Here is a 115,343-nt window from a genome sequence, read left to right as displayed (position 1 = left end):
CTTTCTTTTGGCTTCTATATATTTTTTTTCTTCTTTGTAACTATTCTCCATGATGGTTTTTTTCTAAAAATTCTTTAATCTTACGTTTTTCCCAGTCTTTTCCTAAACCTATTTTTTCTATTCCGTAAACTCCAAACCAGTGAAAAAATAATCCTAACAACATTCCAATAGCTGGATAATAAAACCAATGGTAATCAGGAACGAACTTTAAATTAATAACGACCAAAACAGGTATTATTAAAATGGTGACTAATAAATGAGCGTATAACCCTTTTATTTTTTCTACCTTCTTTTTTGCTAGTAGGTATTTTTGTTCTTGTAAATAATGATCTTTCATACTACTTATATTTTTCTTCTTCTTTCATTAACTCTTTTATCTTACGTTCTTCCCAGTTTTTACCTAAAAATAAGTTATAATTATGTACTTCTAAGTAATGAAATATCAATCCGATTCCCCAACCTATCATTGGAAACCAAAACCATTGGAATCTTGCATAGGTTTTTAAATTGATAAAAATTAAGAAGGGAATGACTAAACAGTACGAGATTAAGTTTTGGTAAAACTCTTTTAACTTCTCTACTCTTTCGACAGCCTTTACATACTTGCTGTTTTCTAGGTTTTGTGTGTTCATAATCCTATTTTTTACATGTGTTAATAAAGGTAAACGCACTGTAAATGTTCTATTATTATTTATAATTTCTATGTTTCTATCGGTAATTAAACCATAGCGATCTGCTATATTTCTTAATCCTACTTTGGTACCTTTCCCAATAGCTTCTTTCGGGTTCACATTATTTTGAATTTGCAAAAAACCATCTGCTTCAAAAATTGTAATCTCTAGAGGTTTCATTGATGAAACTACATTGTGTTTTACTGCATTTTCTAGTAATAATTGAAGTGATAACGGAACTATTTTTAACTCTGCATTGCTCACCTCGTCGGGAATGGTAAATCGTATGGCTTCTTCAAAACGCATTTGTAATAATTCCATGTACGTTTTTGCAAATTGCAACTCTTCTTGAATAGGTACTAACTCTTTATTTCGTTGCTCTAAAACATAACGATATACTTTTGAAAGCTTAGTGGTAAATTTTTCTGCTTGCTTCGGGTTCTCGCTAATTAAAGAGGTTAATACATTTAAACTGTTAAATAAAAAGTGAGGGTCTATTTGACTTTTTAACGTTTCAAACTTTGCGGTTTCAGTTTTCGCTACAATCTCATGTTGTGTGGTTTCTTGTTTTACAGAGGCTTTCCAGTTTACCATAAAACCACGAGCATGAAAAAATACAGCAACTCCTAAAGAAAAAATAATGGCAAATAAATGTATCCATAAAAAATGTCCTTTAAAAAAATTGGCTGGGTTGTTATTATAAATAACAATATATTGTACATAATGAATCAATAATACAGCTACTACTGTATAACTTATGGTGGCTATGATACCTGCCCAAACTCGCTGATTGGTTTGCGAAACCCAATCCCACTTCTCACTTAAATAGTCGTTAATAATTCCATTGCCAAGACCTAAAACAAAAGAGTACATCGCAGAAAATAAAAACACCAAACTAGCCTTTTTTATAGTAAATGCTTGATTAAACAAAATAAAAACGATACCGAATATAATGGTTAGCTTTGTACAAATCCAAATATCTTTTTTTAAGTTTTCAACTATTTTCTTTGATGATGTTTTCATGTATTTCTCTCTGTCAATCGTTACTAAATACTCAATTCTAGTAGCCTAAAATTTAATATCGAAAGATACATCTTTATCTCCAACTACAAATTTTGCATCCTCATATTGTGGAGGTCCGAAAGGAGATAATTGATTATTTGATGCCCCATAATCTTCTAACGGTATTCCATTAGGTTCAAAATCCATTTTATTATTATTGTTTGCATCATGAAAGCAAATAATGGCATACTCTCCCTCAGCTACATTTTCAAAAGCTACGGTACTTCTTCCTTTTTCTATCGTCGCTTGCTTAGCTTGTAATGGTTCTTTTCTAAAGTTTTCTTTTGAGTATAAAGCATACATTACTTTTCCTTGGTCTGAAGTAACATTCACAACAGTTACTGTTATAGTTCTGTTTTGTGCTGATACTGTTTTAACAGCGAATAAAATTGCCAGAACAAAAATGTGCATTAAAAATTTCATTGTATTTATTTTATAGTTAATTATGACACAAATATTCATCTCAAATACGATTTACAAAATAAAAAGAAACCGAACTGTATTATTTTTAAGATGAATTGTAACAATTTGTATTTTTGGACTACTTATAACGTATCAACTTTATTAAACTTAGTGGAAAAAGAATTAGAAAATAAATTTTTAACTGATTTCGAAGCCAATCAAAACATTGTGCACAAGGTATGTAGAATTTATACTACAAATCGAGATGCCCACAATGATTTATTTCAAGAAATCACCATTCAACTATGGAAAAACTATGGTAAGTTTAGAGGAGAAGCAAAGTTTAGTACTTGGATGTATCGAGTAGCATTGAATACGGCTATTTCTTTATATAGAAAATCTACCAGAAGTATTCAAACACAAGATTTTTCAGAGTACTCTTTTAAAATTAAAGCTGAAGAATATGACGACACAGAAGAATTGCAGTTAAAGGCTTTGTATAGTGCTATTCGCAAGTTAAATGATATTGATAAGGCACTGATTTTTTTATACCTAGAAGATAAACCTTATAAAGAAATTTCTGAAACACTAGGTATAAGTTCGGTAAATGCTCGTGTAAAAATGAACAGAGCGAAAGATAAATTGAAAAAAATATTAAACCCATAATTGTAAATGGATTTAGATAAATATAAAAAAGCATGGGAGAATCAACCTGAAGAAACCAATAAAGTTTCTCAAGTTGATATTTATAAAATGGCTCATTCCAAATCATCATCAATAGTTAAATGGATTTTTATTATTGGTCTTTTAGAGTTTGTTCTTTTGAATTCTCTTTATTTTCTTTTTGATATGGAAAAAGCATATAAAGAATATGAAAAACTTGGATTATACGATTTTATGATTTACTCACAATTTATTGTTTATCCTATATTATTTTATTTCTTACTTAAATTTTACCTGAATTATAAGAGTATATCTGTAATAGACTCAACAAAAGTCTTAATGGATAAGATTATCAAAACACGAAAAACTGTTAGATATTATGTACTGTTTAACTTGTTGTATGTATTTGTTTTTGGGGTAATTGTAACTGTTGCTACTTTGAGAACTCATCCTGAATTTAATTCTCAACAAGTTTTTGTGTCGATAATTGCTACTGTAATTACGTTATTAATTGTACTTGTAGTTTTATGGCTTTTTTACCAGCTATTGTATGGTATTTTACTTAGTAAACTAAATCAAAACTATAAAGAATTAGCCAAACTCGAACAGTTAAACTAATAAAAATCTGATTCCTTTTTTACAAGTAATTCTAATGTTTTGTAATAACGATTTAGTATATTAGCTAAACAAACTGTTTATAATGAGAAGATTATTATTCTTTGTTTTTTTTCTATGTGCCACAATCACTTTCTCACAGGAAGAGAATTTTTGGAGCAATGTTCGCTTTGGAGGTGGATTGGGGTTAAGTTTTGGAAACACCACTACTATTTCAATTTCTCCTATGGCAGTGTATGATTTTAATGAAGGTTTCTCGCTAGGTGCTGGTATAAATTACACCTACACAGATAATGATTTTGGTTCTGCCAATATTTATGGTGGTAACCTTTTATCTATGTACAATGCACCTTTTATAAATCTTCAATTTTCTGGAGAATACGAACATCTTTTTGTAAATCAATCAACAGGAGATTTTAACAGAAACTGGGATGTACCTGCCCTGTATTTTGGGGTCGCTTACAGAACAGGTTTTGCCTCTATTGGGGTTCGTTATGATGTTTTACACAGCAATACTAAAAGTGTATACGCATCGCCAATATCACCAATTATACGAGTTTTCTTTTAAGCGAAATGCTGCAACTCTTCTACTAACTTTTCGTGCATTTCACTGGTATAATCTAAATGTGTAACAATACGTATTTTTCCTTCTCCCATAGAGATTAACAACACTCCTTTATCTGCCATTTTTTTCATAAAATCATCTGGGTTTATGGAGTCATCTACATAAAAAATAACAATATTCGTTTCAATAGGCTCTACTTTTTTCACATAAGAGCAACTTTCTAACACCATACCTATTTCTTTTGCCTTTAGATGGTCTTCAGCCAAACGCGCTACTTGATTGTCTAGCGCATAAATTCCTGCCGCAGCTAGAAAACCAGCTTGTCGCATCCCGCCACCAAACAATTTACGTACGCGCAAGGCTTTTTCAATATGCGCTTTACTTCCTACTAATACTGAACCTACTGGAGCCCCTAATCCTTTTGATAAACAAATTGAAATGGTATCAAACAATGCTCCGTATTGTTTCGGAGTTTCGTTTTTGGCAACCAAAGCATTGAACAAACGTGCTCCATCTAAATGATATGCCAAATTAGTTGCTTTGGCTACTTTTTGAATTTTTTGTAATTCTTCAAAATCCCAACAAGCTCCTCCCCCTTTATTAGTGGTGTTTTCAACACAAACCAGTCTGCTATATGGGGTATGAATATCGTTTCTTCCGCTTACCAAACTCTCTAATTGGTCGGCAGTAAACATACCTTTATCACCATCAATCAAGCAAGAAGTTACCCCTGCATTAAAAGCAGCCCCACCACCTTCATAATTATAAACATGTGCCCATTTGTCGCAAAACATTCTATCTCCGGGTTGCGTATGAACTTTTATCGCAGTTTGATTCGCCATCGTTCCCGAAGGAAAAAAGAGTGCATCTTCCATTCCAAACATATCTGCTACTTTCTCTTGTAACAAATTTACCGTTGGGTCGGCTTTAAAAACATCATCTCCTACCTTAGCATTCATCATTGCTTCCAACATTTCTTTAGTTGGTTTGGTTACTGTATCGCTTATTAAGTTTATTTCCATTTCTAACTACGATTTATAAAATGTATTTTTGCATTTATGATTACACACGAACAGCTTAAAAACATCGCTGAACGAATTGGCAAGTTAAAAGGATATTTAGAAATTGACAAGAAGTTAATTGAAATTTCAAATGAAGAAGAAAAAACAGCAAATCCTGATTTTTGGAACGATCCAAAAGAAGCAGAAGCTGTAATGAAATCACTACGATTTAAGAAAAAATGGGTAGACGATTACAATACTGTGGTTGCCATGAATGATGACCTAACGGTACTGTACGATTTTTATAAAGAAGGAGATGTTGATGAGCAGGAAATTTCAGCACAGTATGAAAAAACCGCTACTTTTTTAGAAGATATTGAGTTTAAAAACATGCTTTCTGAAGAAGGAGATAGTTTGAGTGCTACCATACAAATTACGGCAGGTGCTGGCGGAACAGAAAGTTGTGATTGGACAGAAATGCTTACCCGTATGTATACGATGTGGGCTGAAAAACAAGGGTATAAAATAAAAACCTTAAACTACCAAGAAGGTGATGTTGCTGGTATTAAGACGGTTACTTTAGAGTTTGAAGGAGATTATGCTTTTGGATGGTTAAAAGGTGAAAATGGAGTACATCGATTGGTACGTATTTCTCCTTTTGATAGTAATGCGAAACGTCATACTTCGTTTGCTTCGGTATATGTGTATCCTGTTGCTGATGATTCTATCGAAATTGAAGTGAATCCTGCTGATATTGAAATCACCACAGCACGTTCTAGTGGTGCTGGCGGACAAAATGTAAATAAGGTTGAAACAAAAGTCCAGCTTTTACACAAACCAACAGGGATTCAAATTCAATGTTCTAACTCACGTTCACAACATGACAACAGAGCTACCGCAATGCAAATGTTAAAGTCGCAATTATATGAAATTGAATTGCAGAAACGACTCGCTGCCCGAGATGAAATTGAGGCCAATAAGATGAAAAACGAATGGGGAAGTCAAATCCGTAATTACGTAATGCACCCGTATAAGTTGGTAAAAGACGTTCGTACTGCGCATGAAACAGGAAACGTAGATGCAGTTATGGACGGTAATATCAATCCGTTTTTAAAAGCTTATTTAATGATGATGGGACAGAAAGAGAATTAGTTGTTGGCTGTTGGCTGTTGGCTGTTGGCTGTTGGCTGTTGGCTGTTGGCTGTTGCAAAAATAAAAACTTTCCAACTTTTTAACTTATAACAAAATGATAAAAATATACCACAATCCACGTTGTTCTAAATCACGTCAAGGTTTAGAAATTATAGAGAACGCTGGAAAAGAATTCGAAGTCGTAAAATATTTAGAAACCATTCCTTCTAAAGAAGAGCTGAACGAAATTATTAGTTTATTAAAGATTTCTCCTATCGATTTGGTTCGTAAAAATGAAAAAATCTGGAAAGAGCAGTATAAAGGAAAAGAACTATCGGATGCTGAAATTGTAAAAGCCATGGTTGAGAATCCGAAATTAATAGAACGCCCTATTGTTATTAATGGTAACAAAGCAGTGATTGGTCGTCCACCAGAAAGCATACAAGAAATTATATAAATGTTAGCTCTCAAGAAATTGGGAGCTTTTATTTTAACATAATTTAAGCAACTAATTTTTTAGCTTGTTAATAATTCAATGTACCTTGCAAAAAATTAAATTTCATATACTATGAGAAAAATACTAATAGGGCTGTCCTTAGCTCTTTTTATAGCTACAGGGCATAGTCAAGTTTTAAAAGAAACACCTCAAAAGCTTTCTAAAAAAGAAAAAGTAAGCGCTATGAAAATCCCAACCGATCCTTCGGTTAAGATAGGAAAACTATCTAACGGGATGACCTACTACATTAAGCAAAATCCAAAACCTGCTAATAAAGTAGAATTACGTTTGGTTGTAAATGCAGGTTCTATTTTAGAAGACGACGACCAACTAGGGTTAGCGCACTTCATGGAGCATATGAATTTTAATGGTACCAAAAACTTTAAAAAGAACGAACTGGTAGATTACCTACAATCTATCGGCGTAAAATTTGGTGCGCATTTAAACGCATATACAGGTTTTGACGAAACCGTTTACATCTTGCCTATTCCGAGTGATGATAAAGAAAAACTTGAAAAAGGTTTTCAGATTTTAGAAGATTGGGCACACGGTGCACTTTTAGAAGGAAAAGACATTGATGAAGAGCGTGGTGTTGTTTTAGAAGAGTACCGCTCTCGTAGAGGAGCCGATAGCCGCATGTTAGAAAATTACTTACCAAAAGTAATGCACGGATCTAAATATGCAGAAAGGCTACCTATCGGTACCAAAGAAAATCTAGAAAACTTTAAACACGAAAGTATTCGTCGTTTTCATAAAGATTGGTATCGCCCAGATTTAATGGCAGTAGTGGCTGTAGGTGATGTTAGTGTTGATGTATTAGAAGAAAAAATCAAATCACACTTTAATAACATACCTGCAACTAAAAATCCTCGTAAGAGAGAAGTTGCTCCTTTACAAAACCACAAAGAAACGTTTATCGCTATTGAGGCAGATAAAGAAGCTGCTTTTTCTAGTGTACAAGTAATGTACAAAGATTATGGCGAAGCTACACCTGATGTTACCATTTCTGATTATAGAAACTCGATTATTCAATCGTTATTTGCTCAAATGATTAACAATCGTTTAGATGAATTGCGAAACAGCGAAAATCCTCCTTTTGCCTACGGATTTAGCTACCACGGCGGTACTTGGGCTCGTGGTAAAGAAGCTTATCAATCGAGAGCAAGTGTAAGTGCCGATGGACAATTAAAAGGATTGCAAGCTTTATTAGACGAAAGCGAACGTGTAAAAAGATACGGTTTCCAACAAGGTGAGTTAGACCGAGCCAAAATGAACGTGTCTGCTCGTATCGAAAAAGCGTTTAAAGATAGAGACAAAAGAGAGTCTAGAAGAATTGTTGGTGAATATGTGAACAACTTCTTAGAGCAAGAACCTATTCCTGGTATTGAATGGGAATACAAAGCACATCAAATGCTATTACCTTCTGTTAAACTAGAAGAGATAAATAAGCTTATTGATAATTATCTACACGACGATAACCGTGTTGTGGTGATTACAGGACCCAAAAAAGTGGTTACCGAGCAGCAAGTTATGGATGCTTTAAACGATGTTAAAACAAAAGAATTAAAGCCTTACGAAGATAAAGCTGTAGCCGCCTCGATGATGACCACAGAACCAACACCCGGTTCTATAGTAAACATTACCGAAAATAAAGATTTAGGCACAAAAACCATGACCCTAAGTAACGGAGCAAAAGTCACCTATAAGAAAACAGATTTTAAAAATGATGAAATATTGTTTGAAGCGTTTAGCTTTGGAGGAACTTCTTTATATTCAGATGAAGAATTAAAAGCTACTTCTTTTGCCAATGGTGGACTTTCAGAAGCAGGAGTTAACGGATTTTCAAAAACAGACATGTCTAAAATGATGTCGGGTAAAATTGTTCGTGTTTCTCCTTATATTTCTGGATTAAGCGAAGGTTTTAGAGGTTCTGCAACTCCTAAAAACTTCGAAGAGTTATTTCAAATGGTACATTTATACTTTACTTCTTTAAACAAAGATGAAAAAGCATTTAACTCTTATGTAAACAAGCAAAAAAGCTTTTTAGGAAATTTAATGGCGAATCCTAATATATTCTTTCAAAAGGAAATGAGTGAGTTTGTTTATGGTAAAGACCCTCGCTATACTGGTTTTCCTTCTCCTGAAAAATATGAGAATGCTGATTACAACTTAGCGTATGAAAAATATCAAGAGCGTTTTGCCGATGCTGGTGACTTCAATTTTTACTTTGTCGGTAATGTTGATGAAAAGAAACTGGCGGAGTACGCTACTAAATATATTGCAGGACTGCCAGGGAAAAATTCTAACGAAACATACAAAGTGTCAGATTTTAGACCATTGTCTGGTTCTCATTCCAAAACAGTTACCAAAGGTAAAGACCCTAAAAGTAATGTTCGTATTACCTATCAAGGAAAAGCTGACTACAATAAAAAAGATGCTTTAGCTTTTTCAATTTTAGGTGAAGTTGTAGGAATTAAATTAACAGAAAAATTGCGTGAACAGGAAGGTGGCGTATATTCTTCAAGAACTCGCGGTAGTATTTCGAAAATGCCTTACGGATGGTACAACTTTACCATTTCATACCCTTGTGCTCCTGAAAATGTTGAAAAACTAACAAATATTTCTGTTGCTGAAGTCGCTTCTGTTGTTAAAAACGGACCTACTGAAGAAGATTTAATGAAAGCTCAAAAAGGAATGATTGCTGATTATAAGGATGACCTTAAGAAAAATCGTTTTTGGCTAAGTACTATTAAAAATATAGACTATCAAAGCAATGATGTTTCAGACGTAGCTTCTTTTGAAGATCGCGTAAATTCTTTAACCACAAAAGATATTCAAAAAGTAGCTGAAAAATATTTAACTAACGGATACATCTTAGGAGTTTTAAACCCTGAGAAATAAGACTACATTAATTATCATAATAAGAGCTCTCAAGAAATTGGGAGCTTTTATTTTTTTAGAAATTTAGATTCTAAAAAACCTAGCCCGTACCCATAAAATTGAGTAACGGTTGTTACCACGCTCAACAGAGCTACTTGTAAGTTTTTGTTTTGAAGTAGCGCATCTACAAAAATAAAGGTAAAGTAAACTCCGTAAAAAGCCAATAGCTGCCAGTAACCAAAAAGCGCTGCTATTAGGGCAATATCAATTCCAATAATAAATACGCTCGGAAACCAATAGGTAACTTTTGCAGTTTTAGGATATTTTTTATTCAACAGAGGTCTTGCGGTACCAAAAGCAAAAGTCTGCTTGAAAAACTGTGGTATCGTACTTCTACGCTTATGATATACAAAAGCTTTGTCTATCAATTGTGTTTCAAAACCGTTTTCCCACAAGCGAAACGTTAAATCGATGTCTTCTCCTGCTTTCATTTTTGAAAAACCGTTGGTTTTCTCAAAAGCTACTTTTGACAACCCCAAATTAAAACTTCTAGGTTGAAACTTGCCCACCGACTTTTTCTTTCCTCTAATACCCCCAGTGGTTAATACCGAAGTCATAGAGTAATTGATGGCTTTTTGTAAGGCTGTAAAATTAGGGTGCGCAGCATCGGGTCCTCCAAAAGCATCCGTATATTTCTCTTCTAATGCTTTGTTTACTTCAGAAAGATATTGAGGAGGAACAATCACATCAGAATCTAAAATGATAAAATAGTTCCCCGAAGCTCTTTCCATACCGTAGTTTCGACTTGCCCCTGCTCCGCTATTCTCTTTATAGAAATAAGTTAAATTAAGCTGTAAAGTATATGCATTTATTATTTCTTCAGATGAGTTTTCTGAACCGTCTTCGACAATAACTACCTCAAAATCGTCTTGAAAATCTTGTTTTGTTAAGCTTTCCAACAGCTCCTCAATTTCTTGCGGTCGATTGTAAACAGGTATTATGATTGAAAATTGCCTATTCAAGATATAGGGTATTTGTGTTCAAACAAAAATAAAAAAAGTTGAAAATTATAAAATCAATAACTTCCAACTTCTTTTACTATTTTTTTTCTACTAAAATTTACTCTTCAGTAAACCTTTCCATTACTGCATCACTCACTCCCATGTTAGAGAAACCTCCGTCGTGAAATAAGTTTTGCAAGGTTACTTTTTTGGTTAAATCTGAGAATAATGAAATGGTATAATCGGCACATTCTAATGCAGTAGCATTTCCTAATGGAGACATTTTTTCAGCATAAGCTAAAAACCCGTCAAAACCTTTAACACCACTACCCGCAGTAGTTACCGTAGGTGATTGCGAAACCGTATTTACACGTACTTTGTGGTCTCTTCCGAAGAAATATCCAAAACTACGGGCAATGCTTTCTAAATATGCTTTGTTATCTGCCATATCGTTGTAATCTGGGAATACACGTTGTGCTGCCATATAGGTTAATGCAACGATACTACCCCACTCATTCATGGCTTTTTTGTTGTATAAAACGTTCATTACCTTGTGAAAAGATACTGCTGAAACGTCCCATCCTTTGGTTGTAAAATCGTATTTAGAATCTGTATAATGACGCCCTTTACGCACGTTCACAGACATACCAATTGAGTGCAACACAAAATCGATTTTACCTCCTAAGATTTCCATAGATTTTTCAACTAAATTGTTCAAATCGTCCATAGAAGTCGCATCGGCTGGAATAATTTCTGCGCCGGTTTTTGCTGCTAAATCTTTAATACCTCCCATACGCATTGCTATCGGTGCGTTGGTTAATACAAACTCTGCACCTTCTTCGTGAGCACGTTCAGCAACTTTCCAAGCTATAGAATTTTCATCTAGTGCTCCAAAAATAATTCCTTTTTTTCCTTTTAATAAATTATACATGGTTAAAATATTTTAGTCTATCGTTGTTTGTTTAGAGAGCAAATATACTCTTAATTTAATAATTCTTTTGCATGTGTTAACGCACTTTCAGAAACGTCTTTTCCACTTAACATTTCTGCTATTTCTCGAATTCGTTCGTTTTCTGACAATAATTTTAAATTAGAGCTTGTTACTCCTGCTTCGTCTTCTTTAAACACTTTGTAATGCTGTACTCCTTTAGAAGCTATTTGAGGTAAATGCGTGATAGTTATTACCTGCATGTGAGCACTCATATCTTGCATTATTTTTGCGATTTTGTTAGACACTTCTCCAGAAACTCCTGTATCTATTTCATCAAAAATAATGGTGGGTAGTTGTATGTTTTCTGATAGTATTTTTTTGATAGATAGCATTATTCGAGATAATTCTCCTCCTGATGCTACCTTTTTCAATTCTCCAAAATTTCCTCCTTTGTTTGCCGAAAATAAAAATTGTAGGTTGTCTTTTCCGTTCAATAAGTAGGCATCAGAGGGTAGTAATTCAATGGCAAATCGAGCATTGGGCATTCCTAATTCTGAAAGTAAATATTCTAATTCTTTTTTCAACTTCGGAATTACTTTATTTCTAGATGTCGTAATCATATTCGCTACGTCATCTAACTTTTGAGCTACCTCTTTAATTTCTGCTTCTTTTTTCGCTACCACATCCCCTGCATCTTCTACCTGAGCTACTTTTTCGGCTAATACTCTATGAATTTCTTGCAGTTCTGCTATGGTGGTTACTGCATGCTTTTTTTGAAGGTTGTAAATAAGTTGTAGTCGGTCGTTCAATGCTTCTATTTCATTCGGATTGAATTCTACAGTATCATTTTCATTTTCTAATTCAGCAACAATATCGTCTAACTCTATTTTTATACTAGTTACACGGCTAGCCAATTCTTCGTAGTTTTTTGAATACGAACTTATTTTTTGCAATTTACTTTCTAAAGAATATAACAACGTTTGAAGCCCTATTTCTTCATTGATAGCAATTCCTAAAGCTTCCGATAAATTCAACTTTATTTCTTCAATATTGTTTAATTTCTCTAATTTTTCTTCTAAATCTTCTTGCTCTCCTTCTTGTAAATTAGCCTCTTCAAACTCATTAAATAAATGCAAATTGTACTCGTACTGCTCTTTAGATTTCTCCGTTTCTTCTTGAAGAGTTTTCAGTTCTTTTCGCAATGTATTGTACGTACGTAAACCTCTTTGGTAGGAGGCTATTTTGGCTTGATTTTTTGCCAAGGCATCAATCACAGAAAATTGAAAAGACACATCTGATAATTGCAAAGTTTGATGCTGTGAATGGATATCAATTAGCTTTGTTTTTAAAGCGTTTAATACCGATAACGTGACTGGTGTATCGTTCACAAAAGCACGTGACTTTCCTGAAGGTAAAATTTCTCTTCGGATAATGGTTTCTTGTTCGTAATCTACATCTAATTCTTCAAACAACGCTTGCAGATTGTATCCTTGTACCGAAAATTGTGCTTCAATCACACATTTTTTTTCAGTGTCTTTTAAGGATGATAAATCGGCACGATTTCCCATCACAAGCCCTAACGCTCCTAATAAAATGGATTTTCCTGCTCCAGTTTCTCCTGTAATTATAGATAAACCGTTGGTAAAATCAATCGTTAACTGATTGATTAATGCATAATTATGTATAGATAAGTGTGTAAGCAAATTCTATTCTTTTGTAAAGATTAAAAGTACGGATTTTTGATTGAAATACACCAAGCTAAAACACCAGAAGTCTATCGATTTTTTAACAGTTTATAAACGTTAAGTTTGAGCCTACTAACCAATCTAATTTCACTAAAGGTTTTTCCACTTGTCTTTATAGGTAGGAGCAATTTTATTTAAAATGGTTACCATTTGCGATTGATTTCTTGTGGGAATTCCGTCAGAAAAAACACTCACAATTTCGTCACTTTTGGCATCTAAGAAAATACGAATCATGTAGTTACCAATCGTAATATTATGTAATTTATCTAAATCTAAAACACTTTTTTCAATGTTTGCTTTGGCTGAATTTTTATCTTCCGAAAAATTATCAAATCCATTGCGATGATAATTGTAATAAATACTGCGTAACGCACCAAACTTAGAAGATAACAAGTTATCTATCAAAGCAAAACGATTCTGTTTACCTACTTCATTTTGCCAACCTGATTCTCCGTTAAATTGTGCCAACAACATAATATTTTCTGCTTGTTTCAAATAGTTTTCGCCTCCTTTTAAAGCAAAAGTGTCTGCATCTACTCCCAATATGGTGTACACATAAAAAGCAATTATTGAAATTAAGTTAGATTCGTAAATAGTTGGATTGTAAATTAACGGATCGAATTCATTGTAACGAAAGTTAAAATTGATATCGTTAATATTTAGTACAGGCGTTGCGTATGTTGAATTGTATACAGGTCTTGTTGACTGCACTTGCAAAGAGCCTGAAAAATTATTTCCATTTTGTTCGTTAATAATAATGTTAAACGCACAATTAATTCGCTCTTGCTGTTTAAAATTCCTGTTCGTCCATTGTTTATCGTTAATAAACTCAGTTAAAGCTTTTTCTAAGGTTTGATATACTTGCTTATTACTACTTTGTATTTTGTCTGAATTAATGATAACTACAGCATTCAACTCTTGAGAATAACCAGAAAAAGTTACTAAAAAAAGAAAAACTATGAAGAAAAACTTACGCATTTAATTTTTGTATTATTTCGTTAACGATGTCTTTTGATACTGCTTTTTTCGATTTTAATTCGAATGACTTCTCGTTAAAATCGGCATCAATAATTGTAATTTTATTGGTGTCGGTGGCAAAACCTGCACCTTTATCACGTAACGAATTTAATACAATAAAATCTAAATTTTTGCGTGTAAGCTTACTTTTTGCGTTTTGTACCTCATCGTTCGTTTCTAAGGCAAAACCAACTAACAACTGCTGTTTCTTTATTTCTCCAAGAGATTTTAAGATGTCTTTAGTAGGCTCTAACTCTATACGTAACGCTGCTGCTGTCTTTTTTATTTTTTGCGTGGCTACATTTTTTGGTCGATAGTCTGAAACTGCTGCCGATAATACAGCAATATCAACCTCAGCAAAATATTGGTGACATGCTTCATACATATCTTGAGCCGACCTCACATCGATTCTATGAATAAATGAATGGTTTACTTGTTGATGAGAAGGTCCTGAAACTAAAAACACTTCTGCCCCTAGGTTCGCCGCTGTTTTGGCGATTTCAAACCCCATTTTACCTGAAGAATGATTTCCTATAAAACGAACAGGGTCTATTGCCTCGTAAGTTGGGCCCGCAGTAATTAACATCTTTTTCCCATGAAGTGGTAGTTTAGATGTAATGTCTTTTTCTATAAAACGAACAATATCTTCTGGTTCTGCCATACGACCTTCACCTATCAATCCACTTGCTAATTCACCTGAAGTAGCTGGTATTAAGATATTTCCAAAACGCTGTAAGCTTTCTAAACTGGTTTTTGTTGATGGATGTTGATACATATCTAAATCCATCGCAGGTGCAAAATATACTGGACATTTCGCTGACAAATAGGTTGCCAACAATAAGTTATCGCAAGTACCATGCGTCATTTTAGACAATGTATTTGCTGTGGCTGGGGCAATTAGCATTACGTCTGCCCACAAACCTAAATCTACATGATTGTTCCACAATTCATTTTCATCTTCTTTATCATAAAAAGTGGAATGAACTGGGTTTTTTGATAAGGTAGAAAGTGTAAGAGGTGTTATAAAATCTTTAGACGCAGGAGTCATAATTACTTTGACTTCTGCGCCCGATTTTATAAATAAACGAACTAAGTTCGCTGTTTTATATGCCGCTATACCGGCGGTAACACCAAGTAAAACTTTTTTACCGCTTAGTACAGACATACTATTTTGTCTCTGGAGTTCTGTAATATACCTTGCCGTTTAACCACTCTTCTACTGCAATGGCATGTGGTTTAGGTAAACGCTCGTAAAATTTAGAAACCTCGATTTGCTCTTTGTTTTCAAAAACTTCTTCTAGACTATCGTTATAGGTAGCAAACTCATCTAACTTATCTACTAACTCCTTTTTTAAATCAGAATTAATTTGTGTAGCTCTCGTTGCTATGATAGAAATAGCTTCATAAATATTATTTGTTGGAGCTTCAATAGCTTCTCTGTTATAAGTTACGGTACTTAACGGCGCTTTCGTTTCTTTATAATCCATTTTTTAACTTTTAGCTAATTGTTCTTGTTCTTTGTTTAATGTTGCTAACATTTCGTTTGATTCTTCCATGAATTTTGATTCTGGAAAATTTCTTTTCAGCTTTTCATAGGCTTTTAAGGCTGCTTCAATTCTTTCTCCTTTTTTTCTTAGCTTGCTTTTTACGGCTAAATCATGTGCCGCTTTTAAGCGATAGTACAATGCTTCTTCTTTATACTTCGTTCCTAAATAATCTTCTAACAAATTATCAAAAGCAACAATGGCTGCTTTGTAATTTCTAGAATCGTATTCCGCTGTTCTATAATATGTTTTCGCTATTTCAAAAGCTTTTCTTTCTAATTTTGCTCTTAACTCTGCGTGATACTTATTTGCCTCTTCTAATTTATCTGAATCTGGATAGGTATCAATAAATTTCTGAAAAGACTCTAATGCTTTGTTAGTATCTGTAGGATCTAAACTAAAAACTGGTGCTGCTTTGTAATAACTTAATGCGGATAAAAAAGCCGCTTCTTCTTTCTTAGAGCTTTTAGGAAAAGAATTTACAAAACTATCAAAATAATATCCAGCTAAACTATAGCTTTTTTCATTAAAACTACATTGCGCCACCATAAACTTTATCCGCTCCATTTGAGGTTTCCCTCTGTATGAAGAAACTATTTTCTCCAATAAACGTAAAGCCTTACTGTACTTTTGAGCTTCGTACATTTTTGTAGCCATTTTATATTGCTCTTCAACTGTTCCTTTATTCAATACCTTTTGGTATTCTCCGCAAGAAGAAAGCACAAAAAGCATGACAACAATATACGCTAGATTTTTCATTTTTTGCATTTGGCAAAATTAGTGATTAATTATGGATTATTAAAACGATTTTTTACCTCATAAATGAGGCTTACAGTAAACAAAAAAAAGGGTTATCATTTTTCCAAAGAGCTCCTAAATGTTTGCTAATATTATTAATGAATTACACCTCAAAATAACTCAAACTAAATTATACATTTATTGTATAACTTATTAAAAATTTACAATTCTAATTTACATTACCTATAAAAGCAATAATCTTAAGCTTTCTTTATTAATTCAAACTACATTCATTTTAAGAAATTACTCCACAAATATTCGTTTGCAAAATAGTTGTTATAAATAATTCATTTAAAAAACTTTTACAGATACAAATAAAAAAAGTTACTTTAATTTTAAACTAAAGCAACTTTTCTGTAAGAATTTTTCTAGCCTTTAACAAGTAACATTGTGCTCCCATTCAGACCATGAGCCAAATCCAATTCCTAAAAAAGATGGTCTACATCTTCTCATACACAACAATTGACCAGACTCCTGTTCAAAAACACTCATTGGTTCATAACGTGTTTCACATTTTTCTCCTCCGCTTAAAGATTTCTGTTGTTTCTTAGTGAGTTCTTCTACTCCTTCCAATTTTAAAATTTCTTTTAACATTATAAAAATTTTTATTAAATTAAGATGCTAACTTAATGCTTTTTCTTTTACCCTACAACTTTTTTTCTTGCGCTACTATTTGCTTAACATCGTTATCAAAAAGGTACAATCCTCCTTTATCGTCTCCAATTAGGTTGATTTTATCTAAGATATTACGTGCCAATGCTTCTTCTTCTATTTGTTCTGACACGTACCATTGCAAAAAGTTGTGTGTTGCATAGTCTTGTTCTTGCAGTGTGATGTGTACTAAATCGTTGATTGATTTAGACACCATTACTTCATGATCGAACAATGTTTGAAACATATCTTTAAACGAGCCAAATTTTGCTGGTGGTTCTTTTAAATCAGTTATACGTGCGTGTCCGCCACGTTCGTTTACAAACTTTACTAATTTTAACATGTGCATACGTTCTTCATCTGAATGTGCATACATGAATTGTGATACTCCTTCAAAACCTTGAACTTCTGCCCAACATGCCATGGCTAAATATATTTGCGAAGACTCTGCTTCTACTCTTATCTGATCGTTTAATGCTTGCTCTATTATTTTTGATAACATACGTTCTCGTTTTTAAAATTACTTTTTTACAAAGATGCTAAAAAAAGACTACAATAGCGAAATTGTAGCCTTTTGAAATCTTCATTTTAGCTCAATTATAAGGTGTCTATACAATCTGATATTTTTGTTTGTAGCTCTTCTGATGCTTTTACCAATGGCAAACGAACTTCATCTAAACAAATTCCTAATTTTTGTAGCACCGCTTTAATTCCTGCTGGATTGTTTTCTTCAAAAATAAGGCTTACGATATCCATGAGTTTATAATGGAGTTCATACGCTTCATTTGCTTTTCCTTGTAATCCTAATTGAATCATTTTTGCAAAGTCTTTTGGTAGTGCTTGTCCAATTACTGAAATAACGCCTGCTCCTCCTGCTAGAGTAACTCCCAAAGCTAAATCATCATCGCCAGAAATTACTAAGAAATCTTCGGGTTTGTTTTTTAACAATTCATAATATTGTTGTTGATTGTTTCCTGCTTCTTTTACTGCCACAATATTTTCAAAATCTCGTGCCAATCGTAAGGTTGTTGCTGGCTCCATATTTTTTGCTGTTCTACCAGGAACATTGTACATAATAATAGGCTTAGGGCTTGCTAAAGCTATTGCTTTGTAATGTTGGTAAAATCCTTCTTGCGTAGGTTTGCTATAGTAGGGAGCTACTGATAAAACACCATCTATGTTCGATAAGTCTAAAGATTGTAATTCTTCAATAACTGTTTGTGTGTTGTTGCCACCAACGCCTAAAACGAGTGGTAAACGCCCATTGTTTTCTTGAACAATTACGTTTATTATTTCGATTTTTTCTTCTTTAGTAATAGTAGCACTTTCTCCGGTAGTTCCGTTAATTACTAAATAGTTTGTACCGTTTTCAATATTGTAATTTACTAACTTTTTAAGTGCTTCGAAATCTACACTTAAGTCTTCATTGAAAGGGGTTACTAAAGCTACCCCAGTTCCTACAAACTTTTGCATTATATTTTATTTAAAATCGTTAGGTATTTTTTTAATTCTTGATTTAAAACGGCTTCGTTAAAACTAGCATCAGCAACTACTATATCGTACAACCTGTCGTCAATTTCGGCAAAACCAGCTTTAAAATCTGCTTGCGACAGCAAAGTTACCATATTCGTTATTAAGTTTGATGTTTTTGTATAGTTTATAAGCAAGTCATAGTTGTTTTTAACAAAATCTTTTAAATTGTCGGATTTTAAACTTGCTTTAAAGCCTATATCTTTTTCAGTAAAAAACTCTGGAGAAGGTTCTTCTTTTTTTGAGTATTCTTTGTAAACTAACACCCTTATGTCTGTTTTTTGAAAAGGAAAAATGTTTGTTAAGTTCGCTATTACTACATTTACTAAAGCTTCATTATCTAGTAGTATTGCTACGCTTTTAACTTTCGTTTCTTTATGTTGGGTATTTTCTTCTTTTACAACTAATTTGTCGTATACTTTCTGAATAGATTTCTTTCTTAGGGTACTTATCATCTGTAAAATTGCAAATGGCTAATTTATGTTATTTCTCCTGAATTTCTATTAATAAAAACTGATTTAACTGCTTTCCATACAACTGAAAGTTATCATCGGCAGCTAAGATTAGTGATTGATTTCCATTGGCTAATGTGGGTCCAAAAGTAATTGCTTCGATATTGTCTATAATTCCTGCTGTTAATTGATTTTGAACCGTACTAAAATCTAGCAATAGTTCTTTTTTTAAGGGGGTATATTTTTTGTGTTTTAACGATGGAATTTCTAGTGTATTCGTTGCGTTTTTATCGATAGCTGTTGTAAAGATTCTAACGACATTTCCATGGCTTCCGTAACCGCTTTGATAAGCTCTTTCGATAATAAAAAAGTGATTTTTTTTATATTCTAAAATTGCCGTTACTCCATTCATGTTAATGGTTCCCTTCGATGGCTTATCTATTTTTTCTAACTGATATGCAAATTGCTTGGTTGCTTTTTTTGACGTATGGTCGTAATATGTTATCCTAACAGGAGATTGTGTTTCATGAAATGTTGGCTCTTCTCCGTCTGCTTCTAAAGGGGCTTCCATCGCTACCCAAAAACCTTTTCCATCAACACTTTTTGAAGAACTTTCAAAAACACCGTTATGCTTTGGTTTAGCTTCGGATGTTGCTTTGAAATAGTTGGGTATTTCTATCTCTTGTTTAAAATTTCCTCTTGTATCTATTTCGAATATACTTGGGTCTTTTTTATATCGAATAGAGCCTTCACTTACCAAGTTCATAATTCCGTTATGTACGAAAATAGATTCTAAATCTAACACATGATTTTTAGTAAACTGGCTTGCGGTATCGACAACAATCACTTTTTCAAAGTTTACCGATTGTATTGAGTCGTTGTTGATTGTGATATCTCCTACTAAAATCCTTGGATTCGCTGCATCGTCAACTACCATATAGTATTTATCGTTGTAAAAATCAATTCCAGAGATTCCTCCAATTACGGTATGCTGTATAGTTAGAGCGTCTTTTACCACATGTTCGTCTAAAAACTTAAGTGCTATTTGTTGTTGTTTACAGGCAAACAAACTAAAAACGGATAACGTAAGTACTATTTTTTTCATAGCTACAAAAGTATTCTTTTTAGTTGAGTTCGTTATAATTTTAAGTGACTAAAGATACCGTTTCTTTAATCTGGAATGGGTTACAAACTAAACAAATACCTATCTATACTTTGCTAAATATTACAAGCTTTGTTTAAGCAAAGTTTTAACAATGAAAGCAGTACTCTTTTAGCTAAATATAAGCTAGCCTTTTAAAATAATAAGCTTCCAACTTCAATATAGTCTTCTTCTCAAAAAAAAAACAAGTAATGAGTGTAACCTTATTTTTAATGAGTAAAAGCCTCTAATGAAAGAGAATCTTTTTATAGTAACATTAGTCAAACGTGTCATCTATCGTCCTAAGGCTTGATTTAATTTACCCTTTGAGCGAATAAACTGAATTGTATAACTCTATACCATAAATATAGAAGTAGGAACTCAAAAACTAACAACAATCCCAATAAAAGTAAGCTTTAGAAAAGTCTTTTAATCGTAAGCTTTCTCTGCTTATAAAAATATGTCCAAGTCCACTATCTCCAAACATAATATGTTCATCAGTGTCAATTTGTAATAGTTGTATGTCTTCTTTGTTTTCAGAAGTATAGTCTCTTGGATCTGCTTGTGTAAACTCTGCATAACCGCCTATTTTATGTCCACTAGCATCAAAATATTCATGGAATTGAGTCTCTTGAGTTTCATTCAAATTTTCAGTAAAACTCCAATAACTCTCACCATTAAAAAGAAAATCAAATTGGGAATCTTCAGAGCCTCCTTTGTCTATGTCTTTTTCAAAAAAAAGTTGATGTAATTTATAGATTGGCATTTCTTCATAATCTTCAATTGCTATGAAAGAGAAATCTTCTAGTAATTCTTGGTTTAATTCTTCTTTAGAATGGTATATAATTGTTGCATCTTCATCATACCAATCGGTTGGCGATAAAAAAAGTTGAAGAATGCCTTCCTTTGGAAAGTATTCTAATGCAGGAATTTGTTCAAAATTTAATTGAGCAACCATTATCATTGGTTTTTCCTTCTTATCTCTTGGGTACTTCTTATTTTTTGGATAAAAAGGAATTCCTAAAAATTTACTATCCTTTAAATTCAATTTATCTTCTAAAATCGCTTCTTTTCTTGGTTCAGCTTTTATTCGAATAACTTCTCGTTCATGCTTTTTTAAATCTTCTTCAAATTCTTTTAAAAATTCTGGTATCATTTAACTATTACATTTGATTCTACAATTAAGGACGCTTTAAACTCTAACACCATTTTTTTTGATAAGAAATAACCTTTAGATACTAAATATTCATATTGATCCAATGAAGTAAAAAGCAGTTTTAAATTCTCTTCAGAATAATTTTCTTTCCCAAAATATTCCCATTTTCTTGATATATAGAGTTCTAAATTATCTTTTATTTCTTTTGTAAGAATTTCTGAATACATAGGCGCTTCTAAAATTCTTCTAATTTCTTTTTTAAAAGAATTCTCTATTGGTTCAATACTTAAAAAATTAGATTTAATTTTATCAAAAGGAGTTACCTCGTTTATAAAATAAAGGTTTTCTAATAGCTCGGTATAAATTTTCATCCTTCTGTCATAACTATCTTCATAAGCAAAAAACTTTTTGTATAAATCAATTAATTCTAACTCTTTATCTTGTTTTTTCGCTTCTTTCAGGAAAAACTGATAGATGATGAAGTCATTGTTTTTCTCTAGTTCTTCTAATCTAGCTAACTCTATTTTCAATTCTTTTAATAAACTAGATGCATTCTTTGCGGTATATTTTTTCCCGTCATAATCAAATGTTTTTATTTTGATTACTCCTGAAATGATATGTGTTATGGTATTTATATCATCTCTTAGATACGACAATTCGTATGTTTTATTCACGTTTTTTGAAGAAAACAGCTCTTTAAAAGAAACCAAATTCTCATAATCAAACTCCTTTTCCAAATCGAAAGGAACTGGATTTTTTACATCATAAAATCCATTAAATATTTCAGGAAATGTATTGTTAATAAACTCTTTTTTAATTTCTTCAGAGAATTTTTCAATGGAGTTAAATTCAGGGGTTTTCTCGTATACTATTTCTGAAAATATTTTACTTGTTAATTGTTCTTGTAATTCAATCTTATTTTCAAATAAGCTCCAAGAAAGGCTATTATTACTTTGTGTAGAAACTAAGTTAGTTTTCTCTAACCTGTCTATTCTTTGCTCTACACTCGGATGTGATGCCCACTGATCTTCAATATTTAGTTTCGATTTATTATATTTTGTTAAATCTTCAAGTGTAACATTTGGTAATTTGTTAATTATGGATGTTTCATTCTTTGTTGCTAAAAACTTCATTACATAAGAATGTTCGTCATAAATGTTTCTGCTTTTTAGATTTTCATTTATTTTATTTTCATAGAAAGATAGAACGGTGTTAAAAGCCGTTTCACACAAATCCATTCTAAGTAATGATGTCTTTAATGGCTCATAACCTGTGATATGAGCTGCGATTTCATCAGCATGAAACTCCATTTCCCTAGATAAACCAAGATAATTTTTATTCACAAAAGTATAAAGGTTTTGTAGTACCCATTGAATACTTTTTACTATTTCAAGAGCTATTAAAACAAAAAAAGCAAAGTAACCACTAAGGTCTCCCCATTCTCGAACAGCTTTATCATAAGCGTCATTATCGTAAAGCATATCAAAAATAATATGATTTAAGTTGTACACATAACTTCCTACTTTCATACTCTTTTGACTAAAATGTCCAAATTCATGAGCTAAAATGGCCTTTAGTTCACTTTCTGTAGTACTATTAACTAAACCCAGCCCTATTTGAAGGTTTTTTCTAGTAGGAAAAAACATACTCCAAAAACTAGAGTTATAAAAAACGGAGGCATTAACATCGAATGATAGATACACTTTTTGGGGAAAAGATGTTCCTATTTCGTTAACCAATTCATCTAGTAGTTCAAATAATTTAGGATGGTCTGTTCTTTTAATCCTTGTAAGGTGTGAATAATCTACTTTTTTAGATTTAAAAATAAATTTTATGAGAAATATTACGATTAAAATACCAAAACTTACAAGCCCAATTCCTAATCCTATAGTAATTATATTCGCTTTAGCTGATGCAAGTAATATCGCTGCATAAATACATAAAATAGTTAAACCAATAGCGAATAGTACTAATAAAAAATAAACGCTAAGGAATACTAAAATGGATGATACTGCCTTTGTAGTTTGAGATTTAAAATCATCAGACAGTTTGACTTCTTTTCTTACCAATTTTATTTTTTTTAGCTAAAGTAAAAATAAAAAAACATATAAAAAAGCTTTGGTAAAAAAAGACTCGTCTTGTTAAACTCAATTGGCAGTCGTACTATCCGTTTTAGCAATGACCGCTCTTACAATCAGATATTGTGAAACAATGTATAGTACTATGATAGCAATATCGTACAAGGGTTTTGGTGTATGAAAATTATTTAGTGCTATAAGGCTATCAGAAGCAATAAATAAAAGAGCTCCTAACAACAACCACAAATTTGCTGTGCTTTTTTGCTGACAATAATTTAGTAAAGCTGCTGTACCAAAAGTTGAAATCGTAACTCCGTATACAAGTACAGGCAGCAGCATATCTCCTAAATTAGAATAGATTACACCTAAAAGCCCTACAAATAGCAACACAAAAGGAATGGCTGATATTACTGTTTTTACAGCAGTATCTTTATACAAAAAACTGATAGTGATTTTAATATATAATAGGTGTGCCACTAAAAATGAAGCCAAGCCGAACACAAAAAAATTTGTTTTATCTAAGAGGAAAACATCTCCCCAAAACGAAAAAAACAACGCTGATACCAACCAAAAACTAGGCTTTTTTACCGATACCAAATACACTACTGCCAATGTTGTCATTAGCAACGGTTTAAAAACCATCTCTAGGGTTTTATTTTGAGTAATTACAGCATATACATCGGTAATAGCTACCAATAAAAATACTATGGATGCCAGAGTTATTTTAGTTTGTTGGGTCATTTTTATATTCTTCTTTTAATTTAATAACTAAAGGTTTACTCCACTTAACACTCTCTTCATAACTATTCAAATCTCCAATAATAGAAATTGCCCTTTCATAACAATTTATCAAATAATCTGCATTCAACTCACCTAGGATTGGCTTTAATAAGTCTTTTACACTTATATCTGATTCAATATTTAGTTCAAACCAAGTTTCATATATTTTAATAACACTAATTATATTCCCTTCTTCATTAATTAGCATTCCACTATTTATTGTGTCTTCTCTCACTAAATCTAATGGTATTAAATTTTCCTCAAGAAAATTTTGCATCTCCATACTTTCTACCAAATCTTCTATTCTTTCTTTTATATTACCTTTAACTTTTATCTTTTTCTTTCTAATTTCAGAAATCTCTTTAACTTTGTTTAGTAGCTTCTCTTCTTTTAAATCATTTTTTTTATTAGATAAGAAACCATAATTAAGTTTCTTAAATTTATTAATATCAATTTTTGTTAAAAATATGTTCAAAAACATTATTAAAAATTGATTTACTAACTCATCATTATTTTTACTGAAGATATCTTTTTCAACCCTAACAATTTCTATTTTGGGCTTTTCAATTAATAATTTTCTTGATTGTATATTCCTTGTTAAGTGCAAATTAATATACCCACTATTTTTGTTAAATGATAGTGTAAAATGTACGTCTTTCGGTATTTTTCTACTACCAAATGAAATTAAATGAGGTTTAATCTGAATCCAAAAAAAGTCTTCTATTGAGAAATGATTAAACTCCATAATCAACCAATCATCTCCAAAAAATCTTGTTCAGAAATAATTGGAATCCCTAAATTTTCAGCTTTGGTAAGTTTACTGGGTCCCATATTGTCTCCAGCAACAATATAGGTAGTTTTTTTAGAAATGGAACTCGATACTTTGCCTCCATTATCTTCGATGGCTTTTTTCAGTTCATTTCGACTCATTTGATGAAAAACTCCTGAAACTACAAACACGTTTCCTGCTAGCTTATCGGTTTGACCTTCTAAACTCTCTGCCGATACTTCTAACTGTACTCCGTATGATTTTAATCGGTTTACCAATTCAATATTCCCTGCATCGTTCGAAAAATCAATGATGCTTTGTGCAATTCTATCGCCAATTTCATCTACCGCAATGAGCGTTTCAAAATCAGCACTTAACAAATTATCTATGGACTTAAAGTGTTTGGCTAACTTTTTGGCTACGGTTTCTCCTACAAATCGAATTCCTAAGGCAAACAACACTTTTTCAAACGGAATTTCTTTTGATTTTTCAATTCCGTCAATCATATTTTGCGCAGATTTTTCAGCCATACGCTCTAAGGGAATGACTTGTTCTACCGTTAAATCATATAAATCTGCATAATTTTTTATCAGTCCTTCTTTACGTAATAAATCCACCGTTTCGCCCCCTAAACCATCAATATCCATGGCTTTTCGGCTGATAAAATGTTTTATTCTTCCTGTAATTTGCGGGGCGCATCCAAATTCGTTCGGACAGTAATGCTTGGCATCTCCTTCGGTTCTTACGAGTTCTGTATGACATTCAGGGCAGTGAGTTGCATATTGCGTGGGCACAGAGTCTGCTGGTCTTTTCGTTAAATCAACTCCTATGATTTTCGGAATAATTTCTCCTCCTTTCTCCACAAAAACAGTGTCTCCTACTCGCACATCTAATTTTTCTATTTGATCTGCATTGTGTAAAGAAGCTCTTTTTACAATGGTTCCTGCAAGTTGTACAGGTTCTAAATTTGCTACGGGTGTAATTGCGCCTGTGCGTCCTACTTGGTAGGTAATTTCATGCAATATGGTTGACACCTGTTCTGCTTTAAATTTATAGGCGATTGCCCAACGAGGTGCCTTTGAGGTATAGCCTAACTCGTCTTGTTGTTGGTATGAATTTACTTTTACCACAACCCCATCGGTTTCATAGGGTAGTGTGTGGCGTTTTACATCCCACTCGTTTACAAAATTCAACACCTCATCAATTGACGTTGCCAAAACAATGGTATCTGGAATTTTGAATCCTACTTTTCTAGCCGCTTCTAAGCTTTCAAAATGTGAGGCGTATTTGCGCTCGTTGGTTACCACTTGATATAGTAAACAATCTAGCGGACGTTTCGCTACTTCGGAACTGTCTTGTAATTTTAAACTTCCACTAGCGGTATTACGCGGATTTCTGTAGGGTTCTTCTCCATTTGCTACGCGTTCTTCATTCATTTTATTGAAGCCTTCTAACGGCAAGATAATCTCTCCACGCATTTCAAAGTCGGCAACAAAATCGCCATTAAGCACTAATGGAATCGATTTTATGGTGCGAATATTGGTCGTTACGTTATCTCCTTGAAAACCATCTCCACGAGTTACTGCTTGTGTAAACTGTCCATTTTCATAGGTAAGGTTAATAGAAGCTCCGTCGTATTTCAACTCACAGGTATATGCTATTTGATCGGTACCTAGAATTTTCTGGATTCGTTTTTCCCAATCCAACAAATCTTCTTTTGAATACGAATTATCTAATGAATACATTCTGTGCTTATGCGTAACAGTTTCAAAATTTTTAGTTACTTCTCCTCCTACTCGCTGTGTTGGCGAATTTGGGTCAAAATATGCAGGATTTTCGTCTTCTAATCGTTGAAGCTCTTTTAATTGAATATCAAACTCATAATCTGATATTGTTGGGCTATCTAACACGTAATAATTATGATTGTGTATTCGTAACTCTTCTCTTAACTGTTGAATTTTCTCTTGAACTGTCATTAAATTATTGTCTAACGGTACCGGTAAAATGATTTATTTTTGAATTGATAGGATTTCCTGAAGCTCTTCTGAATGAGGCTAACTGACCTGCATGCCATATAGCATCTGCAATAGGTCCGTTTATAGCATTCCATAAGGGAAATTTATTTTCTCCAAAGATTATTTTAAACTGTGATATATCATTACTTTCTCTAAGAATATCACTGGCTTGTTTTAAGTTTTCTAGCGTTGCTTTTCTTTTTTGAGCAAAGGTCATTTCAACCTCTTTTTTATCATTTGATTGATTTAAAGCAGCATTTTTAATTACTTCTGAAAGACTTAAAATATGGTCTATTGTTTCTCCAGCAGTTTTTGCTTCTGCACTTGGTTTGTATGCTAAATCTTTTTCAGTTAAACCTTCGGTTGCCCAATAATAACGAAACCCTACCCCATCTATCATTCTACTAATTACAGAACCTTGGGTAAACTTTTTGGCTTCTTTTGGTATTTCGTAGTAGGGTAATTTATCTTGTGCGTTTGTTGTTACTACTGCAAATAACAATAGCATTGGTGCGAGTACAGTCTTCATTTAACTTTATTTTTTCGACGCTAATTTAAGGAAAAGATTTAGGAGTCTTCAACATAAATTCTTGTGGTTTGTATCAAAAAAAACCGAGGTAACAAGTTACCTCGGTTTTCAAAGAAATAAACTATTTAGTATTATCTCTTTAACAACATAGTATAGGTATTTTTTTCAGTTGTAGCAGAAACTAGCAACTCATTTTTCGTAATTCTTTCTATTTTTAGATTTTTCTCAAAACTTTTTTCATCAAATTCCAATTCTTTTTTTTCTCCTATAAGCCTCCACGTGCCATCTTTTTGAGTTTCATCTATCATGACGAAATAGTGACCATCTGCATTAAATTCTAACCAACTACTTCCTTCAGTAAATTCTAATTTTTCATTTCCAAAGTCCATAGATTTTACATTCCATTTTCCAGAAATTAAGGCATTTAGTTCGTGATTGGTTTGAGAAAAGGCTATCGAAATTGTTCCGATAAAAAACGCTAGTAATACAATTACTTTTTTCATTGTGTGGGGGTTTGGGGGTTATACTATCAAAAGTAATAAAAAAAACCGAAAAAAATATCATTTTTCCGGTTTTTTTATTTGTTGCTTTTTTACTTTAGTAATAGCTATAGCGTCGTACTTTAGCAATATGTTTTGCCAAACGCATTACTTGATGTGAATACCCATACTCATTATCATACCATATATAAATAACAATCGTATCTCCATCTGCAATAGTAGCTTTACTATCAAAAATTGACGGTGCCGTTGTTCCTACAATGTCAGAAGATACTAGCTCGTTACTTAATGAATATTGAATTTGTTCTACTAAACTTCCTTCCAATGCATATTGTTTCATAATCGCATTTACAGATTCAACCGTTGCAGAAGAGTTTAATTGTAAGTTTAAAATAGCTAACGAGCCGTTTGGTACAGGTACACGTATAGCACTTGAGGTTAATTTTCCTGCTAATGCTGGTAATGCTTTTGCTACTGCTTTACCTGCTCCAGTCTCGGTAATTACCATATTTAATGCTGCTGCTCTACCTCTACGGTATTTACTATGCATGTTATCAACCAAGTTTTGGTCGTTGGTATAGGCATGAATGGTTTCTAAGTGCCCCTTTTTTATTCCGAAGTTATCTTGTAATACTTTTAATACTGGCGTAATGGCGTTGGTGGTACATGAAGCTGCTGAAAAAACATCTACCTTATCAGGGTTGTGGTTTTCATGATTTACACCATGAACAATATTAGGAACACCCGCTCCTGGTGCTGTTAACAACACCTTACTTGCTCCTTTTGCTTTTAAATGACGACTTAATGCCGCTTCATCTCTAAATGCTCCAGTATTATCAATAATCAAAGCCTTGTTAATTCCGTATTGTGTATAATCAATATCTTCTGGTTGGGCAGCAGAAATCATGTACACGGTTGTACCGTTGATAATTAATGCATTGTTATCGGCATCTACTTGAACGGTTCCTAAGAAATCACCGTGAACAGAATCAATACTTAATAAAGACGCTCTTTTTTCTAGTACTGTTTGATCTATCTTACCACGAGTAACTACAGCTCTTAATCGTAGCTGAGATCCTCTTCCCATTTTACTACTCAGCTCACGTGCCAACAAACGACCAATACGTCCGAAACCGTATAATACGACGTCTTTTGGTTGAATATTTTCAGCTTCTTTTGCATCTTTTAATTGCTCTTTTACAAAGGTTATTTTATCTGCCGAAGCATCGTCTTGCAAGTGAAACTCATACGCTAATTTACCAATATCTAATTTCGATGGTGGTAAATCAATTGATTGAATTGCTTTTGCTATTTCTAAAGCATCTTCAATCGTTATGGGTTTTGCTACAAATTCTTTTGCGTAATTAATTAAATTTAAAACTTCACTCGCTCTTTTATCTACCAGTGGGTTTCTAAATAATACTAACTCAATTGACTTATCATACCATAAATCGTTAACGATATTAATAAACTCAACCGTAGCTCTTCGAACTTGTGCTTGAATTGCTACTTCTTTTTCGTAATTTGTTATTGTTGACATAGTTGTGTTGAACTAAATTTTAAAAATTTGTGCAAAAGTAGTTATTTCAAACGATTTCGTAATTCTTTCAGCAAATAAAAAAAGCCTCGTTAAAAATATTTTAACGAGACTTTTGAGTTCTACTAGAATTAATATATTATTTCTTTAAAGCAAATATATTAATATCTAAATCTTTCCAGTTGACCTGATGGACTAATCATTACCAAATAAAGCGTTTTACCACTTCCGTAGGTCTTATCTAATATATTTACAGCTTCTTTAGCTGAAGTAATTTTCTTTCCGTTAACCTCTGTTAAGATATATCCTTCTCCCACTTCAAATTGTTTGAATGCTAAATTTTGCGTTCGTTTTATCTTAGCTCCGGCATTTATCTTAAACTTTCTTTTGTCTTCTTTGGTGATGTCTTCAAACTCTGTTTGCAGCACTTTACTTATAGGTAATTCAACTAATTTGGTTAACCGAACGGCTTTTACGAGTTCTTCTCCATCTCTGTCAACCGTTACGTTCACAAACTCTCCTGGTCTTTTAGCTGTTAACTGTCCCTTCAAATCAGAAAACTTAGTAATTTTTACGTTGTTGATTTTTGTAATGATGTCTCCCTCTTTCAAGCCTGCTTTTTTCGCCCCACTTTCATCTGAAACAGCTTTAATTTTAACCCCTGCTATATCCGTAGCTTCTACGTCAATATTTATACCTAATATGGCTTCTTGTACGCTGCCAAATTCTAACAAATCATCTACTACTTTTTTAGCGATGTTAGACGGCACTGCAAATGAATAGCCGATAAACGACCCTGTTCTTGAAGATATTGCTGTATTAATTCCTATCAACTCTCCTCGTGTATTTACCAAAGCACCCCCACTGTTCCCTGGATTTACGGCGGCATCTGTTTGAATAAAAGCGTCAATGTTTTTATTTCCTGTTAAATCCCTTCCTTTGGCACTTACAATACCCGCAGTAACGGTTGATGTTAAGTTGTATGGGTTTCCTACCGCTAACACCCATTCACCTACATTTACATAATCTGAATTTCCAAAAGGTAAGTTGGGTAATTCAAAATCAGCTTCTACTTTTAACAAAGCAATATCATTGTTTTCGTCGGCTCCAATCAAGGTCGCTTTTAGCTTCTTTTGGTTATTTAAGGTTATCTCAATATCGTTCGCTCCTTCAATTACATGATTGTTGGTTACAATATACCCGTCTGGAGAAATGATAACACCACTTCCTGTTCCTACTTGTTCGTATTTTCTTGTACCACTTCCACTTCCGTAAAACAACTCTGCCCAAGGGTTTTGCTGGGTTCTTATCGATGTATTTTTAACATGCACTACAGCATGCACCGTTTTATCGGCAGCTTCTGTAAAATCTGTGGGTGTTGATGTCGCATTTACAACCGTTGGCGTATAATTTGCTTTTACTGTTTCTATAGTGGGTTCTGTTTGTTTTTCTACAATTACTTGGGGTTCTTCTACTAGTGTTTTATACCCTAAAAGTGCTATGATACCCCCTAAAAACGCAATTCCTAAAGTTCCAATTATTTTTTTCATATACTCACAAAAATTTTATATTTCAAATATACTATTTTAACATTTTAAGCCAATTTGTTTAACTTCAATTTAACGCATTTTAACCGCTATTTAACACTCTCATTTCCTTGATAAAATATGTATCTTTGTCGCTTATGATGGATTTAGTTTTTTATAAATATCAAGGAACTGGTAACGATTTTGTTATGGTTGACAACCGTTCAAAAACCTTTCCAAAAAATAAAACTGACATAATTGCAAGAATTTGTGACAGGCATTTTGGTGTAGGTGCTGACGGACTCATTTTACTTGAAAACGATACCCTTACCGATTTTAAAATGATATATTATAATGCTGATGGAAATGAAAGCACCATGTGTGGTAATGGTGGTCGCTGTATTGTTGCTTTTGCGCATACACTAGGGCTTTTTAATACCGAAACTACATTTTCTGCTATTGATGGTTTACACCATGCAACCATTTCTAATGATATTGTTGCTTTGCAAATGATTGACGTACATGATGTCAAAATTTCAGAAAACCATGTGTTTGCCAACACAGGATCACCTCATCATGTGCAACTAGTCGACAACCTATCTGATTATCCTGTATTTTCCGAGGGAAAAAGAATCAGAAATGAGCTTTATGGTAGCGAGGGAAGTAATGTGAATTTTGTAGAACAAATTGCTAACGATGTTTTTAAAGTGCGCACTTACGAGCGCGGTGTAGAAAATGAGACACTTGCTTGTGGCACAGGAGTTACTGCGGTTGCCATCGCTATGCACGCTATGCAAAGAACAAATAGTTCTACCATCTCTTTACCTGTTGAAGGTGGAGAATTGGAAGTTTCTTTTGAGGAACAAAATGGTAATTATACCCATATATTTTTAAAAGGACCTGCTACCTTTGTATTCGAGGGTAAAATAATTATTTAGTGCGTACATTAACAGGAACATATATTAAGTTAAGAGCTTTAGAGCCTGAAGATTTAGAGTTTTTGTTTCAAATCGAAAACAATGAATCTTTTTGGGAGGTAAGCCATACACAAACGCCATTTTCTAAATTTTTACTAAAACAATATTTAGAAAGTGCGCATTTAGATATTTATGAAGCAAAACAGTTGCGGCTAGCTATTCAAAAAAAAGACACTGATGAAACCATCGGAATGATTGATGTGTTTGATTTCAATCCGCAACATAAAAGAGCGGGTATTGGTATTCTAATTCATCCTACGTTTCAGAAAAAAGGATTTGCCTCTGAGGCCCTACAATTATTAATAACGTATTGTTTTACGCATTTGCAATTACACCAATTGTATGCAAATATTACCGAAGACAATACCAAAAGCCTACAACTGTTTCAAAAACAAAATTTTAAACAAATAGGTATCAAAAAAGACTGGATTTTTCATAACGGAGTTTATAAAAACGAATTATTATTTCAATTAATCAATGAATAAAAAAGTTATTTTAGGAAGTATCGCTGTTATCTTTATTATAGGCGGAATTATTGGTTTTAGTTACTACCAAAAAATATTTGGCGAAGCCGTTGTGAAAAGTGGCGCTATCTATATACCTTCGAACACCTCCTTTACAGAAGTAACAAAACAGCTTGCTAGTTTTGTTAACCATCCTGAAAATTTTGTTTGGGTTGCTGAGAAGAAGAAATTCACCAAACCTAAAGGTGGAAAATACGTATTAAAAAAAGGAATGAGCATGAACGATGTTGTAAACCTTTTAAGAAGCGGAAAACAAACCCCAGTAACTTTATCTTTTAACAATCAAAATACACTAGAAAAATTAGCTGGCAGAATAGCAGAACAAATCGAAGCTGACTCTATTACACTTCTAAAAACCATGAAAGATCCTACTTTTTTATCTGAAAACGGTTTTACAGAAAAATCTGTATTAGGAATGTATATTCCTAACAGTTATGAGTTTTACTGGAATACTTCCGCAGAAAAATTTCGCGATAAAATGTTACGTGAATACAATCGTTTCTGGACTTCTACTAGATTGGAGAAAGCAAAAAAATTAAACCTTACGAAAGAAGAAGTCATCACCTTAGCTTCTATTGTTCAAAAAGAAACTGCTAAAAAAGTAGAACGCCCTATTGTTGCTGGGTTGTATTTAAATCGATTACAAGATAATTGGCCTTTGCAAGCAGATCCTACCATTATTTATGCTATTAAAGAAGTTAAAGGTCAAGACTTTGTGGTAAAGAGAGTGCTAAATGAAGATTTGAAAATTAACTCTCCTTACAATACCTATAAAAATATCGGCTTACCTCCTACATTAATAGCTATGCCAGACATTTCTTCTATCGATGCTGTTTTAAATTACCAAAAACACAACTATTACTATATGTGTGCTAGTGTAGACAATATTGGTTTTCATGAATTTGCAAATTCGTTAGCACAACACAATCGAAATGCAGCTAAATACCAACAATGGATACATCAACAAGGAATCAAAAGATGATTTTTTAACAAAATTTTATTTTTAGTTTTTTTATTAAATAATTATCAAAAAAATGATAAAGAGTGTGTTTTTTTGTTTTTTTCCTAATAAAAGTACCGGAAAACAACTTAATTGACAATAGGACAAAACCTGTAATTAATTGATTTATAGTTTGTTATAAAAAATTGACTTATATTTGCACCGCTAAACAGAAAATATTTAATTATCAGACATTTAGTAGTAATAATTACATTCTTTGTATTATTGTCAAGTTTTACAAAGACGACAGCTAAGAAAGAAAAGAAGAACATTACAACTCCTACACCTATTCACAAGGTAGACAAGGTGAACATTCCTTTTTTAATCAAAGATTTTGTAGGCTTTAAAGAAGCCTTGGCTTTTAAAGAATCTCAAGGTAGATATAGAGTAGTGAACTCCCTTGGGTACTTAGGAAAATACCAATTCGGAAAAGAAACTTTAAAAAGGTTTAGAATTTACAATACCTCTTACTTTCTTAAAAACCCTGAGTTACAAGAACGCACATTTGTTGCTTACTGTAAGTTGAACAAATGGATTTTAAGAAAAGATATTAAAAGAAGTGTGGGTAAGACCATTAATGGTATTAAAATAACTGAATCGGGTATTTTGGCAGCGGCTCACTTAAGTGGAGCTGGAAACGTGAAAAAGTTTTTACGTTCTAACGGAGCTACTCGTTTCAACGATGCCTATGGAACTTCAATACAATCGTACCTAAAAAAGTTTGCGGGCTATGATGTTTCTACTATTGAAGCAACTAAAAAACCAACAGTTTAAAATTTTTTAATTGGATATTAAAGAACGCTATTTTACTAATCATAAAATAGCGTTCTTTTTTGTGTGGAAAGCTCGTTTTTTAAAAGTACATTTTAAATTATACGATTTATGGTTTATCATTTCGCATTTTAGCCTATTGTTTTTTTCGAGATAACTTTTAAAAATTTTCCCAAGCGGCAATAGTGATGTAAATTGTATTATGCACTTAAGCTTTAAAATTGCGTACTTAAAAACATGTAGTTACTAAAAACAACAATTCCTAATTCCTAATTCCTAATTCCTAATTCCTAATTCCTAATTCCTAATTCCTAATTCCTAATTCCTAATTTAAAATAATATCATTTATGAATGATAAAAATTGTTGGTCGCTTGTGTAAATCTGGCTTTGCTTGTTTCCATTCTTGTACCGTTCGTGTTCTTATATATTCTGTAGGAAGGGTAATATCACACGCTACACAAACTCTTGTTTCTGGTGATAATGTTGCTCGTAAATCATCTAACATCTTTTCATTTCTGTAAGGTGTCTCAATAAAAATTTGCGACTGATCTTTTTCTTTAGAGCGTTTTTCTAATTCTTTAATAGCTCTCTTTCTATCAGACTTATCAATGGGTAAATATCCATTAAACGCAAAGCTCTGTCCGTTCATTCCAGAGGCCATCATTGCCAACAAGATAGAAGAAGGGCCGACTAATGGAACTACTTGAATGTTTTTTTGATGTGCTAACTTTACGATAGTAGCTCCCGGATCTGCTACCGCAGGAACTCCAGCTTCAGACAACAATCCTATCGATATTCCTTTATCGCAAATATCTAAGTAGTTTTTAGTTTCTAAATCATCAGAATACTTATCGAGTAACATTAACTGTAATGAGGGTTGCGATTTGGTAGGCGTTATTCTTTTGATAAATCTTCGAGCAGATTTTTCATTCTCAACAATAAAATAATCTAACTGTTCTACTACTTTTTTTACCGATAATGGCATTACCTCTAATGGTTCGGTATTTCCTAAAGTTGTAGGAATTAAATACAATTTTCCTTTCATCATTTCTGCATTAATTTTGAAGCGATAATTTCACACGACTGATCTAACATTTGGTACACTCTATCAAAACCATCATCTCCTCCATAATATGGATCTGGAACACTTCGATTTTCATTAGGGTATAGTTCATTCAAAATCATTTTTACTTTTTGATGCTGAGCGCTATTTTTACACATCGCTACCACATCAGTATAATTATGCTGATCCATCACAAAAATCATATCAAACTTTTTGAAATCTGCTTTTGTAAATTTTCTTGAACGTTGATTCGTGATATCTATCCCATGTTTCTTGGCAACTTCGATAGAACGTGCATCAGGTAATTGTCCTACATGATATCCTGCTGTTCCTGCTGAATCGACTGTAAATTCTTTTGACGGAAGTTTTGATTGCAAAATACCTTCGGCAAGCGGAGAACGGCAAATATTGCCTAAACAAACCATTAAAATTTTTTTCATATTCATAAAAAAACCCCACATAGTGAGGTTTACTTGTTTATAAGGTTAACTTTTTTGTTAAATCTTCTACATATTTCTTAAACTGCTTATCTGTCTCAGTCAAATTATCTACTGTTTTACAAGCATGCAATACCGTAGCATGATCTCTTTTACCAATTTGGCTTCCAATACTTGCTAATGATGATTTAGTCATGCGCTTCGCAAAATACATAGCTAATTGACGGGCCTGTACTATGTGTCGTTTACGTGTTTTCGACTGTAATGTAGCCACATCCATATCAAAATACTTTGATACTACTTTTTGAATATAATCTATAGATAATTCTTTCTTGGTGTTTTTAACAAACTTATCTACAATCTGTTTTGCCAATTCGATGGTAAACTCTTTTCTGTTAAAAGAAGCTTGCGCTATCATTGAAATGATTACTCCTTCTAACTCGCGAACGTTCGACTTAATATTTTTAGCGATGTATTCAACAATTTCCTCTGGCATTTCAACACCGTCTCTATACAATTTATTTTGTAAGATAGAAACCCTAGTCTCATAATCTGGTGCTTGTAATTCAGCCGACAAGCCCCATTTAAAACGAGACAACAAACGTTGTTCAATATCTTGCATATCAACAGGTGCTTTATCTGAAGTTAAAATAACCTGTTTCCCATTTTGATGCAAATGGTTAAAAATATGAAAGAATACATCTTGTGTACCTGCTTTACCTGATAAAAACTGTACATCATCAATAATCAATACATCAATCATTTGATAGAAATGAATAAAATCATTTCTTGTATTCGATTTCACCGAGTCTATGAACTGTTGTGTGAATTTTTCAGAAGAAATATACAACACCGTCTTATCTGGATATTTATCTTTTATCTCAACACCTATAGCATGTGCTAAATGCGTCTTTCCAAGCCCTACACCACCATAAATTAACAAGGGATTGAATGAAGTACCACCGGGTTTATTTGCGACAGCCATACCTGCAGAACGAGCTAATCGATTGGAGTCTCCTTCTACAAAATTTACAAAATTATAATTTGGATTTAACTGAGATTCTATTTTAACTTTCTGTAATCCAGGAATCACAAAAGGGTTTTTAAGTTCTCGTTTAGATTCTAACGGAACGGTTACCTTTTGGGGTTTTAAAGGGTTACGGTTAGAGCTAGGTATTTTTACAGTTTGTGGACTATTGCTGCTGTACGTATTCTCCATACGTACATCGTAAATTAATTTAGCATCTTTTCCTAACTGACGAACTAAAGCGACTCTTAACAGTTTTATATAATGCTCTTCTAACCACTCGTAAAAAAATTTACTTGGCACCTGAACTGTCAAAGCTTCCCCTGTCAATTTAATTGGCTTTATAGGTTCGAACCAAGTCTTGTATGCCTGTGGTTTGATATTGTCTTTGATAAAAGACAAACATTCCATCCAAACTGAATCGGCTGTTTTAGTCATATTGATAAAAAACAATTTTAATTGTTAATTTTTATTTAGATTAAGGGGACTCCAAACACAATTGTATGGGTGAACAAAAGTGTGAATAAATTTTAGTATAAAAAAATGAAATCGCTATTGACTTTTATTTTTTTTTACGTAACGTTAAAATTAATTAAAAACAAAAAATCTTTTGCAAAAACATTACACATCCATACGTGTTAGGTATGCTGAAACAGATCAAATGGGAGTAGTGTATCACGGTAACTACGCACAGTTTTTTGAGATTGGTCGCACAGAATGGCTACGCTCTCTAGGGGCTACTTACAAATATATGGAAAAAACAGGAATCATGTTACCCGTTATTTCGTTATCGTGCAATTTTAAAAAATCTGCTTTGTACGACGATGAATTAACCATAACGACCATTTTAAAAAAAATACCTTCAGTAAAAATTGAATTTGACTATGAAATTACCAATCAAAACAACGAACTAATTTGCACAGGAAATTCTGTGCTAGCTTTTATAAACAGTCAAACCAAAAAACCAACACGATGTCCTGATTATATTTTAGGTAAATTAGCTCCCTTAAAAGATCAAACAAACAAGTAAACACAACATGAAAATATATACTAAAACTGGTGATAACGGTACCACTGCGCTTTTTGGAGGTACCCGAGTACCTAAACACCATTTAAGAATAGAAAGCTATGGAACGGTAGATGAACTCAATTCTTATATTGGACTTATTCGAGATCAACATATTGCCAATTCTTACAAAGAAAGATTAACGAATATTCAAAGTGATTTATTTACGCTAGGCGCCATGTTAGCCACTCCACCAGAAAAAGAAACATTAAAAAGCGGAAAAGAACGCTTAAACATTCCTAAAATTAACGAGAAATCAATTCAGTTTTTAGAAGATGAAATCGACCTTATGAACAACGACTTACCTCCAATGACACATTTCGTGCTTCCTGGCGGTCATCAAACTGTGTCATTTTGTCACGTAGCGCGTTGTGTATGCCGTAGAGCAGAACGATTGGTAGTGGCTTTAAACGAAGAAGAAACGATTAGTGATACTGTTCTAAAGTATTTAAACAGACTTTCTGACTACCTTTTTGTGTTGGCACGAAAGTTGACCCAAGACTTGCAAGCTGAGGAAATCAAATGGATTCCGGAAAAGCTTTAACTAAGTTCTTTAATTATTGAATTCACATTTTTGAAAAAAAACTTGACTTTTTACAAAAAAAAATTATTTTTGCGAAAAATCTTACTTAAACAGATATAGAAATGTATTGGACACTTGAATTAGCATCGTATTTAGCAGATGCGCCCTGGCCAGCCACCAAAGACGAATTAATTGATTATGCTATTCGTACTGGAGCACCCTTAGAAGTGGTAGAAAACTTACAAGATATCGAAGATGAAGGTGAGGCATACGATTCTATTATAGAAATATGGCCAGATTATCCTACAGAAGAAGATTATCTTTGGAATGAAGATGAATACTAAAAAAAATAAAATTTATAAAAAGTCTCTTATACAGAGGCTTTTTTTTTGCTTACTTTTGAGCACCCAATAAAAAACAAAAAAACGGTTAATTAAAAACAACTTAATTAACTACAAAACAATATTTTACAAATGAGCGTTTTAAATTCGATTATAAAACTATTTGTTGGCGACAAACAACAAAAAGACCTAAAATCACTACAACCGATCGTCGAAAAGGTACGATCTTTTGAAAATTCACTAAGCAATTTGTCAAACGATGAATTACGGGCAAAAACAGTTGAATTTAAATCGAAAATTAAAGATGCCATACAATCGTTTAACGATAAGATAGCTGAACTTGAAGAAGAAGCTAAAAACACAGACATCGATCGTCAAGAAGAAATTTATGCTGAAATCGATCGATTAAAAGACGAGGCTTACGAAGCATCGGAAGCTGTGTTATTAGATATTATGCCTGAAGCTTTTGCCGTGGTAAAAGAAACAGCAAAACGTTTTACCAACAGTACCGAATTAGAGGTAACTGCCACTCCTTATGATAGAGAATTATCAGCTATTAGAGAACATATAACTTTAGAAGACGATAAAGCTTTTTGGGCTAATTCTTGGGATGCCACAGGTAAAGAAGTTATTTGGGATATGATTCACTACGACGTTCAGTTAATCGGTGGATCGGTATTGCACCAAGGTAAAATTGCCGAAATGATGACTGGTGAGGGTAAAACATTAGTTTCTACCCTACCTGTATACTTAAACGCTTTAACGGGTAACGGTGTACACGTAGTTACTGTAAACGACTACCTAGCAAAACGTGACCGCGCTTGGATGGCTCCTATTTTTGAATTCCACGGATTGAGTACAGACTGTATTGATTTTCATCAGCCAAATTCCGAAGCACGTAGAGCAGCTTATAATGCCGATATTACCTACGGAACCAACAATGAATTTGGTTTCGATTACTTGCGTGATAACATGGCAAACTCTAAAAAAGACTTGGTACAACGAGCACCCAACTACGCTATTATCGATGAGGTCGATTCTGTGTTGATTGATGATGCTCGTACTCCGTTAATTATTTCAGGACCCGTGCCACAAGGTGATCGACATGAATTTAACGAATTAAAACCTTTGGTAGCTGATTTGGTTACTCTTCAAAATAAGTATTTGGTAGGAGTCTTAGCAGAAGCCAAACGTTTAATTAAAGAAGGAGACACCAAAGAAGGTGGTTTCTTATTGTTACGAGTGTATAGAGGTCTTCCTAAGAACAAAGCCTTAATAAAATTCTTATCTCAAGAAGGTGTGAAGCAAATTCTTCAAAAGACTGAAAACTTCTACATGCAAGACAACAATAAGCTGATGCCTGAAGTAGATGCTGAGCTATGGTTTACTATTGAAGAAAAAAACAATCAAATCGACTTAACCGACAAAGGTATTGCTCACCTTTCTGAAATAACTAAAAACGATACGTTCTTTGTACTTCCAGATATCAGTGTAAAAGTAGGTCAAATAGACAATAGCGAGGCTACTCCTGAAGAAAAAGCAAATCAAAAAGAAGAATTGTATCGTGAATTTAGTGTGAAAAGTGAACGCATTCACACCATGAATCAACTTTTAAAAGCCTATACTGTTTTTGAAAAAGATGTAGAGTACGTGGTGATGGATAACAAAGTAATGATTGTTGATGAGCAAACAGGTCGTATTATGGACGGTCGTCGTTACTCTGACGGATTACACCAAGCCATCGAAGCAAAAGAAAATGTAAAGATTGAAGATGCTACCCAAACCTTTGCAACCGTTACCTTACAAAATTACTTTAGAATGTACCGCAAATTAGCGGGTATGACGGGTACGGCAATTACAGAAGCAGGCGAGTTCTGGGAAATCTATAAATTAGATGTGGTTGAAATTCCAACCAACAAACCAATTCAAAGAGACGATAAGCAAGATTTAGTATACAAAACTACGCGTGAAAAATACAACGCAGTAATTGAAGATATTGTAAAATTAGTAGAAGCAGGAAGACCTGTATTGGTAGGTACAACTTCGGTTGAAATCTCTGAATTATTAGGAAGAATGTTACAAATACGTAAAATTCCTCACAATATCTTAAACGCAAAACTACACAAAAAAGAAGCAGATGTTGTTGCTGAAGCAGGTAAACCAGGTGTAGTAACGATTGCAACCAACATGGCAGGTCGTGGTACCGATATTAAACTATCGAACGAAGTAAAAGCAGCAGGAGGTTTGGCAATTATTGGTACAGAGCGTCATGATTCTCGTCGTGTAGACCGCCAGTTGCGTGGTCGTGCTGGTCGTCAGGGAGATGTTGGTTCTTCTCAATTCTACGTAGCTTTAGACGATAACTTAATGCGCTTATTCGGTTCGGAAAGAATTGCAAAGATGATGGATAGAATGGGATTAAAAGAAGGCGAAGTAATTCAGCATTCGATGATTTCTAAATCTATTGAAAGAGCACAAAAGAAAGTAGAAGAAAACAACTTTGGTATTCGTAAACGTTTATTAGAGTACGATGATATTATGAACGCACAACGTGAGTTTGTGTACAAACGTCGTCGTCATGCACTCGACGGAAAACGTTTGCAAATTGATATTGCAAACATGATTTACGATACCTGCGATTCAATTGTACGACAAAATAAAGAAGCCAACGATTTTCAAAATTTTGAATTTGAATTGATTCGTTTTTCTTCTATGACCTCTCCTTTTTCCGAAGAAGAATTCAACAAAGCAACAGAGCAAGAATTAATCGATAAGCTATACACGATTGTAACCGAGAATTATAAAAACGATGCGGAAAGAAATGCAAGCAATGCTTTTCCTGTTATTAAAAATGTGTATGAAAATGAAGGCGATCGTTACGAACGTATCGTTGTTCCTTTTACCGATGGTACTAAAACACTACAAGTAGTTACCAACTTAAAAGAAGCCTACGAAAGCGAAGGAAAATCATTAGTAGACGATTTTGAAAAAAACATCACCTTAGCGATTATTGATGAAAACTGGAAAGATCACTTACGTAAAATGGACGAGTTGAAACAAACCGTTCAAAATGCTACCTACGAGCAAAAAGATCCGTTGTTAATTTATAAGTTTGAAGCTTTTGAATTGTTTCAAGCAACTATAGATAAAATTAACAAAGAAGTGTTGTCGTTCTTGTTTAAAGGACAGTTGCCAAGCCAAGAAGCTTCACAAGTATCAGAAGCTCGTGAACAAAAACGTGAGCAATTAGATTTACGTAAAGACGAAGTACAAAACTCAACGCAAAGGGCTATTAGCAACGCACGTAACCAACAAACACAAGAACAACAAGTGGTAGAAACAATCGTACGCGAACAACCAAAAATTGGTCGTAACGAAAAAGTGACTATCAAGAATGTAATGTCTGGCGAAGAGAAAGAAGTAAAATACAAACAAGCAATTCCTTTATTAGAAAAAGGAACTTGGGTATTATACAATAAATAATCTTTTTTAGAAACTGGATTTTAGATATAAAAAGAGCGCAAATTTTGCGCTCTTTTCTATTTTGTAACTTTCGCTCACCTTCAAAATTGTAATACGTTTTACGAATAATTTTTCCGTCTACTGTCAGTTACCATTGGCGTTATAGATATCAGTTACTTACAACAACATCAGATTCTAGTTCTTTTGCCATTTTTGCTTGTAATAAGATTTTTAGTATGGTCATTGCGAGGAAGGAGGAACGAAGCAATCTGTCTTTGATTACCGTTACCTCTTTTGGGTGTGAGCTATTTTAAGACTTCGAGTTACTCGTATTCATGAGATTACGTCACTCGACTGCGTTTTGTTCGTAATGACGTTTTGTTTCGATGTGATAAAGGCTTTCAATGCGAAATAATAAACCATAAATCGTATCATACTTCGTTCTATCGACATGACACCCTATTGATTTTAGGTAATTCAGTTTTATATGTTACTCCCAACTCACGTTATTACATTTAAAATCACCACTGAATCGTGGTTTCACCAATACTTTGTAAAAAAGAATTCGTTTTAGAAAAATGTTTGTTTCCAAACCAATAACCACGATTGGCACTTAAGGGTGAAGGATGCCCAGAAGTTAAAATATGATGCTTGCTTTTATCAATTAATTTTGCCTTTTGCTTTGCAAAACCACCCCATAATAAAAATACTACATTGTCTTTTTCCAAAGATATTTTCTGAATCACCGCATCGGTAAATTGCTCCCAGCCCTGTTTTTGATGACTCCCTGCCTCGCCTGCTCTAACCGTTAACGTAGCATTTAATAATAGCACTCCTTGCTTTGCCCAACGCGACAAATCGCCACTTTCTGGATACGGAATCCCTATATCTGTTTCAATTTCTTTAAAAATATTGATTAACGAGGGCGGATGTGCCATACCATCGTGCACCGAAAAACAGAGTCCGTTTGCCTGCCCCTGTCCGTGATATGGGTCTTGCCCTATAATTACCACTTTTAAATCATCCAAGGCACAAAAATCAAACGCAGCAAAAATAGCAGAACCCTTGGGATAACAGGTATGCTTTGCATATTCGTTTTTAACAAAACTCGCCAAATTTTCAAAATACGGTTTCTCAAATTCGGGTTGTAAAATATTTTTCCAGCTATCGTTAATTTTTACTTGCATTGTTTGTTATTTTTGTGGTCTCAAAATTTCTGTCAGTCCGAGTGATTTTCTTACAAAGGAAAGAAAATTGTATCGAGAGTTTCGTACTTCTCGATGTAAATTTGTTTGTTCCTCGAAAATTCACACGAAGTGACAAATTAACTATCTAAAGGCATACCTCTAGGAATTAAAACCTTGGCTATCGCCCTGCGATTAAAAAACAAAAATAGAAATTTGAAAGCGAGTATTTCAGAAAAAACACTTCAAGATTTAGAATTTACAACCGTTTTAGAACAGGTTGCAACGCATTGTATTTCTTCTTTAGGAAAAGAAAAAACAATGCAAATTCAGCCTATTTCAAACCAAAAGAACTTGTTTTTTGAACTGCATTTGGTAAACGAATACCTAGCTTCGTTTGAAAACGAAAATCGAATTCCGAATCATTATTTTGAAGATATTTCTGAAGAAATTAAGCGACTTGCTATCGAAAATAGTTTTTTAGAAACAGCTAGTTTCTTAAAAATAGCTACGGTTTCAGAAACCGTAAACGAACAAAAGAAATTCTTAAAAAAATTTCAAACCTACTACCCTAGCCTATTTGCCCTCAGCGATGAGGTAGAGTATACGACAGTAGTTGTAGATAGTATTAAAAAAATTATTACTCCCTATGGCGAAGTTGCCGACAACGCCTCTCCAACCCTAAAACAATTACGGAAAGAAATTGGCTCGGTAAGAGGTAAAATTTCGGAAAGTTTCTCACGTGCCTTAAGCAAAAATATGGCAAGCGGCTATTTAGACGATATTAAGGAAACCGTGATTGACAACCAACGTGTATTGGCAGTGTTGGCAATGCACCGACGTAAGGTAAAAGGAAGTTTACTGGGTTCTTCGAAATCGGGGAATATTGTGTACATCGCCCCACAAGCAACACTTTCTTACAGTAGAGAATTGCAAAATTTACTGTACGAAGAAAAGCAAGAAGTAGTTCGCATATTACGAGCCTTAGCTTCAGAAATAAGACCCTTTACTCCGTTATTAACTGCGTATGTTAGCTTTTTAACGCACCTAGATATGGTGGCTGCCAAAGCAAAGTACGCCAAACGTGTGAACGGCTTACTTCCAAAAATAACAAAAGAAAAAAAGCTGTATTTTAAAGATGCTTACCACCCTATTCTTTGGCAAAAAAATAAGGACAAGCAGATAACCACCGTTTCACAAACCATTAAGTTAAACGAGCAACAACAAATCATTGTGATTTCGGGTCCGAATGCAGGGGGAAAAAGCATTACCTTAAAAACGGTTGGTTTGCTACAGGTAATGTTGCAAAGCGGCTTGTTAATTCCTGTACACGAACGTAGTGAAACCACTCTTTTCGGTACTATTTTAACAGATATTGGCGACAACCAATCCATCGAAAATCAGTTGAGTACGTATAGCTATCGCCTAAAAAACATGCGTTACTTTCTGAGAAAATGTAATGACAATACCTTATTTTTAATTGATGAATTTGGTACAGGTTCTGATCCGGAATTGGGAGGTGCATTAGCTGAAATTTTCTTAGAAGAGTTTTATGAGAAAAAAGCTTTCGGAATTATTACCACGCACTATGCGAATCTTAAAGTGTTAGCGGACGAATTGGAACATGTAACCAATGCCAATATGCAATTTGATGAACGTACCTTAGAACCGCTGTATAAGTTGTATATCGGACAAGCAGGGAGTTCTTTCACCTTTGAGGTTGCTCAAAAAAACGGCATTCCGTATAGCTTAATTAACCGTGCAAAAAAACGTGTGGAAACAGAAAAGGTTCGCTTAGATAAAACCATTTCTAAACTTCAAAAAGAGCGCAATCGTCTGCAAAAAACTTCGGAAAGTCTACAGGAACAAAAATCCAAGGGACAAGCACATATTGAAAATCTGCAGGAAAAGGAATCGAGAATTCGTGAAAAATTAGAAGGGTTTCAAGAATTGTACGACAACAACCAACGCATGCTTTCTTTAGGAAGGAAGGTAAACGAATTGTTAAACAAATACTTTCAAACCAACAATAAAAAAGAATTGTCTACCAACTTTTTTAAATGGGTAACGGCTGAAAAAACGAAGCACTTAAAGAAAAATCCGCCTAGTAAGAAAACCAAAACAGAAAAGAAACAAGAAAAAGTTGCCGCACAAAAGCAACAAGAAGCTATTCAAAAAGTAGAAAAAGAAGTGTTGCAAAAAGTGGTTAAAGTTCGTGAAGAAAAGAAAAAAGAAGCCGAAAAAATAGCCAAAGAAAGGGCAGCTTATGTGTTTAAAGTAAACGACAGAGTCCGTTTAATCGACGGTAATGCCGTGGGTACGATTGATAAAATAGAGAAGAAAAAAGCGTTTATCAATTACGGTCTATTTACTACCGAAGCTAAAATTGAACAATTAGAGTTGGTAGAACGAGCGAAAAAATAAAGTGCTTATACTCAAAATATTTTTCATATCTTTACGAAGCTATGAAAACAATTACACTTACCTTAATTCGACATAAAGCCAAGAAACAAATAGCTTTTGAGTTTCAGTACGATGTTATGATTAAGGAATATGTAAAGAAACTACCAGACATAAACTGGAGTCAAACACATCGTGCTTTTTACCTACCGTACACAAAAGAGAACGTGGGTATTAGCATACAACATTTACAAAAATCTCCTTGGAATTTCCAAAACAATCTGCCTAAAGAAGATTTCTTTTTAATAAGTCTTCCTTCAGAGCAAACAAAAGATATTCAAAAGTTTAAACGTTGGTTACTGCAAAAAAGATTAAGTTATCATACCGTTAACACTTATGTAAGTGTAGTTACTTATTTTACAAAATATTGTCACTCCAAAAATATAATATCGTATACGCATCGTGTTATTGAGCTTTTTAATTACGACTTTATTGTTAAAGAAAACAAATCTATTTCTTATCAGAATCAATGCATCAATGGAATTAAGAAATATTTACAATATAAAAGTATGCATTTAGAAACGCTACACATAATTCGTCCTAAGAAAGAGAGAAAACTCCCAACAGTATTGAGTTTACAAGAAATAAAGTTGATTTTAGATACTATTCAGAACCTCAAACACAGAACGTTGATAGCATTTATTTATTCGGCTGGTTTAAGAATTGGAGAAGCCTTGAGCGTAAAAATAACTGATATAGATAGCAAACGAATGTTAGTTCGTATTGAAAATGCCAAAGGTAAAAAAGACAGATACACCTTGCTATCAAGTTCAGTTTTAACTCTTTTACGAGTGTACTATACAACCTACAAACCAAAAAAATACTTATTCGAAGGACTTAACAACAAAAAGTATTCACCCATGAGTGCTCGTAAAGTATTACAGAAGGCATTAGCTAAATCAAAGATAAAAAAAAGAGTTACTTTACACACGCTACGACATAGTTTTGCAACCCATTATTAGAGGCCGGTACTGATATACGCTATATACAAGAATTGTTAGGACATAAAAGCCCTAAAACAACCATGATTTACACACATGTGTCTAACGATAAATTATCTAATATTAAAAACCCTTATGATGGTTTATAAAAAAACAGTATTTTTATTAAAAATAAAAGCACTAAAAATTCACAAAAAGTATCTTTATACCTCCAAATAGGTTGTATAAGAGTGCTAAAGGTATTTATATAAACAAGTTCTACGCAATTTGAACCACAAAATGGACGAAAAAACTAAAAAACAAATTGAATTACATTCTGCTGGAGCAACAGTTAGACATTCAAGTCCATTTGCTGAATTAAAACATTACTCGAATGAAACAGAAATAACGGCTGAATTTATCAAAAAATGGTGCGTCCCATTCTATATGTTCGGAATAAATAACTCGGAGAAATTCAACCAAAATCTTAAACCAATACGTGCTGAATTAAATACCGAAGTTGTTAAAAAATTACTTGGCGATTTTAATTGGCGAACAAGAATTGTAGGAGCCTACTTTGCTTCAATATTGGAACTGAAAAGCGTTGAAGAAATAATCGGAATTCACCTTTTAAAAAGTCAAGTTTGTTACGCTGGAAATGGTTACTGTTTAGCATTGGCGACATTTAATACAAAAAGGGGAATTCAATATCTAAAACGGTATCTTGAGTATTATCTTATTCGAAAAGACTTGCACTTTGACCAAACTGGTGTGATGTGCGCATTGAAATGGACTGACGAACTAAATGGTACAAACGAAACGGAAAATTATTTGAAATTATACAATGAGTGGAATTCCAAACCTTATGGACAAAGTTTAAAGCACTCTTTTAAAGGTTTTGAAAAACAAATGAACAACTTAAAGCTAATAAAAACTGCGTAGAACAACGTGTATAGCTCATTGCTAATCAGTTTCTTAAACCGAAGATATGGCATATTTGGAAAGTCGCCAAATTTTTAAATTTAACGATTTTAAAGAAAAAAGATAATTAGTAAAATTTAAAAATCTGGCTTGTGCTTCAACCGAAAAATTATCGCTAATTTGCACGCAACGAGCCATACACAAGACCGTTGTAAAACATTTAAAACGAACATTGAGAATACAATTTATCATACTGATTTTATTTACAAATTTTGTTATCGGACAAAAAAAAGTTACGATTGCCCAAAATGTTGTGAAGTATGAAACAAAAGACGAATTTAACCGATTTGACAACATAGCGAATGAACTAAAAAAATACAAAAGCTTTGATTTAGAAATCAACAAAAATTCAAATATTAAGATTCTAAATCAATACAGTACTGGGTTTACTGGACACACAATATCCTTTGAAATTGACAATAATCTCAACATTATAGAATCAAACTATAAATATTGGACAGATGTTCCCGAAATTGGAACTGAATACAAAGTACTTGACATTGACTTAAAATTAAATCAAAATCCGTTTAAAAAAACAAATGGATTACGAGGACAATATGAAATGAAAATTGAAAAGGTTAATGAAAATGGAGAATCATTAGAGGAAATAATATTTAAAGGAAAATTCAAATCATTCAAAGGAATTGAAAAATCATCTGCTGAATATTTATGGGCATTAGAGCAAAATAATATCTTTTATGGAATAACAAATGAAAACGGAGTTTACTTGCGACCTGATAAAATGCCCTCACTAAAATCTGACCATAAAATTTTATCTGAAAAAATAAAGAAGATCAAAGGTTACAAACCAGAGAAAATAAAGGCTTACGTAGTAATCAACGAAAATGGAAAAATAGAAAAAGAACCTTTTAGATTCTTTGGGAATTTTGGGAAATGGAGTGATGAAACTCAAAGTAAAGTCAAGAAATTACTGATTGAATTAACCGAATGGTATCCTGCCTGTATGAATGAAAAAGAAGTTAAATCTCAAATTCCGATAATAATTGGTACTGAATAAAAAACGTTTTACAACAATGGCTATAAGTAATTGCTTGAGTATGATAAGTGACAATCGGAATATTCTCCGAATATTCCTCACTTTGAGCATTTTTGCTAACTTTCATGCTTTAAGCAACTACCCATAGCCAAACACGTTGTGCGTCATTTCGCAACTGAACTAAAAATAAAAAATCACTTATGATATTGAAAAACATTTTGCCAGTAATTGTAGTGACTCTTGTAATGGGTTTACTTTTAGCTGCTTCAAAAAATAAACCAAAAAAAGATGAAATTGGAAATAGTATTTTACAACTTCCAAAACTTTACCCTATAATCGGAATTTTAGTCATAATTGGCGGAATAGGATTGATAATATTTGCATTCTTTTTCGCTAATGGAACCGACCAAGTTTTAGCTGCTGTTTGTAGTTTAATTGCAATAGTTGTCGGGTTATTATTGTTCGCAAAAGGATATATTTCTCATATAAAATTGACTGATTTAGGAATTATTGAAACAACGATGTTCGCTAAACAAAAAGAAATAAAATGGAATGAAATTAAAGATTTGACCTTTGGAAAAACCAGTTTGGAATTGAAAATAAAAAGTGCTGACAAAAATATCAAAGCGCATATGCATTTGGTTGGATTTGACGAATTAGTTTCTAAATTAGAATCGAAAACAGGTAAAACAAGAAGTCAGATTGGAATACCTGAATGAAATAAAAAAACGAACGCACAACAATGGCTATAAGTAATTGCTTGAGTCTGGTAAGCGCCTATCGGAATATTCTCCGAATATTCCTCACGTGGTGCATTTTTGCTAACTTTAGTGCTTAAAGCAACTACCCATAGCCGTAACGTTGTGTATAATGCCTGAAAACGACAAAATGCATTTTTCAAAAGAAATACAAAGTATTTTAATTCAAACTAATTCCGAAGTAGAATTGGCAAAAACAATGGATGGAATTCTACCAAATCGTTATGCATTTTTCAACAAAAATGGAAGAAGTTTTCGAGCGGAATTTGCTCAAACTGACAAGAATTTTTCAATTGTACTTTTTGAACTGACTGAAAATAAAAACTATGAACAATGTTTCGCTCGTGGAATTTTTAATGATTTAAAAAGACTGTCAAAAGTAATTGACCTTTGGGTTGGAAAACAAGAATCAATTTCCAAAATAAAATCTGAATTTAATGAACTTGAAATCTATGAAGATTTTGACCTTAAAAACCCGAATTCGGATATTGAAAAAGCTTGGAGTAAAGTCCAAAATATCTTCTTTAATGACACAAAATTTTGGGAGAATACGGAATGGAAAAACAGGTATTTGAAAATGCTACTCGGAGCAAAAAGGCATACTGAATTTAAAAAGCTGTTTCCTTTCACAAGTCATTATTGGTTAAGATTTAGTCCAAGAAAGGAATTTATATCGGAATGTTGGCCACTTGACACTTATATTGTTCCAATTCTTCACACAAATGAATTACCTCCAGAACTTGGTGATTATTATGTGTCCACTGCCGAGAATGAATATGGAAATTATTTTTCGGATTTGAATAAAGCTCTTGATTTTTATGCTTCGAAATTGAAAGAAACTGAACCAATTAAATGGAATTAAAAAATAAAAGCACTATACACAACAATGTATAACAGCAATTACGGCGGATTCGACTACGTGCGAATCCCCTCGGAATTGCGAAAGGTCAGGTTTTAAGCCGAAAATCATTAAATTTAAAACCGTAACTGCGGTTATACCAAACGTTAGGTGTAATTTGAAAACGATACTGAAATTTAATGATTGACATAGAAACAATATTTGCACAAGTTTTATTTAAAAACCTAATAGATAAAGGTATCAAAGGAGTTGACTCTTTCTTTGATAAGCAACTAGCAAATATTAATTCTAAAGCAAAAAAGAAATTAAAAACAGAAGAGTTTAACTTTTTCAAAGAAAATTATGACCTCGATATTTCTGAATCTAGCGTCATTACACATATCAAAAATAATTTAAATGCTGCTATAACTTGGTCTAATGAAATTAACTTTAGCACTGCTATATCTTCCAAAGAATTAAAAAATATTTTCGTAGATATAGATTTATATCTATCCCCTTTAAAAACACGTTTTGATACAGATGAGAAAACTGATAAAATAAGTAGCAAAAAGTTTTTAAAAGAATTCCAAAAAAACAAAATAGTTTATGGAGGAGCTGGTGCTGGTAAAACAACTTTGATTAAAAAAGTATTTAACGATTATCTAGCAAATCATAATGAGTTTGATTTTTCCTTCCCGCTTGTTATCAGATTTAGAGAATTAGATTATGAAAATCATATCAATCAAAAATCATTTGGACTATTCAAAATATTGGTTGATTTACTAGGAATACATATAAAATTTCCAGTAGAATATCTTGACGCCTTTGGATTTGAATATTATAATCTGCTTAAAAATACTGTGATATCATTCTTCAATGAGAGTAAAGTACTTCTTATTGCAGATGGATTTGATGAAATTCCTGATTCTAAATTAAAATCTAGAATTGAAAAGGAATTCCAAGAACTATCCTTAAACCTTGTTGACTCAAAATTTATTTTAACGTCCAGAAGTAATGATTTTTTGTTGCAATTAACCAACACGAACACCTATGAAATCTGTCCTTTAAATGACCGACAAATAAAATCACTAATTGGCAAATGGATTACAAATAGAAAAAAATCTAAAGACCTATTTGACAAAATCAAAGATTCACCATATTATGATACTACAATGCGACCGTTAACACTGTCTCATTTATGCGCTATTTATGAGAGAAAAAAAACTATTCCACCAAAACCGAGATATATTTATGATTTTGTTTTAAACCTTTTATTGGAGGCTTGGGACCAACAAAGAAGTATTGTACGACCTTCAAAATATGCTGATTTTTACATTGAAAAGAAAAAAGAATTTTTAGCTCATTTATCTTATTGGCTTTCATTTCATCTGGGTAGAAATGTATTCAGTAGTGATGATATTCGTAAATGTTATAATAAGATTCATAAAAGCCATAACTTACCTAGTTCTCAAGCAAAAAAAGTAGTAACTGAATTAGAAAACCATACTGGTATTTTTGTTCAAACAGGTTATAATTCTTATCAATTTTCACATAAGTCATTACAAGAATTTTTAACAGCAAAATATTTGAGTGCTTCACCAAGACTTCCCGAAGTAAAGGTGTTAAAAAACTTACCAAATGAAACAGCAATATTAATGTGTTTATCAACACATCCTAACTATTATTTTGAAGTTTTAAATAAAAATTTCAAACAATTTGATGAGCACTTTTGGGGTGTTTTTTTTAATAGACTTATAGAAGAAAAACCAGACTTTGATGAAAGTCCTGGAGCTATCGTTTTCTTTTTAAATAACATATGGCATCAAAGAGATTTAATTTTCAAAAAAGCATTTCTTAAATTGTTAGAATCTACTAATTTAAGAATTGGATTCAAGGAATTTTTTAAACTCTACGATGCTAATGGAACATTTGAAGAATGTTCGTCATACATATACAATAATATAAAAATTCCATTATCAGAAAGGAATTATTATCCTACTCAAATTTATATTGATAATGAAGTATCTGAAATAATAAAAAACTACACCTAACAATGGCTATAAGTAATTGCTGGTTCTCGACTACTTCTGAAAATCCTCGCGGATTTTCAGCTTGGTGTGTACTTGCTAAGTTTAGTACTAAACCACGCAACTACTCATAGCCGAGACGTTGTGTGTAATTTCCCACGAAATCCTAATTTTAAATAGCATATTGAGCTTATAAAAAGAATTTTATAGATTAATGTTTAAAAAATAGTATTGAAAATTATTTGAAAATATGATAAATACCTACTTATAGGTATTTTACGAGAAAATTATATTGTTAACTTTCGGAAATATTATAAAATCAAATATGAAACTTTAAATTTAATATTATGTGTGACTTTGAAAAAATTTTAGCGCCAAAAGAAATCTGCGAAATGGCAGAAGCTTTTTTAAATGAAACCGTTAAACAATTAAACATTGATTTTGACATTAAAGGCTGTTCGTATAAATGTGAATATTTTACAGTTTGTGATGTAAATGGGAATTGTAGGAGGAAAAGAGTTTGTTGGTGGCAATGTACTGGAAAAAAAATAATGCTTCCTAAAGAGATTTGTAATAAATATGACCAATTACTTGAAAGAGCAAAAGAAATTATGAAGATTGAAATCGATTTAGACGGCTGTTCTTATAAATGTGAATGGTTTACAGTTTGTGATGCAAATGGGAATTGCAAGAGAGAATTAGTTTGTTGGTGGCAGTGTACCAATTAAAAATACACTATACCGTATAAAATAATTACGTCTGAATGATTAATTAAAGGTACTTGCGTGTTTATAAAATCTGAATTTCCTTCGGAAATTCTTTGTAGGTAAACATGCAACTATTCTTATTATACCAAAGTTGTCAGTAACTTGAAAAAAATATTATATCAAAATAATTTACAATATGAAAACATTTAGTTCACTACTTCTTACCACTCTAATTATTTTAACCTCTAATTTTGACAAAAAAGAATTTTTAATTAAATGGCAGAAGCACAAGTTGAAAATCAACGAGGACGCTTCTGGTCCTGCAAAGATTACTTTTACTGTAAATGAAGATAATACACCTGTTTACTTAAGAGTAAAAAATACAAGTAATTTTCTAATAAAGAAATTTCATCTTGACTCACCTGATATTTATGGTAGAACTCAATGGAAGATAAATATTCAAAGTGGTGGTCACAATACACGGACGAGATTGAATAAAGGCACTTATGCTTTTACGATTGAAGGTGGAATTAGAACAACTATAAGAAAATACGGATTTGACATGGAGGTAGGTATTAAACAAGAAGACAAAAAAATAAATATGGTCAAAAATTGAATTAAGTTCAATTGAACTTTTGACAAATTGACAACATCTTGAAAAATTTGCTGAAAGATTTATTGAATTTAAAATTGCAATTGAAACGAACTTAAATTGAACATTAAGCATAACTTGCCTAATAATTATAAGCCAAAAGAAAAATCAAAAAGGAAATTAAAATATAGTAAGGAAATAAACTACACACAACAATGGCTATAAGTAATTGCTTGAGTATGGTGAGTGCCAATCGGAATATTCTCAGAATATTCCTCACTTTGAGCATTTTTGATAACTTTATTGCTTTAAGCAACTACCCATAGCCTAAACGTTGTGTGTAATTTGAAAAACTATTATGGATAGAAAATCTTTGGTCATTGGAATTAATAATTACTCACACTTCCCTGACTTGGATAATTGTATCAACGATTCTATTGATATTCATCATTTTTTAGAGACAAATGATTTTGACAGCAAGTTATTAGAAAATCCTAATCAATCCGAACTTATAAGAGAAATTGCAGAATTTAAGAAGAGTATAAATGAAAATACTATTTCATTAATTTATTTTTCTGGTCACGGTCTACAGGATGAAAAATATAATTACATAGTTCCATCTGATAGTGAAATAAGAATAAATGAAGATATAAAATATAATTGCATTCTTGTAGATGATTTATTGATTGAAACATCAAAAAAAAACTTACACATACTAATTTTAGATGCTTGCAGAAATAATCCATTTCAGGATGGAAAAAAAGGTATTTCATTTGGACTAGCAAAAATGGATGCACCAGCAGGAACATTAATTGCTTTCTCTACTAGTCCAAATTCAGCTTCAATTGAAAGAAAAAGTGAACGAAATGGAATTTACACGAAGCACCTGATTAAAAATTTTAATGTTCCAAATATTCCTGTTGAATTGGCATTTAAAAATACAAGAAATGATGTAATGTCAGATACAGATGAAAAACAAATTCCTTGGGAAGAATCATCCTTATTTGGTGAAAACTTTTCATTTATCACCAAAGAAGAATCAATTTCAGATGTTGAGAAAATTATAAATCAATGGATTGAGAATAAGACCGAAATTAATACTTTACAATTGTTGCCATTTCTTGAAGAACCTTTATTTAGCTTAATACCTCTTGATATTCTTCATTTAATACAATCATTAGTTCAAATTAGCTTTGACAAAGAAAGCAAAGGAATAATTCCAAAAACAACCGATGAAGGTTATCTATTTGAAAAAATTGTTGATGACCATTTACCAAGGTTTCAAAAAAGAATTGTTTTAGAGTATTCGGAAAGTGAATTTATAGATTGCACAATATTAAATGAAATTTCAATCCTCAATGACATAAATTATGGCTTTAATTGGATTGAAGAACCTGAGGACTCATTCCCGCAAATGATTTCGAATGAAATAGAATATGACGGAAAAATTGGGATTTTAAGTTGCTTTTTAACAATAGAAGATAATGAACATTACCTAAAACCTATAATCATATTTAAAGAAAATCCATTAACTTTTATCAATTATTCAATATTGACCGGTAAAAAGGCTGAAGAATTTTTAAATTGCTTTTTTGAAAAAAGAAAACCGTATGAAAAGGAAATTCCAGACCCAACTTTTGGAATAGGACTTTCAATGGACGACCTGTTTGAAGATAATTAAAACTACACACAACAATGGCTATAAGTAATTGCTTGTTCTCGACTACTTCTGAAAATCCTCGCGGATTTTCAGTTAGGTGTGTACTTGCTAAGTTAACCGCTAAACCACGCAACTACTCATAGCCGAGACCGTTGGCTGTAATTTGAACCAAGAAAATGAGAAAAAAGAAAAAACATAAAGAGGAATTTCCAAAAGACAATAATTGTCAAATTCTTGCTTTAAAATCAAGAGAATTACTTAACGACCAAATAAATTCTGTTGACACAAATAATAGTAAAGCTGGGACTTTCATTTCAATTTCATCTCTTTTTATTCCATTAGCATTTTCTTTATTTGAAAAATTTGAATTATCAATTGTTTGGATACTTATATTTTTCATTCCAATAATTTTAAATCTAATCGGATTATATTTTTTAGTAAAAGCATTATTTCCACGAAAAATTTATCACGGAATCAACTTTAATGAATTTCAACCTCTACTCGAAAAGTCAGAAGATGAAATTTATCTTTTTGAGATTGGAATAAATAAAGATTCGTTTAATGACAATAAAAAAACAATAAATGAACAAAACAAAAATTTAAAAACTGGCTTAAGTATTATTTTTTTAAGTGCTGGAGTTTTGACTTTGATAATTTTTGTAAATTTAATAATTACAAATTGTAACTAAAATGGCTAAAAACAATAACAACGGAAATTCTAGCAGCAATAATTCTAATAATAATAATTCAGGAAATAGCTCTAGACAAATTCCAACAACAAATCCTTCTCAAAGGTCTACTATTGACAAAGGAAAGAACGGAAATAATATTACGAAAAAATAAAAACTACAGCCAACACCGTATAAGAATAATTGCGGTTTAGTACTTAATCAAAGGTCGTTGCGTGTTTGTAACGTCTGACTTTCCTTCGGAAAATCCTCGCATACAAACCCCCAACTATTCTTATACATAAACGTTATAGCCAATTACAGACAATTATAAATATGAAAAAAGAAAAAAACTTATTGAATTCAATATTTCTGCTTTCTATTTTGACCTTATTGATTTCATGTAATAATTATTCGAACCAAAACATCAAAGTCATATCACCAAGTGACACATTATATGGAGATCTTTATATCGGAGAAAACTCTTCTCCCACAAAATATTCTCCAAATGGATATTATATACAAGCTATAAAGCCAGAATATGGAATTTGGCAAAGACTACAAATCAATAATACCGAAAAAAATATAGAACCTGACATATTCTTTCATGAAGATAGGGTAAATCATAGTTACATATACGATTCATTAACTGTTGGTTTATATAATGTTAAATATTTGTCTGAATTGAATGATACTATTGAACAAATAATAGATTTTAATCAAAGTATAAGACTAGAATTTCCAGCTAAGCTAGAAAAATATTATAAGAAAAAGAAAATCAAAGATTTTGAAATGGGTATGTTCTCAAAAAATGACACATTACAATTTCTTTTTTTAAACAAAGGTTGTTTTGGTGGATCTCCTCCTACTTTAATAGAGTTTTTTTTCAACAAAAAAAATGAAATAGTTTACAAGGAAAGAATTATTGATGAATCTAGATTTCAAACTTGGTTATATTCTGAAAACTCAGACTATAAAGAAAATCTTAATAATTTTATCAATAGTCTTAAAGAGCTAGATGAAAACGATGAAAACTTATGCTCTTCCGAAGATGATTATGTTTTTAGAATAAAAGGAACTAATACAATTTACTGTCTGAAAGATAAATCTTGTAGACTTATGAGAGCGATCTCAAAATTGATGAAAAATAAATAACTGGCTATAACAAGGTGTATAATTAATTGCGGCTGAATTTCCTCGCCCGAAATTCAATCTTATTAATTATCTTTCCGCAACATCGGAAAACGACTCGCGTCTTTTTCTCGCAAAAAATCATACACAAATACGTTGTAAGTCATTAAAGCAAACCTATGAACAAAACCATAAATATTCAGAAAAACCTAATAATTTTCGGAATACCATTATTAATAATCGGAATAATGGTGTTCATTACGAAATCAAATATATTTAGTACAAATCCGAGTACTTTATCTATTGGAATAACATTTGATTTATTGTTAACTGTACCACTCGTATATCTTCTATTAATTAGAAAAACAAATATCCCAAAAACAACAGTAGTACCATTCTTAATTGTTGGTATTATTATTTGTTCGCTAATACTTCCAACTGAAAATCATTATTATCTAAACCTTTTTAAGACTTGGGTACTTCCAATCGTGGAACTATCAATTTTATTTTTTGTTATCTTCAACATTCGGAAAGCAATAAAACGATATAAACTAAACAAGACAGAATCCTTTGATTTTTTCACAACTTTAAAAAGTACTTGTTATGAAATACTTCCAAAAGGAGCTGTTATTCCTATTGTAACCGAAATTGCCGTTTTCTACTACGGATTTGTTCATTGGAAAAAAAGAAAGTTGAAAGACAATGAGTTTACTTATCACAAAGACAGCGGAACGGTTCCTCTATTAATTGCAATTATATTGATAATAACTATAGAAACTATTACACTACATATTTTATTAGCAAAATGGAATACTGCGGTTGCTTGGATTTTAACTTTTTTTAGTATTTATTCTGGCATTCAAATTTTCGGATTTTTAAAATCAATGCTTAAAAGACCAATATCAATTGAAAACAACAAACTGTTCCTTCGATATGGAATTATGAACGAAACGACTATTGATTTAGCAGACATTGACAGTATCAAAATTTCATCAAAAGATATAGAATTGAACACAGAAACTCGGAAACTATCATTTTTGGGAGAGTTGGAAAGCCATAATATTATCATCAAATTAAAAGAAGAAAATGTATTGATTGGACTATATGGAATTAAACGAACATATAAGAATTTAGCATTACACGTTGACAATAAAATTGAATTTAAGAATCGAATAAATAACGCCTTACAACAATGGCTATAAGTAATTGCTTGAGTACGGTAAGTGCCAATCGGAATATTCTCCAAATATTCCTCAATTGGTGCATTTTTGCTAGCTTTAGTACTTTAAGCAACTACCCATAGCCGAGACGTTGGCAATAATTAAAGAGTCCGTTAAAAAATCACTAATTAACAGTTCATTAATATTGCGACCGTTTCATATTTATATTTTTGATTTTAATTTAAAACCTTATAATGAAAAAAGTGTCAATCATATTATTTCTTTTTATTTCAAACTTTATTTTTTCTCAAGGAGAATTCAATAATGAAAAGGAAATTAAGAACATTCAAAACTATAACATTGAAGAAATAAGTAAAAAAGTAAATGAAACAATTACAATTTTCGGAACATTATTTACACCAAAATCTGACTATAATAAAATACTTGTAATCGTATCTGGAACAGGAAAAATATCTCAAAAAGCTCATAATTACTTAACCGAGTATATGCTTGAAAATAATATTGGAGTTTTTAAATTTGACAAAAGAGGAGTAGGAAAATCAACAGGAGAATATAATGACCAACCAAAAATTTACACGAGTGATTTCATTGAAATATATAGAGAGTTTGAAAAATCAAAATTTACAAAAAACAAAAAAATAGGCTTTTTAGGTCACAGTTTGGGTGGAATAGTTACAACTTTATCAATTGAACAGAAAATAAAACCTGATTTTCTAATTCAATGGTCAGCACCAATTGGAAAACCAAGAGAATTATTAAAATATCAAATTGAGAATGGAATTAAAAATTATGACAATTTAATAATTGGAAAAAACACTGAAGAGCGAATAAATGCTTTAAATTATGTTTATCAATTGATAGATAAGAATCCAAATAAAACTGCTTGGGAACTATGGAAAATCGGAAAAAAAGAATCTAAAAAAATAAACGTTAACAAAAAGTCTTTTTCTAATTACCTAATGCCTCATAATGTTGAATTTGCTCGAATTGATAATACAAAAACATATCAAAATATTGACTTTCCTACTTTGGTAATTATTGGAAAAGAAGACATTTTAGTCGACCCAATACAAAGTAAAAAAGAATTGAATAAAATTGCAAACTCTAATATTGAATTCAAAGAAATCGGAAAGTTAAACCACTTTATGACAAAAAAAGGAACTAATCAACTAACAAATGAAATTTATAATGTTGACGCTTCATTTAAAGAATATTTAGTGAATTGGATAATCGAACTAAAAAAATAACTATTGCCAACACCGTGTATAATTAATTGCTTTGGTCGTTACCTATTTTGAAAATTCCTACGGAATTTTCTCTGGCAAGTTTTTGTTTACTAAATTAGTGGCTTAACCACGCAACTAACCATACACCAAACGTTACCTACAAGTGCTCCGAAAAGTCGAACTGAACTAATTTTCAGCTGATTTAAAAGCGGAAAAAAACAAGATTTAATTCTAACGAAAGAATTAAGAACTTGAGCAGAAAATAATACCTAATCAACAATTGAGATTAGAATCGAAGCCGAAAACCAGTCGAAGCCGAAAATAACTCGGCCAGAATTTTGAGCTGAAAAAGCAAAAGTTTGAGCGGAATTATATTTTAGCCCCCAATAAGTTCGGAGTACTATTTTAAATTTCAAATTAATACATTTGAAATTATGAGATATAAGAAATGGACCTTAGAACAGAAGTTAGAAATATTAGCTAGTTCTGAAGAGATAGGTATAGTAGAAGCCTGTCGTAAATATAGTGTTAGTACTGGCACTTTCTATAGTTGGAAAAAGAAGTTTGAGCATAAAGGAGAAGCTGGATTGAAGGTTACCTACAATACCAAAAGTAAAGAACTTAAAGCTACAGAGGAAGAAAATCGTGTATTGCGAAAGTTACTTAGTGATAAAGAAATAGAACTAGAGGTACAGCGAGAACTCTTAAAAAAAAAGTTTGGGACATCAGATCTAAGAAAGATTTAGTAGATGTAACCTATGAAAAGCACAAGTGTAGCAAGACAAAAATTATAAAAATAGTGGGTATTGTTGAGAGTAGTTATTATAGAGTTCCTAGCGGTGGCAAAAAAGGAAATAAGCCATCTAGACAAACCTTTCACAATACAAAAGGTTTTGTGTCACAAGATGTCCTAGTAACTTCTATAAAGGAGATCTTACAGCACGAGTTTATAGATTGTGGATATCGATTAATGACTAGCTATTTGAATAGAGATGGTTACACTATCAACCATAAAAAGCTATACAGAATTATGAAAGAAGAAGGATTGTTAAAGCTTTGCAACAGAATAGATAGAAGTGGTTCTGGACGTAAATTTGTAAAATTCAGAAAGGTTCAAACCAATAGACCATTAGAATGCTTAGAAATGGATATAAAGATGGTTTGGATACCTAGTGAAGGCAAAAACGCTTACTTACTCTCTGTAATTGACGTTCACACACGCAGAATATTAAAGGATTATTTTTCATTTACTATTAAACAAAACAATGTAATAGCACTGCTATCAGAGTTATTTGAAGATTATGAATATCCTAATAACGTGGTCATTAGAAGTGATAATGGCAGTCAATTTATAGCAAAAAAAGTACGTGAATATTTAGGTTTAATCGGAGTCCAACAAGAGTTTACACATATTGCCACACCAGAAGAGAACGCACATATTGAAGCCTATCACGGCATATTAAAAAAAGAAGTTTTTAAAAGGTTCGATTATCAATACTTTGGTGAAATAGAACAGATACTAAAGCGTTACCTGAAATTTTATAACAATAGAAGACTTCACGACCTATTGGGACGCATAACTCCAATGGAAAAATGGAATGCAGATGAACATCTAATTACTATGAAAAAATTAACAGCTTAACTAATAATCGAAATTTGAAAGATTACTCTTGTTTTATAGGGGTCAAAACAAATTAAATACCTAAATGAATAATAAAAATCTACGAAATAAATTGAATACCGAACTGAGCCGGATTTAGCTGACTTGTCGCACCAAATAGGTAACAATGGCTATAGTTCATTGCTGCTGATTTTCCTATCGGAAAATCCTCAGACATGAACAATTAGGTTCAGTTATTTTTTAGTAAATTAGTGCTCAAACAACGCAACGAAACTATAGCCGGGGCCGTTACCTACAAGTGCTCCGAAAAAATTGACCTGAACTACTTTGCGGTTGATTTGAAAGCTGAAAAAAGCAAGATTTAGTTCTAAAAAAAATCAAAAGTTGGAGCAGAAAATAATGTCGAATCCACAATGGAGTTCGAAACCGAAGCCGAAAAACCAGTCGAAGCAGAAAATAATGCGGGCAAAATTTTGCGCTGAAAAAGCAAAATTTTGAACGGAATTAAATGTAAACCGAATAAAAGAATCTACTAAATAAATTGAACACCGAACTGAGTCGGATTTAGCTGACTTGTCGCACCAAGTAGGTAACAATGGCTATAGTTCATTGCTGCTGATTTTCCTATCGGAAAATCCTCAGACATGAACAATTAGGTTCAGTTATTTTTTAGTAAATTAGTGCTCAAACAACGCAACGAAACCATAGCCCGAAACGTTACCTACAATTATGAAAAAAATTCCGTTTTTGATTTTAACTTTGATTTTTATTTCAAGTTGTGAGTTTAACTCAAACAAACTGGAGTGGAATAAATTGAATGATGAAATAGTTGAAAAGGATAAGCAAATTTCTGAACTAAAAAAGAGAATAAAGGATTTAGAAAAAGGCACTAAAAACACTCAATCTTCAGATTATTATCGCTTCGTGGAATCTTCTAACTCTGAAATAAATGTTGCGGAAAGATTGAAAAGCGGAGAACGGAAATTAATTGACAAAAAGGTTTTTAAAGACACTTTAGATATATCAGATAATTTTTTCGTTTATAAACATACATCTGAAATCACTCAAACGTCTGAATTGGAATTTGAATCAGTCCTTCGTGATTTTGACCAAGTTAAATCGGAATATGGGAATGACTTTTTTGTGAGAGTAATGACTTTTTATAATGGGCAAAGTTTACCTCTCGAAACTGAAGTATGAAATTAAAGCTGAATAAAAAACACTATGCACAACAACGGCTATAGTTCATTACGGCTGAATTTCCTAATCGGAATATCGAGCCTTTTTGCTAAATTTATGGTTACGGCGGAATGATACTCGCTTACCATTCCGTAACGAAACCATAGCCAAAACCGTTGTACACAAGCTGAAAAGCCAGCCGCACATTTTAGCACATTTGGTTTTTGCCGACACAAAAGCCAAAACTTAAAAAACCAAAAGAGCTAAAATCTTTCCAACGCTTCTGAATACATTTCCGAAAAATATTATTAGATTTGACCTTAAATAGTCAAGTCTAAATTTGGTAAAATGACACTCGGACAAAAAATCAAAGAATTACGAGAATCTTCTGGAATGTTTCAAAGACAGCTTGCCGCTATTCTTAAAATTGGAGACGGATACTTAAGTAAAGTTGAGAACGACCAAAAAGCAATTAAACGTGAACATCTGAAAACTATTAGTGAAACTTTCAATTTCTCATTTGAGGAACTGGAAGCTCTGTGGATTGCTACTAAAATTTATGACATTGTTAAAAATGAAAAAGAAGGTTTAAATGCATTGAAAGCCGCAGAAGAACAGATTAAATATAAAACTATAAAAAATGATTAATACAATTTCAGAACCATATAAAGTTGATGAACTTGTTCAATCATTTGAAGAACAATTAGAATTATTTTTTTCAAAAGATTTTGAAACTATGGCTAAAAAGCCTGAAAAAAATGAAAATTTAGGGCAAGTATTCACCTCTCCTATTCTTGCTAAATTTATGATTAGTTTATTAAAAGAGAATATTAGTTCAAAATCTAAAATTCTTGACCCTTGTATTGGTCCGAACACTTTTTTCAAAGCTCTACCTAAAGAAGTTTCAGATTGCTATCTAAAAGGAGTAGAAATTGATGAAAATTTAATTAATGAGGAAATTAAGAATTTTTATAATGAAGCCAAAAGGACTCTAATTCAAGGAAGTTTTTTTGATTTAGACTCTACAGAGAAGTTCGACTTAATAATTCAAAACCCTCCTTATGTCAGACAAGAGTTATTAGCAAATGGAGTGAATTCAAAATCAAACATAAAAAACGAACTATTATCAAGTTTTTCAACTGTTCCTTCTCAATCAAATTTGTATATCTATTTTTTGCTTAAAAGTATTTTACATCTGAAGGAAAATGGAATAATGGTAGCCGTAATTTATGACAGTTGGCTTTATAGTAGTTTCGGTATCTTTTTAAAAGAATCATTTCTAAAATTAGGACATTTAACAAGTATTTATCACTTTAAGAAAAGTGCCTTTGATAATGCAGAAGTTGGAGCAACAGTAATCAAGTTTGTTAAAACTAAAAATAGTCGAAAATCAACTGCATATTACTCTTTAAATGACTTAAACGATTTAAAAACATATAATGGATTAACGGATAAAGCACATAATCTCCGCCCAAAGGAATTATTAAGCTATTCTTTTAACAATTCCAGCATAATCAATTTTAAATCAAAACTATTTAAAACACTTAGCTCCATTGTTTCTAAACCTATTCAACGTGGCACTTCAGCAATTGTAAATAATCACTTCATTTTTTCCGAAAAAAAATATCCAGAGCTTAAACCTATAGTTAAGAATATTTCTAGAATAAAGACATATAATGTTACTAAAGAAAATGCGTATATATTGGCTGTGAATGGTTCTATTTCTGATGTGACCAAAGAATATTTAGATTCTGTAAAAAACAAGATTCTTAACACTTCATCCGATAAATATAAAGCGGTAAAGCGAGATATTACACAAAATAAAGATTGGTACACGATAAAATTAAAATCGGCTGGAAATTTTATTTTCAATTACTATTTAAGGAACAATATCGATTTTATCTACAACCCAAATAAACATCTTTCTTCTGATAATTTCTATTCTGTAAATATTGAACAATCAGAGTTAGCTTATCTAGCAATATTAAACTCATCATTTACTAGACTGAGTATTTTAAATAACTCTAGAAGTCAAGGAAACGGTTTAAGAAAAATACAACTTTATGAATTTAAAGAGATTAAAGTCGTTGGTATAAATAGCATTTCAAGTCAATCCGTTAATGAATTAGAAAAGTTAGGTAAATCATTAATGATTACAAATAGATATGACAACCAACAAAATAAAATAATTGAGCAAATCGATTCTATTTTATTAAATGAATATAACAAATACAGTAATTCTTCTATCGGGATTGAGGAATTAAAAAATGAATTAAAAGAGTATATAAAATAGTATGACAAACATTTGGTATAATTCAGATGAAGTAAGTGTTTTTCAACCTGCGGTTGAATTTGCTCTAAATAACGCTTTAATAAGTTGTGGCTATGACGGAATAGCTGAAGTTGTTCACAATCCTAAAATACCAAATAGCTCTACTATTCCTGATTGTGCTATTAGATTAAAAGCAACTCAACGTTTTGTTTTCATTGTAGAAGTAAAGAGAACTCAAAGAGATGTTGAATCACAAAGGTACCAAAACCAATCACGTTCCTATGTAACAGATTTTGGAGCTCATTGGGAACCTAATTATCACAAATACTTTTGTGTGACCAACATTGAAAGGTTAGTTTTATTCGCAGACAGAAATGGTGTTCCTTTAACAAATTGCATACTAAAAGGTAACCCAAGACAACATTCGCTTTTCAACCCAGTAAATCACGATGCAACCGCATCGATTGCAGAACTTCAAGCGACCTTTGAAAATATTTTACCGAACATTTTCAATAGAGTTGCACCTGATTGGGACAACAACTGGCACCTTGTAATTGAAAGTTTTTACAACAATTATATTGCATTAAAAAACACATTGGGCTATCCCGAAGAAGTTAAAAAAGAACTAACACTTTATGAGCTTTTTAGATTACTTGCTTACGCCTACTTGAAAGATTTTTATACCCAAACTGGAAATGCAAATGCGGCACACTTTCATAATTATCCATCGAATACCGCAACTTTACCTCAATTCACAAACAACTTAGCGAACAATTATAACAGAATCATTCAGCTAGATTTCAGACAGATTTTTATTGACCACCCAAATCAAGGACAGCGCCTTTTCCCTGATAATTTTTCTGTAAACTATTTGCAATATTTCAAGGATTTGATTCAGTGTTTTGTTCAACATAATAGCAACGCTGTTGCTGATAATCCATCACCTTCATACGTGTTTAATCTTCTTACTTCAAAAATTTATATTAAAGAAGAATTACACAGCAAAGGAAAAATAATGTCGGATGCCGAATTATCAAACTTGCTTGCGACTTTATGTATTGATTCTCTTGACGCAACGGTACTAGACCCGGGATGTGGTGATGGTGCATTATTAGATGCCGCTTATGACCAAATTAGCTTACTTACTTCTACCGCAAACCAAGTCAAAACTCATAATCAAATTCTGAATCAAATAGATGGTATTGAGATTGACCCATTCCTTTCTCAATTATCTGCTTTTAGATTACTTTCTAAAAATCTTGCACAGGTAAACAATTCCACTACTGCAAATATTTCAATTGGTGATGTATTCCAAAATCCAAGAGCAAATCATTATGATACGGTGTTAATGAATCCACCGTTTTTACGAAATGATAATCCTGATGCCCCAATAACAATTGCTGATAAGACAAAAATGAGAGGAGCCATAACTGGGCAAGGGTTGAATTATTTTGTTTCAAATGCTTCACAACCCAATCTTTATTTTTATTTCACAAACTATATCTGGCATTACTTAAGAAATAATGGCAAAGCAGGAATTATCTTAATGACAAAATTCCTGAATAACAAAGATGGTGAACATTTGAAGCGTTTTATTTCAGACAAAGTTGAAGCTATTATTTCCTATCCAAGGAAATATTTTCAAGAGTTTGATGTAACAACAGTTATTGTGATTTTGAAGAAAGGAAACAATTCAGCAAATGTTTCTTTCGTAAGAGTATCAGATGAAAATATATTGCTTAACCCTGATAACCTGAAAACAATCCTGGCCTTAAATACTGATACAACAACCGCAGGATTCAAATTGAGAGTTGTTCCAAGAAATACTTTAATTGCAACAGATAATTGGCGACAGTATCTTAATGACAACAAGTATGATAACTTCTCAAACTTAAACTGTTTAGTCAATATTGAACACCATTTTGAAAAGGTTAATAGAGGTAATTCTGAAAATGATGGAGGAGCGAAACTAATTTACCCCACTAAAGATTTAGCTTCAAACAGTTATTTTGGAAATGGTAGTAAACCAAACGAAAACAGAATAGATATTCCAAATTCATTAAACAATTACATCGGCTATGGAATTAAGAATAATGATGTAAGAAGAAACTATATTTTCGAAGTATCAGATTTAGAATACGATTTAGCCTTTCATTTCCCTGGTAAAGCAGATAACTCATCAAACAATCTGATTCCTTCTGCACTTGCAGGAAGTCTTGATTTAAATAATTTTTACAATACGTGTAATACTGATTTTGGAAACTTAAAATGGAAAAGAATAATAAATAATTCCGTCAACCACACCTATAGTCCTAAAATAATAATACCTAGAGCTGACCGAACAAAGCATTGCGTTTATTTCAATCCATTAAATTCTAATTTCACACTTTCAACAAACTTTTTCTATTGCGATGACTTGAAAAATAGAAATCCAAATGCAACAGACGAAGAGCAATATAAATTCATCACTGCATTTTTACTTTCCGCATTTGGTCAAATTCAATTTGAATTAAACGCAAATAATCAAGAGGGATTAAGAAAATTGGAGGGATTTCAAATTAAAAAATTCAGAATACCAGACTTGACACAGTTTACCCAAGCTGAAATATTATCAGTAGTTGCAGTCTTTGAATCGCTCAATGTTACAAATCCAGATTTTAGTGGTGATGAAGGATTAACAACTCCAAGAAGAAATCTTGACTTAGCCATTGGTAACATTATTTTCCCAAAGGACAATTTGGGATTTGCAACTGCTGGAGAAATGGTAGATTATTTTGAATTATTCCTGGCAGACTTAGTAGAAGACAGAAGATTATGAGAAAAAATAAAATTAAGGTAATAGGCTTGTTTTCAGGCTGTGGTGGTTTAGATTTAGGATTTAAACAAGCAGGCTATGATATCATTTGGGCTAATGACATATTGGAAGATGCTTGTGAAACTTATAAACTTAATATTGGTAATCATATTATCAATGAAGACATTACTAAAATTAACTTAGAAACAATTCCAAGTGCAGATGTAATAATTGGCGGTCCTCCTTGCCAAGGATTCTCGGGAATCGGTAAAAGGAACCCAAATGATGATAGGTCTGCATTAGTTTATTCTTATTTAGAAGTAGTAAATAAAATTCAGCCCAAAATATTCTTATTTGAAAATGTAACAGGTATAAAATCTTCAAAAGCTTCTGATGGTTCTAAAGTAATTGACAATCTAAAAAAAGCATTCGAAGATATTGGCTATCATATAAATATTTACACTTTAAATGCAGCTGACTATGGTGTTCCACAAAAACGAAAGAGAGTTTTCATCATAGGAAATAAATTAGGTTCAGATATTACTGCACCAACTCAAACTCATTTTGAGAATGTTCCTAACAAAAAACAATGGATTTCGTCATTTGAGGCAATTTCAGATTTAGAATCTCCAACAGAAAATGGAAATATTAAATATAAACAAGAGCCTATTTGTGACTACCAATCATTAATGCGTAAAAACTCAAATGAAACAACTTTACAGATTACACCATATTCTAGTCCGACAGACAAAGAAATAATTAAACACGTAAAACCTGGTGGAAATTATATGGATATTCCCGATGAAGTTTCCACTAAACGTATAATGTATTTTAAAAGCACTGGAGGAAGAACTACTACTTATGGTAGACTTGACCCTGAAAAACCTAGTTACACTTTGAATACACATTTTAACAGACCAAATATTGGATGTAATATTCACTATAGTGAAGATAGAATGATTACAATTAGGGAAGGTCTAAGGTTTCAATCTTTTCCTGATGATTTTCATTTGATATCTAAAACAAAGAGAAACTATTACGTTCAAGTCGGAAATGCAGTTCCTCCTTTATTATCAAAAGCTTGGGCTGAACATTTATTGGAATATTTGATTGAAAAGCCAAACGCTAAAGCCATACACATTGCCAAGTCGCTCAAAAACCAGCCACACAAGCCAAAACTTGTCAAAGAGTATGACTTTGCCAACGCTGAAAACCAACCTGAATGAAAAAAAGCCAGTGTACAACAATGTATAAAAATAATAGCGGTTTAGTCGTTAAAACTAAAGTAAGTAAATATAAAGAAGGTCAGTGTTTAGCCGAAAAGTAAGTGAGTAAAATCCGCTACTATTCTTATACGAGACCGTTAGCTTGCATTTAAAACCAACATCGAGAATTGAACAATATTAAAACAAAACTTCAAGAAGTATATATTCCATTTTTAATAGTTTCGATTGGAACTATTCTTTTTTACAACATATTTCGTTGGACTTTAGATATCAAACTCGGAATTTTACCCTTAAAAGAAAACTTATTGAATTTTTGGATTCCTTTCACTCTTCCTTGGATTCCAATACTTATTTGGTTACGAAGAAGAATTCGAATTTTAAATGTTAGAGGTAAAAGAGATAATGGATATTTTGGATATCAATTTGCTATGGCAGCAGCAATGGCTGTACCAATAATAATAAGTCAAAACTACATTGAAAAAGGTTCTTTTGACTTAAATGAAATATCTTCAATCTCAAAAGTTAAAGAATTAAAAAACGAAAAGTATTTTAAAATAAACTCATTTAATATTGACCATAACTCAAGTCTTCCATATTTAACTGCGAGAACTTCTGGTCGAAATAATGATAATCTGAACTTTTATTTATATCTAGCCTGTCCATTTGAGGAAACGAGCTCTATTTGGTATGGAGTTGAGTATAAAAAAAATTTAAGTAATCGTATTAATGAACAAAGGAAAAATTCAGAATACAGGACTTTTTTAAACAAATCAGAACGAGAATTTAAAACTTATAATTTTCAAGATGTAGAATATTTTGAACGACTAGGGTATTCAGACGACAGAGACGGATTTATAGAAGCAATAAAAGAAAGAAACCCTAATCTTAACGAAAAAGAACAAATAATACTTGTCCCAAAAAATGATGTTTTTGAAGAAAGACTTGGCAATTCATTTTTCTGGATTTTTGGCTCTTTTGGAATTGGAGCATTAGTCCTTTTGGTAATGGTAGTTATTCCAAAAATTGACGAAAAGGAATTAAACGATTTTAAAAAGAATAAACCGCTAAAAGAAGACGATTTAAAGGATATGTTAGGCTTTTTAAATCCAATGGGCAAAAATAAAGCTACAGCGATTTTATTGCTTTTAAATATTATTGCTTTCCTAATTATGACATTTGACGGGTTAAACATAGTCTCGCCTACACCAAAGGAATTGCTCGAAATTGGAGGAAATAGACGAATAGAAGTTATGAATGGAGAATATTGGAGATTATTTTCTTCGATGTTTATTCACGGTGGAATATTACACTTATTTATGAACTTAATAGGTCTTGGACTTGGAAGCAGTTTATTGGAAAACATTCTTGGTTCGGTAAAATTAATAATTACCTACATTGTTTGCGGAATACTTGCAAGTTTAGCGAGTATTTATTGGCACGAAAACACAGTTAGTGTTGGAGCATCTGGAGCAATTTTTGGACTTTATGGTCTGATTTTGGCTTTTACAGTTTTTAAAATTTACCCAAATTATATGAGAGGAATGACTTGGATGCTATTAGGACTTTACGCAGGATTAAGTTTGTTATTTGGATTTTTAGGAGGAATTGATAATGCAGCTCATTTTGGTGGACTGATAAGCGGATTTGTGATTGGAGGAATTTTAATATTGACAAATAAAGAACAACTGAAAAAAAACGCAAGCTAACAACGTATATAAAAAATAGCGGTTTAATCGCTTAATCGAAAGAAAATAAATAAATTAGAAGTCAGTTATAATCCGAAAAGTTAGTGCCTGAAATCCGCTACTTTTCATATACAAGACCGTTGCCAGTAATTTAAACAGACTCAATGAACAAAACACTAACATTACTATTTAATATTTTAATTTTTTCTACACTTCAAGGGCAATCTGTATCTGAAAAGATTGCAATAGATGCTTGTAAATACTTGGACTCAATAAATGACATAAAGATTCTTCAAGACAGTATTCGAGGAAGTATTACGAAATCTATGGCTAATGTTATGATGGAAGGTAGTCTTGATGAAAGAAAACAAATTACAACTGTTGAAGGTATTCGAGGAACGATAAAAAAAGCATACGATATACTTCCAAGTTATTGTTATAATGTAAGGAGACTGGTAATTGAAAATAAAAAAACTAAATTCTACGGCTTATCTAGTAATTTCGAAGCTAATAAATACTTTGATAAAGGGAATGATTATTTAGATTCTAAAAAATTCAAGAAAGCAATAAAAGAATTTAAATCTGCTATAAAATTAGACCCGAATTTTATTTATGCAATTGACCATCTAGCAATATCATATAGAATACAGGAAGATTATAACAGTGCTGTGAAATATTATAAAAAATCACTTGAAATATTCCCTGAGGGAAATGTGGCTTTGTTAAACATAGCTGTTTGTTATTCTAAGTTAGAAGATGACGAAAACTCAATAAAAAAATATGCTGAATTAAAATTCCTTTATCCGAATGACCCAGAAGGCTATTTTGGTTTGGCAAAAATGTTATTAATCAAAGAAGATTATGAAAATGCGTTGGACAATTTATTCATAGCTCATCGAATATATTTGGAAGCTAATTCTGAATATCAAAAAGACAGTCAAAAGTTATTTGAATTTATAAGTGCTAAATTAGAGGAATTAGGAAAATCTGAATTGATTGAAAGAAAAGCTAAAGAGAATAACATAACAATTAAGGAATAAAAACTACTGGTAACAACGTATATATCTCATAGCTAGTTAGTTGGATAATTCAAAGTTAAGGCATATTTGCAAGTCCGCCAAATTTTTAACTTTGCTTATTAAAAAGAAAGGTAATAAGAAAATTAAAAAATTTGGCTCGTGCCTAACCGAAAATTAATCGCTAATTTACACGCTACGAGCCATATACAAGACCGTTAGCACACATTTGAAATGAAAATCGGAACTACTATTTTAATAACATTAATTTTATTAGTCATTGTTGTGTTTGCAATGGGTGGAGGGCACGGAACTTATTTACCAGCAAAAGTTGTTTATCCATTTTCAATGTTAATTGCTATTTTAACAAAAAATGGAATAGGAATCTTGTCTATTATAATTGCTGTTGTTCAAGTTCCAATCTATGCACTAATTCTGACTAAAAAATTTAAATGGAAATTTTACTTAGTGGGAGTTCATTTAATTTCAGTAATAACCTGTCTGAATTTACCATCTAACTTTTAAGAAATGAATGTGAACGAATTTTTAAAAGTTAAAACTAATTATATCGGAATTGGAATTATGTCAATACTCTTTTGCGGAATTCTTTTACTTCTAATCCTAATAGAGACTCTAGCTTTCTTTCTGATTTATGGCTCTGGAGCAACTTCTAGCAGAATAGCCAAATTGTGGTACGTTGATTTGATTCTAAATTATCTTCCAATTTTAATAGTAGGCGGATTTTTAGTCTTTAGAATAAAAAAAGAATATTATAAAGAAGAATTAGTAAAATTTAAAACAAATTTGATTACTCTTTTGATTTTGATGTTACTTTTCGCATTAAGAAATCATTTAGAACATCTGATTTTTTAAAATGGAAAAAAACGTGTGGTAACAAGGTGTATAATTAATTGCGGCTAAATTTCCTCAACGGAAATTCAATCTTATTAATTATCTTTCCGCAACAACGGAAAACGACTCGCGTCTTTTCACGCAAAAAATCATACACAAATACGTTAACCGTTATTAAAACAGAACCTGAATGAACATGAAAAAATGTCTGAATCTAGAATATGATGTAGTTTTATCTTTTGCTGGCGAGGATAGAGATTATGTAGAAAAAACAGCAAGTTTTCTTCGGAAATCTGGAATTAAAGTGTTTTATGATTTGTATGAGGACATTGATTTGTGGGGGAAAGATTTATATCAGCACTTAGATGATGTATACCAGAATAAAGCCAAATACGCAGTCGTCTTCATATCAGAACATTATAAAAGAAAGCTTTGGACAAATCACGAACTGAAAAGTGCACAGGCTAGAGCATTTTCCGAAAGTGAAGAATATATACTTCCAGCAAGATTTGATGATACTGAAATACCTGGGATTCGAAAAACAATCGGCTATGTTTCATTGATTGATTTAACACCAATTAATTTTGCGAAGAAAATAATCAAAAAGTTAGGAGATATTGAACCTGAGAAGTTTCTACCTGATGATATTACCTATATCAAAGAGTTATTTAATTCTTTATTTGAGGATTTTGAAGAAGAAGAAATTGAAAGCATTGTTCTGTATATTTTCAATAAATTAAAATTAACAACTGATAGAGAACGACAATTTCTGACTGCATTAGTAATGCATTCATGCCGACATGATATAACAGAAGATTTACACGAGGATTTTTCGCTTTTTGAAAGAGTTACTGGTTTTAATAGGGAGGAACTTATTGACATATTAAAGAGTTTAACCAATCTTGGATTTGAATATAGTATAACAAAATCAGGAAGTGAATGCCATGATAATGGGGTTGAACATGCCTATGAACATTTAAGCGTAAAAATGATATCTCGCGAACCTGAATTGGTCTTAGTTAACGTGACAATGGTTCTGGTGTTTATGTACTTTGGAGCAATGAACGGTAAGTGTGAAATCTGTTGTATGGATACATTACAGCGACTTGATTTTTCTGATTTAAAAGATAACCTAGATGATGAAGATTTAGAATTTATTATTAGGTGTATTCCTTAGCCAGAAAATGACGAAAATGAAGAATAACAACGGCTAACAATGGTAGCTGATGCACAACCCCAAAATTTCAAAAGGTAGAATTCATTTGAAAGCTTTGTAATGTCTTTATATAAAACTAAATCAAAATTTTTAACTCCTTATTTTGCCTTTTTTCTGAGCTTAAAACGACATTTATTAAGTGATATCGTACGTTTTTTAACCAAAACACACAAGTAGCTGCTTTGGCCTCAGTTTTAGTAGTTGTACCCAAGAATTTTAATAGTTTTTTAATGTTGTATGCAGCCCCCGCCATGAGCATGCACTTATTCGCCCCATCAATACCCCTAACATTAACTTTGCGCAAGCCCATATACTGCGTGAGAGTTCCAAAAACAGGCTCCACAATTTAATCTACGATAAAATTTTCTTGGGGTGCATGAAAAATTGGTTCAGTTATTTTTAGTAAATTAGTAAACAACGCAACGAAACGTTGTAAAACATTTAAGAGAAATCAATGAACAGAATTTTAAGCCTATTAATTTGTGTATTTTTAGTAACATCTTGCGGAAACAAACGTGAGGGTGAACAAAAAACTGGACTTCTATCAAACTTCATAAGCATAACTGATAATGAAGATGCTGGAGTAAAGGAGATTCTCGAATTTTATGGCGGACAATGCAAATATGCGATAGGAGTTTCCGCTTCAACAAAAGACGGAAAGAAAAAATATTTTGAACTTGAAATGAGTAAAAGCGGAATTTTGGAGGATAATGCTAATAGAATCGAGATGCCAGCTTCAAATATTGCCTATCTTTTTTACAGAAACTTAAAAGAAGAAAAAGAGAATTATGATGAAATTCATTCGATTATAGTTTTTGAGGACGGAACAAAAAAGACCTTTGAGTATTCAACTGAAACACTCGAATTAGTTGATGAAAGAATGAGTCTCGTAAATCATACGGTTGATTTATTGACTAAAAAAGATTACGAATCTCTGAAATTATTACTCAATACCGAATTATTTGAATTTGACAAAAATGAATTCTTAACTAACATTAAAAAATTTGAACCACAATTAGGAAAAATAAAGGAGTTCAGACCTTTTGGATTTAGAATAAGGGAAGCAAAAAATGGAATTAATCTTCTTCACGTTTCTGGCGCATTAATTAGAAAAATTCAAAATAATGAGTTTAGTGTTGATATGGATTTGAATTCAGGCAAACAGGAGCTTTACCTGTTACAATATAAATTATAATCGAATAAAAAACGTTTTACAACACCGGTAGCTGATGCACAACCCCCAAATTTTAAAAAAATGGAATTCATTTTAAAGCTATGTAATGTTGTATGCAGCCCCCGCCATGAGCATGCACGTATTCGCCCCATCGATACCCCTAACATTAACTTTGCGCAAGCCCATATACTGTGTGAGAGTTCCAAAAATAGGCTCCACAATTTAATCTGTAGGCTTCCCCTTTTTAGGACACCTTAAAAATTAAACGCTTTCTATACTTCAACTAAACATCAATAATTCGGGTAGATTTCATATAACTGAATGAAGTCATATGAAGCCAAATCACTCAAAAATCCCTTTGCTTTGGTTATAATCTATCATCAATTATACTTTGTACTACTTCAGGGTTTAAAAGCGTGGAAACGTCTCCTAAACTATCCAATTCATTGTGTGCTATTTTTCGCAGAATTCGGCGCATAATTTTTCCTGAACGCGTTTTTGGTAAACCTTCCGTAAACTGAATTTTATCCAATTTTGCTATAGGACCAATATGCTCTGTAATAACTTGATTGATTTCTTTGCGTAAATTATCTTGATTTCTTGCCTCTCCTGTTTCTTTTAAAATCACATATCCATACAAGGCATTTCCTTTTACATCGTGAGGATAACCAACAATCGCGCTTTCTGCAACTGCAGGGTGTTCATTGATAGCATCTTCAATAGGGGCTGTTCCTAAATTGTGTCCTGAAACAATAATTACATCGTCTACCCTACCCGTAATTCGGTAATAACCTACCTCATCACGAAGCGCTCCGTCGCCTGTAAAATACATACTATCGAATGCAGAAAAATACGTTTCTTTATAACGCTGATGGTTTCCCCAAATAGTTCTTGCCATAGAAGGCCAAGGAAATTTTATGCACAATCTTCCATCAACCTGATTGCCATTTATCTCTTTTCCGTTTTCATCCATCAAAGCTACTTGAATTCCTGGCAAGGGCAATGTTGCATAGGTTGGTTTGGTAGGCGTAATATAGGGCAATGGCGAAATCATCATACCACCAGTTTCTGTTTGCCACCAAGTATCTACAATGGGGCTTTTCTTCTTTCCTATATTATCATTATACCAGTGCCATGCTTCTTCATTTATTGGCTCTCCTACCGTTCCTAACACTTTTATTGATGACAAATCGTAATTGTTTACAAAATCCAATTTTTCTTTTGCCAATGCTCTAATTGCTGTGGGTGCTGTATAAAATTGATTTATATTATGTTTTTCAACAATTTCCCAAAAACGCCCAAAATCTGGATAGTTAGGAACTCCTTCAAACATCACCGTAGTTGCTCCGTTTGCTAATGGTCCATAAACAATATAACTGTGCCCTGTTATCCAACCAATATCTGCGGTACACCAGTACACATCGTTTTCTTTATAGTTAAAAACATTTTTAAAGGTATAGGCTGTATACACCATGTAACCTGCTGTGGTGTGCAACATTCCTTTAGGGCTTCCTGTTGAACCAGAAGTATACAGTATAAACAACGGGGCTTCAGCATCCATAATCTCCGGAACACAATCTTGATACGCTTCTTCCAATAAAGGTTCTAGCCACTTATCTCGTCCTTTTTTCAACTGAATATTGGAATGAATTCTTTTGGCAACTAATACATGTTCTATAGTAGGACAGTCTTCTAATGCTTCGTCAACAATACTTTTTAAATCAATTGTTTTTGCTCCTCTGTAAGAACCATCAGAAGTAATTACCATTTTTGCTTTACAATCATTAATTCTCGTAGCCAATGCTGTTGACGAAAATCCTGCAAAAACTACTGAGTGTATCGCTCCTATACGAGCACAGGCTAGTACTGAGATAGCCAATTCTGGAATCATTGGTAAATAAATACAAACTCTGTCTCCTTTTTTAATTCCGTGTTCTTTTAATACATTGGCAAATTTACAAACACGCTTATGTAATTCTTTGTAAGATATATGCTCGGCTGCTTCATTTGGGTTATTAGGCTCAAATAGAATAGCTGTTTTATCTCCTCTAATACGCAAATGACGATCGATACAATTTTCTGTAATGTTTAGCTCAGCTCCTTCAAACCATTTAAACTCCGTTTTTTCAAAATCGTAGTTTAACACAGTGTCCCATTTTTTTCTCCAAACAAAGTGCTCTTCTGCTATTTCTTCCCAAAACAATTCAGGATTTCTTACAGATTTTCTATATACTTGAAAATATTCTTCTAAGTTTTTTATATGGTAGTAACTCATTTGTTCTTTTTTGGTAGACTAATCTACAAAAAATCATTTATAATTTTTATTTACAATATATTTACCCGATGGAAATTGTTATTGATACTATTTTACATAATTGGCATCTTATTTTGCTCTTCTTTATCATAGCCGTTCTGTACTCTTCAGTTGGGTTTGGTGGGGGGTCTAGTTATTTAGCTGTTTTAGCACTTACTGGATTACTTTTTACACAAATAAGGGCCATTGCTTTACTTTGTAATATCATGGTGGTTACTGGCAATGTTGTACTGTATACACAGCAAAAACAATATCATTGGAAAAAAGTGATTCCTCTTACGTTATTTAGCATTCCTATGGCTTTTTTGGGAGGATATCTACGTATAAACCAAACCTTTTTCTTTATTCTTTTAGGCTTTACACTACTTTTTGCTGCAATTACCATGTGGGCTTCTAACAAAGTAGTTACCAACGACAGTAAAACTACTACCGATTTAAACTTGGCAAAAAATGCTAGTTATGGTGGAATTATTGGTCTTATTTCTGGAATGGTAGGTATTGGCGGCGGTGTTTTCTTAGCTCCGTTACTTCATTTAACGAATTGGGATACTCCTAAAAAAATAGCAGCTACAGCAAGTTTTTTTATTTTGGTAAATTCTATATCCGGACTAATCGGTCAGTATACAAACCCAGAATTTTCTATTAACTGGCAGCTTACTTCTATTCTATTAGTTACGGTTTTTATAGGCGGACAAATTGGTAACAGAATGAGCAACCAATTCTTTACTGCTACGCAACTAAAAAAGGCAACCGCTATTCTAATTGCCTTTGTGAGCATTCGTATTTTAATTAAGTATTTATTCTAATTTTGTTTTTAATGCAGATAAAAACAAAAAAAGTAATGCTTTCGCATTACTTTTCAGTGCCCCCGGAAAATGGACGATTATTTCTTAGCCTAGCCAAGCATTCATCATCCAAAGCGTTTTTTCTTGCTCTACTATAAAATCACTCATCATTGAATTTGTTCCCTCGTCTCCTGCTTCATCAGATAAATCAAGAATTACACGTTCTATTTTCAACAATTCAGTTAAAGAATCGATAATCAATTTTACCGCTTCAACATCGTTTGATATATTTTTTCCTACTGGTACTTTTGATACGTTTGTATAATCATCAAAAGTATGCAAAGGTTGTCCTTGTAAAGTTAAAATACGCTCTGCTATTAGGTCTACTTTTTCTTGTGCATCGGTGTAAATTTCTTCAAATTTCATGTGCAATTCAAAAAAGTTTTTTCCCTTTATATTCCAATGCAAACCTCTAGCATTTTGATAATACACTTGAAAATTGGCTAGTAATGTATTTAATTCGCTTATTAGGTTTTCTGTTTTACTTTTATTTAATCCTAAGATTGTAGTTGACATATTATTTTGGTTTTTAGTTCTTTACTTTTTCTGTTACAAATTTACCGTAACTTTCTACAATTTCACCATAAACAAAATCAATTATTTTAATATCTTTATTGAAAATTTTTATTAAAGATGACCATAACACAATTAAAATACACATTAGCTGTCGCTGAATATAAAAACTTTACCATAGCTGCAGAACATTGTTTTGTTACACAGCCTACTTTGAGCATGCAAATTCAAAAATTAGAGGAAGAATTAGATGCTAAAATTTTTAACCGCTCAAAAAAACCTATTGAACTAACTGAAGTTGGAAAACGTATTGTAGAGCAAGCTAAGATTATTATCGACGAAAGCAATAGAATTATAGATATTGTACATCAGCAAAAAGGGTATATAGGTGGTGAATTTAGATTGGCCATTATACCTACAATTATGCCTACATTACTTCCAATGTTTTTAAAAACATTTAATAAAAAGTATCCTAAAGTGAAACTGATTATTGAAGAACTAACTACTGAAGAAATAATTAGGAAACTCATAGACGGACATGTCGATGCGGCAATTGCCGCCACTCCATTAGAAAATGAAGCTATTAAAGAACGTGTTTTATACTACGAGCCTTTTATTGGTTTAATTCCTAGCGAACATCATTTATTTAAACAAAAGAAATTGAAAGTTGGCGATTTAGAGGTTGATGATATTTTACTATTAGAAGACGGACATTGTTTTAAGGATAGTGTAATTAATCTTTGTAGAACAAACAAAAGAAATAAAACACAGCATTTTCAACTTGAAAGTGGAAGTTTTGACACCTTAATTAAGCTTTCTAAAGATGGTTTAGGAATGACCCTGCTTCCTTATTTAAATACTTTAGATTTGAATGAGGGAGATAAGTCACATTTAAGAGAGTTTGAAACGCCGTCTCCTGCACGCGAAGTAAGTTTGATTTATCATAAATCTCAGTTAAAAATGCAATTGATTGAAGCGTTAAAAAGTACTATTGATGGGGTAATTAGAGGAGCTATTGCTTTTAGTGATGTAGAAATTATCAGTCCGCTTCAAAAAAATTGATGTTGGTAGAATAAAAATTCGAAAAGCATTTTGAAAGCTACCGCTTTGAACAGGGTAAGCTCTATAGATACTTATAACAATTTATGGTTCTCTCTTACCCCGAAAACGCCATCAACACCCCAACAACCCCTAAAAACAAACAAAGTGGAGAAAAATATTTGGTGTCGTTTTTGGCAAAAGCAGTAGTTTTAATTTTCTTAAAAAAACCAACATACTTAAAATCACCTATGGCTCTAATAAGAAAAATACTTGCTACAACATACAGTCCGTACTCTTGTAGCCATTTGGGCATAGAACCTAACGTAAATAACTGTGTTTTTTCTGCATAAACTATTGCAAAACTACCGATAACCATAGCCACTATAAAAGTAAGTAGTTTAAACGGATTCATTGCTTTTTCGTTTGCCGTTTTGGTTGGTATAACAGCATCTACCCATAACGTTCCACCAAAAGCCCAATAAATGTGAATTAACGAGATAAAAAAGAGTATTAAAACACAAATCACTCCTAAAAAATCTATCATACATTGTAGTTTTTAACGTAAGTTTGTCTAACAAATTTAAGTATTTCAAATGACAACTTTATTCGTAAACATCAAAGAATTAATCCAAATTAGAGAAAAGAGTACTAAAAAAGTATCAGGAGCTGCGATGAATATTTTACCGACCATAAAAAATGCGTTTTTATTGGTTAAAAACGGTATGATTATCGACTATGGAAGCATGAAAAAAGCCCCTACCTCTGCTGATAAAATAGTGGATTGTACTGGTAAAATGATGTTGCCAACTTGGTGCGATTCGCATACGCATATTGTATATGCAGGCAATCGTGAACAAGAGTTTGTAGATAGAATTAACGGATTAAGTTATGAAGAAATTGCCAATCGTGGTGGTGGTATCTTAAATTCGGCAAAGAAGTTACAAGAAACCTCCGAAGAAGAGCTATACCAACAATCGGTAAAACGGTTAGAAGAAGTGATTGCTTTAGGTACGGGTGCGATTGAAATAAAATCAGGGTACGGCTTAACTGTAGCCGCTGAATTAAAAATGCTACGTGTCATAAAAAAGCTACGCGAAAACTACCACATTCCTATCAAAGCTACTTTTTTAGGAGCGCATGCTTTTCCCACCAAATACAAAAATAACAAAGAAGGCTATATCAATTTAATTATTAAAGAGATGTTGCCTAAAGTTGCCGAAGAAAACCTTGCTGATTTTGTAGATGCTTTCTGCGAAACTGGGTATTTCTCGGTAGAAGATACTGATCAAATTTTAACCGCTGCGCAATCATACGGACTCACGCCAAAAGTACACGTAAATCAGTTTACAACTATTGGCGGCGTACAAGTAAGTGTAAAACACCATGCCTTGTCGGTAGACCACTTAGAAGTAATGAATTCAGAAGATATCGAGGCTTTAAAAGGAACACAAACCATGCCTGTAGCCTTACCCTCGTGTTCGTACTTTTTAAGCATTCCATACACTCCTGCTCGTGATATCATCAAAGCTGGATTGCCTTTGGCTTTAGCCACTGATTACAACCCAGGATCTACGCCATCAGGAAACATGAATTTTGTCGTAGCAACCGCTTGTATTAAAATGAAAATGACCCCAGAAGAAGCAATTAACGCAGCAACGATTAATGGAGCCTATGCAATGAATTTATCTAATGAGGTTGGAAGTATTACCAAGGGTAAAAGAGCCAATTTAATCCTAACGAAAGAAATTCCTTCGTATGGGTTTTTGCCCTATTCCTTCGGAAGTAATTTAATCGATACCGTATTTATTAATGGGAATGAAGTGTACTAATAAACGTGTCGTTCCTGCGCAGGCAGGAATCTCTCAAAGCTTATGAACATGCACACAACTCATCATCAATATTATGTTTATATCATTACAAACAAAAAAGATGGTGTTTTATATATTGGTGTTACTAACAATCTTGAAAGAAGAATCTTTGAGCATAAAAACAAAATTGTAAAAGGTTTTTCTTCTAAGTATAACCTAGATAAATTGATTTATTTTGAAAAGTACCAACTGATAGAAGAAGCCATAAAAAGAGAAAAAAATATGAAAAAGTGGAAAAGAGTATGGAAAATAAACTTAGTAGTTAAAGGGAATCCTAATTGGGACGATTTAGCTAAAAACTGGTATAACTAACAAAAAGATTCCTGCCTACGCAGGAATGACAACACAATATGCTAACAATATTTAACGAAAAAAGCCTACAAGAATTTGTAACTCCTCGTGAAGGAGAAACAAAATTAGGAGAGTATGTTGAAGTAATCGACGCCAAAAAAGAAGTACAAACAGCCCTTGAAAATTCAACTGCTTCTTTTGTTATTCTGGGAATCCCAGAAGATATTGGTGTTCGTATGAATGGTGGAAAAGGGGGGCGCACACTGCTTTTATTCCTGCTTTAAAATCGTTTTTAAACACCCAACAAAATCAGTTTATCGACGGAAATGATATCTTAATTTTAGGCTATTTAGATTGTTTGGACGATGTATATGATTTTGACATTTCTGATAGAGAAAAAGGCGACTTGTTAGTGAAAGCTATTGATAAAGAGCTTTCAAACCTTATCAAAACAATTGTTGAGAGTGGTAAAATCCCTATTATTATTGGTGGAGGACATAACAATGCCTACGGAAATATTAAAGGCCTTTCTGAAGGAAAAAACCAACCTGTAAATGTGATTAACTTAGATGCGCATACCGATTTACGTCGTTTAGAGGAACGCCACAGTGGTAACGGATTTTCGTATGCTTTACACGAAGGTTTTATTCAAAATTATTTTATGTTCGGGTTGCATGAAAACTATACCCCCCAGTATATTTTTGAAATGATTCATGATAACATCAACCTAGAATACAATACTTTTGAAGAGTTGGAAGTATACCAAACTACTTCTTTTCAAAGTGAATTACAACGTGCTGAAAACTTTATAAAAGACATTCCTTTTGGAATTGAAATCGATTTGGATTGCGTACAATACTTTCCTAGTAGCGCAATGACACCAAGCGGATTTACACCACAGCAAGCACGTCGATTTACACATTATTTTGGAAAACTACAAAATGCTTCGTATTTACATATTTGCGAGGGTGCACCAGCAGTAGTTAGAGATGAAATTGCGAACGGACAAGTAGGAAAGTATATCAGTTACTTAATTTCAGATTTTATAAAAGCTAAAAATAATTAACGCAGACTCAAAACAAGAAAAAGTTTTTTCATTCTTAAAAAGTAAAAGACTACAATGTAAACACTGAATACATAGTATTGATTTTAAACATCTTACCTTCCAAACCCATATAAAAGCATCATCCTAACCAAAGAGAAAAAACTATCATTCCGAACGAAAGAGAGGCATCTCACCTATATAAGCAACTCATATTCTTGAGATGCCTCATTATGCGTACTTCATGCTATCGACATAATACACTGTTGATTTTTAGGTAATTCAGTTTAATATTTTATATCGAACTCACACAACTATAGTTTGAGTTTTCTATAATCTCAAAAAAGAAACAACTATTTTAAGAACAGTATTAAAACACAAGAAGAACTTAAAAGAAGCTTTCTAATTGAGAAAACCTATTTATTACAAACTCTTTATTAAAATACTATACCTCTATCGTCTTCTTTTCTTTATTAGATGAAAACGCATAGGTAAATAACCACATTAAAGTAAAAGTTGGTATCACATCCAATCCAGGCATTGCCTCTTCAATAAAAGTGATTGCTCCTGCAATTTTTCCTTTATTTCCTTTATACATTTTTGTCATTAAATATGCTGACGCAGGTGCCCAAACGATATCTGATAATTCACCTAAACCAGGTATTAAATAAGATGCATACCCAATAGCATCAAACAACAAACTCAATGCTAATTTTTGATATTTATTTTGTTTATTCATATTAAATTAATTCTACACAGTAACACAAATCAAAATTCAAGCCAAAATTTTATACTTTTTGTATCATAAATTGATAAGTTTGTTCTAAAATACTAAAAACGAATGATTTTTTTTGATTTTATCAATCAAATAGAAAAACTACAGCAAAAGCAACTAGGCGGTTTAGACTCTCAATTCAAATTAGCTCCAAGGTTAAGAACACAGTTTTCTGAAGAATTCATACAAAGTAAAAATCCAAAAAAAGCAGCCGTTTTGGCATTGTTTTACCCTGACAACAACAATCAAACACGGTTTTTACTTACTGAAAGAGCCAGTTATAACGGAACACATTCGTCACAAATTAGCTTTCCGGGCGGTAAATTTGACAAACAAGATAGCACTTTGCAAACAACTGCTTTAAGAGAAACTCATGAAGAAGTAGGTATACATCATAACGCTATTGAAATCATACGACAAACTTCTAATACCTACATTCCTCCCAGTAATTTTTTAGTAGCCCCATTCATAGGTTTTTCTGAAAAAACACCACATTTTACTCCCAATGAAGAAGTGGCAAAAGTCATTGAAGTTTTAGTAACTGATTTATTAGACGACTCTAACTTAACCTCTGTAGAAATGGAAACCTCGTACATGAAAAACATCGAGGTACCGTGCTTTAAATTAAACAATTACATTGTTTGGGGGGCTACCGCCATGATACTTTCAGAAATTAAAGATTTATTTAAATAGTTTTTTTATCGTTTTCTTTTGTAATTTAGCATTTACACTAATAAAACTTTTGTATAAAAATGCCTTTATTTAAAAGGAATCCTTTTGGACATATACTATTTATAAAACGATTTTTAATACAAATTCTCGGAGTCATTTCTCACGGACGTTACCGTAAGTTTAATGATTTACATATAGAGGGAATGGATATTTTAAGAAGTTTGCCCGACCAAAAAGTACTCTTTATTTCCAATCATCAAACTTATTTTGCAGACGTGGCAGCTATGTTTCACGTATTCAATGCTGCTTTAAAAGGTAGAGAAGATAATATTAGAAATATTGGCTATTTATGGAAACCTAAATTGAATATCTATTATATTGCTGCAGGGGAAACCATGCGCTCTGGATTACTTCCTAAAATTTTTGCTTATGTAGGTTCCATTTCTGTAGAAAGAACTTGGAGAAGTGCTGGTAAAGACATTAACAGGCAGGTAAAAATGTCAGATATTTCTAATATAGGAAAAGCGTTAGACGATGGTTGGGTAATTACCTTTCCGCAAGGTACAACCACCCCTTTTAAGCCTATTCGACGTGGTACAGCTCATATTATTAAAACCTTTAAACCTATTGTAGTTCCTATAGTTATTGACGGATTCAGACGTTCTTTTGACAAAAAAGGATTGATGATTAAAAAACGTAACGTATTACAATCTATGGTAATTAAAGAGCCTCTAGAAATTGATTACGAAAACGAAGATGTTGCTAGCATTGTTGAAAAAATTGAATTTGCTATCGAACAACACCCTTCATTTTTAAAAGTTCTTACACCAGAGCAACTTAAAGAACAAGAAGAATTTATTAAAAAAAGACGTTTTTGGGGTATTGACAAGCCTAGAGAAAAAGAAAAAAATGAATAACAATTTAAAAGTAATGAACAAGTTATGGATAACAAGTCTATTTTAAATGAAAAATCGTTAAGCTTCTTAGAGAAATATTTAAACAACGCCGCTCCTACTGGATACGAATGGGAAGGGCAAAAAATATGGATGGATTACCTAAAGCCTTATGTAGATGAGTTCATCACCGATACTTATGGCTCTGCAGTGGGTGTCATTAATCCGAATGCTCCATACAAAGTAGTCATCGAAGGGCATGCCGATGAAATTTCTTGGTATGTTAATTACATCTCAGATGATGGCTTAATTTATGTAATCCGTAACGGAGGTAGCGACCACCAAATAGCTCCTAGTAAAATTGTAAATATCCATACAAAAAATGGTATTGTAAAAGGAGTTTTCGGCTGGCCCGCAATTCACACCAGAAGTAAAGCCAAAGAAGAGCCACCAAAACCTGATAATATTTTTATCGATGTAGGATGTGCTACTAAAGATGAGGTTGAAAAATTAGGAGTACACGTGGGTTGCGTTATTACGTATCCTGATGAATTTCATATTTTAAATGGAAACAAATTTGTGTGCCGTGCTTTAGACAATCGTATGGGCGGATTTATGATTGCTGAAGTAGCTCGTTTACTACATGAAAACAACAAAAAGCTTCCATTTGGATTGTATATTACCAACTCCGTACAAGAAGAAATTGGCTTGCGCGGTGCGGAAATGATTACGCAAACGATCAAACCTAACGTGGCTATAGTAACCGATGTTACGCACGACACTACCACCCCTATGATTGATAAGAAAAAAGAAGGGTTGTTAGAGTTAGGTAAAGGTCCTGTAATTGCCTATGCACCTGCCGTACAACAAAAATTACGCGACTTAATTATTGATGCTGCCGAAGCGAACGACATTCCTTTCCAACGCTCTGCACTATCTAGAGCTACTGGGACTGATACCGATGCCTTTGCCTACAGTAACGGTGGAGTAGCTTCAGCATTAATATCATTACCGTTACGTTATATGCATACCACGGTTGAAATGGTACACCGTGAAGATGTTGAAAACGTAATTAAAATGATTTACGAAAGTTTATTAAAAATTGAAGACGGAGAAGATTTCTCGTACTTTAAATAACACACATAAGTAAACCTCATTTAACCGAAGGAAGAAGTCTTAACCATAAGAATTGTAAAACTTTATATGATTTCTCCCTTCGGTCGGAATGATGTATTCACCGAATGGTAACTATAAAAACTAACTTCTCATACCATTTAAATACATCATCACAATACCGAAAAAAATTATATCCTTCCCTCCTTATTTCTTTAGTTTCATTTGATTTTTGTATCTAATTATTTAGTAATTTTGAGATGAGTATTGTATGATTTAAAACTATATGATTTTATTTTTTTGCTAGGTCTATGGCATCGCTACAAAAAGCTACAAAAGACCTAAAAACAACTGAAAAAATGAATTTTTTAGTTGTTTCTAAGTGGGGTGAATCGCTTGATATTGCTTACACTATAAAACAAGAAGGACATGCTGTAAAAATGTTCATTGAAGATAAATCTTCTCGAGAAATAGGTTACGGATTTGTTACAAAAGTAAACGACTGGAAAAAGCACATTGATTGGGCTAGCATTATTATTTTTGATTATACTGGTTACGGTAAAATCTGCGATGAACTAAGAAATGCTGGTAAATTGGTTTTTGGTGGTTCGGAATATACCGATTTGCTAGAATTAGACAGAAACTTTGGTCAAGAAGAATTAAAAAAACACAAAATTAAAACACTTCCTTCAAAAGAGTTTTTCAGTTTTCAAGAAGCCATCAGCCATGTAGAAAAAAACCCAGATGCCTATGTAGTAAAACCATGTGGTGAAACACAAGATTTAAAGCAGTTGTTATTTGTGGGTAGTGACGATAAGGGAACAGATGTGATTAGAATGTTAAAAGCCTATGAAAAATCTTGGGGAGATAATTTTGGCACTTTTCAATTGCAACGAAAAGTAAAAGGGGTAGAAATTGCTGTCGCTGCATTTTTTAACGGAACCCATTTTATACAACCCTATAACATCTCTTTTGAACATAAGAAATTCTTTCCTAAAGAATTAGGTGTTTCTACAGGCGAAATGGGTACCAGTATGTTTTGGAGTAAAAACTCCCCTATTTTTGAAATTACACTCGGTAAATTTGAAGCTACCTTAGCCAAAAAAGGCTTTGTAGGTCATATTGACATTAACTGTATTGTGAATGGCAACGGAATTTATCCATTAGAATTTACCTCTCGCTTTGGATATCCTCAAATCTATATCCAAAGAGATGGAATCAACGAACCTTTAGGTACGCTGTTTTACAAAATAACGTCAGGGCAACACCTTACAATTCAAACTAAAAAAGGGTTTCAGGTAGGAGCTTATATGGTGGTGCCTCCGTTTCCTTTTAAGGATAAAAAGAGTTTTGAATTATTCTCAAAAGACTCTGTAATTCTCTTTAAAAAAGAAATGAAAGAAGGAGTACATCCCATTCACATAAAACAATTACATTCTGAGTGGTTAATTACAGGAAACGACGGTATTGCGCTGTTAGTTACTGGATTCGGTATTACGATGAAAGATGCTCAGAGAATGATGCAAAACAGAATTAATAACATTAGTATTAACAATAGTTATTACCGAACTGATATTGGAGATCGCTGGTCGGAAGATTCTGACAAATTAAGAGCATGGGGACTTTTATAACAACTACCGATGCTATTTCAATTGCGGTTATCTCTGATGAAATCCGTTATTTCTCACTACTATCCGAAGAATGGAAAAAATTAATAGTCCCGGTTTGGAGAAAATATAGTGCCTATTCAACCATTTATGGGTTATTTGTAAATTCGCAACTCATGGGTGGTGGAATTTTGTTTAATGAAATGCCTCCTTATGCTACTCTTTTTGAAAAAAACAATGCGGTACTATTCCAAAAAGGTTACTTATACTTAGGGTATGTATGGATTGTTGAGAACTATAGAAACAAAGGGTATGCCAGCACCTTTTTATCCTTACTAAAAAAGGAAAAACCGAATCAGAAATTTTGGTTGACAATTGAAGAAGAAAATCTTCGTTATTTTTACGAGCAGAACGGATTTAAAATGTTTGCTGAAAGTGACGGCATAAAGACAACCAAAGAATGGATTTTAATTTATGATAACTAAATTAGCAATCATTTTACTAGAAAAAAAGAATATGGATGAACTCATAGATATTGTTGATGAAAACGGAAATTATACGGGTACAACCTGTTTAAAATCTGAAGCCCACAAATATGGCTACTTCCATCCTACCATTCATGTTTGGCTATATACTTCAGATAAAAAAATACTCCTACAAAAAAGAGCCTTAACCAAAAAAGTGTTTCCTGGTTTATGGGATATTTCTGTAGCAGGACATATAGCCGCAGGCGAAGACATTACAATTGCAGCCACCAGAGAAGTTAAAGAAGAAATCGGTTTTGACATGCTGCCCGAAAACTTACATAAAATTGGTACACGAAAGCACATGGTACAGCATTCAAACGGAATTATAGATAATGAGTTTCATCATGTATTTATTGCTGAATTAACCATTCCTTTAGAAAAACTGACCTTGCAAGTAGAAGAAGTTGCAGAATTGAAATTGTTCGATTTAGAAATCATCTTACACACCAAAAATCACGAAAATTTACTACTCCCTCAATACCAAGAATATTATTGTTTTGTGTATGAGCAAATTGTGGCTGCTTTGAAGTAGTTTTTTATAATAAGACGTTTAATTTAGTCAGTATTTTCTAAATCAAATCGTTATCTTTCGGATGAAAACCAGCAAGCAATGTTATCAAAAGAAGAAAAATCAACCTTAAGAAATCGACTATTTCGTCATTTAGACGGAATTGTAACCTGTCCTGCAGCTTATATCTTGCATGACAAAGGAATTACCGAATACATTCTAGAAAAGAAATCAGTAAGTTTAGCTGAAATTACCAACCATTTTAATGCGAACGATGGGTATTTAAATGTTGCGTTAAGAACGTTGTGTTCGCAAGGCTGGCTTACCTACCATGTGAACAATACGGAAAATACAGTTCAGTTTACAATAAATGAAACTTCTGCTATTGCTTTTTCTTACTTTCACTTATATAAAGACGCTTTTTCTCTATTGAAATTCTCTGAAAATTACAGCGCTCGAAAGTTTGAAATTGAGCTTTTTGAAAAACTAGAAAGTCTCTATAAAAACTACACCAATACCTTCGGAATTGAAGTTCCGTCTACTTCCGAAGAAAAAGAAATAGTAACACAAATTCTAACCCATATTGAAGGGATTATTGTAGGACCAACGACTGTTTTATTAGGAATGAGCGGTATGTTTCATCAATATTTTATGCAAACCAAGTTTAGTGCCGATGAATTTCATAAAGATGCCGATAATTTTGGGCGTTTGTTAGATGTATTAACCAGTCTTGGCTGGTTTACCAAAACCAACGATTCGTACGAATTTACTCATGAAGGTTTGTTCTTTGCGCGCAGAGCAAGTGCTTATGGCGTTACGGTATCGTACATTCCTACCCTTAGAAAACTAGACAAGCTTGTTTTTGGAAATCCTGATATGTTTAGAACTTCTGAAATTGGAAACGATGAAATTCATGTAGATAGAGAAATGAATGTATGGGGAAGTGGAGGTGCACACACCACCTACTTTAAGGTAATTGATGAAATTATTATCAACCTATTTAACAAACCAATCAACGAGCAACCCAAGGGTATTTTAGATGTGGGTTGTGGTAACGGAGCTTTTTTGAAACATTTGTTTCATGTGATTGAAAATCAAACCAAGAGAGGTCGTATGCTAGAAGAATATCCGTTGTTGCTTATTGGTGTCGATTACAACGAAGCTGCCTTAAAAATTACCCGGAAAAACTTAGTACAAGCCGATATTTGGGCAAAGGTAATTTGGGGAGATATTGGTAATCCTAAAGCCTTGTCTGAAGACTTACAACATAAATACGGAATCAACCTTTCTGATTTATTAAATGTTCGTACGTTTTTAGACCACAACAGAATATGGCAAGAGCCTGCTCCTACTGATAATCTCTACATTACAAACTCAACAGGCGCCTATGCGTACAGAGGAAAAAGGTTGGATAACAACCTTGTAATTGAATCTTTAAAACAGCATTTTGCCAAATGGAAACCATACATCCATAAATTTGGGCTGCTACTGATTGAATTACACACCACAAAACCCGAGTTAGTTGCTAAAAACTTAGGAAAAACAGCTGCTACTGCCTACGATGCTACCCATGGCTATTCTGACCAATATATTATTGAACTCGATGAATACATGAATGCTTTGGAGTCGGTCGGATTAACTCCCGACAACAATACTTCTAAAAAGTTTCCGAATTCTGAGTTGGCAACGGTTTCGATTAATCTTTTTAAGTAAGTATCAATTTTCTTTTGTGTATAATTTAGGTTTCGTAATGTTAACTTGTAAAAATGCTTTTTTATTCATTTCAAAGTGCATTATAGACAGCTCGTTTAAATAATCTTCAAGAGGTTCTAATCCTAATTCTTTTCTACGTTTGTTTACATTTACACTATCTACCAATGGTTTTGGATATGCCTGACACATTTTCCAATTATACTTCACTTGAGTTCCATAAACTTGCTTTTTACCTCTATTCAATTCCACTCTATCTAATAAATAAGCATAATTTTGTGGACTAGCATTATTTCTTTCTATTTCAATCTTCATTTTTTCCAAAACTGCTTCTTGAAATTCTGGTTTTGAATCTAAATGTTGCACGATCAACCAAAAATTTCTAGAACCTTCTTTTCCCACTAGATCAAAGCCAACAAAACCGTATTTATTAAAAATTTCTGCTGCTTTTTCATAGTTAACATCAAAAACACTATCCTTAAATGACTTCCATTCATCTTCACTCAGTTCTTTATATTTTCCAGAGGGAATACCTGCTGCAACCTGATCTATTTGAAACATGCTAGCAAGTTCATTTACCAACTGTTGATTATATTCTTTTGTAATGGGATTTTCTTTCTCAACTTTACAGCCAACAAATAGTACAAACACTAGCGCTGTAATAATTTTAATTCTCATTTGCCGTATTTTCCTTTACTGACAATAAATTGGCAAACAATTTATATGCACCAGGAACACCTGCTGGTAACTCTCTAAAGAAACTCAACCCTGTATAAATATAGTTTCCTTTACCATATTTGGCAACTAACAAACTTCCTTCTTTGGGCGATTCTCCTTTGTCGTGCATAGATAGTATTGGGGTGTATTCTTTACTCCATTGGTTCGGAAAATACAATCCACGTTCTTGCACCCATCCGTCAAAATCAGCTTCCGTAATTTTGTTCGGGTAATTTAAAACGGAATGTTCTTTGGCGAGCAAGGTTACCGTAGCATTTTCATCGGTAACTCTATCTCGTGATAGTTGTAAGGTATATGGTGCTTTAACATCTACCCCTCTATTGGTGTTGTATTGTACAATTACATTTCCTCCATTTTTTACGTAGGCCAGCAAATATTTTTGCTTAAACTGTAATTCTTTTATGGTGTTGTAGGCTCTAATACCTACCACAACGGCATCGTATTGTTCTAAATTACCATTAATTTCATTCACATTTAACTCCGTAACTTCGTAGCCTATCTGCTGTAAACTCTCAGGAATAGCATCTCCAGAACCTTGTATATATCCTATTTTAGTGCCATTTTTTTGAATATTTAAACGTACTATTTTCGCTTGTGATGGTAGTAATACTGACTGTTTGGGAATATGGCTGTAGTTAATTTCAATTAATTCCTTATCATAGGTTTTACCGTCAACCTTTGCCATGGCTTTCAATACTCCTTCTGATTCTTTTTGTGTTGGTGTTACCATAAAATCAACCAATTGAATATCTCCTTTTTGAGCGATTGAAAATGGTGCCTCGGTTGGCGTAACTTTCCATCCTTTAGGTGCTTTTAGAGCAACGGTTCCCGAAGTATTTTTTGCTCCTGAATGAACTTCCAGCGTGACTTTTTGAGATTTTTCCGAAGAAAAAACCAACACCTTATTCAATAGTTTGGTTGTTACTTTAGGCAACACCTCAAAAGGTTCGTAAATTTCTCCTTTATCTCTTTTTGAATAGCGGTGAACTACTGGTTTTATAAAGGAAACAGCCTGATTTTCAATCATCAGGTTGAATTCTACTTGAATTGGTCTCGGCGTTTCTGGCTTTCCTCTTAACTCTTGATTTTCTACGGTGTACATTCCCAAACTCCAAGGTTTTTCTAACCAATAAGGCGATGAGTATGGCATAGTCGGTATCGAAATAGTTTCTGTAAACGTTTGTTTCTCGTTGTTCGCTAAGTCTAAACCTTTCGTTATTTGCTTAGCTGAAGGAAGTATTTTTATAGAAGACAATTCCATTAATAATCCGCTTCTATTCAACACTTCAAAATCAACTTTAATTTCACTCGTTGGTGTTGCACTCGCACTCTCAGCAGAAGCTTCTAAATATAAACCTGCACAAGCTTCAATAATTTCCTTGATTTCTTTGGTTTTTATCTGTTTCCAATGTTCATCTTCTAGTTGTTGAACTTTTTGATAGGCTTTTAATAAAGCAGGAAGGTGTTTTGCCGGATTTACAAAATCAAAGTTTTCTTCTATATCGTATAAAATGTCTCCTATTTCACCACCACCTGCTACTCTATTCCATGTCGTATTAATTCCTGAAAAAATATCTTTTTTGTCTTTTGGAAATTCTCCTTTTAAAAACTCTACATATTCTGTTTGTGTTCCTCTGGTAGTTAACCTACCAAAACCTTGGCACAAGTGCTGACTACTTGCTATCGATGCCAATTCGTTATTCGACAATCCTTTTAAAGGATAATAGGTTCCGATATCAAAACTTAGCATTTTACTTTTATCTGCTTTGGCGAATTTTTCTTGACTCCCATAAAACCACCAAGAAGTATTGAAAAATAACCTATTCGGCTTCCATGTATTGGTATACGCTAACTGCTCAGGATATTTTGTGCTATCGTCAGCCAAATCAAACGCTTCTACACTCAACATGGCTGATGAGGTATGATGTCCGTGTGTGGTCCCTGGTGTTCTGTGATTGAAACGATTGATAATTACATCGGGTTTAAACGTACGAATTGCCCAAACGACGTCGGCGAGTACCTTGTCTTTATTCCAAATCTGTAAGGTTTCATCTGGGTGCTTCGAGTATCCAAAATCATTGGCTCTCGAAAAACGTTGTTCTCCTCCGTCTACACCTCTTGCTGCTAATAATTCTTGAGTACGGATTACACCTAATAATTCACGCATTTCTGGTCCTATTAAGTTTTGACCTCCATCACCACGTGTTAATGACAAATAGGCTGTTCTTGCCTTTTCATGATTTGATAAATAGGCGATTAATCGTGTGTTTTCATCATCAGGATGTGCTGCTATGTACAACGCAGAACCTAAAAAGTTTAGCTTTTGGATTTTCTCGTATATCTGATTGGTAGTTAACTTTGCTGGTTTTTGTGCGCTTATTGTTACTGAAATCAATAAAAAAGAGAGTAATGAAAGTACTTTTTTGTGCATTTTTAATAGTTTGAATACTACACAAATGTAACTTTTTTAGGTGGAGTACAAAGCATCTTAACAAAATGCTAACATTTTTTAAGGAAAGAAAAATTGTTGCGTTTATAATAGAAAGAAATCATTACTTAACAATGTATCTCATAAAGCATACTTCTCTATCTTTTCTCTTTTCTCTTCTCTCTTTTCTCTTTTCTCTTTTCTATATCAAACCCAAACACTACTCCGTAAAATACTCTTCTTTAAAGCCAATCAAATACAATTTTTCTTGTGCTCGTGTAACAGCTGTATAAAGCCAGCGCAAATATTCTACAGAAGGTCCTTCTGGTAAATACGGCTGCTCAATAAATACTGTTTTCCACTGTCCTCCTTGCGATTTATGGCAGGTCATGGCATACGAGAATTTTACTTGAAGCGCATTGAAGTACTTGTTCTTTTTTACTCCCATAAACTGCTTGTATTTCGATTTTTCATGGGCAAAATCTTCTTTTACCGCTTCGTACAAACGATTCGATTCTTCGTATGTTAACGACGGACTCTCACTCGTAAGCGTATCTAAGAGCAATACCGTTTCAAAGGGTTTCATATCAGGATAATCAATCATTCGAACTTCTACTTCAGCAAATTTGAATCCGTATAATTCTTTAATTGAATTGATACGCATGACTTCGCAAATATCTCCGTTGGCAATAAATCCTGCCGAAGAAGAATCTTTTAACCAGTAATAATTATTTTTTACCACCATGACGTAATCGCCTGTAGAGATTTCGTTTTCCTGTCCGCGAATTTTTGTCCGAATCTGTTGATTGTACTGATTTGCGCGTTTGTTTGAACGTACAATGATGGCAGTATCTTCTACCCCTATTTCTCCGTCATAAGCAGTCGTTATGGCATCTTGAATATCGTATCCATCTTGCAAACGAATAATGTCAGGGTACTTTACATCAAACTGAAAATCGGTAGCTTCATGCTGAATTAGCAAGCGCAATTCGGTTGCGTTTGCTAATATTCCAGAGCCTTCTTCTTGTCGAACCACCTCATCTAACTCAATTTCGGTAACTTCTTTATTAAATTCAAATGAAAGCTTATCGGCTTCTAAAGCTGGACTCATGGTTAATTTTACAGGAGGTAGCTGTGCGGTATCTCCTATAAAAATGAGTTTGCAATTTTTTCCAGAGTACACATACGAGATTAAATCATCTAACAATGAACCATTTTCAAACAATTTCGCATGTTGTTTTTCATCAGAAATCATAGAAGCTTCATCTACAATAAAAAGGGTATTGGTATGTTTGTTGGGTTGCATTACAAAACTTACACCTCCGTTACTTTGTTTTTTTGGAAAATATATTTTTTTGTGAATGGTAAAGGCTTGTCGGTTTGAGTATCCTGAAATCACCTTTGCCGCACGTCCTGTTGGGGCTAACAAAACGGCTTTTTGACCTATTTTCCACAAATTATGAACTACGGTACTGACAATCGTCGTTTTTCCTGTACCCGCGTATCCTTTTAACAAAAACAACGCTCTATTATCTTCTGAAAAAATAAATTGTATTAATAAATCTAATAATTCATTTTGTTTTTGTGTAGGTGTGTAAGGAAATTTTTGTAGTATCTCAGTATAGAATTTCGAGGCAGTTTGTATCATATTTAAAATAATATTCAAAGATAAGCCTATTTATAAATAATTATTTTCTTCGTTGAAAAAAAATTGTAGATTTGCGAATATCATACATTAAAAATTAAAAAAATGAATTTAGTATTAATGATTTTAGCAGCTTTTGTAGTTGCATTTCTTTTAGCAGTACTTGTTGTTAAATTTGTACCCCTTAAAATGAGATGGTTAGTTTCATTATTGTTATTAGGGGCCACTGCCTTTTTGGGCTATAAAATTTACAATGGTATTATGGAGCCTATCAATTTTAACAAAAATAAAAAAGGGCGTTATGCTAAAGTTATTAAGAATTTAAAGTTAATTCGTGATGCGGAAATTAAATATAAAGAAGTAAAAGGAACGTACACCAACAATAAAGACTCTCTTATTAATTTTATTCAAACTGGTAAGTTAGCGTTAACTGAAACCAATAACGTTGAAGAAAAAGTAGATAGAGGTGGTGGAATTTTTGTAACTGTTTCTAAAAAAGTAGTAGATACTATTGGTTATGAACCAGTATTAAAGTATTTCGAAGGAAAAGATTACAAAAACATGTTTAATGTACCTGGTACTGATAAACAATTTGAATTGGCTACGGCTAGAGTTGAGAAAGTAGCTGGCTTAGAAGTTCCTGTATTTGAAGCTAAAATTTCTAAAAAACCTATTTTAGAAGGAATGAATCCTTCTTTAATTAAACAAGAGTTAGAGGCTCTTGAGAGTGATCAAATTAAAGGAGAGTTTGTTTCTGTAGGTTCTTTAAATGAAGTTACTACGGGTGGTAACTGGCCTCCGTACTACGATAAAGGTGAAGCAATTGCAAAAGACGAGTAAAAAAATAAGCGCTTTTGCGCAGTATAAAAGTCTATCCATCCAATTCAGTTTGGATGGATTTTCTTTTTATGTTTCAAATTCAGAAACCAAAGAGCCACTTCTTTTTACCAAGTATGCCTTTACCAAAACTATTGCTTCTCCTGAATTATTATTAGAAAAAGTTATTGCTATTTTTGATACTGATAAAGACCTACAGCAAGATTTCACATCAGTTTTTGCTATTCATCAAAATAATTTAGCAACCATCGTACCTAATGAACTTTTTGATAGAAATAATTTAGCACCTTATTTAAAATATACTGTTAAGACGTTAAAAACAGATTTTATTACCTATGATTTACACAATATTATAGCCGCTAACACCGTATATATACCCTACGTAAATATCAATAATTTTATTTTTCAAAATTTTGGAGAGTTTGAATACAAACATCACTCAACAGTATTAATTGATAAACTTCTCTCTTATTCTGAACAAGATTCAGAAGAACAGTTTTTTGTACATGTATCGCCTAATTATGTAGATCTTGTAGTATGCAAAGAGGGTAGATTATTATTTTACAATTCATTTAACTACACTACCAAAGAAGATTTTATTTACTACATTCTTTTTACTGCAGAACAGTTGCAAATGAACCCTAATTATTTTCAACTAACCTTTACAGGTGATATTGAAAAAGAATCTGACTTATACGATATAACATATAACTATGTTCGAAATATTCACTTTATAAATCCTATAGATAGTTTTTTTGCTGATAGTGAAGACTTTTCAAATCATTCTAACTTTATACTCACAAGCTAATGCGAATTATTTCTGGAAAATATAAAAGTAAACGAATTACTGCTCCTAAAAATTTACCTGTACGTCCTACGACAGATATGGCGAAAGAATCGTTATTTAATATTTTAAACAATTCTTATTATTTTGAAAATATCTCAGTATTAGATTTGTTTGCGGGAACAGGAAACATTAGTTATGAGTTTGCCTCTAGAGGTACCGAAACTATTTATGCGGTTGATGCGCATTATGCTTGTATTAAATTCATCAATCAAACAGCCAAAGATTTAGGGGTAAACATACATAGTTATAAAAGTGATGTATATAAGTTTTTAGAAAAAACACCTCTTAAAACAGATATTATTTTTGCAGATCCTCCGTACGATTTTGAAGAAAATCAGTTTTTAAAAATTGCCAATATTGTTTTTGAGCGTGAGTTGTTAAACGAAGACGGACTTTTAATTATTGAACACTCTAAGCATACCGATTTATCGCAACACCCATTTTACAGCTATGAGAAACGTTATGGTGGTAATGTATTTAGCTTTTTTGAAAATATTAATAATGATGAGTTGTAACGCATAAAAGAAAGGTAATAAGTACAGTTACTCTTTCCATACTCTATTACAAAAATTGTTTTTATACAAACCTACTTTATATTTTAAAAACTAAGATATCTACAGTAAAAACGAACAGTTTTAACCTGCAAATCGATAATAGAAACTGCTATCATAAATAGTCATAACAAGGTAATAATCTCATCTTAATTAACAGTTACCAAACTTAAAAAGTTCGTAACTTTGCAGTCTTTAAACTTTACAATTAAAAAAAATGGACTTTTTATACGTAAAAGCATTACATATTATCTTTGTTGTTACTTGGTTTGCTGGATTATTTTACATAGGTCGCTTATTTATTTACCATGTAGAAGCAGAAAAAAAAGATGAACCTGCTAAGAATATTCTTCAAACTCAATACAAGTTAATGTCTAAACGTTTGTGGTATATTATTACTTGGCCTTCTTTATTTTTAGCTAGTTTTTTTGCTTTTTGGATGCTATGGAAAAACCCTATCTATATAGAAATGCCTTGGATGCTTGTAAAACTGGCCTTTGTGCTAGCACTGTATTTTTATCACGCATTTTGCCATAAGATATACAAAGAACTACAACGTGACGAGATTAAATACACATCGAACAAACTTCGCCTATTCAATGAAATTCCAACAGTAATTTTATTTGCTGGTGTCTTTTTAGCGGTTTTAAAAGATAGTATTAACTGGATATGGGGTGTTGTGGGGATTGTACTTTTTGGAATATTACTTATGATGGGCGTTCGTATTTACAAAAAAATGAGAGCTAAAAAATCGTGGGATAAATTCGAGCAAGAGCTGATTGAAGAGGATAAAAAACTAAACGAATAACTCTAAAAGAGAAAACAAAAAACGAATGATAGTGCTATGAAAAAGGTTTTCATTCTTATGTATAGTATATAGTACTAATTAGGAGGAATAACTTTAAGTAGTATTTCTTTCCTATTTCCATTTTTCAGCAATTTCTCTTACCCTTTTATCGACTGTTCAAACGGTATTCTGTTTACAATACTCCTTCCTAAAGTAACCTCATCGGCATATTCTAACTCATCTCCTACCGAAATTCCTCGGGCAATGGTTGACGTTGTAATTTTGTATTGTTCTATCTGTTTGTAAATATAAAAGTTCGTGGTGTCTCCTTCCATCGTAGAACTTAATGCAAAAATCAGTTCTTTAATCTCTCCTTCTTTTACTTTTTCTACTAGCGATTCTATTTGTAAATTTTGAGGACCAATACCCTCTATAGGAGAAATCTTCCCTCCTAAAACATGATATAAACCTCTGTATTGTGCCGTATTTTCAATTGCCATTACATCACGAATATCTTCTACCACGCACACAATTTCTCCATTTCTCTTCGGATTGCTACAAATATCACACAACACCGTATCTGAAATATTATGACACTTCTTACACGATTTTACGCCGTTACGCAAATGCATTAGCGCCTCTGCTAAATACTTCGTGTTTTCTTTCGGTTGTTTTAATAAATGTAGCACTAAACGAAGTGCTGTACGCTTGCCAATTCCTGGCAATCGACTTACCTCATTTACTGCGTTTTCTAATAGTTTCGACGAAAAATCCATGTTGCGAATTTACAATTTTTCGATAAGGATTAAGTATCTTCGTAACTTTAAAATTAAAACTTCAATTCACATGAATTCAGAGATAAGAAACCTAGAGCCCAAAGCTGTTTGGAAAAATTTTGCCGACTTAAACGCAGTGCCTCGTCCATCTAAAAAAGAGGAAAGAGTAATACAATTTATGGTAGATTTCGGTAACAAACTACATCTTGAAACCATGGTTGATAAAGTAGGAAATGTTATTATTCGAAAACCAGCTACCTCTGGGATGGAAAACCGCAAAACGGTCGTTTTGCAAAGCCATTTAGATATGGTACATCAAAAAAATGCAGATACTGTTTTTGATTTTGATACCGAAGGAATTAACATGTTTGTAGAGGGTGATTGGGTAAAAGCCGATGGAACTACTTTAGGGGCTGACAACGGTTTAGGGGTTGCTGCTATAATGGGAATCTTAGAATCGAAAGATATTCAGCATCCAGCAATTGAAGCATTGTTTACGATTGATGAAGAAACAGGTATGACAGGTGCTATGGGACTTGAAGGCGGTATATTAGAAGGTGACATTTTATTAAACCTAGATACCGAAGAAGACGATGAGATAGGCATGGGATGTGCCGGTGGTGTCGATATCACTGCTACTAGAAATTATAACGAAGAAGCTACTCCTGAAAACACAATCGCCTATGAAATTTCTGTGACTGGGTTAAATGGAGGTCACTCTGGTATGGACATCATCAAAGGTTTAGGAAACGCTAACAAAATTATGAATCGTTTGTTATTTGACGGTTTTACGAACTTTGGTTTGCGTGTGAGTGAAATAAACGGAGGTAGTTTACGCAATGCGATTCCTCGTGAAAGCTTTGCATCTGTAGTGATTGACACGGTATCGAAAGAACCTTTTTTATTTGAAATACATGAACTTATTAACAATATCAAAGCAGAGTTTTCAACATTGGAACCTAACCTTAGTATTGAATTAAAAGAAGTTGATACTCCTGAAAACGTAATGGAATTAGGTGTTCAAGAAGGTTTTATTAAAGCGGTTTATGCTGCTTTAAATGGTGTATATCGTATGAGTCCAGATATTGAAGGACTTGTAGAAACTTCAAACAACATTGCACGTATTATTGTAAAAGACGGAGCTATTAAAATTGGATGCTTAACGCGTTCTTCTTCTGAAACCAATAAATGGGATTTAGCCAACTCGTTACGTTCGTCTTTTGAGTTAGCAGGTTTTGATGTGGAATTTTCTGGTTCTTATCCTGGGTGGTTACCCAATGTAAATTCTGAAATATTAAAGACGGTTACTGATTTATATGAAAAGTTACACAACGAAAAGCCTATCGTAGCCGCTTGTCATGCAGGATTAGAATGTGGTATTTTAGGGCAAAACTATCCAAAAATGGATATGGTTTCTTTCGGACCTAACATTAAAGGTGCTCATTCACCTGATGAACGTGCACAAATATCATCTACTCAAAAATTCTGGAAATTTTTGTTAGAAATTTTAAAAAATACTCCTGTTAAAAATTAAAATAAATAGTTCACCTTTTTACTGGATAAGCCTTATAGCAATACCTAAATATTAAAGTTGTATACACAATTTTTTTTAACCACAACATTTTAGTTGTGGTTTTTTTTGTATTTTTAGAAAAAAAACATATGGAAAAGTCTTTTTGTACACTCTTATTTTTTTTGGTGAGTTTATGTAGTTACTGCCAAGACGATTCACTCAAGGAAATCAGTTTAATTTTTGATTCGACTGTATCTCTAGAAAATTCTGACTTAAGCTATGGAAAACTCTATACTAGTAATTTTAGAATAGATAATAAAAACCATCCTTATTTTGAGAGCTTAAACTATAATGTAGGAGACCTAACTTATAATAATCATAAGTACTACAATGTTAATTTAAAATACGATCTTTTAAACGATAAACTAATTACTAAAATAAATTTAAAAGAGATTGTTTTAAATGACGTTCTAATCTCGAATTTTAGAATTAATAATTTTAGTTTTTTAAATTCTAAAAAATACGGTTTTTTAGAAATATTGCATTTATCAGACCAACTCTCAGTATTTAAAAAGCACTATAAGACAAAACAAAAAAAACTTGACCAACGCTATACTTATTTCAAATTCAAGGAAGAAGAAAACTATTTTTTTGAATACAAGAATACAATGTACGAGTTCAAAAATAAAAATGATTTTATAAAAGTTTTGCCAGAAATGAAAAAAGCTATTACCAATTATTTTAGAGCAAACAATAAATTAAAAAGGAAAAATTCTGATTTATTTATGATTAATCTCATTAAGTATTTAAATAATCTGAAATAAAAAATGCTATACAAAAAAACACTTCCAATTTTCTTCTTACTATTTGCTTTTTTAAATTCCTATGCACAAAAGGATTCCTTAAAATTGTCAATAAAGTTTAATAATAGTAGTCAACTAGAAGCTATTAAACTCATTGAAGACAATTCTAATTATCATTTCTTTTTTATTGATAAATGGTTGGATAATAAAAGTAGTATTAACAAGAATTTTATCAACGTCAGCATTCATCAAATATTAGATACTATCTTTTATGAAACTCAGGTAAACTACTTTATTACCGATGATAAAAAAATAATTCTAACTAAAGGAAACTTAATTACTAATGTAAAAGAAAACCAAAAGAGTACAATACATGAAAGCCCTATTTTTATTAATCCACAAAAAAACAATAACCAAATAGTTATACTAGGAAAAGAAGAATCTATAAAAAAGAGTTATTATACGCTAAGTGGTTTAGTAACAGATTTTAAAAATGGTAAACCTATTGGAGGGGTAATTGTTTCAGAAAAAGACAAAAACCTATTTACTACAACAAACAATAAGGGATTTTACCAATTGAAGCTACCACTTGGAAAAAATCTAATTGAAACTTCTTTAACAGGCTACTTAAAGGAGTATGAAGAAATTATTTTATACAACAACAGTAGTTTGAACTTTAAATTACAGGAAATTTCAGAACAACTAGACGAAATTACTATCAGTACTAAAAGAAGACTTAAATTGAAACAGCCCATAACAGGTGTTACACAGATTAAAGTTCAAGATATAAAAACTATACCTCAGGTTTTGGGAGAAAGAGATATACTAAAAGTGGCAACTACGCTACCTGGTATTAAATCTGCAGGTGAAGGTGCTGAAGGTTTGAATGTAAGAGGAGGAAAAGTAGATCAAAATTTATTTTTACTTGACAATGGAACAATTTACAATCCTACTCATTTTTTAGGGTTATTTTCGGCTATAAACCCATTTACAACAAGCGATTTAAAAATTTACAAGGGTAACATTCCTTCTGAATTTGGCGGCAGGCTTTCATCTGTTTTCGATATGAAAACAAAAAAACCGAACACAGAAACAATAAAAGGAGAAGGGTCAATCGGACCCGTAACTAGTAATTTAAGTATCGAGACTCCCATAATAAAAGAAAAATCTGGGTTGATGGTTGGAGTTAGAACCACCTACTCTGATTGGGTTTTAAAAGTGTTGGATGACAAGAAACTAAAAAACAGTAGTGCTTCTTTTTTCGATGCTATTGCAAAATACAATCATCAAATAAACGATCATAACACTATAGACATTACTGGGTATTATAGTGAAGACTCTTTTCAAATTGCCTCAGACTCTATAAACTCTTATGGTAACAGCTTAGTAACTTTGAATTGGGAACATACATTTAATAAAAAAAATAGTAGTAGTTTATTTGTCTCTAACAGTAAGTATGATTTTAATATTGATTATGAGAGTGATGGCAATAAAAACTTTAATTTAAAGTATAGCATAAACGAAACTAACTTAAAATTACTGTTTAAGTATTTACACTCTAAACAACATCATTTTAATTATGGACTTGAGTCTAAATTATACAATATATCTCCAGGTTCAATTTTTCCAAGTGGAAAAGATTCAGATGTAACTCCTCTAATAATACCCAACGAAAGAGCTTTAGAAAATAGTTTATTTGTATCAGACAAGTATAATGTAGGCAAAAAACTGAATTTATATTTAGGACTACGTATGTCGCAATACTTAGCATTGGGAGCAACAAATCAACGAATATATCAAGACAACGCTCCTAAAAATTCCTCTACGCTAGTTGAAACAAAAAACTATAAACATAACGAAGTACACAAATCGTATTACAACCTAAGTTATCGATTGTCGGGAAGCTATTCTTTAACAGACAACCTTTCATTAAAAGGCAGCTACAACAGATCTTTTCAATACATTCATAGACTTAGTAACAACACTACTGCTTCTCCACTTGACACGTGGAGGTTATCTGACATTAATATAAAACCTCAAGAGGCCGATCAGTTTTCTATCGGACTGTTTAAGAATTTTGAAAATTCCGATTATGAAGTCAGTTTTGAAACCTATTACAAGAAGTTTAAAAATATAGTAGACTATAAAATAGGAGCCAATTTGTTGTTAAATGAAGCCATTGAAACTGAAGTGATTCAAGGACCGGGTAAATCGTATGGTGCCGAATTTCTATTCAGAAAAAATAAAGGCATACTAAATGGATGGTTGAGCTATACGTATTCTCGATCATTTATTAAGCTTGATAGTTATTTTAGTGAAGAAATTGTAAATGCAGGTAAGTATTTTCCAACAAATTATGACAAACCGCATGATTTGACCTTGGTCCTAAATTATAAATTAACGAAACGCTTTAGCCTGTCTAGCAATTTTTCATTTCAAACTGGGCGACCTGTTACCTACCCAGCAGGTAAATACCTGCAAGGAAATTCAGAATATCAGTATTATAGCGACAGAAATGAATTCAGAATTCCTGATTATTATCGTCTAGATATTGGTCTTAATATAGAAGGAAATCATAAAATAAAAAAGCTTGCCCATAGCTTTTGGAACATTTCCATTTACAATGTTTTAGGTCGCAACAACCCTTATTCTGTTTTTTTCGAGGCTGAAAATGGAAATGTAAACGGTTTTAAAAGCTCGATTTTTTCAGTTCCAGTACCAACGATTACGTATAATTTTAAATTCTAAAGTGCTATGAAAACTTTTAAATTATTAAGATTACTTGCTGGTTTGTATCTGTTGGTATTTATTACAAGCTGCGTTGAGCCGTTTTCACCATCGACCATATCGTATGAAAACTTACTGGTGGTGGATGGAAAAATAACGAACGAACAGAAAAAACACCAAATTAAACTATCTAGAACCTATCGTATCGATACTACAGGGTACTTTCCTGAGCGAAATGCAAACCTATATATTACAACTAATTTGAATACAAAATATCAATTTTCTGAAATTGAAGAAGGAATTTATGAATCTATCGAGTCTTTTTCTGCAAAAAGAAATGAAACATATACCTTACATATTGAAACAAAAAATGGTGAAGTTTTTACTTCAAACGAAGAAACATTAACATCTGAAAGTTTTATAAATAACTTAATTGCTGATGTAGAAGTTAATAATACCGGAGACGAAGTTGTTACTATTAAAGTTAGTAGCGCTAGCCCTAATAACGATGCTCAGTTTTATAAGTTTGAATATGAAGAAACCTATAAAATTGTAGCCCCATACTACAGTAATTATTATTTAGAACCTTACGATTACAGTCTCAGTGGTGGTTCTTATAAGGTACGAAAACTTATACGACCCGTTAACAAAAGAGTTTGTTACAAAACCCAATATTCTAATGGAATAATTTTAACGGAGACTACGGGTTTAGATGAAGATAGAATTGAAAATTTTCCTGTTCGATCTTTTCAAACCAATGATTTTATGATTTCTTACAGATATAGTATTTTAATAAAGCAGTTTATTCAAAGCTACGATGCCCATAATTATTATGAAATACTGAAAAAATTCTCGAATTCAGACAATGTTTTCTCAGAAAATCAAGTAGGTTTCTTATCTGGAAATATAAAATCCATTTCTGACCCTGATGAGAAAGTAATAGGGTATTTTGAAGTTAATAGCGTATCTGAGAAACGTATCTTTATCAATCGGGAAGATATCAGATCTACTTACATCTCCTTTCCTGATGAATGTTATACCTTTGCTCCTACTTTTTATGATATAAGTGGCGCCAGACCCTTGTTAGATGCGCTTTTAAATGGATACATTTATTTTGACGAAAATAACAATCCTAATCCTGACCCGCTAACACCAGAAGGTCCGTATGTGGTTGTAAAAGAAATATGCGGTGACTGTACAGTATTAGGTTCAATTGTAAAACCCGATTTTTGGATAGATTAAATACGTAAATCATGAAAAGAAAGACACTCTTATATATAATTTTCACGCTACATATTGGGTTTGTATTATCTCAAAACAATACCAAAAATAGCATTCACACAAAAGAACTTCCCATAGAAAAGATATTTGTGCATTACAATACAAACCAAATTGTTTCTGGAGAGCAGTTTTTTTATAAGCTATACTGTCTTAATAAAAATAATCAACCTTCTAAAATTAGTAAAATTGCCTACTTTGAAGTAATTAATTCAAAAAACGAAAGCGTTCTAAAACAAAAAATAAATCTAAATAACGGTGTTGGTTACGGAGATTTTTTTATCAACAATACCATAGAAACTGGAACATACAAAATCATATCATATACAAAATGGATGAATAATTATCGTACTTTTTTTGAAGATACTATCCAAATTATTAATCCCTATACAACAGACTTTGAAAGTATTTCCGAAACCATTCAATCAGCCCATAAAAATTTAGATGTAAAAAAAGAAAATGAACTAAGCACACAAAATAAGAGGCAAAAATTAACATTAGATTTTTTAAACAATTTATCTTCTGGAAACTATTCAGTATCTGTAAGACTAGCTAATAGTAATGATAGTTATAAAAAAACTTTAAAAAACTTGAACATAGGAGAAAACTTTATTCAGGATGACACTTTTCAAAAAAAAATCATTTTACCTGAATTAAGAGGTAATTTAATTGAGGGAGAAATTATACCTATTGACAAATCAAAAGGCGTAAAAGGGTTGAAAATAGGGTTGTCGATAGCTGGTAAAAAACCCATTACCAAAATTGCTACTACAAACAAAAGTGGAAAGTTCTATTTTAGTGTAGAAAATTTGAGTACTTCAGAAATCATTTTGCAAGTATTAGATAAGAAAAATACTGATTATAAAATAAGTATATCAAACCAAAAATTTTCTTATAATAAGAAGAACAATACTGTAAAAGCAATAGCATTAACTCCAAACGAAAAAGATTTTATACTTGAAAGAAGCATCTATGCTCAAATTGAAAATGCCTATAGTTTGATAAAAAAAGATAGCTCTTTTTATACTTCTACAAGTTCTTCACTCTTAACGAGTATAAACCAAGTGGTACATTTAGATGATTACACGCGTTTTAATTCTATTAGAGAAACCATCATAGAAGTACTCGAAAATGTATGGTTTACAAAAGAAAACAACCAGTTCAAAATTCACGTTAGAGATGCAAACAAAAATACCGATACTAGTTTTCCCTCACTCCTCATAGTAGACGGTTTAATTGTAAGCAATCATACTGATTTTTTTGATTTTGATCCAAAAAAAATAAAAACAGTTTCTTTATCACAAGAAAAGCATGTCTTTGGAAATAATATTTATCAAGGTATCATGTATGTAGATACTTTTAAGCATAATTTTGGTGATGATCAAATGAATTATCAGAAGTTTACAATTTTAAAACCATTACCATTCAAAAAATATTACCAAGAAAATTATTCTTTGAATTCAAAAGAAAGAATTCCCGATTACAGGGTGCAATTGTTTTGGGAACCTAATTTTGATAATAACAGCAAGAATCTCTTTTTTTACACTTCCGATATTTCAGGAAAATTTGTAATCGAAGTGGAAGGTTTTGATAGCTCAGGAAACCCAATTTCAATACAAAAGTTTTTTACTGTTAAATAATATGGAGAAAATTTTTACTCAAGCTCACTCATTTTAAGAGGTTATGAAAGTTTTAAAATCACGAACATTCATTGTCGGTTGTTTATTTTTACTCATATCAATTACAAGTTGTCTTGAGCCGTTTTCTCCATTGACTATATCGTATGAAAACTTACTAGTAGTAGATGGTAAAATAACGAACGAACACAAAAAGCATCGAATTAAATTATCTAGAACCTATCGAATTGATACCTCTGGTTTTTTTCCTGAGCGAAATGCCAACCTCTACATTGCAACTAATTTGAATAAAAAGTATCAATTCACTGAAGTTGAAGAAGGAATTTATGAGCCTTTAAACCCCTTTTCGGCCGAAAGAAATGAAACATATATCTTGCATATTGAAACACAAGACGGAGAAATTTTTGCTTCTGATCAGGAAATATTGACCCCTGAAAGCTCTTTAAATGAAATAGCTGCAGCTGTAGAAGTCAATGATAGCGGAGAGGAAATTGTTAGCATTAAAGTTAGTAGTGCTACCCCTAATAACGATGCTCAATTTTATAAATTTGAATATGAAGAAACCTATAAAATTGTAGCTCCGTACTACAGTAATGACTCCTTAGAAGTTTATACCTATAGTGGAAGCATAAGTTACAGAGTTACAAAAGTTCCTCGAAAAATTAAAAGCAAAGTTTGTTATAAGACGTTATACTCTAATCAAATAATTTTAACAGAGACTACAGGCTTAGATAAAGATAGAATTGAAAACTTACCAGTTCGCTCTTTTCCTACGAATGACTTTATGATTTCCCACAGATACAGCATTTTAGTAAAACAATTCGTTCAAAACTACAATGCCCATAATTATTATCAAATACTCAAAAAATTTTCAAATTCAGATAATGTCTTCTCTGAAAATCAAGTAGGGTTTCTACAAGGAAATATAAAATCTATTTCCAATCCTGATACGAAAGTCATAGGGTATTTTGAAGTTAATAACGTATCATCGAAACGTATCTTTATCAATCGGGAAGATGTAACCCCTTTTTATCCACCATTTCCCGATGAGTGCGTCTTATATTCTCCTATTTTCTACGACAGAGGTAATCAAACTCCTCTTTTAGATTTTATCAAAGCAGGTTATATTTTTTATACAGACAACATTCCCGTAGCTGACCTATTAAATCCAGAAGGCCCCTATACACTTGTAAAAAGAATATGTGGCGATTGCACTGTCTTGGGATCAGTTACTAAACCCGATTTTTGGGTTGATTAAACACATCAATTGTGGTTTTTTGTTTACATTTATGCAATGAATTTTTTAGCGCACTTATACCTTTCTGAGAGTAATACAAATATTATGATTGGTAACTTTATAGCAGATCATGTGAAAGGCAATAAATTTTCTCACTATCATCAAGATATTCAAAAAGGAATTTTACTTCATCGTGAAATTGATACCTACACCGATGCACATGAAATTGTTAGGATAAGCAAACGCCGATTGCATGAACGTTACCGACACTACGACGGAGTAATTATTGATATTTTTTATGACCATTACCTAGCTAAAAACTGGAAAAACTATTCACAAATACCGCTAAATATTTATGTAAACTCCGTATATCGATTACTTGAAGAAAACTTTGATATTCTCCCTGAAAAAACACAAGACATGCTCCCTTATATAGTGCAATATAATTGGTTATATAATTATCAATTTGCCAAAGGAATTCAAGAAGTATTAAACGGAATGAATAGACGTACCAACGGAAAATCAAAAATGAATTTAGCTATAGAAGACTTGTTGGAGAATTATCAAATTTTTGAAGACGATTTTACTACCTTTTTCGAAGATCTTCGTGCATTTTCTCATCAAAAACTACTAGAACTAAGCTAAAAATAAATGAAAAAAACATTCTTATTTTTCTTAACACTCATAGTATTATACAATTGTAAAAAAGAAAAAATTGTAGGTACAATCACCGAAAAAGCGATGGTAGTTTCTGCTCGTAAAGAAGCTTCAAACATTGGCACTTATATTTTACAAAAAGGAGGAAATGCTTTCGATGCTATGGTAGCGACCGAACTAGCACTGGCAGTTGCGTATCCCTATGCTGGTAATCTTGGAGGTGGTGGTTTTATGGTCTACCGCAAAAACTCAGGAGAAATTGGTGCACTAGATTATCGTGAAAAAGCACCACTTGCCGCTCACAAAAACATGTATTTAGATAGCTTAGGAAATGTGATCGAGAATAAAAGTACCTTAGGAGCCATGGCAGTAGGAGTTCCAGGAACAATCGCTGGTGTTTTTGCTACACATAAAAAATTCGGTTCGTTACCTGTTCAAGAAATTTTAAAACCAGTCATAACTTTAGCCAAAAAAGGAGTTGTAGTAACTCAAAAACAAGAAGACCGTATAAAAAAATACCAACATTACTTTTTAGAAGTAAATAAAGACTCTATTATTCTTGATAAACCTTGGAAAAAAGGAGACACCATAAAATACCCTGCTTTAGCTGCAACGTTAGAACGCATTGCAAAAAACGGTCGTGACGAGTTTTACAAAGGAGAAACCGCCAAACGCCTCGTTACATTTATGCAAGACAATGGCGGAATCTTAACTGAAGAAGACTTGGCAAAATACGAAGCTAAATGGCGAACCCCTATTACCTTTACCTATGACGATTTACGAATCATTTCCATGTCACCCCCTGCAAGTGGAGGTATTTGTTTAGCACAAATTATGAACGGAATTGAACCGTTTGATTTGAATAAACTCGGACATAATTCAACAAAAGCCATACAGGTAATTACTGAAGCGGAACGAAGAGCTTATGCCGATAGAAGTTTTTATTTAGGAGACCCTGATTTTGTAAAAATCCCAGTTAAAACACTCATCAGTAAAGAATACACTAAAAAAAGAATGGACAATTTTTCTTTTGAAAAAGCGACTTCTTCAGCCGATGTTTCTCACGGAAGTATAACCATGACAGAGAGTGATGAAACCACCCACTACGCTATCGTCGATCAATTCGGAAATGCAGTTTCGGTCACCACAACAATCAATGGAGCTTATGGTTCTAAACTATATTGTTCCGATTTAGGATTCTTCTTAAATAATGAAATGGATGATTTTTCAAGCAAACCAGGAGTACCAAACATGTTTGGTTTAGTTGGAGCTGAAGCCAATAAAATTGAACCCGAAAAACGCATGTTGAGCTCTATGACCCCTACTATTGTAGAGAAAAACGGAAACCTATACATGGTGGTAGGAACACCCGGCGGATCGACTATCATCACTTCTGTATTACAAACCATTTTAAACGTACATGAATTTAATATGGGAATGCAGCAAGCCGTAAACCAACCTCGTTTTCACCATCAATGGTTACCCGATGTAATTAAAATGGAACCAAAAGGATTTAAAAAACAAGTTAAAAAAGAGTTACAACAACTAGGATACGAATTAGACGAAACGAACTCACCTGTTATTGGTAAAGTAGACGCTATTTTAGTACTTTCTAATGGAAAATTAGAAGGAGGGGCCGACCCAAGAGGTGATGATACTGCTGTAGGGTTTTAACAAATTTTTCACTTATTTTCACCCTTAATTAAATAGCTTTGAGGTTTAAAATTTCAAGAACATATGAAAAAAATACTAACCTTACTCACTTTAACAATTTTCCATGTAAGTTTTTCTCAGGGAACACGCCTATTAAGACAACCTACAATATCTAATTCTGAAATTGTTTTTATATATGCCAATGACCTATGGAAAGCTCCCATTCAAGGAGGAAATGCCATACGACTTACCAGCGCCGATGGTTATGAATCTAATCCACATTTTTCCAATGATGGTAGCATGATTGCTTTTACTGCACAGTATGATGGAAACACAGATGTCTATATTATTCCTTCTACTGGTGGAGAGCCTAAACGCTTAACTTATCATCCCAGTGATGATTTTGTGCAGGGCTGGACACCTGACAACAAAATTCTGTTCCGTTCATCCAGAGAGGGTAAACCAACCCAAACTAGTAAATTTTACACCGTTTCATTAGAAGGAGGTTTACCTAAAGCTGTAAAAGTACCCAGAGCAGCTTATGGAGAATTTTCTGAAAACGGTAACTATATTGCCTATACTCCCATTACTAGTTGGGATGCAGAATGGAGAAATTATCGTGGTGGCCAAGCAATGCCAATTTGGATTTTAAATATGCAAAATCAACAACTTATAAAAACTCCTCAAAAAGATAAAGAAAGACATTTAGACCCTGTTTGGTATAATGGAGTTGTTTACTACATTTCTGAGAGAGATTACACCAGTAATATCTGGTCATATAACCTAACTACAAAACAAGAAAAGCAACTTACATTTCACAAAAGATTTGATGTAAAAAGCCTCGATGCTAATTCGAACGGAATTATCTATGAACAGGGAGGTTACATTCACTTTTTAAATCCTGAAACCTCAAGTACAAAACAAATTCCAATAACAGTTCATGGTGATTTGAATTACGCAAGAACTCGTTGGATGAATGTAAAAGGAAGAAACTTAACCAACCCAAATATTTCACCAAAAGGAAAAAGAGCCATTTTTGAATACCGAGGTGAAATTTTTACTGTTCCAAAAGAAAATGGTACTTGGAGAAACGTAACCAACTCTTCTGGAGTTGCAGATAGATATCCTATATGGTCTCCAAAAGGCGATAAAATTGCTTGGTTTTCTGATAAAAACGGAGAATATCAAGTAGTAATTGCTGACCAAAACGGAGACAACAAGTCATACATTACTATACCTACCCCTACTTTTTATTTCAGGCCCGACTGGTCTCCTAACGGAAAGTATTTATCATTTACCGATACACATTATAATATTTGGATTCTTAATTTAGAAACCGAAAAAGCTGAAAAAGTAGCTACAGATAATTTTGCACACCCTAATAGGACCATGAATCCTAAGTGGTCTCCAGATAGTGATTGGATTGCTTATGCAAAACAAAACGAAAATCATTTTAAGTCTATTTATGCATACCAAATCAGTACTCAAAAAACAGTTCAAATCACAGATCCGTTAGCAGATGCTATTTCACCTGTTTGGGATGCTTCTGGAAAGTATCTATACACTTTGGCTAGTACAAATTATGGATTAACTTCTGGATGGTTAGACATGAGTTCTTACGACCCATCAGTAACACGTAGTTTATATGCTATTGTTCTGAATAGCAAAGACCAAGCTCCTAACCTGCCAAAAACAGACGAAGAAGAAGCTGAAAAAAAAGACACAAATAAGGAAGATAAAAACAAGAAAAAAAGTGATAAGAAAGAATCGAAAGACACTAATAAAATCAAAGTAGTTATTGATGAAGATGGAATTTTTAACCGAGCCATTGCCTTACAACTTCCTGCAAAAAACTATACAGGTTTATACAAAGCACCTAAAAACCATGTGTTCATAGCTGAATCTGTGCAAAACACACTTAATGTAATTATCCATGACTATGATATTTCTAAAGAAAAGGCTACTGAATTCTCCAAAGGAGTCAGTTTAATAACAGTTTCAGAAGATAGAGAATCTGTTTTATTATCGAGTAAAGGAAACTGGAGCATTGTAAGTAGTAAATCTCCAGCAAAATCGACTGAAGGCTCTATAAAAACAAACTTAAAAATTAAGGTAGACCCTAAAGCTGAAGCTCATCAAATCTTTAAAGAAGGTTGGCGTTACATGAGAGATTTCCTGTATGTAGACAATGTACATGGTGCTCCATGGAATAAAATCTATGAATGGTATGCACCGTGGATTGACCACGTACGACACAGAACCGACTTAAACTATGTAGTTGATATTATGAGTGGTGAAGTTGCCATTGGTCACTCATATGTTTACGGAGGAGATACCCCTAAAACCAAGTATGTTTCTGTTGGACTATTAGGTTGTGATTTTGAAGAGACAAACGGCTTCTACAGATTTTCTAAAATATATAAAGGAGAACGCTGGAATCCTAGTATCAAAGCTCCACTGGGTCTTCCAGGTATTGAGGTTAAAGAAGGAGATTATTTACTAGAAATTAATGGCGTTACATTAACTTCAAAAGACAATCCATATAAAGTGCTAGAACAAACCGCTGGAAGAGAAATTTATATTAAAGTTAACTCTAAACCTACTCCTAAAGGAGCTAACATTGTTTTAGTAAAACCTGTTTTTAGTGAAAGAAGTTTGCGTTCTATCGACTGGGTAGAAGAAAATAGGAGAAAAGTAGATAAACTATCTGATGGTAAACTGGCTTATGTTTATGTTCCTAATACATCATATAACGGATTTACATCTTTTAATCGTTATTATTTTTCTCAGCAAAATAAGAAAGGGGTAATTATAGACGAAAGAAACAACGGTGGTGGTAATGCTGCTGATTATATGATTGATATATTATCGAGAAAACCTTTTGGCTATTTTAATAGCAAAGCAAATAAAAGAAAACCATGGACCACTCCTATCGCAGGTATTTGGGGACCAAAAGTGATGATTATTAACGAACGTGCTGGCTCAGGAGGTGATTTGTTTCCTTATATGTTTAAAGAAAGAAAAATTGGTCCATTGGTAGGAACTCGTACTTGGGGAGGCTTGGTAGGAACTTGGGACACCCCAAATTTTATCGACGGTGGTAGAATGGTGGCTCCTCGTGGTGGTTTTTTTGACTTGGATGGAAATTGGGCTGTAGAAGGCGAAGGTGTTGCTCCTGATATTGAAGTGCATCAAGACCCTAGCACGGTATTGAATGGTCATGACCCTCAACTAGAAATAGCCGTTAAAGAAGCGTTACGTTTATTAAGAAGTAAAGAGTTTATATATAAACCCGAACCTGCTCCACCTACGCGTTGGAAAAGACCTTCTGGATATTAAATAAAAAAAGGATAGTTTAATTCGCTATCCTTATTATAGCTATAAAGCGAACCTACCATGTTAAACTATACTTAGCTTGGTAGTTTTTGCTTTGAGTATTGTAGCCATAAACTCCCCAATGTTGCTCAAAAGCCCCTGCATTAGTTGGCTTTAAGTTTTCATCGTACATTTCAAAGAGAAAACAAGGGATTTCTACATTCGGATTCCGTGGTGTTCCGTTACCACTTTTACAATGATTAATCAAGTTCTGATTAAACGTTTGTGCATTTGCTACGGTGGCAGAAGGATAGGCTTTAGTTGCAAAAGCAGGCCATCCTGCTTCTCCAATAACAATAGGTAAACTTCCATAGCCATTATTTTCAAGAGCTACTAATAGAGCATCGTACATGGCGTCAAAAATATTTTTGTAGGTATAACCATTATCATGAACCCAAACTCCAGGATTGCTATTTGCGGTAAATAAACAATAGTCTAAAGGAATATTATTTGGCTGACTATTGTGAGTAAGGAATGGGTATACATTTACCATAAATACCGAGTTATCTGCTTTTAAAATAGCACAAATATCTAAAATTGTGTTTTTTAAACCATGATTAAAAGCTCCTGCAGAAGGCGGATACGAGTTTCCCATAATAGCATAATTAAAGGGAACAGTTACTTTGGTAGTAAGTCCTTTCGTTGCAATGGCACTTTTAATATTTGTTAACGCTTTTACAAGATAAGAGGCATAGGCATTATTCCACCAACTTCCTAAAGGCTCATTTCCTACACAAATCATAGGAATGGAGCTAGCGTTATTAGATAACACATCTACAATTGTATTAATAGTAGTTGTATCATTATTAGCACAGGCTTGTAAATCTCCATTAGGAATATCCACTAAAACTTCTAGACCTTCTTTAGCAAAAGCACTAATACAAGCTGCCTGATTGTACGTAAACATTTTTACTGTTTTAACACCTGTTGCTTTTATTTGTGTTGCTGCGGTTGTTGCACTTACTCGTGTTGCTGCACTTTGAAAGGTATTGCTGAAGTTAACACCTACTGTACCGTTAAATAATGAATTGTTCATGATTGGTTCGTTTTTGTAATTTTTCGGTTATTAAAGTTAGAACACTATTAGCAACCATATATAAAAACATCTTTAAGCGTGCCTATAAGCGGTAAGGGTGTTTTTCTTATGAACAGAAAAGGAATCACTATCCGTTTTCCTTTTGTTACCTTCAATGGATTTTAGGTTTTGTTATATACTTTTAACAGCCTTATCTGTAGTTTTGTTCACAATTATGATTGTATTTACTTAAAGACCTCTTAACCCTTCTAATTCTGTTTTTTCCATTTCAGTTAGATTCGTAGGAGGATATTGGCCGTGTTTTAGTCCAAGCTCCATCAACCTTTTACTATACTGGGTGTCCTCTCCCTTCATTT

108 protein-coding genes and 1 pseudogene (2 of these 109 running past the window's edge) are annotated in these 115,343 nt (G+C 32.6%); 68 read left to right on the top strand and 41 right to left on the bottom strand.

Features of this window, described 5'->3' with window-relative positions:
- The 4 genes in view from P8625_RS01255 to P8625_RS01240 are tightly spaced (at most 45 nt apart) and all read right to left on the bottom strand, a layout consistent with a single transcriptional unit that may run on beyond the window.
- On the bottom strand, positions 1–51 hold the beginning of the coding sequence (locus P8625_RS01255; protein WP_279651693.1) for a 2TM domain-containing protein. The gene continues 237 nt to the left of window position 1, outside the view; only the first 51 of its 288 coding nucleotides appear in the window; the start codon lies at positions 49–51; its stop codon lies beyond the left edge, outside the window.
- A complete protein-coding gene (locus tag P8625_RS01250) occupies positions 41–337 on the bottom strand; it encodes a 2TM domain-containing protein (protein WP_279651692.1) in 297 nt (98 codons plus the stop codon). Before P8625_RS01250 ends, P8625_RS01255 begins: the two co-directional genes overlap by 11 nt.
- Before the next feature lies 1 nt (position 338).
- Complete coding sequence (locus tag P8625_RS01245) at positions 339–1,694, bottom strand: 2TM domain-containing protein (protein ID WP_279651691.1); 1,356 nt, start codon at positions 1,692–1,694, stop codon at positions 339–341.
- A 45-nt stretch (positions 1,695–1,739) separates the two neighbouring features.
- Entirely contained in the window at positions 1,740–2,156 is a 417-nt protein-coding gene (locus P8625_RS01240; RefSeq protein WP_279651690.1) for a DUF2141 domain-containing protein, read from the bottom strand.
- A 150-nt stretch (positions 2,157–2,306) separates the two neighbouring features.
- On the opposite strand from P8625_RS01240, the gene P8625_RS01235 reads away from it, so the two are divergent.
- From P8625_RS01235 to P8625_RS01225, 3 genes are all read left to right on the top strand, one after another.
- On the top strand, positions 2,307–2,801 hold the full coding sequence (locus tag P8625_RS01235) for an RNA polymerase sigma factor (RefSeq protein ID WP_279651689.1): 495 nt from the start codon (positions 2,307–2,309) through the stop codon (positions 2,799–2,801).
- Positions 2,802–2,807: 6 nt separating this feature from the next.
- On the top strand, positions 2,808–3,416 hold the full coding sequence (locus P8625_RS01230; RefSeq protein WP_279651688.1) for a hypothetical protein: 609 nt from the start codon (positions 2,808–2,810) through the stop codon (positions 3,414–3,416).
- 82 nt (positions 3,417–3,498) lie between these two features.
- Positions 3,499–3,981: a hypothetical protein gene (locus tag P8625_RS01225; RefSeq protein WP_279651687.1), complete on the top strand. Its 483-nt coding sequence runs from the start codon at positions 3,499–3,501 to the stop codon at positions 3,979–3,981.
- Here P8625_RS01225 and P8625_RS01220 read toward each other — a convergent pair.
- Positions 3,978–5,000: a threonine aldolase family protein gene (locus P8625_RS01220; protein ID WP_279651686.1), complete on the bottom strand. Its 1,023-nt coding sequence runs from the start codon at positions 4,998–5,000 to the stop codon at positions 3,978–3,980. The genes P8625_RS01225 and P8625_RS01220 overlap by 4 nt on opposite strands.
- Positions 5,001–5,036: 36 nt before the next feature.
- On the opposite strand from P8625_RS01220, the gene prfB reads away from it, so the two are divergent.
- The 3 genes from prfB (at position 5,037) to P8625_RS01205 (ending at position 9,507) form a co-directional block, all read left to right on the top strand.
- On the top strand, positions 5,037–6,131 hold the full coding sequence (prfB, locus tag P8625_RS01215; protein ID WP_279651685.1) for a peptide chain release factor 2: 1,095 nt from the start codon (positions 5,037–5,039) through the stop codon (positions 6,129–6,131).
- A 94-nt stretch (positions 6,132–6,225) separates the two neighbouring features.
- The gene (gene arsC, locus P8625_RS01210) at positions 6,226–6,567 is read left to right on the top strand and encodes an arsenate reductase (glutaredoxin) (RefSeq protein ID WP_279651684.1); all 342 of its coding nucleotides are present in this window, start codon (positions 6,226–6,228) and stop codon (positions 6,565–6,567) included.
- Positions 6,568–6,678: 111 nt separating this feature from the next.
- Entirely contained in the window at positions 6,679–9,507 is a 2,829-nt protein-coding gene (locus tag P8625_RS01205; protein WP_279651683.1) for a M16 family metallopeptidase, read from the top strand.
- 47 nt (positions 9,508–9,554) lie between these two features.
- On the opposite strand, the gene P8625_RS01200 is transcribed toward P8625_RS01205, so the two are convergent.
- The 21 genes from P8625_RS01200 to P8625_RS01100 all read right to left on the bottom strand — a co-directional run bounded on the left by P8625_RS01200 (position 9,555) and on the right by P8625_RS01100 (position 31,210).
- Positions 9,555–10,508 (bottom strand): glycosyltransferase, encoded by a 954-nt coding sequence (locus P8625_RS01200; protein WP_279651682.1) that lies wholly within the window; start codon positions 10,506–10,508, stop codon positions 9,555–9,557.
- A 97-nt stretch (positions 10,509–10,605) separates the two neighbouring features.
- Complete coding sequence (locus P8625_RS01195) at positions 10,606–11,418, bottom strand: enoyl-ACP reductase FabI (protein WP_279651681.1); 813 nt, start codon at positions 11,416–11,418, stop codon at positions 10,606–10,608.
- Positions 11,419–11,468: 50 nt separating this feature from the next.
- Entirely contained in the window at positions 11,469–13,121 is a 1,653-nt protein-coding gene (recN, locus tag P8625_RS01190; RefSeq protein ID WP_279651680.1) for a DNA repair protein RecN, read from the bottom strand.
- A gap of 132 nt (positions 13,122–13,253) precedes the next feature.
- Positions 13,254–14,141, bottom strand: coding sequence for a type IX secretion system protein PorD (gene porD, locus P8625_RS01185; protein ID WP_279651679.1), 888 nt, complete (start codon positions 14,139–14,141; stop codon positions 13,254–13,256).
- Complete coding sequence (gene coaBC / locus P8625_RS01180; protein WP_279651678.1) at positions 14,134–15,345, bottom strand: bifunctional phosphopantothenoylcysteine decarboxylase/phosphopantothenate--cysteine ligase CoaBC; 1,212 nt, start codon at positions 15,343–15,345, stop codon at positions 14,134–14,136. The genes porD and coaBC overlap by 8 nt, the downstream gene beginning before the upstream one ends.
- Before the next feature lies 1 nt (position 15,346).
- Positions 15,347–15,667: a DNA-directed RNA polymerase subunit omega gene (locus P8625_RS01175; protein ID WP_279651677.1), complete on the bottom strand. Its 321-nt coding sequence runs from the start codon at positions 15,665–15,667 to the stop codon at positions 15,347–15,349.
- Between the two features lie 3 nt (positions 15,668–15,670).
- Positions 15,671–16,483 (bottom strand): outer membrane protein assembly factor BamD, encoded by an 813-nt coding sequence (locus P8625_RS01170; protein ID WP_279651676.1) that lies wholly within the window; start codon positions 16,481–16,483, stop codon positions 15,671–15,673.
- A 414-nt stretch (positions 16,484–16,897) separates the two neighbouring features.
- A complete protein-coding gene (locus P8625_RS01165; protein ID WP_279651675.1) occupies positions 16,898–17,116 on the bottom strand; it encodes a hypothetical protein in 219 nt (72 codons plus the stop codon).
- 52 nt (positions 17,117–17,168) lie between these two features.
- Entirely contained in the window at positions 17,169–17,675 is a 507-nt protein-coding gene (locus P8625_RS01160) for a ferritin (RefSeq protein WP_279651674.1), read from the bottom strand.
- A gap of 95 nt (positions 17,676–17,770) precedes the next feature.
- Positions 17,771–18,646 (bottom strand): 4-hydroxy-tetrahydrodipicolinate synthase, encoded by an 876-nt coding sequence (gene dapA / locus P8625_RS01155; RefSeq protein ID WP_279651673.1) that lies wholly within the window; start codon positions 18,644–18,646, stop codon positions 17,771–17,773.
- Positions 18,646–19,158, bottom strand: a complete 513-nt coding sequence (locus P8625_RS01150) for a DUF6913 domain-containing protein (protein ID WP_279651672.1) — start codon at positions 19,156–19,158, stop codon at positions 18,646–18,648. The genes dapA and P8625_RS01150 overlap by 1 nt, the downstream gene beginning before the upstream one ends.
- 28 nt (positions 19,159–19,186) lie before the next feature.
- Positions 19,187–20,260 carry an esterase-like activity of phytase family protein gene (locus P8625_RS01145; RefSeq protein WP_279651671.1) on the bottom strand — a complete coding sequence of 358 codons (1,074 nt, stop codon included), beginning with the start codon at positions 20,258–20,260 and terminating at the stop codon, positions 19,187–19,189.
- Between the two features lie 424 nt (positions 20,261–20,684).
- The gene (locus P8625_RS01140; RefSeq protein ID WP_279651670.1) at positions 20,685–21,452 is read right to left on the bottom strand and encodes a YwqG family protein; all 768 of its coding nucleotides are present in this window, start codon (positions 21,450–21,452) and stop codon (positions 20,685–20,687) included.
- The gene (locus P8625_RS01135; protein ID WP_279651669.1) at positions 21,449–23,521 is read right to left on the bottom strand and encodes a M48 family metallopeptidase; all 2,073 of its coding nucleotides are present in this window, start codon (positions 23,519–23,521) and stop codon (positions 21,449–21,451) included. Before P8625_RS01135 ends, P8625_RS01140 begins: the two co-directional genes overlap by 4 nt.
- Before the next feature lie 78 nt (positions 23,522–23,599).
- Complete coding sequence (locus P8625_RS01130) at positions 23,600–24,271, bottom strand: lysoplasmalogenase (protein ID WP_279651668.1); 672 nt, start codon at positions 24,269–24,271, stop codon at positions 23,600–23,602.
- Complete coding sequence (locus P8625_RS01125) at positions 24,255–25,055, bottom strand: hypothetical protein (RefSeq protein WP_279651667.1); 801 nt, start codon at positions 25,053–25,055, stop codon at positions 24,255–24,257. The genes P8625_RS01130 and P8625_RS01125 overlap by 17 nt, the downstream gene beginning before the upstream one ends.
- 2 nt (positions 25,056–25,057) lie before the next feature.
- Positions 25,058–27,055, bottom strand: a complete 1,998-nt coding sequence (gene ligA / locus P8625_RS01120; RefSeq protein WP_279651666.1) for an NAD-dependent DNA ligase LigA — start codon at positions 27,053–27,055, stop codon at positions 25,058–25,060.
- A gap of 4 nt (positions 27,056–27,059) precedes the next feature.
- Complete coding sequence (locus P8625_RS01115) at positions 27,060–27,623, bottom strand: hypothetical protein (protein ID WP_279651665.1); 564 nt, start codon at positions 27,621–27,623, stop codon at positions 27,060–27,062.
- Positions 27,624–27,754: 131 nt separating this feature from the next.
- Positions 27,755–28,126 carry a hypothetical protein gene (locus tag P8625_RS01110; RefSeq protein ID WP_279651664.1) on the bottom strand — a complete coding sequence of 124 codons (372 nt, stop codon included), beginning with the start codon at positions 28,124–28,126 and terminating at the stop codon, positions 27,755–27,757.
- A gap of 94 nt (positions 28,127–28,220) precedes the next feature.
- Entirely contained in the window at positions 28,221–29,663 is a 1,443-nt protein-coding gene (locus tag P8625_RS01105; RefSeq protein ID WP_279651663.1) for a glyceraldehyde-3-phosphate dehydrogenase, read from the bottom strand.
- 158 nt (positions 29,664–29,821) lie between these two features.
- Complete coding sequence (locus tag P8625_RS01100; protein ID WP_279651662.1) at positions 29,822–31,210, bottom strand: trypsin-like peptidase domain-containing protein; 1,389 nt, start codon at positions 31,208–31,210, stop codon at positions 29,822–29,824.
- Positions 31,211–31,347: 137 nt separating this feature from the next.
- On the opposite strand from P8625_RS01100, the gene dapF reads away from it, so the two are divergent.
- The 4 genes from dapF to P8625_RS01080 all read left to right on the top strand — a co-directional run bounded on the left by dapF (position 31,348) and on the right by P8625_RS01080 (position 34,461).
- Positions 31,348–32,124 carry a diaminopimelate epimerase gene (gene dapF, locus P8625_RS01095; protein WP_279652984.1) on the top strand — a complete coding sequence of 259 codons (777 nt, stop codon included), beginning with the start codon at positions 31,348–31,350 and terminating at the stop codon, positions 32,122–32,124.
- Positions 32,124–32,648: a GNAT family N-acetyltransferase gene (locus P8625_RS01090; RefSeq protein ID WP_279651661.1), complete on the top strand. Its 525-nt coding sequence runs from the start codon at positions 32,124–32,126 to the stop codon at positions 32,646–32,648. Before dapF ends, P8625_RS01090 begins: the two co-directional genes overlap by 1 nt.
- Positions 32,641–33,669, top strand: a complete 1,029-nt coding sequence (mltG, locus tag P8625_RS01085; protein WP_279651660.1) for an endolytic transglycosylase MltG — start codon at positions 32,641–32,643, stop codon at positions 33,667–33,669. The genes P8625_RS01090 and mltG overlap by 8 nt, the downstream gene beginning before the upstream one ends.
- A 243-nt stretch (positions 33,670–33,912) precedes the next feature.
- Positions 33,913–34,461: a peptidoglycan-binding protein LysM gene (locus P8625_RS01080; RefSeq protein ID WP_279651659.1), complete on the top strand. Its 549-nt coding sequence runs from the start codon at positions 33,913–33,915 to the stop codon at positions 34,459–34,461.
- Positions 34,462–34,799: 338 nt separating this feature from the next.
- On the opposite strand, the gene P8625_RS01075 is transcribed toward P8625_RS01080, so the two are convergent.
- The 3 genes from P8625_RS01075 to dnaA are packed head-to-tail and all read right to left on the bottom strand — an operon-like array spanning position 34,800 to position 37,424.
- The gene (locus P8625_RS01075; protein WP_279652983.1) at positions 34,800–35,504 is read right to left on the bottom strand and encodes an SAM-dependent methyltransferase; all 705 of its coding nucleotides are present in this window, start codon (positions 35,502–35,504) and stop codon (positions 34,800–34,802) included.
- Positions 35,504–35,962 (bottom strand): low molecular weight protein-tyrosine-phosphatase, encoded by a 459-nt coding sequence (locus tag P8625_RS01070; RefSeq protein WP_279651658.1) that lies wholly within the window; start codon positions 35,960–35,962, stop codon positions 35,504–35,506. The genes P8625_RS01075 and P8625_RS01070 overlap by 1 nt, the downstream gene beginning before the upstream one ends.
- A 37-nt stretch (positions 35,963–35,999) precedes the next feature.
- Positions 36,000–37,424 carry a chromosomal replication initiator protein DnaA gene (gene dnaA / locus P8625_RS01065; protein ID WP_279651657.1) on the bottom strand — a complete coding sequence of 475 codons (1,425 nt, stop codon included), beginning with the start codon at positions 37,422–37,424 and terminating at the stop codon, positions 36,000–36,002.
- Between the two features lie 172 nt (positions 37,425–37,596).
- Here dnaA and P8625_RS01060 point away from each other — a divergent pair, with 172 nt between their 5' ends.
- From P8625_RS01060 to secA, 4 genes are all read left to right on the top strand, one after another.
- Positions 37,597–38,016 carry an acyl-CoA thioesterase gene (locus P8625_RS01060; protein ID WP_279651656.1) on the top strand — a complete coding sequence of 140 codons (420 nt, stop codon included), beginning with the start codon at positions 37,597–37,599 and terminating at the stop codon, positions 38,014–38,016.
- A 7-nt stretch (positions 38,017–38,023) separates the two neighbouring features.
- Positions 38,024–38,596: a cob(I)yrinic acid a,c-diamide adenosyltransferase gene (locus P8625_RS01055; RefSeq protein ID WP_279651655.1), complete on the top strand. Its 573-nt coding sequence runs from the start codon at positions 38,024–38,026 to the stop codon at positions 38,594–38,596.
- Positions 38,597–38,697: 101 nt separating this feature from the next.
- Entirely contained in the window at positions 38,698–38,919 is a 222-nt protein-coding gene (locus P8625_RS01050; RefSeq protein WP_047789198.1) for a DUF2795 domain-containing protein, read from the top strand.
- Between the two features lie 129 nt (positions 38,920–39,048).
- A complete protein-coding gene (gene secA / locus P8625_RS01045) occupies positions 39,049–42,399 on the top strand; it encodes a preprotein translocase subunit SecA (RefSeq protein WP_279651654.1) in 3,351 nt (1,116 codons plus the stop codon).
- Between the two features lie 500 nt (positions 42,400–42,899).
- On the opposite strand, the gene P8625_RS01040 is transcribed toward secA, so the two are convergent.
- A complete protein-coding gene (locus P8625_RS01040; RefSeq protein ID WP_279651653.1) occupies positions 42,900–43,565 on the bottom strand; it encodes a uracil-DNA glycosylase in 666 nt (221 codons plus the stop codon).
- 213 nt (positions 43,566–43,778) lie between these two features.
- Here P8625_RS01040 and P8625_RS01035 point away from each other — a divergent pair, with 213 nt between their 5' ends.
- From P8625_RS01035 to P8625_RS00905, 27 genes and pseudogenes are all read left to right on the top strand, one after another.
- Complete coding sequence (locus P8625_RS01035; RefSeq protein WP_279651652.1) at positions 43,779–45,986, top strand: endonuclease MutS2; 2,208 nt, start codon at positions 43,779–43,781, stop codon at positions 45,984–45,986.
- Positions 45,987–46,027: 41 nt separating this feature from the next.
- Positions 46,028–47,112, top strand: a pseudogene (locus P8625_RS01030) (tyrosine-type recombinase/integrase).
- Positions 47,113–47,242: 130 nt separating this feature from the next.
- Positions 47,243–47,884 carry a DUF6000 family protein gene (locus P8625_RS01025; RefSeq protein ID WP_279651650.1) on the top strand — a complete coding sequence of 214 codons (642 nt, stop codon included), beginning with the start codon at positions 47,243–47,245 and terminating at the stop codon, positions 47,882–47,884.
- A 211-nt stretch (positions 47,885–48,095) separates the two neighbouring features.
- On the top strand, positions 48,096–48,941 hold the full coding sequence (locus P8625_RS01020; protein WP_279651649.1) for a hypothetical protein: 846 nt from the start codon (positions 48,096–48,098) through the stop codon (positions 48,939–48,941).
- 179 nt (positions 48,942–49,120) lie between these two features.
- Positions 49,121–49,639 (top strand): hypothetical protein, encoded by a 519-nt coding sequence (locus P8625_RS01015; RefSeq protein ID WP_279651648.1) that lies wholly within the window; start codon positions 49,121–49,123, stop codon positions 49,637–49,639.
- Between the two features lie 151 nt (positions 49,640–49,790).
- Entirely contained in the window at positions 49,791–50,540 is a 750-nt protein-coding gene (locus P8625_RS01010) for a hypothetical protein (RefSeq protein WP_279651647.1), read from the top strand.
- 176 nt (positions 50,541–50,716) lie between these two features.
- Entirely contained in the window at positions 50,717–52,567 is a 1,851-nt protein-coding gene (locus P8625_RS01005) for an NACHT domain-containing protein (protein ID WP_279651646.1), read from the top strand.
- Positions 52,568–52,890: 323 nt separating this feature from the next.
- Entirely contained in the window at positions 52,891–53,271 is a 381-nt protein-coding gene (locus tag P8625_RS01000; protein WP_279651645.1) for a hypothetical protein, read from the top strand.
- Between the two features lie 175 nt (positions 53,272–53,446).
- Positions 53,447–53,866 carry a hypothetical protein gene (locus tag P8625_RS00995; protein ID WP_279651644.1) on the top strand — a complete coding sequence of 140 codons (420 nt, stop codon included), beginning with the start codon at positions 53,447–53,449 and terminating at the stop codon, positions 53,864–53,866.
- Positions 53,867–54,200: 334 nt separating this feature from the next.
- Positions 54,201–55,523, top strand: a complete 1,323-nt coding sequence (locus tag P8625_RS00990; protein ID WP_279651643.1) for a caspase family protein — start codon at positions 54,201–54,203, stop codon at positions 55,521–55,523.
- Positions 55,524–55,678: 155 nt separating this feature from the next.
- Positions 55,679–56,191: a hypothetical protein gene (locus P8625_RS00985; RefSeq protein ID WP_279651642.1), complete on the top strand. Its 513-nt coding sequence runs from the start codon at positions 55,679–55,681 to the stop codon at positions 56,189–56,191.
- 1 nt (position 56,192) lies between these two features.
- Complete coding sequence (locus tag P8625_RS00980; RefSeq protein WP_279651641.1) at positions 56,193–56,345, top strand: hypothetical protein; 153 nt, start codon at positions 56,193–56,195, stop codon at positions 56,343–56,345.
- Between the two features lie 161 nt (positions 56,346–56,506).
- The gene (locus P8625_RS00975) at positions 56,507–57,325 is read left to right on the top strand and encodes a hypothetical protein (protein WP_279651640.1); all 819 of its coding nucleotides are present in this window, start codon (positions 56,507–56,509) and stop codon (positions 57,323–57,325) included.
- Between the two features lie 155 nt (positions 57,326–57,480).
- A complete protein-coding gene (locus P8625_RS00970; RefSeq protein WP_279651639.1) occupies positions 57,481–58,503 on the top strand; it encodes a hypothetical protein in 1,023 nt (340 codons plus the stop codon).
- A gap of 212 nt (positions 58,504–58,715) precedes the next feature.
- Positions 58,716–59,729, top strand: coding sequence for an alpha/beta hydrolase family protein (locus P8625_RS00965; RefSeq protein ID WP_279651638.1), 1,014 nt, complete (start codon positions 58,716–58,718; stop codon positions 59,727–59,729).
- A 413-nt stretch (positions 59,730–60,142) separates the two neighbouring features.
- The gene (locus P8625_RS00960) at positions 60,143–60,454 is read left to right on the top strand and encodes a transposase (RefSeq protein WP_279651637.1); all 312 of its coding nucleotides are present in this window, start codon (positions 60,143–60,145) and stop codon (positions 60,452–60,454) included.
- Positions 60,433–61,350 (top strand): IS3 family transposase, encoded by a 918-nt coding sequence (locus tag P8625_RS00955; RefSeq protein ID WP_322790526.1) that lies wholly within the window; start codon positions 60,433–60,435, stop codon positions 61,348–61,350. Before P8625_RS00960 ends, P8625_RS00955 begins: the two co-directional genes overlap by 22 nt.
- Positions 61,351–62,058: 708 nt before the next feature.
- Positions 62,059–62,529 carry a hypothetical protein gene (locus tag P8625_RS00950; RefSeq protein ID WP_279651636.1) on the top strand — a complete coding sequence of 157 codons (471 nt, stop codon included), beginning with the start codon at positions 62,059–62,061 and terminating at the stop codon, positions 62,527–62,529.
- A 327-nt stretch (positions 62,530–62,856) separates the two neighbouring features.
- The gene (locus tag P8625_RS00945; RefSeq protein ID WP_279651635.1) at positions 62,857–63,156 is read left to right on the top strand and encodes a helix-turn-helix domain-containing protein; all 300 of its coding nucleotides are present in this window, start codon (positions 62,857–62,859) and stop codon (positions 63,154–63,156) included.
- On the top strand, positions 63,149–64,801 hold the full coding sequence (locus P8625_RS00940) for an Eco57I restriction-modification methylase domain-containing protein (protein ID WP_279651634.1): 1,653 nt from the start codon (positions 63,149–63,151) through the stop codon (positions 64,799–64,801). The genes P8625_RS00945 and P8625_RS00940 overlap by 8 nt, the downstream gene beginning before the upstream one ends.
- A 1-nt stretch (position 64,802) precedes the next feature.
- Positions 64,803–67,598, top strand: a complete 2,796-nt coding sequence (locus P8625_RS00935; protein WP_279651633.1) for an HsdM family class I SAM-dependent methyltransferase — start codon at positions 64,803–64,805, stop codon at positions 67,596–67,598.
- Complete coding sequence (locus P8625_RS00930; protein ID WP_279651632.1) at positions 67,595–68,800, top strand: DNA cytosine methyltransferase; 1,206 nt, start codon at positions 67,595–67,597, stop codon at positions 68,798–68,800. The genes P8625_RS00935 and P8625_RS00930 overlap by 4 nt, the downstream gene beginning before the upstream one ends.
- Before the next feature lie 167 nt (positions 68,801–68,967).
- Positions 68,968–70,506: a rhomboid family intramembrane serine protease gene (locus P8625_RS00925; RefSeq protein ID WP_279651631.1), complete on the top strand. Its 1,539-nt coding sequence runs from the start codon at positions 68,968–68,970 to the stop codon at positions 70,504–70,506.
- Between the two features lie 143 nt (positions 70,507–70,649).
- Complete coding sequence (locus P8625_RS00920; protein WP_279651630.1) at positions 70,650–71,525, top strand: tetratricopeptide repeat protein; 876 nt, start codon at positions 70,650–70,652, stop codon at positions 71,523–71,525.
- Between the two features lie 210 nt (positions 71,526–71,735).
- Positions 71,736–72,026 carry a hypothetical protein gene (locus tag P8625_RS00915; RefSeq protein WP_279651629.1) on the top strand — a complete coding sequence of 97 codons (291 nt, stop codon included), beginning with the start codon at positions 71,736–71,738 and terminating at the stop codon, positions 72,024–72,026.
- 3 nt (positions 72,027–72,029) lie between these two features.
- A complete protein-coding gene (locus tag P8625_RS00910; protein ID WP_279651628.1) occupies positions 72,030–72,374 on the top strand; it encodes a hypothetical protein in 345 nt (114 codons plus the stop codon).
- A gap of 169 nt (positions 72,375–72,543) precedes the next feature.
- Positions 72,544–73,530, top strand: coding sequence for a toll/interleukin-1 receptor domain-containing protein (locus tag P8625_RS00905; protein ID WP_279651627.1), 987 nt, complete (start codon positions 72,544–72,546; stop codon positions 73,528–73,530).
- 115 nt (positions 73,531–73,645) lie between these two features.
- Here P8625_RS00905 and P8625_RS16215 read toward each other — a convergent pair whose 3' ends face one another.
- Positions 73,646–73,912, bottom strand: a complete 267-nt coding sequence (locus P8625_RS16215; protein ID WP_322790504.1) for a transposase — start codon at positions 73,910–73,912, stop codon at positions 73,646–73,648.
- Between the two features lie 111 nt (positions 73,913–74,023).
- Here P8625_RS16215 and P8625_RS00900 point away from each other — a divergent pair, with 111 nt between their 5' ends.
- Positions 74,024–74,764: a hypothetical protein gene (locus P8625_RS00900; RefSeq protein WP_279651626.1), complete on the top strand. Its 741-nt coding sequence runs from the start codon at positions 74,024–74,026 to the stop codon at positions 74,762–74,764.
- Positions 74,765–75,110: 346 nt separating this feature from the next.
- Here P8625_RS00900 and acs read toward each other — a convergent pair whose 3' ends face one another.
- Positions 75,111–77,018 carry an acetate--CoA ligase gene (gene acs / locus P8625_RS00895; protein WP_279651625.1) on the bottom strand — a complete coding sequence of 636 codons (1,908 nt, stop codon included), beginning with the start codon at positions 77,016–77,018 and terminating at the stop codon, positions 75,111–75,113.
- Positions 77,019–77,086: 68 nt separating this feature from the next.
- Here acs and P8625_RS00890 point away from each other — a divergent pair, with 68 nt between their 5' ends.
- Positions 77,087–77,863, top strand: a complete 777-nt coding sequence (locus P8625_RS00890; RefSeq protein ID WP_279651624.1) for a sulfite exporter TauE/SafE family protein — start codon at positions 77,087–77,089, stop codon at positions 77,861–77,863.
- A gap of 84 nt (positions 77,864–77,947) precedes the next feature.
- Here P8625_RS00890 and P8625_RS00885 read toward each other — a convergent pair whose 3' ends face one another.
- Positions 77,948–78,418 (bottom strand): Dps family protein, encoded by a 471-nt coding sequence (locus tag P8625_RS00885; protein WP_279651623.1) that lies wholly within the window; start codon positions 78,416–78,418, stop codon positions 77,948–77,950.
- Between the two features lie 117 nt (positions 78,419–78,535).
- Between P8625_RS00885 and P8625_RS00880 the strand changes: the two genes are divergently transcribed.
- On the top strand, positions 78,536–79,477 hold the full coding sequence (locus tag P8625_RS00880; RefSeq protein WP_279651622.1) for a hydrogen peroxide-inducible genes activator: 942 nt from the start codon (positions 78,536–78,538) through the stop codon (positions 79,475–79,477).
- 94 nt (positions 79,478–79,571) lie between these two features.
- Here the strand turns inward: P8625_RS00880 and P8625_RS00875 are convergent, their stop codons facing one another.
- On the bottom strand, positions 79,572–80,000 hold the full coding sequence (locus P8625_RS00875; protein WP_279651621.1) for a DUF3995 domain-containing protein: 429 nt from the start codon (positions 79,998–80,000) through the stop codon (positions 79,572–79,574).
- Positions 80,001–80,049: 49 nt separating this feature from the next.
- On the opposite strand from P8625_RS00875, the gene hutI reads away from it, so the two are divergent.
- From hutI to P8625_RS00860, 4 genes are all read left to right on the top strand, one after another.
- Positions 80,050–81,285 (top strand): imidazolonepropionase, encoded by a 1,236-nt coding sequence (gene hutI, locus P8625_RS00870; RefSeq protein ID WP_279651620.1) that lies wholly within the window; start codon positions 80,050–80,052, stop codon positions 81,283–81,285.
- Between the two features lie 48 nt (positions 81,286–81,333).
- Positions 81,334–81,636 carry a GIY-YIG nuclease family protein gene (locus P8625_RS00865; RefSeq protein WP_279651619.1) on the top strand — a complete coding sequence of 101 codons (303 nt, stop codon included), beginning with the start codon at positions 81,334–81,336 and terminating at the stop codon, positions 81,634–81,636.
- Positions 81,637–81,674: 38 nt separating this feature from the next.
- Positions 81,675–81,899, top strand: a complete 225-nt coding sequence (locus P8625_RS16210; protein ID WP_322790503.1) for a hypothetical protein — start codon at positions 81,675–81,677, stop codon at positions 81,897–81,899.
- Between the two features lie 74 nt (positions 81,900–81,973).
- Positions 81,974–82,681, top strand: a complete 708-nt coding sequence (locus P8625_RS00860) for an arginase family protein (RefSeq protein WP_322790502.1) — start codon at positions 81,974–81,976, stop codon at positions 82,679–82,681.
- 421 nt (positions 82,682–83,102) lie between these two features.
- On the opposite strand, the gene P8625_RS00855 is transcribed toward P8625_RS00860, so the two are convergent.
- Positions 83,103–83,396 (bottom strand): hypothetical protein, encoded by a 294-nt coding sequence (locus tag P8625_RS00855; protein WP_279651618.1) that lies wholly within the window; start codon positions 83,394–83,396, stop codon positions 83,103–83,105.
- 102 nt (positions 83,397–83,498) lie between these two features.
- Here P8625_RS00855 and P8625_RS00850 point away from each other — a divergent pair, with 102 nt between their 5' ends.
- The 7 genes from P8625_RS00850 (at position 83,499) to P8625_RS00820 (ending at position 90,465) form a co-directional block, all read left to right on the top strand.
- A complete protein-coding gene (locus P8625_RS00850; RefSeq protein WP_279651617.1) occupies positions 83,499–84,125 on the top strand; it encodes an NUDIX hydrolase in 627 nt (208 codons plus the stop codon).
- A gap of 59 nt (positions 84,126–84,184) precedes the next feature.
- Positions 84,185–85,021 (top strand): lysophospholipid acyltransferase family protein, encoded by an 837-nt coding sequence (locus tag P8625_RS00845; RefSeq protein ID WP_279651616.1) that lies wholly within the window; start codon positions 84,185–84,187, stop codon positions 85,019–85,021.
- Between the two features lie 24 nt (positions 85,022–85,045).
- Complete coding sequence (locus P8625_RS00840; protein ID WP_279651615.1) at positions 85,046–86,134, top strand: M42 family metallopeptidase; 1,089 nt, start codon at positions 85,046–85,048, stop codon at positions 86,132–86,134.
- 335 nt (positions 86,135–86,469) lie between these two features.
- The gene (locus P8625_RS00835; protein WP_279651614.1) at positions 86,470–87,741 is read left to right on the top strand and encodes a phosphoribosylamine--glycine ligase; all 1,272 of its coding nucleotides are present in this window, start codon (positions 86,470–86,472) and stop codon (positions 87,739–87,741) included.
- Positions 87,726–88,202, top strand: a complete 477-nt coding sequence (locus P8625_RS00830; RefSeq protein ID WP_279651613.1) for a GNAT family N-acetyltransferase — start codon at positions 87,726–87,728, stop codon at positions 88,200–88,202. The genes P8625_RS00835 and P8625_RS00830 overlap by 16 nt, the downstream gene beginning before the upstream one ends.
- Positions 88,192–88,776, top strand: coding sequence for an NUDIX hydrolase (locus tag P8625_RS00825; RefSeq protein ID WP_322790501.1), 585 nt, complete (start codon positions 88,192–88,194; stop codon positions 88,774–88,776). Before P8625_RS00830 ends, P8625_RS00825 begins: the two co-directional genes overlap by 11 nt.
- 78 nt (positions 88,777–88,854) lie before the next feature.
- Positions 88,855–90,465 (top strand): class I SAM-dependent methyltransferase, encoded by a 1,611-nt coding sequence (locus P8625_RS00820; RefSeq protein ID WP_279651612.1) that lies wholly within the window; start codon positions 88,855–88,857, stop codon positions 90,463–90,465.
- 3 nt (positions 90,466–90,468) lie between these two features.
- Here the strand turns inward: P8625_RS00820 and P8625_RS00815 are convergent, their stop codons facing one another.
- From P8625_RS00815 to P8625_RS00805, 3 genes are all read right to left on the bottom strand, one after another.
- Positions 90,469–91,140: a DUF6624 domain-containing protein gene (locus P8625_RS00815; RefSeq protein ID WP_279651611.1), complete on the bottom strand. Its 672-nt coding sequence runs from the start codon at positions 91,138–91,140 to the stop codon at positions 90,469–90,471.
- On the bottom strand, positions 91,130–93,631 hold the full coding sequence (locus P8625_RS00810; protein WP_279651610.1) for a PIG-L family deacetylase: 2,502 nt from the start codon (positions 93,629–93,631) through the stop codon (positions 91,130–91,132). The genes P8625_RS00815 and P8625_RS00810 overlap by 11 nt, the downstream gene beginning before the upstream one ends.
- Positions 93,632–93,848: 217 nt before the next feature.
- Positions 93,849–95,276: an ATP-dependent DNA helicase gene (locus P8625_RS00805; RefSeq protein WP_279651609.1), complete on the bottom strand. Its 1,428-nt coding sequence runs from the start codon at positions 95,274–95,276 to the stop codon at positions 93,849–93,851.
- Positions 95,277–95,378: 102 nt separating this feature from the next.
- Here P8625_RS00805 and P8625_RS00800 point away from each other — a divergent pair, with 102 nt between their 5' ends.
- The 4 genes from P8625_RS00800 to P8625_RS00785 all read left to right on the top strand — a co-directional run bounded on the left by P8625_RS00800 (position 95,379) and on the right by P8625_RS00785 (position 98,316).
- The gene (locus P8625_RS00800) at positions 95,379–96,113 is read left to right on the top strand and encodes a hypothetical protein (RefSeq protein WP_279651608.1); all 735 of its coding nucleotides are present in this window, start codon (positions 95,379–95,381) and stop codon (positions 96,111–96,113) included.
- On the top strand, positions 96,043–96,918 hold the full coding sequence (locus tag P8625_RS00795) for a DUF3822 family protein (RefSeq protein ID WP_407704755.1): 876 nt from the start codon (positions 96,043–96,045) through the stop codon (positions 96,916–96,918). The genes P8625_RS00800 and P8625_RS00795 overlap by 71 nt, the downstream gene beginning before the upstream one ends.
- Positions 96,918–97,472, top strand: a complete 555-nt coding sequence (locus tag P8625_RS00790) for an RsmD family RNA methyltransferase (protein WP_279651606.1) — start codon at positions 96,918–96,920, stop codon at positions 97,470–97,472. Before P8625_RS00795 ends, P8625_RS00790 begins: the two co-directional genes overlap by 1 nt.
- A 253-nt stretch (positions 97,473–97,725) precedes the next feature.
- Positions 97,726–98,316 carry a CopD family protein gene (locus P8625_RS00785; RefSeq protein ID WP_279651605.1) on the top strand — a complete coding sequence of 197 codons (591 nt, stop codon included), beginning with the start codon at positions 97,726–97,728 and terminating at the stop codon, positions 98,314–98,316.
- Positions 98,317–98,453: 137 nt separating this feature from the next.
- Here P8625_RS00785 and recR read toward each other — a convergent pair whose 3' ends face one another.
- Positions 98,454–99,071 (bottom strand): recombination mediator RecR, encoded by a 618-nt coding sequence (gene recR / locus P8625_RS00780; protein ID WP_279651604.1) that lies wholly within the window; start codon positions 99,069–99,071, stop codon positions 98,454–98,456.
- A gap of 70 nt (positions 99,072–99,141) precedes the next feature.
- Between recR and P8625_RS00775 the strand changes: the two genes are divergently transcribed.
- From P8625_RS00775 to P8625_RS00735, 9 genes are all read left to right on the top strand, one after another.
- Positions 99,142–100,605: an aminoacyl-histidine dipeptidase gene (locus P8625_RS00775; protein WP_279651603.1), complete on the top strand. Its 1,464-nt coding sequence runs from the start codon at positions 99,142–99,144 to the stop codon at positions 100,603–100,605.
- A 128-nt stretch (positions 100,606–100,733) separates the two neighbouring features.
- Positions 100,734–101,408 (top strand): hypothetical protein, encoded by a 675-nt coding sequence (locus tag P8625_RS00770; RefSeq protein WP_279651602.1) that lies wholly within the window; start codon positions 100,734–100,736, stop codon positions 101,406–101,408.
- Positions 101,409–101,411: 3 nt separating this feature from the next.
- The gene (locus P8625_RS00765; protein WP_279651601.1) at positions 101,412–104,135 is read left to right on the top strand and encodes a TonB-dependent receptor; all 2,724 of its coding nucleotides are present in this window, start codon (positions 101,412–101,414) and stop codon (positions 104,133–104,135) included.
- A gap of 6 nt (positions 104,136–104,141) precedes the next feature.
- Complete coding sequence (locus P8625_RS00760; RefSeq protein ID WP_279651600.1) at positions 104,142–105,356, top strand: DUF4249 domain-containing protein; 1,215 nt, start codon at positions 104,142–104,144, stop codon at positions 105,354–105,356.
- Positions 105,357–105,367: 11 nt separating this feature from the next.
- Entirely contained in the window at positions 105,368–107,032 is a 1,665-nt protein-coding gene (locus tag P8625_RS00755) for a hypothetical protein (RefSeq protein WP_279651599.1), read from the top strand.
- A gap of 43 nt (positions 107,033–107,075) precedes the next feature.
- Positions 107,076–108,287, top strand: a complete 1,212-nt coding sequence (locus tag P8625_RS00750) for a DUF4249 domain-containing protein (RefSeq protein WP_407704754.1) — start codon at positions 107,076–107,078, stop codon at positions 108,285–108,287.
- 36 nt (positions 108,288–108,323) lie between these two features.
- Positions 108,324–108,911 (top strand): acyl carrier protein phosphodiesterase, encoded by a 588-nt coding sequence (locus P8625_RS00745; RefSeq protein ID WP_279651597.1) that lies wholly within the window; start codon positions 108,324–108,326, stop codon positions 108,909–108,911.
- 6 nt (positions 108,912–108,917) lie between these two features.
- A complete protein-coding gene (gene ggt, locus P8625_RS00740) occupies positions 108,918–110,597 on the top strand; it encodes a gamma-glutamyltransferase (RefSeq protein WP_279651596.1) in 1,680 nt (559 codons plus the stop codon).
- Between the two features lie 63 nt (positions 110,598–110,660).
- Complete coding sequence (locus P8625_RS00735; RefSeq protein WP_279651595.1) at positions 110,661–113,915, top strand: S41 family peptidase; 3,255 nt, start codon at positions 110,661–110,663, stop codon at positions 113,913–113,915.
- A 52-nt stretch (positions 113,916–113,967) separates the two neighbouring features.
- Here the strand turns inward: P8625_RS00735 and P8625_RS00730 are convergent, their stop codons facing one another.
- Both P8625_RS00730 and P8625_RS00725 read right to left on the bottom strand, forming a co-directional pair.
- Positions 113,968–114,987 (bottom strand): glycosyl hydrolase family 17 protein, encoded by a 1,020-nt coding sequence (locus P8625_RS00730; protein WP_279651594.1) that lies wholly within the window; start codon positions 114,985–114,987, stop codon positions 113,968–113,970.
- Positions 114,988–115,215: 228 nt separating this feature from the next.
- Positions 115,216–115,343 carry the final stretch of a hypothetical protein gene (locus P8625_RS00725; RefSeq protein ID WP_279651593.1) on the bottom strand. The gene runs 1,027 nt beyond the window's last position, so only the last 128 of its 1,155 coding nucleotides appear in the window; the start codon falls outside the window, past its right edge; the stop codon is at positions 115,216–115,218.

It is taken from the genome of Tenacibaculum tangerinum, assembly GCF_029853675.1.
GTDB lineage: Bacteria > Bacteroidota > Bacteroidia > Flavobacteriales > Flavobacteriaceae > Polaribacter > Polaribacter tangerinum_A.
The sequence above is the reverse complement of the archived record's forward strand: the minus strand, read 5'-3'. Positions and strand labels throughout refer to the sequence as shown.

What these genes read in the sequence shown, in the direction of transcription:
- P8625_RS01250 (WP_279651692.1), bottom strand. Translation starts at nt 337, where the DNA reads ATGAAAGATCATTATTTACAAGAACAAAAATACCTACTAGCAAAAAAG.
- P8625_RS01245 (WP_279651691.1), bottom strand. Translation starts at nt 1,694, where the DNA reads ATGAAAACATCATCAAAGAAAATAGTTGAAAACTTAAAAAAAGATATT.
- P8625_RS01240 (WP_279651690.1), bottom strand. Translation starts at nt 2,156, where the DNA reads ATGAAATTTTTAATGCACATTTTTGTTCTGGCAATTTTATTCGCTGTT.
- P8625_RS01230 (WP_279651688.1), top strand. Translation starts at nt 2,808, where the DNA reads ATGGATTTAGATAAATATAAAAAAGCATGGGAGAATCAACCTGAAGAA.
- P8625_RS01225 (WP_279651687.1), top strand. Translation starts at nt 3,499, where the DNA reads ATGAGAAGATTATTATTCTTTGTTTTTTTTCTATGTGCCACAATCACT.
- P8625_RS01220 (WP_279651686.1), bottom strand. Translation starts at nt 5,000, where the DNA reads ATGGAAATAAACTTAATAAGCGATACAGTAACCAAACCAACTAAAGAA.
- prfB (WP_279651685.1), top strand. Translation starts at nt 5,037, where the DNA reads ATGATTACACACGAACAGCTTAAAAACATCGCTGAACGAATTGGCAAG.
- arsC (WP_279651684.1), top strand. Translation starts at nt 6,226, where the DNA reads ATGATAAAAATATACCACAATCCACGTTGTTCTAAATCACGTCAAGGT.
- P8625_RS01205 (WP_279651683.1), top strand. Translation starts at nt 6,679, where the DNA reads ATGAGAAAAATACTAATAGGGCTGTCCTTAGCTCTTTTTATAGCTACA.
- P8625_RS01195 (WP_279651681.1), bottom strand. Translation starts at nt 11,418, where the DNA reads ATGTATAATTTATTAAAAGGAAAAAAAGGAATTATTTTTGGAGCACTA.
- porD (WP_279651679.1), bottom strand. Translation starts at nt 14,141, where the DNA reads ATGCGTAAGTTTTTCTTCATAGTTTTTCTTTTTTTAGTAACTTTTTCT.
- coaBC (WP_279651678.1), bottom strand. Translation starts at nt 15,345, where the DNA reads ATGTCTGTACTAAGCGGTAAAAAAGTTTTACTTGGTGTTACCGCCGGT.
- P8625_RS01175 (WP_279651677.1), bottom strand. Translation starts at nt 15,667, where the DNA reads ATGGATTATAAAGAAACGAAAGCGCCGTTAAGTACCGTAACTTATAAC.
- P8625_RS01170 (WP_279651676.1), bottom strand. Translation starts at nt 16,483, where the DNA reads ATGAAAAATCTAGCGTATATTGTTGTCATGCTTTTTGTGCTTTCTTCT.
- P8625_RS01165 (WP_279651675.1), bottom strand. Translation starts at nt 17,116, where the DNA reads ATGTTAAAAGAAATTTTAAAATTGGAAGGAGTAGAAGAACTCACTAAG.
- P8625_RS01160 (WP_279651674.1), bottom strand. Translation starts at nt 17,675, where the DNA reads ATGTTATCAAAAATAATAGAGCAAGCATTAAACGATCAGATAAGAGTA.
- dapA (WP_279651673.1), bottom strand. Translation starts at nt 18,646, where the DNA reads ATGCAAAAGTTTGTAGGAACTGGGGTAGCTTTAGTAACCCCTTTCAAT.
- P8625_RS01150 (WP_279651672.1), bottom strand. Translation starts at nt 19,158, where the DNA reads ATGATAAGTACCCTAAGAAAGAAATCTATTCAGAAAGTATACGACAAA.
- P8625_RS01145 (WP_279651671.1), bottom strand. Translation starts at nt 20,260, where the DNA reads ATGAAAAAAATAGTACTTACGTTATCCGTTTTTAGTTTGTTTGCCTGT.
- P8625_RS01140 (WP_279651670.1), bottom strand. Translation starts at nt 21,452, where the DNA reads ATGATACCAGAATTTTTAAAAGAATTTGAAGAAGATTTAAAAAAGCAT.
- P8625_RS01130 (WP_279651668.1), bottom strand. Translation starts at nt 24,271, where the DNA reads ATGACCCAACAAACTAAAATAACTCTGGCATCCATAGTATTTTTATTG.
- P8625_RS01125 (WP_279651667.1), bottom strand. Translation starts at nt 25,055, where the DNA reads ATGGAGTTTAATCATTTCTCAATAGAAGACTTTTTTTGGATTCAGATT.
- ligA (WP_279651666.1), bottom strand. Translation starts at nt 27,055, where the DNA reads ATGACAGTTCAAGAGAAAATTCAACAGTTAAGAGAAGAGTTACGAATA.
- P8625_RS01115 (WP_279651665.1), bottom strand. Translation starts at nt 27,623, where the DNA reads ATGAAGACTGTACTCGCACCAATGCTATTGTTATTTGCAGTAGTAACA.
- P8625_RS01110 (WP_279651664.1), bottom strand. Translation starts at nt 28,126, where the DNA reads ATGAAAAAAGTAATTGTATTACTAGCGTTTTTTATCGGAACAATTTCG.
- P8625_RS01105 (WP_279651663.1), bottom strand. Translation starts at nt 29,663, where the DNA reads ATGTCAACAATAACAAATTACGAAAAAGAAGTAGCAATTCAAGCACAA.
- P8625_RS01100 (WP_279651662.1), bottom strand. Translation starts at nt 31,210, where the DNA reads ATGAAAAAAATAATTGGAACTTTAGGAATTGCGTTTTTAGGGGGTATC.
- dapF (WP_279652984.1), top strand. Translation starts at nt 31,348, where the DNA reads ATGGATTTAGTTTTTTATAAATATCAAGGAACTGGTAACGATTTTGTT.
- mltG (WP_279651660.1), top strand. Translation starts at nt 32,641, where the DNA reads ATGAATAAAAAAGTTATTTTAGGAAGTATCGCTGTTATCTTTATTATA.
- P8625_RS01075 (WP_279652983.1), bottom strand. Translation starts at nt 35,504, where the DNA reads ATGAAAGGAAAATTGTATTTAATTCCTACAACTTTAGGAAATACCGAA.
- P8625_RS01070 (WP_279651658.1), bottom strand. Translation starts at nt 35,962, where the DNA reads ATGAAAAAAATTTTAATGGTTTGTTTAGGCAATATTTGCCGTTCTCCG.
- dnaA (WP_279651657.1), bottom strand. Translation starts at nt 37,424, where the DNA reads ATGACTAAAACAGCCGATTCAGTTTGGATGGAATGTTTGTCTTTTATC.
- P8625_RS01055 (WP_279651655.1), top strand. Translation starts at nt 38,024, where the DNA reads ATGAAAATATATACTAAAACTGGTGATAACGGTACCACTGCGCTTTTT.
- P8625_RS01050 (WP_047789198.1), top strand. Translation starts at nt 38,698, where the DNA reads ATGTATTGGACACTTGAATTAGCATCGTATTTAGCAGATGCGCCCTGG.
- secA (WP_279651654.1), top strand. Translation starts at nt 39,049, where the DNA reads ATGAGCGTTTTAAATTCGATTATAAAACTATTTGTTGGCGACAAACAA.
- P8625_RS01040 (WP_279651653.1), bottom strand. Translation starts at nt 43,565, where the DNA reads ATGCAAGTAAAAATTAACGATAGCTGGAAAAATATTTTACAACCCGAA.
- P8625_RS01025 (WP_279651650.1), top strand. Translation starts at nt 47,243, where the DNA reads ATGGACGAAAAAACTAAAAAACAAATTGAATTACATTCTGCTGGAGCA.
- P8625_RS01015 (WP_279651648.1), top strand. Translation starts at nt 49,121, where the DNA reads ATGATATTGAAAAACATTTTGCCAGTAATTGTAGTGACTCTTGTAATG.
- P8625_RS01010 (WP_279651647.1), top strand. Translation starts at nt 49,791, where the DNA reads ATGCCTGAAAACGACAAAATGCATTTTTCAAAAGAAATACAAAGTATT.
- P8625_RS01005 (WP_279651646.1), top strand. Translation starts at nt 50,717, where the DNA reads ATGATTGACATAGAAACAATATTTGCACAAGTTTTATTTAAAAACCTA.
- P8625_RS01000 (WP_279651645.1), top strand. Translation starts at nt 52,891, where the DNA reads ATGTGTGACTTTGAAAAAATTTTAGCGCCAAAAGAAATCTGCGAAATG.
- P8625_RS00995 (WP_279651644.1), top strand. Translation starts at nt 53,447, where the DNA reads ATGAAAACATTTAGTTCACTACTTCTTACCACTCTAATTATTTTAACC.
- P8625_RS00990 (WP_279651643.1), top strand. Translation starts at nt 54,201, where the DNA reads ATGGATAGAAAATCTTTGGTCATTGGAATTAATAATTACTCACACTTC.
- P8625_RS00985 (WP_279651642.1), top strand. Translation starts at nt 55,679, where the DNA reads ATGAGAAAAAAGAAAAAACATAAAGAGGAATTTCCAAAAGACAATAAT.
- P8625_RS00980 (WP_279651641.1), top strand. Translation starts at nt 56,193, where the DNA reads ATGGCTAAAAACAATAACAACGGAAATTCTAGCAGCAATAATTCTAAT.
- P8625_RS00975 (WP_279651640.1), top strand. Translation starts at nt 56,507, where the DNA reads ATGAAAAAAGAAAAAAACTTATTGAATTCAATATTTCTGCTTTCTATT.
- P8625_RS00970 (WP_279651639.1), top strand. Translation starts at nt 57,481, where the DNA reads ATGAACAAAACCATAAATATTCAGAAAAACCTAATAATTTTCGGAATA.
- P8625_RS00965 (WP_279651638.1), top strand. Translation starts at nt 58,716, where the DNA reads ATGAAAAAAGTGTCAATCATATTATTTCTTTTTATTTCAAACTTTATT.
- P8625_RS00960 (WP_279651637.1), top strand. Translation starts at nt 60,143, where the DNA reads ATGAGATATAAGAAATGGACCTTAGAACAGAAGTTAGAAATATTAGCT.
- P8625_RS00950 (WP_279651636.1), top strand. Translation starts at nt 62,059, where the DNA reads ATGAAAAAAATTCCGTTTTTGATTTTAACTTTGATTTTTATTTCAAGT.
- P8625_RS00945 (WP_279651635.1), top strand. Translation starts at nt 62,857, where the DNA reads ATGACACTCGGACAAAAAATCAAAGAATTACGAGAATCTTCTGGAATG.
- P8625_RS00940 (WP_279651634.1), top strand. Translation starts at nt 63,149, where the DNA reads ATGATTAATACAATTTCAGAACCATATAAAGTTGATGAACTTGTTCAA.
- P8625_RS00935 (WP_279651633.1), top strand. Translation starts at nt 64,803, where the DNA reads ATGACAAACATTTGGTATAATTCAGATGAAGTAAGTGTTTTTCAACCT.
- P8625_RS00930 (WP_279651632.1), top strand. Translation starts at nt 67,595, where the DNA reads ATGAGAAAAAATAAAATTAAGGTAATAGGCTTGTTTTCAGGCTGTGGT.
- P8625_RS00920 (WP_279651630.1), top strand. Translation starts at nt 70,650, where the DNA reads ATGAACAAAACACTAACATTACTATTTAATATTTTAATTTTTTCTACA.
- P8625_RS00915 (WP_279651629.1), top strand. Translation starts at nt 71,736, where the DNA reads ATGAAAATCGGAACTACTATTTTAATAACATTAATTTTATTAGTCATT.
- P8625_RS00910 (WP_279651628.1), top strand. Translation starts at nt 72,030, where the DNA reads ATGAATGTGAACGAATTTTTAAAAGTTAAAACTAATTATATCGGAATT.
- P8625_RS00905 (WP_279651627.1), top strand. Translation starts at nt 72,544, where the DNA reads ATGAACATGAAAAAATGTCTGAATCTAGAATATGATGTAGTTTTATCT.
- P8625_RS00900 (WP_279651626.1), top strand. Translation starts at nt 74,024, where the DNA reads ATGAACAGAATTTTAAGCCTATTAATTTGTGTATTTTTAGTAACATCT.
- acs (WP_279651625.1), bottom strand. Translation starts at nt 77,018, where the DNA reads ATGAGTTACTACCATATAAAAAACTTAGAAGAATATTTTCAAGTATAT.
- P8625_RS00890 (WP_279651624.1), top strand. Translation starts at nt 77,087, where the DNA reads ATGGAAATTGTTATTGATACTATTTTACATAATTGGCATCTTATTTTG.
- P8625_RS00885 (WP_279651623.1), bottom strand. Translation starts at nt 78,418, where the DNA reads ATGTCAACTACAATCTTAGGATTAAATAAAAGTAAAACAGAAAACCTA.
- P8625_RS00880 (WP_279651622.1), top strand. Translation starts at nt 78,536, where the DNA reads ATGACCATAACACAATTAAAATACACATTAGCTGTCGCTGAATATAAA.
- P8625_RS00875 (WP_279651621.1), bottom strand. Translation starts at nt 80,000, where the DNA reads ATGATAGATTTTTTAGGAGTGATTTGTGTTTTAATACTCTTTTTTATC.
- hutI (WP_279651620.1), top strand. Translation starts at nt 80,050, where the DNA reads ATGACAACTTTATTCGTAAACATCAAAGAATTAATCCAAATTAGAGAA.
- P8625_RS00865 (WP_279651619.1), top strand. Translation starts at nt 81,334, where the DNA reads ATGCACACAACTCATCATCAATATTATGTTTATATCATTACAAACAAA.
- P8625_RS16210 (WP_322790503.1), top strand. Translation starts at nt 81,675, where the DNA reads ATGCTAACAATATTTAACGAAAAAAGCCTACAAGAATTTGTAACTCCT.
- P8625_RS00855 (WP_279651618.1), bottom strand. Translation starts at nt 83,396, where the DNA reads ATGAATAAACAAAATAAATATCAAAAATTAGCATTGAGTTTGTTGTTT.
- P8625_RS00850 (WP_279651617.1), top strand. Translation starts at nt 83,499, where the DNA reads ATGATTTTTTTTGATTTTATCAATCAAATAGAAAAACTACAGCAAAAG.
- P8625_RS00845 (WP_279651616.1), top strand. Translation starts at nt 84,185, where the DNA reads ATGCCTTTATTTAAAAGGAATCCTTTTGGACATATACTATTTATAAAA.
- P8625_RS00840 (WP_279651615.1), top strand. Translation starts at nt 85,046, where the DNA reads ATGGATAACAAGTCTATTTTAAATGAAAAATCGTTAAGCTTCTTAGAG.
- P8625_RS00835 (WP_279651614.1), top strand. Translation starts at nt 86,470, where the DNA reads ATGAATTTTTTAGTTGTTTCTAAGTGGGGTGAATCGCTTGATATTGCT.
- P8625_RS00830 (WP_279651613.1), top strand. Translation starts at nt 87,726, where the DNA reads ATGGGGACTTTTATAACAACTACCGATGCTATTTCAATTGCGGTTATC.
- P8625_RS00825 (WP_322790501.1), top strand. Translation starts at nt 88,192, where the DNA reads ATGATAACTAAATTAGCAATCATTTTACTAGAAAAAAAGAATATGGAT.
- P8625_RS00820 (WP_279651612.1), top strand. Translation starts at nt 88,855, where the DNA reads ATGTTATCAAAAGAAGAAAAATCAACCTTAAGAAATCGACTATTTCGT.
- P8625_RS00815 (WP_279651611.1), bottom strand. Translation starts at nt 91,140, where the DNA reads ATGAGAATTAAAATTATTACAGCGCTAGTGTTTGTACTATTTGTTGGC.
- P8625_RS00810 (WP_279651610.1), bottom strand. Translation starts at nt 93,631, where the DNA reads ATGCACAAAAAAGTACTTTCATTACTCTCTTTTTTATTGATTTCAGTA.
- P8625_RS00805 (WP_279651609.1), bottom strand. Translation starts at nt 95,276, where the DNA reads ATGATACAAACTGCCTCGAAATTCTATACTGAGATACTACAAAAATTT.
- P8625_RS00800 (WP_279651608.1), top strand. Translation starts at nt 95,379, where the DNA reads ATGAATTTAGTATTAATGATTTTAGCAGCTTTTGTAGTTGCATTTCTT.
- P8625_RS00795 (WP_407704755.1), top strand. Translation starts at nt 96,043, where the DNA reads ATGAAGTTACTACGGGTGGTAACTGGCCTCCGTACTACGATAAAGGTG.
- P8625_RS00790 (WP_279651606.1), top strand. Translation starts at nt 96,918, where the DNA reads ATGCGAATTATTTCTGGAAAATATAAAAGTAAACGAATTACTGCTCCT.
- P8625_RS00785 (WP_279651605.1), top strand. Translation starts at nt 97,726, where the DNA reads ATGGACTTTTTATACGTAAAAGCATTACATATTATCTTTGTTGTTACT.
- recR (WP_279651604.1), bottom strand. Translation starts at nt 99,071, where the DNA reads ATGGATTTTTCGTCGAAACTATTAGAAAACGCAGTAAATGAGGTAAGT.
- P8625_RS00775 (WP_279651603.1), top strand. Translation starts at nt 99,142, where the DNA reads ATGAATTCAGAGATAAGAAACCTAGAGCCCAAAGCTGTTTGGAAAAAT.
- P8625_RS00770 (WP_279651602.1), top strand. Translation starts at nt 100,734, where the DNA reads ATGGAAAAGTCTTTTTGTACACTCTTATTTTTTTTGGTGAGTTTATGT.
- P8625_RS00765 (WP_279651601.1), top strand. Translation starts at nt 101,412, where the DNA reads ATGCTATACAAAAAAACACTTCCAATTTTCTTCTTACTATTTGCTTTT.
- P8625_RS00760 (WP_279651600.1), top strand. Translation starts at nt 104,142, where the DNA reads ATGAAAACTTTTAAATTATTAAGATTACTTGCTGGTTTGTATCTGTTG.
- P8625_RS00755 (WP_279651599.1), top strand. Translation starts at nt 105,368, where the DNA reads ATGAAAAGAAAGACACTCTTATATATAATTTTCACGCTACATATTGGG.
- P8625_RS00750 (WP_407704754.1), top strand. Translation starts at nt 107,076, where the DNA reads ATGAAAGTTTTAAAATCACGAACATTCATTGTCGGTTGTTTATTTTTA.
- P8625_RS00745 (WP_279651597.1), top strand. Translation starts at nt 108,324, where the DNA reads ATGAATTTTTTAGCGCACTTATACCTTTCTGAGAGTAATACAAATATT.
- ggt (WP_279651596.1), top strand. Translation starts at nt 108,918, where the DNA reads ATGAAAAAAACATTCTTATTTTTCTTAACACTCATAGTATTATACAAT.
- P8625_RS00735 (WP_279651595.1), top strand. Translation starts at nt 110,661, where the DNA reads ATGAAAAAAATACTAACCTTACTCACTTTAACAATTTTCCATGTAAGT.
- P8625_RS00730 (WP_279651594.1), bottom strand. Translation starts at nt 114,987, where the DNA reads ATGAACAATTCATTATTTAACGGTACAGTAGGTGTTAACTTCAGCAAT.